Source organism: Rhodohalobacter sp. SW132, from assembly GCF_003390325.1.
In the GTDB taxonomy this organism is placed as follows: Bacteria; Bacteroidota; Rhodothermia; order Balneolales; family Balneolaceae; genus SW132.
Genome location: NZ_QUOK01000010.1, coordinates 1 through 115343, shown reverse-complemented (window position 1 = coordinate 115343; position 115343 = coordinate 1). Strand labels below are relative to the sequence as shown.

Sequence of the window (115343 nt, the reverse complement as noted above, 5' to 3'; positions counted from 1 at the left end):
TTCGATTTTTTTATCAACACGCGGCCAGCTTTCAGGTGGATATTCTTTTTGAAATCTATCTTTAGTGATCCTCTCAAAATTTTTACCGACCTGTTGTTTCAGTTGTTCATATCTGCCGGATAATTTTAAATAATCAATAAAAATTGATTCCGGAATGGTTTGCTTCACAAAACCACTTCCGGTCTCGGCCAGATAAAGTAAATCTAGAAAAATTCCTTTTGGCGTATTAAGTCTACTCATCATTCTATCGCGTCTAAGGTTCGTTTTAAATCAGTTTCATCAAGGTGTTCATAGATCTGGGTTACTTCCACAGAGGAGTGGCCTAAAAAGGAGGATACCTGGTTAATTGGAACGCCCATTCGAAGCAAATCAGTACCGCAAGTATGTCGTAGTCCGTGAAGCGTGATTGACTCCGGTAATTTAGCTTCACGAACAAACTTTTTAAATGAACGGGATACCGAACCGGGATTCATCTTTTGAAATCGGTTCATGCCTGTGGCACTTGGAAACACGTAGCCATCTTTCGGTTTACCAAGAAATGCATACCACTTTTTAAGTATCGGTTTCAGCTCTTTTCGAATGGGAATCGTCCGGTCTTTTCCGGATTTGGTATTCGCCCCTTTCTTATTGATGACCCGGATATACCCCTTCTTGAGATCTACCTCATCCCACGTTAGGTTTACGCCCTCTTTTGCCCGCAACCCGCAGTAGTAAAACGTATTGATCATCGGCTTAAACCAGTGGCGTTTTTGATGTGGCTTGGTAATGAATCCGTCTTTTTCATTTCTCGCGTTGAATTTATCAAATTTTTCAAATAGAAGGTCCAGTTGCTCCCTTGATATAGTTTTAACGCTTATATTCTGAGGAGGTTTTGAAGCCTTAATTCCATCCGTGATGTTCTCTTTTACAATCTTTTTTTCATGCAGCCAGCGGAAGAACACTTTATAGTGTCTGAGATAACTGGCTTGTGTAGCAGGCGCCAAGCCATCCCGAAAACAAAAATCCCGAAGATCCTGCTCTGTAATTTCGGTTACAGGCATAGTAGCCCCCAGCTCCTTCTGAAGCATATTCTGGTGTCTCTCGTAATTATCTTTAGTCTGCTGATTTGCCTGACTTCTGTTTTCCACAAACAGTTGTGAGGCATCTTTGAGAGACATATACTTTCCTTTCAGGCTTTTTCTTTTTATCTCTACTTCTTTTTTGGGAGTCCATCCGTTGAACGGATCGATCTCTCCTCTTTCAAACATCTCCTCATATTTGATCAGGAGTTTCTCGGCTTCCCTCTTTACACCTGTGCCAAGACTTAAGGCTTTTTGTTTACGCTTATCATTAATGTGAGTAAAAAACCGTATGTAATAGGTTTCTCCTCGCTTTCTTAAACTTGCCATAATTATAATCTGTCTGTTAAATCGTTTGTATGAAGGTATCTCACCATCTATGCATCGTGAGTTAAATTTTGCAATCGACAAAGTGTAGATTACGCGGAGGTTTATACCCAGTCTATTGTTCTATGGGTAAATGTACCAACCGCTGTACCAACTAATTACGTGTTTTGTGCGGGAAAATGAAAATCTTTCACTCGGGAAGATATTGGTGAGATGAGTAAAAATCATAAAAAAAGCCCCTTAAAGATTATTTAAGGGGCTTTTTTCGAGTAATATTAGAATGTAGAATTAAGTGGGCCCAGCAGGACTTGAACCTGCGACCAATCGATTATGAGTCGACTGCTCTGACCAACTGAGCTATGGGCCCTTTTGTGTGGTTGAGTTTTTAGAAATCTCGAAACAGCCTTAAAACTACGGGCTTTCTCTGTCAGATACAATAACCCAATTCATTCAAATAGATTAAGCCGGGTTACATCACGGTTCTTGAACTTAAATGTCCAGGTTTTTAATAGATATCAAAAAAACACTCATGATGAATGATACAATGTCCGTTTACTTTACAATGAACGGCTTACTATATGTTGGCCAATATCTTACCCATCCACCATAATTTATTTAACGCAAACAAACCCTTTATTCAACTGATAATTTCCCGTATATTTAATTGGGGTTAAGGATTCTGATTGAGTTTCCATACTTTTTCAGTGATCCTGACATTGGCCACATCCTAACGGGTGTGGCCATTTTTATTTCAAGGCCCAAAAATTCACCTCACCTTAAATCCGGTGAACGCTCTCCTAAATCCCGGCGTTTTCATTCATCAAGCTAAATCTAATTATTCTTATGAAATCTGCCCTAATAGCACTTTTTGCTTTTTTGATGATTCACGAAACATGTCTGCATGCACAGGATCGCATTACCGATGAAGCGGAAGCAAGATCAGTTTTTGAAGAAGTGGAAGACCGAAGAAACTCCATCAATACTGAAACGGCTACCCTGGAGATGATCATTACCGATCCGAGGGGACGCACACGCAGCCGAACAATGAAAATGTGGTCATCTACGGATGAAAACATCTCCAGGAATCTTATCGTATTTTCTAATCCCGGCAACGTAAGCGGAACCGCATTTCTCACCATCCGGGAGAACGGAAGCAGCTCGCAGCGGCTTTATCTTCCTTCTGTGGGTAGAATTCAAACCATCGGCTCATCAGACAGGGGAGATCGTTTTATGGGCAGTGATTTTACATACGAGGATCTGGGGGATCAGCAAGCGGAGGATTACGAATTTGAATGGCTGGAAAATCACGAAAATTATTACCTGGTTCACGCCTCCAAACCTGACTCTGAACAGTATTCTTCCGTCACTTTTAAAATCGATCGCGAAATGTATACCCTTTCTGAAATTCACTACTTCGACGATGAGGGAGAGAAAATTAAGCGCCTTGAGGCTGAAGATTTTGAACAGCTATCCGATCAGTTGTGGTCGCCCGCACGGATGACCATGTACGATTTGCGGGAAGATCGAAAAACGGAATTGAAATGGACTGAACGCGAAATCAACGCTTCCGTTGAAGACTGGCGTTTTACAGAACGCGGGCTCCAAAGGGGAATTTGATTAAATTCAGATATCAAATAAATAGAATTTCCCTCCGTCCCCCTAAATCCCGCGATCGGTCACAGCCACCTGCCATCCCTCCAGTGGGTTTGCAGGATTTGCACTGCTGTGCAGGTAATATTTTTCTTTTGACACAATTCCCTGTTTTACCGGGGCATACCGAATGGCCATTGCGGTTGCGTCGATATCATGCTGCTGATACACCACCCGCTTATGATCTTCACTGCTCCATATCAGGGTCCCCGCCGGGCTTCCGGTATTGCCATGCTCTTCAAGAAGCGGAATCAGCCAGGATCTGTGCAAGCTCGGTCGGCCTTCCCTTAATACCTGCATCACGGCTTTTGATGAAAACGCCTTGAAGCTTTCAATAATCTCATCAAATGTGCCCCACGCTGCATTCCCCATCAATAGAATACGATCGGGAAGAATTACGTACTCGTAGATTCGCAGTCCTCGCCGGTCACAGCACCAGCGCAGCCCGTTGCTCATCTTCCGAATCAGCCTGATCTCCGTGAACAAAGGGATTCCTGCAACGATTCGTAAGGATATATAGCTCAGTTCTTTCTCTTTTCGATATTTTCCAGCCATAACTTTCTCTTTTTTCACTTTTCACTTTTCACTTTTCACTTTTATAATATGATCTGAATTAGAGCCAGCCCTTACACTTTTTCTGAAAATTGATCAAAGCGGCATTAGAAAGCACATCACCCCCAAAAAAACCAATTACTGTCATAAAGATTGTAAATATCGGCCTGCCCCCGGCCCTACCAACCAACAAATCCCTTCTCAGCTTTTTTTTACCTGCCAGTTTGGCTATTATTACACCCGAAATAATGAAACCCTAAATCTTGTTGAAAACCGGTTATTTATGAAAATTCATGAGTATCAAGCCAAAGAAATTTTAAGTGAATACGGGGTAGCAGTACCCGATGGTGTAGCGGCCGAGAATGTTGATGATGCCGTTGCTGCAGCAAAAAAAATGAAAGAGAATGGATCTTCACTTTTCGTAGTGAAAGCGATGATCCATGCCGGCGGACGCGGTAAAGGCCGCACCAAGAACAACAATGCCAAAGGGGTGATTCTTTGCAAAACCGTCGATGAAGTAAAACAGGCGGCTGAAGATCTGCTCGGCGATACGTTGGTGACCATCCAGACCGGTGATGAAGGTCAGAAAGTAAATACCATTTATGTAACCGATGGCGTAGATATCGCACAGGAGTACTATCTTGGAATCCTGCTCGACCGCGGTAACAGCAAAAATGTGATTATGGTCTCCACCGAAGGCGGTGTTGAGATCGAAAAAGTTGCAGAAGAAACTCCCGAAAAAATTATTAAGGAGTGGGTAGAGCCCGGAATGGATCTGCAGCACAACCAGGCCCGCCGTCTCGCATTTGCACTTGGTCTCGAAGGAGATGCATTCAAAAAAGCGGTGAAGTTCATCATGGCTCTTTACAAATGTTATGAAGAGACCGATGCCAGTCTTGTGGAAATCAACCCGCTGGTTCGCACACCCGACGGTGATGTGATGGCCCTCGATGCCAAATTCACATTCGATGAGAACGCCATGTTCCGTCAGAAAAAATATGCTGAACTTCGGGATGAATCCGAGGAAAACCCCATTGAACTGGAAGCATCAAAATATGGACTGAACTACATCAAGCTCGATGGAAATGTGGGATGCATGGTTAACGGCGCCGGCCTGGCGATGGCTACCATGGATATCATTAAACTCTCCGGCGGCGATCCGGCCAATTTTCTTGATGTTGGCGGCGGTGCAAATGTAGATACCGTGAAGAACGGCTTCCGCATTATTCTTGAGGACCAAAACGTAAAAGCGATCCTCATCAATATATTCGGCGGAATCGTTCGCTGTGACCGCGTTGCCAACGGCGTGATTGAAGCGATCAAAGATCCTGAAATTGCCAAGAAGGTTGAGAATGTGCCGATTATCGTGCGTCTGCAGGGTACAAACGCCGTTGAGGCGAAAGAGATTATCGATAACAGCGACCTGAACGTCATCTCAGCCGTGCTTCTTAAAGAGGCAGCGGATGCGGTATCGAAAGTGATTGCTGCCTGATCACTTCAGCCTGTTTGCATGATTGCAATTTAAGCGGAGCTTCAGTGATTAATACTGGATGCTCCGCTTTTTTTATGTCTGCATATCTTTAAACCGCATTGTTCGGTGATCTTTTACAGGGTTTACTGTAGCTCAATTTCGAATAATTTGTTCGGAGTTATTCAAAAGTGAAAGAGATTAATCGACAGATCTTTAGTATACTATACGGCTGATGAAACAACATGATATTAATTTTTAAATTTCTGTTTCGGTGTATGCCGAATACCTGTTTCTCGTGACTGCATACCCGTTAAATTTCTACCTTCCGGATGATTAAAACCGATTCCCTCACCCGCCGACTTTACGCAACTGACGCCTCCATTTATGAAGAACTCCCCTCCGGTGTAGCTTTTCCGTCTTCGGTTGATGAGATCCGTCAGCTGGTGAAAGAAGCTGCAAAGAGAAACTTTTCGATCACTGCCCGAAGTGCAGGCACCAGCCTGGCCGGCCAGACCACCGGTGAGGGGATTATCATGGACAGCTCGCGGCACATGACCGGAATCCTTGAAATCGATCCGAAGCGTCAGGTTGCACACGTGCAGCCGGGTGTGATCCGTGACACTCTGAATCGCGAAGCGGCAAAATATAAGCTTCAGTTTGGCCCCGACACAGCGACTACCAACCGGTGCATGATCGGCGGCATGATCGGGAACAATTCGTGCGGATCATTTTCGATCAAACACCGATCCACCCGTGAACATATCCTCGAAATTGAAGCCGTCCTAAGCGACGGCTCAACCGCTCTGTTCAAACAACTGTCAGATCAGGAACTTGAGGAGAAACTGAACCTCCAGACTTTCGAAGGGAGTATTTACAGGCAAATCCTGCAGCTTCTGAAAAAGCATAAAGATGAAATCCTGGACCATTATCCTCACCCGGAAATTATTCGCCGAAATACCGGGTATGCGCTCGACCGGATGTGCGAGATGTCGCCACTCACCCCCGGCGGACGGCCATTTAACATGGCTGAACTTCTGTGCGGGAGTGAAGGAACTCTTGCGATGACCGCATCCGCAAAACTAAACCTGGTGGACCTTCCCGCCTGCCGATCGCTTGTGATTCCGCAGTTCAGCTCACTTCGCGAGGCGATGAAGGCTGCGGTTGAAATTGTGAAGTGGCAGCCGGCAGCTGTGGAGCTTGTGGATGATATCATCCTGGACGCCACAAAAGGAAATATCGAACAGAATAAAAACCGGTTTTTCCTGAAGGGTGATCCAAAATGTATTCTCATTGTACAGTTTGAGGGTGAAAATCAGGATGAATTGGAAGCCCATTCGGCGAAACTTGCCGAACGTCTGAGGGAACTCAATTTTGGATATGCGCATCCATATCTCTCGGATGAAGATGAAATCCGGCGCGTCTGGGATCTCAGAAAAGCCGGACTCGGGTTGATTATGGGCCTTGGTAATGAAAATCCATCCCCGAGTTTTGTTGAAGATACGGCCGTTCGCGTGGAGGATCTGCCCGACTATGTGGATGATTTCCAGGCGATGCTCGATCGTCACAACTCTTCGTGCGTATTTTATGCCCACGCATCGGTCGGTGAGCTGCACCTCCGCCCTGTTGTAAACACCAAAACGCCCGAAGGTCTCGAAACCATGAAACAGATGGCGGCAGAAGTGGCCGACATCGTAAAAAAATATCGGGGCTCACTCTCCGGTGAACACGGCGATGGGCGCGCTCGGGCGCCTTACATCGAAACCGTTTTGGGGAGCGAGATGATGCCGCTGCTCCGGCGCGTGAAGGAGATCTGGGACCCGAACTACCTGTTCAATCCCGGTAAAATCCTCGACCCAAAACCGATCGATACCGATCTTCGGTTTTCGCCCGATTACAATCCGCCTGCCGTTCCAACAATGTTCAAATGGCGCAAAGCCGGCGGATTCGGCAACGCCATTGAACTTTGTAACGGCGCCGGTGTATGCAGAAAACTGGCGCAGAGCGGCGGCACCATGTGTCCGTCCTACCACGCCACACGTGAGGAAAAAGATAATACCCGCGGCCGGGCAAACCTGTTTCGTCAGCTTTTCTCAGGTAAGCAGATGGACGCGTTTGAATCGGAAGAACTAAAGGATGCACTAAGCCTCTGCCTGAGCTGCAAAGCGTGTAAAAGTGAATGTCCCGCTAATGTGGATATGGCAAAAATGAAAGCGGAGTTTACGCACGGCTGGCACAAAAAAAATGGTATCTCCTCAGCTGAACGATTTTTTGGTCAGCCTGAAAAACTCTATCCGCTCGCTTCATTTACCGCATCGGTCACAAATTTTATCAACAAGCAAAAACCGACAAAGTGGTTGTTCGAAAAACTATTCAACATCCACCCAAGCCGGAATGTCCCGGAGTTTGCCTCGCAGACATTTCAATCGTGGTACAGGAAGAACAGATCAGACTTCAGTCATCCCGGTGCGAAGCAGGTTCTCCTGCAGGTTGATATTTTCACCAACTACCACGAACCTGAAATCGCAATTGCGGCTCTTAAAGTGCTACATTCATTGGGCTACGATGTTCTGGTCCCGTTTATCCGACCATCCGGACGACCGCAGATCTCCAAGGGTTTACTGGATGAAGCCTCAAAAATATGCCATGAGAACATCAACCATTACTACCCATTTGCGGAACGGGATATCCCGATTGTGGGACTTGAACCGAGTGAGATTTTAACGCTCCGGGACGAATACACCGATCTCTGCAGAGAGGAAGACCTGGACAAAGCTAAAAAAATTGCTGATCACACCTTTCTCTGGGAAGAGTTTCTTGCTACTGAGCTGGCGACCTCGGACGCTCTTGATGTCGGAAAAGGCCGGAAAGTTTATATACACGGCCACTGCCACACAAAAGCGCTGGTCGGCAATCATCCTCTGATTCAATCTTTCAGGCAGCTTGGTTTTGATCCCATTGAGCTGAAAACCGGATGTTGCGGCATGGCCGGCAGTTTTGGGTATGAAAAAGATAAATATGAAGTTTCCATGCAGGTTGGCGAACAGGTTCTCTTTCCAGCTCTTCGCGAATTAAATTCAGAAGCCAACATCTGCGCTCCCGGATTTTCCTGCCGCCACCAGATCTCTGATGGCGTTGGGAAAAAAGCGGCTCACCCGGCGGTGGTTGTCGCCAAAGCCATGGGGCTTGCCTGACACGTAAATATTTTACCACCGTGTGAGCCCAATATGAGGTGTTGAACCTGGGAATTGGATTTGCTCGAAAAAGTGAAGTTCATTAACCTTGGATTTCATATCCTTTAAGATTAATGGACTGCATGAATTTTGACATGAATGTTGAATCTCTGACACCTGCGTCAACAGCCACTGAAAGTAAACCGCTAACATAGCCGAATCGTCTTACAGCCAAGCTATCTCCTCATACTTCAAAAAACTCTCCATAATAATATCACGCTTATAACAAGTATTACTGTATATATTGATCGCAATTGCTTATCAATATATTTGGCATCAATACTATGTTTTCAGACTTGTGTATAATTATAGATTGATGAGATGATTAATAATAATAAAATTAAGTTACCAATCATTGTATTTGATCTAAAGTTCGGATTCCATCCACATACAATCAACAAAGTCGTATGTAGCTATAGCGGCGCCAGCCCAGTGTTCACCTCGCCTCAATTTTAGTAATTATTTTGAATTGCATTTTCAATCTAAATTTGAGCAACCCAATTTTCTCTTACTCCGGCAATGTCTAATCATATTTAAAAGCAAAATAAGACCTATTCTATTTTGTAAGATGATTATTCTTAAAAAACCTTACACCTTTATTCATTAGAAGTTTTACTCAAATGAAGTATTGATGCTCCCAGATTTTCCTACCGAAGCGGCTCACCCAGCGGTAGTTATGGCTCAATCGATGGGCTTAGTGTAATAGATTTCAATTTTGACGGGGTTTGAATCTATTCGGTTAAATTAATCGCCACATCGAATAGGTACTCGCCATTTTAGCTGTGTAGATAGAAGTAACAACACCTTGAATTCAATTTGCACATTATGAAAACACGAGATACATCCACATTTCGCCAGCCTGTGTTGTCTCAGTTCATCATCGGGACATTACTTCTGATTTTCTTGCCGCTTTTTTTAACTTCCTGTAACGACAAACAAGTTCAGACGGTCACCTGGACAGAGTTCGAACCGGTGTACATGACTCACAGTGAGTTTGTGAACTCTGTGGCTCTGGAAGAGTCGCGTGATCTGAACAACCCCGGAAAATTCTATTTTTATGGCGGATATCTTTTTGTGAATGAAGTCAATAAAGGGGTTCATATCATCGATAACCATGATCCTTCTGCTCCGCAAAATGTCGGGTTTATTAATATCCCGGCCAATAAAGATATCGCTGTGGATGGCACTTTGCTGTATGCCGATTCACAGAAAGATCTGTTGGTCTTTGATATCAGTGATTTGAGTTCCCCAGAGCTTGTGCAGCGGATTGAAGATGTTTTCAATACTGCTTCACGAATTGCTCCCGGTTTCACAACCCAGTCTATTGACGATTCCAAAGGCCTTGTGGTTGACTGGAAACAGGTTGAGCGCGAGGAGATCTGTGAATCAAACTGCAATTCTCAGCCGACACGGTGGGGCACCGGCTGGGTAAATACAACTGCCAGCTTTGATGCGAGCCGCGCATCCATGGGTGAATCATCCGGTGGTGGTGTGGGTGGTTCGATGGCGCGTTTTGCGATTACATCAGATCATCTGTACGCCGTAGATCACACGAGTCTCACCGCGTTCAGTCTCGGTTCCGGGAACACGAGTAAAGTGAGTCAGCAAAATGTGGGATGGCAGATCGAAACAATCTTTCCGTACCAGGATAATCTTTTTATCGGCTCCGCCAACGCGATGTATATCTACGCACTTTCAAATCCATCCAATCCGGAGCCGCTCTCTGTCTACTGGCACGCAACCGCCTGCGACCCGGTTGTGGTGGAAGGTGAATACGCTTTTGTAACGCTGCGGAAAAGCGAGGCCTGCCCCATGGGTGTAAATCAGCTCGATGTGGTGGATGTGAAAGATCTTACCAACCCCAAGAAAGTAAAATCGTATGGGATGATCAACCCGCACGGACTGGGTATTGATAACGGTAAGCTTTTTATCAGCGAAGGAGATCACGGACTGAAGATCATGGACGCCAGCGATCCGCATAACGTAAAATTGCTGCGCCATATCGAAGATATCAAAACATTTGATGTGATTCCTTACGATGGTGTTTTGATGGTAACCGGCGATGATGGAATCATCCAGTATGATTACAGCGACATCAACAATCTGAAGCATCTGAGCACCATACCGGTTTTCAAAACCGAGCCCTCACTCTGACCTGACTTCTGAATCGAATATCCTGTAATGAAAACTCGATTAATCGTTCTGCTTTTCGCTCTGCTCCTCTGGCCGGTGTTGGTCTGTTCTCAACAACCAGTTCCGGCCGGAGAAAACAGCGATTCAGGCTTTTTTAATCGCACCGGATCTGATCTTCTATTCAGCTCAGATCACTCAACGGCCCGGTTTTATACGATCAATGGCTACCGCTTTACTCCTTTCGTTTCGGCCGGACTTGGAATTGGATATGTGCCCTATAACGATCCCCTTGGGCTGATTCCCATCTTCACCGATCTGACAGTTATATTTCAGGATGGCGATGTATCCCCGTACATGTTCTTCCGGATGGGTTATACCCGGAGTATAAAATCAGATTCAGATGTTGTGATGGATAACCATAATGGAGGCTTGATCGTGAATCCCGGACTGGGCCTTCAGTTCAAAACCAGCAGAAGCTGGGGCTTTTATCTGAACGTGGGATACAACCGCGACCGGTCTGCTCACCAGTTTGACAGCTGGGGAGGTCGGACCGTTGAAAACTCGCACACCTACCAGAGAATCAATTTGGGAATGGGTTTTGTGTTTTAGGCCTGAGTTCAATTCTTAAATTATCCCCTAAAAGTCCCCCTTCGAGAGGCTGTGAGAAAATAAATCACAAGCATTTAAAAAAGTCCTTTTATTTAACCACGAAGTCACGATGACACGAAGAATCACGAAAGCTAGTAATTTGATTTTGTTATACTTCGTGTACCCTCGTGGCTTTGCGTCTTCGTGGTAAAAATAAATGGCCGATATCTTTATTAAGTATTTCCTCACACCCTCTAAAAAGGGGGATGTCTATCAGAGAAAAATCGATGGTTCACCAATGATCTCAATTCCTAACACCACCACGTTCAATCAGCTCTTTGGCGCTGCTGAGTGCCGCATCGGTAATCTCCTCTCCGCTCATCAGGCTCGCAACTTCCCGGACATGTTCCTCCTCCGTCAGCGGTGTAATTCGCGTGATGGTCCGCTCTTCCTGTTCAATTTTTTCAACGCGATAATGCTTGTGTGCCTGGCTTGCAATTTGCGGCTGATGGGTGATCGCTACAATCTGGCAATATTCGGATAATTTCCGCATTTCGCGTCCAACTTTTTCCGAAATATTACCGCTGATACCTGTATCGATCTCATCAAATATCATAACCGGCAGATGGTGCTCCTGCGCCAGGATCGATTTCAGCGAAAGCATCACCCGGCTCACCTCCCCGCCTGAAGCAATTTTGTCGAGTGGTTTTGGCTCTTCGCCTTTATTTGTTGAGATATAAAACCGAACATCATCACACCCTTCGGCTGAACACTCTACGGGCCTGCCGTCAATTTCAATCCAGCCGCTGTCAGCAAATTGCCACGCCACATGTACGCGGAACTGGCCGTTTGGAATCCCCAGGTGGCTGAGCGTAGCTACAATATCAGTCGATAACTGTTCACCGATTTCCAATCGTTTATTGTGAAGCGCCTCAGCACTTTGTTTCAAATGACCGGCCTGCTCACGGATTCTTTTCTCGATTTTCTCAATCTCGAGATCAAAATTTTCAGCGACATTCAGCTCCCGTTTAACTTGGTTATAGTAGCTGATCAATTCAGGAATAGATCGCATATATTTTTTCTGAAGGCGATTCAGTTCCGACTGCCTTTGCCTTAGTGTCTCCAGCCGCTGCGGGTTAAACTCGATCGTATTTCGATACCGTTCAGCAAAATTCACCGCTTCCTGTATGCTGATGCGTGCCGTATTCACCTCGCTCAGATAGGTTTCAAACTCCGGTTCAATCCGCGCCATATCTTCCAGGTGAAGTTTGATGGTATTAAGCATCTCCATCAGGCTGATATCATCCCCGTTCCCGATTTCTGAAATCGCGGCTGCTTTCTGATCCAGATCTTCCGCATTGTCGAGAAGGTTCATCTCCGATTCAAGTTCCTCTTCTTCGTAAGCATCCAAATCGGCGCCCTCCAGCTCCTTCACCTGGAACTGGTACAGCTCGGTTTTCTCTTTCAGCTCGCGCTCTTTTCGTTTCAGATCGCGGAGCTCTTTCTGCAGATCCGCCATTTTCCGGTATTCGGTGCGATACGTCTTTTTCACCGGCTCCACAGAATCAAAACGATCGATCATATCGATGTGATTTTCCTCTTTCAGCAACAGCTGGTGATCGTGCTGGCCGTGCAGATCCACAAGCTGATCGCCCACCTGTTTCAGCACTGCGATGTTCACCGGCGTATCGTTAATAAACGCACGGCTTCCTTTCTGACGAATTTCACGCCGGAGTATCAGCTCTTCACTGTAATCCACAGCGTTATCTGTTAGGAGTTTCTGGAGAAATGCATTTTTCCCGACTTCAATCGTAGCCTCAGAAATCGCCTTTTCGGCACCCTGACGAATGACATCCGTATCCGCCCGTTCACCCAAAATCATATTCAGCGCACCGATAATAATCGATTTACCAGCACCAGTCTGGCCGGTCATAATATTCAGGCCTTGTTCGAACTGAACGTCCAGTTCATCAATGAGCGCAAAATCTTTGATGTAGATCGATTTAATCATGAGTCAGAGTCGTTCTTTTTTAGCAGTAACGTCAAAACAGATGATCACAAAATAAAGTTTATCGCGATCACATCAGAAAAAAACATAAACGGTATAAAACCAATACCCAAATTTAAAGAACTCCATTGATGGCCTGAGACAAAATTATTTAAACACCGGAAAGGGATGCACTGCTCACTGCATTACTCCCTCCCCGCTTCACTCTATCACATCACCCAATTCCCTGTTCAAAACCGAAACAGCCGCTCCTTCACACTGATGCTCGATTTTTTCCCAGCCTTATAAAATTCAACCGGCAGACGGTGCGGTTTATCCCACACCAAACTCATTCGGGCCAGTTCGAAAAGGTGAGTATAGTAAAAGAACTGCCCTTCAATATCACCACGCATAACTATTGAAATAGATTGAATCGAGCGTTTGATTGCCGGATGGTATCCGCGTAGATCGGGGAATATCTTCGTTCCGGTAGCGGTTATTCAGCATCACCCGAAATTGGTACTCAAGTGTATTCCCTGACAGACTCCCCGGAAAGGTTACAGAAACCTTAAACAGATTCGGGTTATTTTCATCAGGCTTCATTTGTTGGGGCTGAATCGCTGAAAGCGGGCTCCGGTTACCGATCAGCTCAACGCGATCCCTGTTTTCATCAAATTCACTGCCGTCAAGCAGGTGAGTGATATCTACCTGGAAAGTGATCTCAGACTGGGCATATAAACTGCCAAATCCCTGAATCATAAGCCCAGTTACACAAATTAAAATCATTTTTTTCATCTTGCTTTCTCCTCTTTAGATGTTTCAGTTATTACGGTTTCCATTCCCGTTGCCATTGTTTCCATTATTCCCATTGTTGCCATTTCCATTATTGCCACTGTTCCCCTGGTTATTTCCATTCCCGTTTCCGTTTCCTGGTGTTGCGGTTAGATTTGGCGCTGTATTTGTAAGCCAGTGTACAATGGAGAAAAAACTTTCTCTTGGAAAACTTGGCGGGTTCATGTTCAGCAACCTTTCATCATATTCGTACTGTTTGTTGAATCCGGACTGAATGGATCCGCCGCTGAAGGTTCCCATAGGACCCCGCTGCTGCTGGACAATTCCGCCCAAAAGATTCAGATCTCCGCGTCCGCCGCCTGTGTTATAATCTTCGGCACTGAATGATTTATCAAGCGCCATGATCGATGCCTGGATGGTCAGGTTTGAATTTCCTTCGTGACGATGCGCATTTTTATCGATCATCACTTCTTTTTCACTTACAATGCCGAGCAGATCACTTGAATCGGAAAACTCAGCCGGATCTTTTTTGTAACGGATATCTCCCGTAATGGTGATATTCTCCGAAGAATGAACGGTATACTGACCGGAGATGGTACCGTGCATAGAGATATTTTCAGACGATGAAATCACTCCGTTGTACATCGACAGATCCACAGTATATTCGCTGGCATTACTCCACCAGTTCCCGGTTTTTTCCCGAACAAACAGAGAACCGTCATCCAGAAACTCAAGACGTACTTCATTGTCAAATGAGAGGCCGTTGGATGAGGCATCATTTTTTAACACATCAAGCGAAAAAAGTGTGGGCGGATCCCTGTGGTCGGCGCTAAAATCTTCACCCCCGTAGAAATTAGGATCGTTTTCCATTGCGTCATATCCGTGCCACATCTCGGGACTGGTGACCATTCCGTAGAATGTTGGATCACCGGCAATATTAAATCGGCCGTTGGAGTGAACAGGGCCGGAAAGCTCATCAGACCAGATGAAATAGATGTTACTGGGTTCATAATCTGTGAAATAGGAATACTTTGAAAAGGAATCTTTTCGCAGATACAATTCTGATGTAGCGATTTGATTTTCGTACTCAGCCACTCCATGAACCAGGAGCGTATATTCATCCCAAACAGGAATATTATTTGGAGGTATGTCCGGTGAATGCTGGCCATGAACTGTGATATTTACCGAGGCTTCAAGAAAATTATCGTCAGCCAAACCTGCCGACCAGCTTTGATCGTGAATAATCTCGCGAAGTGCATAATCCATTGCGCTGTTCAGCGCATTCGTGGCATGAAGCTCTTCCTGGTAGTGCATCGCCCGCTCCGGTAACAGTGTATTCCGGTTATTGATACCACTTTGAACAATGCCTACAACAATAAACATGCCGCTGACGAGAATAAGTAATCCTCTTCCCATAATGGAGTGGTTTGTGTGAAGATTTTAGTTTTTTATATCATAAGATTATCAGGAAGGAACAGTTTTTTCCATCCGGTTCGGGCGTACCGGGGGGACCCATCTGTGTGTGATCCAACCGGCTCAGCAGATTCCACAATAACTTCGATCAAAATACTTCTTACCTGCTCTTTTGATGTTGCCTCGACCAGACCATCCTCATCGCTAAACGCTGTGACCTGAAATCGAACTGCCGGATACCTGGACATTGTGCTGCCCGGCTTGTCATCCATCGGGCCGTTTCTCTGCAATACTCTGTCGTTGGGATTACTGGTTTCATTATATGGAGCATTCAGTAATTGCCAGCTAAAGACCCGATTTTGGCCTCTGAACGTTGACCTGAAACGAAGATGATTTTCACTAAAATTCAGGATTTCACTATTCGTACCAAAGGCCAGGAATTGCATATCGTGCATCACCAGTCTGCGAATTTCATCCACCTGTGTGCCGGCAGTCATCTCTACAGTTTGCTTGTATGAATCCTGCATCACTGTATTGTTCAGCGTCAGTATGGAAATAAGAAGAAGTCCGCCAACGATATAACTGATTGTAATTCCAATATTCATACCTAGTTCTCCATCCTATTTGACAAATGATTTAGTGAATAATAGCTGCACCGGGTTTCCGCCCTCTCCTCCGATTCCAAAATCACTCGACACATCGATCCGTAATTCTATCGAACGAATGTCGTCGTTTTCAATAGAAGCGGTTGTTTCAAAAAGATCAACCGTAAATGGAATTGATCCTGCCTGATCCGAATCGGCCCTGTACTCAATCACTTTAGGAAATTCATTGAGTTTTTGATTCAAGGCACTTTCTGAACGAATCCACCGAATCTCATCAATCGTCTCCTGGGCTACTGAAAGCGCGTAGTAATCGGTCTGATGTCCAACTCTGTTCATCTCGTTCATCAGGATGGTCCGGTTAACAGACATCGTGAGAAAAGAAAACATGATGATGGCACCCATCAGAAATATGATATCAGAATAATCTGACATGACATGGAATCAATATTAAGGATTTGAACAGCCATTACATGTACAAGAGGAGTTTAGGTACATTTTGTTACGTGTTTCCAAGGATTCTAATCTTAGGAACACTATCCATTGGGCCTGAGGTGTGATAAACCTGTTTAAGAGATGCTGCATCTCCCGACAGGATCCCGTTGGAAAAATGAGTCACGATGTGTTATTAAGTCTCATAATTCTACCAGCATCATCGCCAACTCTGATCCGCGATCTCCCATCTGCAAAACAAATATCGATTTTCTGATGGCGGAATTTTGAGTACGCACAAGTATTGGAGATATCGTATCGGAGTGAGGTATGACGTATAAACAAACTTTATTCCATTCATCCTAACGGGATAACAGCGACCTATGATTACAGAAATGCTTTTCTGACAGAACAATCTCAGTTTTGCGAACCCTGCAGCAATAATTTGTATTTTATACATCAGAAGGAGAAAATTCTTTTAACTCGTTGAAGCATAAAAAGTAAAATCAGTGACTCATGTCAGATAAAGAAGAAAACCTGTTCGCCGAATTTGAACCCACATCAACGGAGAAATGGGAAGAGGTACTCACAAAAGATCTCAAAGGAGCAGATTACAAAGAGAAACTCAAATGGCAGTCGATCGAAGGAATTGAAGCACTGCCTTTTTATCGTAAAGAGGATCTGGAAAAACTCCCCCACCTTAAAAACGGTGTGGAGATCAAAACCCCGGCCAAGTGGCAGTTCTGTGAGGTTATAGACAAACCGGATCCGGCTGAAGCAAACAGATTGGCCAAAAAAGCGATCAACTCCGGAGCCGATTCCCTCTGGTTCACTATTACAATTTCACCCGATGAAGGCGTTCTTGGAGGAGATATTGCCGGAACCCACCTACAAAATCTTGAGGATCTAAAGATACTTTTGGATGACATTGATCTCGAAAAAACCGATGTGGTTTTTGATTCCGGTGCGGGTTCTGTTGGGATACTTGGGTTGATGAAGGCTTTTATGCAGCACTCCGAGGGGACATCCCCCCAGTTTTCCTTCCTTTTTGATCCGTTTACGTATATGGCATATCACGGGCGGTTGCCGGTTGAGGAGAGCAGGTTGAACTCGATCATCGGGCAGATGGCGGACGAGTCCGGATTTAAGACGCTGGCGGCTGATGGTGCCTTCTATCATAACTGCGGAGCAACTATCATCCAGGAACTTGGTATTGTGCTGTCGATTGGAAGTGAGTTCCTGGCCCGGATACCTGAGAATAAGCGGGAACAGGCCGCAAAACAGTTCTGGATGCATCTGTCGGCCGGATCCCTCTACTTTCCCGAGATTGCGAAGTTCAGGGCCGTGCGGTTGCTCTGGAATCGCGTACTGGATGGCTATGAGATTGAAAATCGTGAGCCGCTGATGATTCATGCTTCCACATCGAAGTGGAACAAGGCGATTGCCGATCCGCACAACAACATGCTGCGAGCCACAACGGAAGCCACAGCGGCAGCTGTAGGCGGGGCGAAACGGATTACCGTTCACCCATACAACACCCACTTTGAGCAGACCGATGACTTTTCCCACCGGATCGCCCGAAATGTGAGCCATATCCTGGATGAAGAAGTGCACCTTTCAGCTGTCGAAAATCCATCTGATGGCTCCTATTACATCGAAGTGCTGACCGATGAAATCGCCAAAAAAGCCTGGAAGTTTTTCCAACTCATTGAAAAGCAGGGCGGATATCAGAAAGCGGTGGAAGCAAAAATTATTCAGGGCGAAGTTGGCAGATCCAGAAAATCAAAAGAGGAAGCCCTGGCAACCCGCAAGCTGGTCCTGACCGGGGTGAATAACTATGCCGATACTGAACAGGATCTTCCCGATGAACTATTTCGAAGTACACCTGTGGATTCACTTCATCAATCTTTAAAAAACCCGGAGATCAATTCTGAAAGGCTGGTTGAATCACTCAGCAGTGCATACAGTGAAGGAGCCACTATTGGTGATGTTGTGGATTCATTTCTAAATCCCCAAAAACAGCTCTACCCGGCACTGAAACCCTATCGGGCAGCCGTGCCATTTGAGGAATTGCGACTGCGTACCCAAAAAATTAGGAAAGAGCGCGGTAGAGAGATCACAGTCCGGCTCATACCCATTGGCAACAAAAAAATTCGAAAAGCACGCGCCTCCTTTTCCCAGAACTATCTCGAATGCGCCGGCTTCCGGGTGAAAAGTCACACCGGGTTTGATTCCGTGGATGAAGCGGCCGGCGAGTTAAACCCAAATAGTTCAGACATGTTTGTACTCTGTAGCTCCGATGATGAGTATTCTGAACTCGTCCCTGATTTTTGTGCTGCATTCGGCGGAGAAGCAACACTTATCCTGGCCGGCTATCCAAAAGATAATGTTGATCAGTTCCGGGAGACCGGTATTGATTTCTTTATATACTCGGGGAGTAATATGCTTAATACGTTGAAGGAGATTCAGATAAGTCTCCCCTCAAGGGGAGATGAGTAAGATCCGCTCGGTCGGAGCTTACTCTGAGGGGTGTTACGGAACTCCGTTTCGACATCTTATTTTTTATACAGGCTTTAGTCGGAATTACAAAACACCCCTCACAAACCAAATAACTCAAATTGTAAAATGAAGTCTCATGTTTAACCGTTTATTATTATCATAATGTAATTAAACTAAAAATTTATGCTATGAAAAAAATAACTCTCGATGTACCGGACGATAAAGTAGATTTCGTGATTGAATTGATCAATCAGCTCGGACTAACATCATCTGAGGAACCCGATATTCCCGAAGAGCATAAAGAGATCGTCAGAGAGCGAATAAGATCGGCAAATCAGGATGATTTAGTCTCTTGGGAGGAAGCCAGAAAACAACTCATGTTTAAGTCTGAAAGTTGATGACTTTTTCTATTCTTTTAGACAGGAGAGCTATTGATGATATTCAAGAGGCTATAGACTATTATGAAGAAAATGAGCCCGGTTTGGGTTCGAAATTCGAAGATGATTTAAATAATAGATTGGTGACATTGAGTGAAAATCCATTCTTTCAAATACGTTATGATAATGTTCGATGCCTCCCTTTGAAGATTTATCCTTATATGATTCACTATTCAGTGAACGAGAAACAAAAGACTATAATCGTGCGATCTGTATTAAACACCTTTAAAGATCCAAAGAATTGGGGGAAATTATAATCGCTCAACCTGATCATCTGAACAAACAGATTAGTATCCCCTCCCCGGGACGCAAGTGCAGGGGAGATCGTCTGAGCATAAAGCGAAACACGTGAGGGGTGTACACGAAGTTTAGCCAGTGATTCCTTATCTTCGATTATCGCATCTTTCAAAACCTGAGGACACCCCTCGCATTCTGTTCTGAACGAACAGAAAGATCTCCCCTCAAGGGGAGATCTTTTTAGTCCATCATTCAACTTTTTCCAAAGAAATGAACCGACCCGATTTCTCCAAATTAGATTATGTGTCAGAAGCAACTCATGATGGACACCCTTCACGTCCAACCGGTAAAAACCGGAAGGTAGATCAATCCTGGCAAACCCCGGAATCGATCCCGGTAAAAAAGCGCTTTGCAAAGAGTGATATCGAAAATCTTCATCATCTCGATTTTGCTGCGGGAATTCCGCCATATCTTCGGGGTCCTTACTCCTCCATGTACGCAGTGAGACCGTGGACGATTCGACAATATTCCGGGTTTTCTACAGCTGAGGAATCAAATGCTTTTTATCGCCGAAATCTTGCCGCTGGCCAGAAAGGATTGTCCATTGCGTTCGACCTGGCCACCCACCGCGGCTACGATTCTGATCATCCGCGCGTGACCGGTGATGTGGGAAAAGCCGGCGTTGCAATCGATTCAATTCTCGATATGAAGGTGCTGTTTGATCAGATCCCGCTGGACGAAATGTCGGTTTCGATGACGATGAACGGGGCCGTCATTCCGGTGATGGCATTCTACATTGTGGCGGCTGAAGAGCAGGGTGTCCCGCCGGAGAAACTGTCCGGAACCATTCAGAACGACATTCTGAAAGAATTCATGGTTCGCAATACCTATATCTATCCGCCAAAACCATCCATGCGAATTATTGGGGATATTTTTGCCTTCACATCCGAAAAGATGCCGAAGTTTAACTCCATCAGCGTGAGCGGCTATCACATGCACGAAGCGGGTGCCACAGCAGACATTGAGCTGGCCTACACGCTGGCCGATGCTGTAGAATATGTGCGAACCGGCATCAAAACCGGTCTTGATGTGGACCAGTTTACCCCGCGCATCTCTTTTTTCTGGGGCATCGGGATGAATCACTTTATGGAGATTGCAAAAATGCGCGCCGGACGGATGCTCTGGGCCAAGCTGATGAAACAGTTCGATCCCAAAAACCCGAAGTCCCTCTCGCTGCGGACCCACAGTCAAACTTCAGGCTACAGCCTCACCGAGCAGGATCCCTACAACAACGTTGCACGGACTACCATCGAGGCGCTTGCGGCCACGCTGGGGCACACGCAGTCGCTCCACACTAACGCCCTGGATGAAGCGATCGCGCTTCCGTCGGATTTCTCTGCACGAATTGCGCGTAACACCCAGATTTTTCTGCAGGAAGAAACAGGCATCACAAAGGCGGTAGATCCGTGGGCCGGTTCATACTATGTAGAATATTTAACAGACCAGATCGCCCGAAAAGCATGGGAGCGTATTGAGGAAGTGGAAGAACTGGGCGGTATGGCCAAAGCGATCGAAAGTGGCGTGCCGAAAATGCGGATTGAAGAAGCCGCCGCCCGCAAGCAGGCGCGGATCGATAACAAAAAAGAGGTGATTGTCGGAATAAACAAATACCGGTTGGAAAAAGAAGATCCGATCGATATTCTTGAAGTGGACAACGAGCGGGTCCGGCAATCGCAGATTGAGCGTCTTGAAAAGCTAAAAGCAGAACGCGATGATACAGCAGTGAAAGAGTCGCTGAAGATGATCACTGAGGCGGCTGAATCTGGTGACGGAAACCTGCTTGAACTGGCTATTAACGCTGCCCGAAACCGCGCCACACTCGGTGAAATTTCCGACGCGATGGAAGAGGTGTTCGGGCGTTATACCGCAACCATAAAATCGATATCCGGTGTGTATTCATCTGAAATGGACAGTGACGAATCTTTTAAGAAAGCACAGGAACTGGCGGACCAATTTGCCGAACAGGAAGGCCGCCGTCCCCGAATCATGGTCGCCAAAATGGGTCAGGACGGCCACGACCGCGGCGCCAAAGTGATCTCCACCAGCTTCGCCGATCTCGGCTTTGATGTCGATATCGGCCCGCTCTTTCAAACCCCGGAGGAAGCCGCAAAGCAGGCGGTAGAAAACGACGTTCACATCCTGGGCGTATCCAGCCTGGCTGCGGGTCACAAAACCCTCGTCCCCCAGGTACTTGATGAACTCAAAAATCTGGGCCGTGAAGATATCATGGTAATTGTGGGCGGTGTGATTCCCAACCAGGATTATAAGTACCTATACGACAAAGGCGTTGCCGCTGTCTTTGGGCCGGGAACGGTTATTTCGGATGCGGCACAGAAGATATTGGGGATATTGATCGGGGAAGCTAACCACAACGCGCACTAAGGGTGACACGAAGCATGAACACACCCCTCGATTGCTTCGCCGCGCTTTGCGCACTCAGCTTCACATTTCCCCTCTCAAGAGGGGATTTGAAGCCGTCACTTCTGACATTCATTTTGACAAGAGCTATACTATCCCCTCTTGAGAGGGGACAGAATGATCTCGTTCAGAGATCCTTCAGGGGTGTGTTCGCTGTTGATGAAAATTTTGGGACCAATAGATGACCAAACCAAGCAACAAATCACTTTCTATCAATAAAGGATCGGAGGTTTCCGATTCGGTGAATCCCAATTTCAGGGCGAAACGGACGCCGCTGAAATCGAGGGAGGAGTATGTGGAGGGAATTAAAGACGGAAACCGGACAATTTTGTCGCAGGCAATTACGCTGATTGAGAGCTCCAACTCGGGATACCGGAAACTGGGTCAGGAGGTTTTAGAAGAGGTGATGCCGCTAACGGGCAATTCGGTGCGAATTGGTATTACGGGAGTTCCCGGCGTTGGAAAAAGCACCTTCATTGAAGCGATTGGTAACCGGTTTCTGGAGAAAGGTGAAAAGCTTGCCGTTCTGGCGATTGACCCAACCAGCACGCGGACTAAAGGCAGCATTCTGGGCGACAAAACACGCATGGCAACGCTATCTACAAACGAAAATGCCTATATACGTCCGTCGCCTACTTCCGGAACACTGGGCGGTGTGGCCCGCACATCCCGCGAGACGATGCTGCTTTGCGAAGCGGCCGGGTATACTACGATTTTCATTGAGACCGTAGGTGTGGGACAGTCTGAAACCACCGTACACAACATGGTGGATATGTTCCTGCTGCTGATGCTGGCCGGTGCCGGAGATGAGCTGCAGGGAATCAAGCGAGGCATTATGGAGATGGCTGATTTGATCGCCATCAACAAGGCTGAAGAAGACAATAAGAAAGCTTCGGAGCGGGCCAGGCAAGAGTACAAAAACGCGCTTAGCCTTTTTCCTCCGGCCCCATCAAAATGGAAAACACCGGTGGTTACCTGCTCAGCACTGGAAGGAACCGGTATTGAGGGAGTGGAGGAACAGATCCAATCTTACATCAGTCACGTAAAGGAAAACAGTTATTTTCAAAAGCGGCGAAAAGATCAATCCGCCTATTGGATACACGAAACGATACGACAGAAGCTGACATCAGAGTTTTACAATAATCCCGCCATCAAAGAAAAGCTTGCGGAGATAGAGGAGAAGGTGAATGCGGGAGAGATCAGTTCGTTTGCGGCGGCGGAATTACTTTTGAAAGTCAAAAAAAAGAATAACAGGCAGAGATAAAGTCTAATACCTACTTCATCTCCAAATCTGCCTTGTCGGAGCTGAATCCTACATCTTCAGCATCGGCAATACCCAGTGCTTTTTCCATTTCGGAACGGAGTTTTTGAATAGAAAGCCCGCTGGTGAGATCTCCGTTTCGGGCGACTGAGATTCGCCCGGTCTCTTCGGAAACCACAATTACAAAAACGTTATTGGTTTCACTTACACCCACTGCCGCCCGATGCCGGGTTCCGAAAACGGAGGAGATATTTGGATTTTGGGAGATCGGCAGATAGCAGCTTGCCGCCACAATCCGGTTATTTCTTATCACCACGGCACCATCGTGAAGGGGAGTGTCTCTCTGAAAAATTGTCTCCAGCAGTTCCGATTTTACGGTAGAATCCAACTTAACTCCAAAATCCACAAGATCCTGGAGCGATGAACGTCGTGCGAAAACAATCAGCGCACCGGTTTTGGAGTGCGACATACTGCGAACCGCGTCAATTACTTCGTCAATAGTGGTTTCTGATCCGGATCTCCCAACAAACCGATCGAACGTGGTATTTTGCCCCAGGCTATAGAGAAGCTTACGAATTTCGGGCTGGAAAATAATGAACACCGCCAGCACACCTACATCAAGAATACTTCGGAGAATGAAGTTTAGCGTAGTAAAGCCGAGCAGGCTCACAACCAGGTTTACTAAAATGATGAACAGCAGTCCGACAGCTGCCTGAATTGCAAACGTTCCGCGGATCCACCGGTAGAGATAATACAAAACGGTAGCGATAACCAGTGTTTCCAGCAGGTCGCGCAAACCGAATTCTAAAAAACCAATGGGGATTGACATTCGCTCTGTTTAAATTGAAACCGACTGAACGGCATTAAATATTTTGACGGAATCGGCGGCTTCCTGAACATCATGAACCCGGATGATCGATGCCCCGTTAATCAGACAGTGATAATGCAGGGCAATAGTGCCTGCAAGTCTTCCATCTGTACCCCGGCCGTCCAGAATCTCTCCAATTGAAGATTTTCTTGAAGCGCCAATCATCACTGGTGTATTAAGATCAAGAAAACGGGGCAGCCTGTCTACGAGTTCAAGGTTATGCCGCAATGTTTTTCCAAATCCGATTCCCGGATCTATTATAACGGATTCAACTCCTTTTTCCTTAAGGAATTGAAGTTTTTTCTGAAGAAATTGATAAATCTCTTCGACCACATCGGAATAGGATGGTTTTTGCTGCATCGTTTTGGGATTTCCCTGGGAATGCATACAGATATACGCCGTTTCTGTTCCCGAGCACAGTTCTGCGAAACGGGGCTCTTTTTCCAAACCGCTGACATCATTCAGAATATGTGCACCGGCTTCAATCGCCCGGGCGGCAACTTCGTACTTGGTAGTATCAATTGAGATAAGAAGTTCGGGAAAAACATCCGCTATTTTTGAAATAACAGGAATCGTGCGATCGAGCTCAGTTTCAATGGAAACCGGTTCTGATCCCGGACGGGTTGATTCCCCGCCGATATCCACGATGGTGGCTCCTGCATCTGCCATCTCCCCTACCCTCTGAAGTGCAGTTTTGATATTGGTATATTTTCCGCCGTCTGAAAAAGAATCCGGTGTAGTGTTGAGAATTCCCATCACTACCGGGGTGTCCAGCACAAGATCCCTGCCTCTGCATCTGATCGATTTTTTTGGTGACGACAGGGATTCTCGGTTTTCAGGCATATACGTTCTGAAAGAAAATTAATCCCACTCTTCGATCAACAGATCCAGTTTGTCGGTTTTTTCAGCCCAATCGTCGGCATCCGGCAGAGCATCCTGGGTTTCATTAATAATTTTATCTTCCCAGTTTTCTGCCAGCCGCTCATTTAACTCGATATAATGCTCCCACTCCTCAGGAACTTCATCATCCGGGAAGATCGCTTCCACAGGACATTCAGAAACGCAGGCATCACAATCGATACACTCAAGGGGATCAATCGTTAAAAAGTTGGGGCCTTCACGAAAAGCGTCCACCGGGCAGACAGCCGCACAGTTTGTATATTTACAATTTACACAGGGTTCAGTTACTACGTACGCCATGAAAAAATTCAGTTAAAAAGTTAAACGGTAAAAAACCAAGTTCTTATTGTATTTGAAAATCTATTAAGATGCAATTTAAAAACAAATAACCCACCAACAGATCAGAGATAATGGATCATAGATGAAAGTGAGATCGATCCTTAAATTTGTTTGGACAGTATTGAGAATTATCTACCTATGCTTATTTAGCAGAGCTTTTCTTAAACCAAACAACATCTTTATGCATTCTGTATACCTGCCATCAATCTCAACAAATTCATCGTGGCTTATGTACCCCTTTTCACAAGCTGCACCAAGATGATGCTGCGTCTCTTGTGATTCACCAATGGAACGGTTTAAACCTTCCAAATAGATGTTTGTATGTTGATTGTTATATCCCTCAGCAATGTTTGCGGGTACAGAATTTGAAGATCGCCTGATCTGCGAACCTAATTCATACATTTCAAACTTCGGAAATGTCATAGACAGTTCATGAATCTCTATATGAAGCTTGAATGATTTTTTATAAACATTAAGATCTCTAAAAGTCTTCATTTCATTAACCGTTTATTTATCAATCATCATTTATCTATTATCTAAAATCTATCATCTAATATCTGAATAACCTCCTCCAAATCCCCGTCATTCTCCGCAGGCTCCATATTCAGCAGGTGCGCCATCAGTTCGTAGAGGTGAACGGATTGAAAGGGCGCGATGGTTTCACCGGTTTTGATATCCGGGCCCGATGCGTAGAATATTGTAGCCATCTCGGGAGCCTGGTGATCATAACCATGTGTGCCGGCAACAATACCGCGGTTTTCGTAAAATGAGCGTGACGTGATGGTGTAGGATACATCCGCAATCATAATAATCTCCGGAATACGGTAGTGATTGCTGAAGTGATATTCACGAGGCAGTTCCTCTTTTTTGTAGACGCGATAGTTCTCTTCGTTCTCTTTTAGGGTTTGATAGATCTCATCCTTTTTCCCATCATCGGGCTGAAGCATCGCTACCGGGGTCCAGTCAATGACCCGAATGTCGTTCATATCAATCATTTCATCCAGGAAGATGATTTTATCATCCGACAGCTCCGCCATCCCGTGATCGGAAGTGATAAGAATGTTGATATGATCCGTAAGTCCGGCCTCCTCAATTTTTTCCACCAGGTAACCCAGCAGCCTGTCGGCTTCCACAACGGCCTCGTCGACTTCGGGAGAGTTGGGGCCGTACGAATGTCCGCGGCTATCCACATCACTAAAATAGAGCGTTGCAAAATCGGCATTCACTTCGCCAGCGGGATCGAGCCAGGTCATCACTGTATCGATGCGTGCAATGTTTTCTACAGAACCGTCATAATCTTTCCAGCGAGTGGGCTGAATTCCGTGAATAGATGCTTCCGATCCGGGCCAGAACATGGTAGCAGACGTTTTTCCCTGCAGCTCAACAGTTGTCCAAATCGGCTCACCGCCCCACCACCGCTCATCGTTCGGGCTATCTTCAGGCGGACCATAACTAAACCGGCCGCCAAGGCTGTCATCCGGAAAACTGTTGGAGATGATTCCGTGATTTTCCACATACAAGCCGGTGGCAACAGAGTAGTGATTCGGGAATGTTTTGGTTGGGAACACGGGAATCATATGTTCAGCCATCACCCCGCCGGAAATAAAGCGATCGAAATTCGGAGTTTCGTTTCGGTCCAGATATTCATTCATAAAACCATCGAAAGAGATCAAAAGGACTTTATTGGTTTGAGTACCGTCGCTATTAGCTGGTTTTGCCTGTCGGTCACAGCTGGTAAAGGCGAGGATTAAAAAAACAGAAAATGGTATCAGATAGGGTAAATATTTTTTCATAAAAATCTCAGAATTGCTGGTGTACGTGTCATAGTTTTCATATCGGATAAGAAGATAGGGATTAATTCCTTGTCTGTTTTCTCACATTACTGCGTCTGTAGTTTTGGCAATTAACATGATAACCCAATCAACCACATCAGAAATCTGGTTCCTGTAAATGTTCATCTAATATGACTGCTCATCAGGTTGTTTATTGGAAAATCTCCACATAGCTGCTATACAATGCCTCGAGCATAAAAAAACGGCCGATTCTCACCGGCCGCTCTGTACAGTTCTATTTAATTTATTTCTGATTTATGAGTCGATCAAAACGAATACCTTAACCCAAGCTGTGCTCTCCAGCGGGAGTTGGTATTTGAAAGAGTAAACTGATCAATATTATTCGGTACACGATCAGGATCGAAACTTATGATTGGCTGCAGCTCAACGGATCCGTCGGCCTGTTCGGTGGCGTCAAATCCTTCAAATGTGATTTCAGTCACTACACCGTTTGATGCAAACCGTTCCACACCCCAGGTATCCTGGCCGATCATTCGTCCTATCAGGTTTCCAAAGTTCAGAATATCGAGCGAGAGCTCCAGTGATTGCCCGCCAAAGGTCTGAATATTCTGCGTAATCCTGAAATCAATCAGGTTTACCCAAGGCTGGTTGCCCTCTCCTCTCGGAACAATTTGCCCCCGGTTTTCCCGAAGGGCATCATTATTCTCAATGAAGTTATCGAGCTCTTCCCAGGTGGTGTTTCGAAGAATAACATCGTTTTCGTTCGCCGGAACGTACACAAGGTCATTAGACCCGCGATAATCGCCGTTTATACTTTGGTTCGGCTGGGTAAAGTAGGCGTACGTCAACGGGTTCCCCTGTCTTCCTTCATAAATCAGAGAGAACGTTGTGGCATATCTTCCACCATACGTCATCTGGTACGATGCAGATGCAAGAAACCTGTGTGGTGTGATATGTATGGAACGTGCTGCCGGAGCATTGTTCGGATCTCCCGGTACTTCGTTAAACTGCCAGTTGGAAATGGCACGGCTTGATGTTCCGTCATTTACTGATTTACCGTCAGCGTACGTGTACGAGACATCCGCAAACCATCCGTCGGAAAACTCTTTCCGGAGCTGTGTTGTAAGGCTCCACTGGTATCCCAAATCTGTATTGGTGAGCAGAAGAACATCCGTGAAGTTATCACTCACTCTGCGCTGCGAATAGACGGGGTTCCCCTCATCATTAAATGAAACATCACCAAAATAGGGTCGTCCGTCCGTTACCGTTACATTTTGATTTGCTCCGGGCAGATTAAGATTCTGATAGGTTACATCCTGAAGGTTGTTGCTGTAGAGAAATTCAACAGTACCCACAAGATTCCATGGCAGACGCTGTTCAACGGCAAGGTTGCCGCGGAAAATCTGGTTAATTTTAAAGTCAGGATCCGTGATGTTTACCTCAGTGGTTTCGATCGGTTCCAGGCCGCTTCCGTCACCGGGACGTGGCTGGTTGTTCACATCAGCGGAAAAGAATCCGGAATCAAAATCATCCCGAACATCCAACCTTGCGAGATCTACACCCGTATTACTGTACTGATTGGAGAGCCACACGCCGGGTTCACCGCCTGAGAAAAGGCCGGCTCCGCCACGAACCTGTGTACTGCCGTCATTCCAGTTAAACCCGAACCGCGGATTGAACTGCAGAGTCGGATCAGGCACATTACCGGTGTCAAACCCTGAAAAATCCTGTGCAAATGTTTGGTTACTCGGTGGATCCTCTGGAAATACTGTGAGATCAGCACGAACTCCGAGAGTCAGTGTTAGCTGATTATTTACCGCCCATTCATCCTGCGCGTAAAGTGCAAAGGTGTTGTATCCCCAATCTGCATCGGGCTGAGTACCAAATTGATTCTCATCCGTTGAATAGCTGTATTGATAGCGAGTCGGGGCTCCTCTGGCAAAACGGTCAATTCCGCTCTCAATTAGATTGCCATCGTTATCAAATTGATTCTGGAACTCATAGGTACCCAGTGCATCCTGGATAAACAGGTTTCTGAATTGATTCAGGTAGTTGTTGGTGCCAAATGTAAGCGTGTGTGAACCTACGAAATAGGTCACATTTGCAGTCAGTTCCAGGTAGTCCTGATCAAGCTCATTGGCGTGCCTGAATCGTTCAACTCCAAAGTCGACGTTACCGCCGGTTGGGGTTTGGACGCGGACACTTGGAAACGGGTTATCACCAAAATCGGCTTCCTGGCGTAGTCTCGTGTAGGCTACTTTTGCTTCTGATGTGATATTATCACTCCAGGAACTGTTCAGCTGTACGGAGAAGTTGCTCTGATTTCCGCGCTGCCTGTACTGGCGATTGCCAAGTGAGTAAGCAAAATTACCACGGCTAATTCCTCTGTCATCGTACCCGTTTACCAGATTCTGCTGATACGTCAGACGGTGATCATTGGATATATTCCAATCGAGTTTTGCAAAAATCTTCCAGTCGTCTGTTCGCTCACTCAGATCTCCAAAACCGCCAGGATTGTAGCTATATTGATTCTGGGTGATATCGGTGATCTGCTGCAGTTCTGATTCATTACCGTTGAAGTTAGCCTCATTCAACGTAAAGAGCGGAGAATTTTCACGCTTCACTTCAGCATTTACAAAAAAGAAAAGCTCATTTTCTATGATGGGCCCGCCAAGACGCGCACCTACCTGGTATTCAGAAAATTCATCAATCGGGTTGGATTCCCCTGCCAGCTGCTCACTGATAAAGTTTTGATTTCTTCCATATGCATACACAGAACCTGAAAATGTATTTGTTCCTGAACGTGTAACAGCGTTCACTGCGCCGCCGGTAAAGTTCCCCTGGGTTACATCAAAAGGCGAAATCTCAACCTGGAACTCCTGGATGGCATCAATTGAGATCGGGTTCCCAATTGTAGGAATCGCATCTGAACCCAGGCCAAACCGGTCATCAAATGTCACACCGTCAATTTGAATGGCGTTTCTTCTGCCGCTGCGGCCTGCAATATTGCTGCCGCTTACCTGCGGACTCAGCCGCGTATAATCCTGAATGCTCCGGTTGATGGAGGGAAGCACATCAAGCTGATCACGGCTCACGCGTGAACGGGCACCGCTCCTGTCACCACTGATTACAGCATCCCTCTGGGCGGTAACGGAGACCTCCCCGAGATCAAGTGTTTCATCAACCAGCGTAAAGTCGATCCTGTAATCCTGTGAAAGTTCGAGGTTAATATCTTCCTGCTCTGCAGATCGGAACCCGATAAATGTTACGCGAATGGTGTATGGACCCCCAATTCGAACATTCCGGATATTAAACCGGCCATCGGATCGTGTAGTTGTTCCATACTCTGTTCCCGAAGGTTCATGAACAGCAATTACAGTTGCTCCGGGGAGTGATTCACCGTCTGAATCTGTGACGGTACCGTTTATATTTGCCCCCGTGACGCTCTGCGCCGACACGAGCATCGGTAGAAATAGGATAGGTGTTAAAAACAGAAGCCACTTTTTAATCATAATAAGAAGGAGGATTGGATTGATAATTTAGTTGAATGAATGTTTTATTGCTGAAACATACGAAACAGATGTTAACTCAGGATTATATTCCTGAATTATTTCTAAGCCTCGAGTTCTGATGCATCCACCGAAAACCGCTCCAAAAAAATTATTCAATATTCTCTCGATTTTTAAAAAGCATACAAAAATGAACTTAAACATGTATCCATCAAATAACGTTTTATTTGATAAATCACGACTATGAAGGAGCTCGTATTTTTTTTAGTGATACATGTTTATGTAATTAAATCTGCCCTAAACTATCACGGTTTTTTATTCTTTTCCAATTTATTATCCACCTAAAAAAGTGATACGGAAAAAGGATGATAATAATTTCCCTCTAACCGATGAAGGCACAACCCGCTGCACCTTTTCAACACACAACTAATCAATTTGAATTATGACTTTACCATGAGCAGGATGCTTGAAAGATGAACCCGTCAGATGAGCCAAAGGGGTTTTGAAAAGATATTTACATATTATCCTGACGACAGAATGAAATAGAACGGAAGTATCTGTCCACAACGCATGGATCACATTCCGACACTCAAGGGGGAGCATAAACCTCCGCATATTCAACGTGTGTAACTCGAACTCAATTCAGGAGCTCTCCTTAACCAAACCACCTGACCCGGATTACGACCGCTCCAGCATCCTGTTCAGTGCAAGAACAGCGTATTTTCGCACCTCTTCTTCAACTTTGATATGATTGACAACCTCGCCGCTCTCCAGCATTTCAAGCGACCAGAGCAGGTGCGGCAGGTCGATCCGGTTCATGGTCAGGCACGGACACAAGAATGGATTGAGCGACACGATCTCTTTATCGGGATTTTCTTTGATCAGCCGGTTCACCAGGTTCATCTCCGTTCCAATGGCCCATTTACTTCCGGCCGGTGCCTTTTCGATCGTATTGATAATAAACGATGTGGACCCGTCGAGATCAGAAGCCTGAACCACATCATACGTACACTCAGGATGTACCAGGATCTGCATCTCTGGATCTTTTTTTCGCAGGTTTTCAATATGTTTGATATTGAATTTCTCGTGGACCGAGCAGTGGCCTTTCCATAAAATCACTTTCACGTTTTGCAAATCCTCGCCCTCATACTCAAACCGTCGGCCAATAGGGTCCCATACCGCCATTTCATCCAGCGATATTCCAAGATCAAACGCCGTATTTCTGCCAAGGTGCTGATCAGGCAGAAACAGAATCCGATCCTTTTGAGTAAACGCCCACTCCAGCATCTTTTTTGCATTGGATGAGGTTACGGTAGCGCCGCCATGCTTTCCTACAAATGATTTTATCGCCGCGGTAGAATTTACATAGGTCAGTGGCAGGATGGTGTCTCCAAACCGGCCCTGCATCTCAGCCCACCCTTTTTCGGTCTGATCCAGGTCTGCCATATCCGCCATCGAGCAGCCGGCACGCATATCGGGTAAAATCACTTTTTGATGATCCTCCGTGAGCATGTCAGCCGTTTCCGCCATAAAATGAACACCGCAAAACACGATAAACCGCGCGGCTTCCATCTCCGTACAGATCTGCGCAAGTTTCAGAGAATCGCCCCGTGCGTCGGCAAACTCAATCACCTCATCCTTCTGGTAATGGTGACCCGGCATAAACAGCTGATCGCCGAATGTAGCTTTAATCTCCCGTATACGCTGCTTCATCTCCTCTTCAGTGAGGACGCTATAGCGTTCAGGCAGTGTGAATGTTTGCTCTTTTTCTAAGAAGTCAAGTGCTTCCATGTTGGTTTGGTGGAGTTAATGGATAATAATCTTTAGTGAATTGTAAACTCATTATTGACGATAATTCCCCCTTAGAATAGGGGGACTGAGGGGGATGTACACGCGGTAATGCTAACCAGTGCGAAGAACACCCCTCTGTGTCTCCCCTTGTTAGGGGAGAATAGCTCATTTACATATTTCACATTTGTACATACAAACTTTTCATCACTACACATTTTTTATCGCGCCGGTCAGCACAAAACTGATATCGAGCGCGGTGACCGAATGAGTAACACAACCCATGGAGATATAGTGCGCGCCGCAATCCTTAAATTCCCCGACGGTTTCCGGGGTCATTCCACCACTCAGTTCCACGATGATATTATCGGGTATCATTGCACAAAGTTGAGCGGCACTTTCCGGTGTCTGATTATCCAGCATAATGATATCAGCCCCGGCTTTTATCGCCTCTTTTACCTGATCCTCCGTTTCGCACTCCACTTCAATCTTAACCATCAGTCCATTTTGACCTCGCGCGGTCTCCATTGCTTTTGTGATTGATCCGGCAGCGGCGATATGATTGTCTTTAATCATCACACCGTCATCCAGGCGCATCCGGTGATTGTATCCGCCCCCGCAACGTACAGCATATTTTTGAAGAGCACGTAAACCCGGCAATGTTTTTCGGGTATCACAAATACGGGTTGAAGTATCTCCCATCTCCTTTACGGCTTTGAACGTTTTAGTAGCGATGCCGCTCAGGTGCTGCAAAATATTCAGGATTACCCGCTCACTGGTCAGCAGCGCCCGGACCGGCCCATCTACCCTCGCGATGCATTCTCCCGCTTCAACATAATCACCATCAGATACCAGGTGCTGCACTTCTACAGTTTCATCCAGAATTTGGTAGCCTATCAAAATCGAATCGATACCTGAAATGATGCCGTCTGATTTTGCGATAAATTCACCTTTGATAAGCTTATCAGGCAGAATAGCGCTGCTGATATCTCCAAAGCCTAAATCTTCCTCAAAACCGGTTTTCAGGAGGTTTTGCAGCGTTAACCGGGGAAACTGAAGATCTGTATGTGATGTGTTCTTCAAGGCAGTAATGCCGGACTAGTTGTAAAATGATAGTTACGCTAAAGTTACGTAAATTTTAACAGAGTTAAACACTGCTGAATCGTTAATCTGATACCGCCACCGCCAGTTTTCAATCTCTTAGATTTGAATGAATGATTTATCTTGATTACGCTGCCACCACACCGATGAGCCAAACCGCCCTGAACGCTTACCAGCAGGCTGCCACACGTTTTTTCGGGAATTCCAACAGCCTTCATGATGCGGGATCTAATGCTTCTGGTGCGCTGGAGAGCTCCCGCAAACTTTTCGGCAATTTGCTTGGCGTTCCCCATCACGGAATCCACTTTACCGGAAGCGGGAGTGAAGCGGCGTTTCTTGCAATTTACGGCCTTACAATGGCGGCAAAAAAAAGCTTCTCATCAACTGTAACTCCCCATATTATCACCTCCATGGCTGAACACAGCTGTGTGCGAAACAGTTTTTCCTGGCTTGCGAAACATCATGGAGTTGAAGTGAGCTTTATTTCAAGTCTTGAAAATGGAACGATCAACCTGGATGAACTAAAAGACGAACTTCGCCCGGATACAGCCCTGATTTCCATTCAGCATGTAAATTCTGAAACGGGCGCCATCAACCCGCTGCAGGAGATCGGCGATCTGCTGAGTAATCATCCCGCATCGTTCCACAGTGACTGCGTTCAAAGTTTCTGCAAACTGGAGCTGAAACCCGCTGATTGGGGGCTCGACAGTATCACAATCTCCGGCCATAAAGTTCACGGGCCGAAAGGCATCGGGGCCGCTTACATCAATCCAAAGGCGCAGTGGGAACCATTCATCCCGGAAACGAACCAGGAACACGGATTTCGTCACGGTACGGCAGATGTCCCCGCAGTTGTTGCGTTTGCCGCCGCCGCCCGTGAACAGCTTGAGAAGAGAGAATCTGATTATCACCACGTACACCAACTGAAAGAGCGTTTTACCGATATTCTGAATGAAACCTGCGGTGATTCCATCATGATCGAAGGTGATCCGGACAACTGTTCTCCTTACATCACAGGCATTCGCTTAAAAGGAATGGAAGGGCAGTTTGCAATGCTTCAGTGCAGCCAGAAGGGAGTTGGCATATCCACCGGCAGTGCGTGTCAGGTGAACGAACAAAAACCATCCGCCACTATGGTAGCGATGGGCCGCGATGATGAAGATGCAAAACAGTTTATCCGATTCTCATTTGATGCCTCCACCACTCTGCAGGAGATCGAAAAGGGAGCCGATGTACTGGCTAACGTACTGAAATCGCACCTGGAGCATGTGAAGTTGTAGGCGGGCCCACCCCTGAAGCGCCTCTCCTCCGCCGGAGGAGACAGACTCCAAAGCGATTGCCACAGGCAAAACAGCGACGAGTCAGAGGTGGGTCGGCCAGCTTAGAACATGCTTCGAACCCTCAAACACGATCCCGGCACCCATCAAACACACTCCTGAAAACTCGCTAAAGGCTTCGTTTTCCTGACCCCTCTCGAGAGGTTGTGAGAATTTACAATCTCATTCGTTGGCATTGTTTACTTTTTAAGGTGTCAAAACTTGTATTGAAGCTCCCCTCCATATCAAGTCCCGTCAGGGCGCGATAGGAGCCTGTCCGACTCCCGGCGGAAGGGGCCGGGGGTGGGTCAGAAAGTCTGGTAGCTGTGAGAATGGCAGAAATCTTAATTTATTTAAGTGCATTTTCTTTGGAAAACAATTTTCTCACAGCCTCTCCTCCGGGGAGGAGACAGCGACAATCGCGTCCAGCGATTTCGCAGAGGTGGGTCCGCGTAGTTATAATCCATCTTGACGTATAAAGCCTCTCCCCGACCTATCACGTGCCTTTTGCAACCCTCCAAGGGTTCCAAACCCTTGGAGGGTTAGGCCAAATCGATATTATAAAACGTGCCCCGGTTTTCTTTCTGCTCCTTCGACTGGCGGATGATCAGCCAGGATACGTTGATCATATTTCGGAGTTCGCCGAGCTGCGGAGAAAGGGTTGTGGTTTTATAGAGCTGCTCGGTCTCTTCGTGAATCACTCTCAGGCGCTTTTCGGCACGGCGCAGACGTTCATCAGACCGCACAATCCCAATATAATTGTTCATCAGACGCTTCACTTCCTTCCGGTTGTGATTAATCAGCACCCACTCTTTTGGTTCGGTTGTTCCCTCTGTCTTCCAGTCAGGAATGGCATCTCTGACCTCAAGTTCGCCAGACTTTTTCTGAAGATCTCGAAAACATCGATCGGCAAATACCAGGGCTTCCAGGAGTGAATTTGAAGCGAGGCGGTTTGCCCCGTGAAGACCGGTTTGTGCTACTTCGCCGCAGCAATAGAGACGATCAATAGAACTTCTCCCCCACTCATCCGCTTTCACGCCTCCGCACATATAGTGCGCCGCCGGGGCTACCGGGATCATATCTCTGGCTACATCAATACCGTACTCCAGGCAAGTTTCATAGATGGTAGGAAAGTGAGTTTTAAACGCCTCGATATCCAGATCGCGGCAATCGAGGTACACGTGCTCTTTTCCGCGGGCTTTCATCTCGGTATCGATCGCACGCGCTACGATATCGCGGGAGGCGAGGGATCCCCGCTCATCATATTTTTTCATGAACGGTTTTTCGTCTGCTGTTTTTAAAATAGCTCCAAACCCCCGAACAGCCTCGGAAATCAAAAAAGCCCGCGCACCCTTACTGCCGTACAGTGCTGTAGGGTGAAACTGTATAAACTGCATCTGCTGGACTTCCGCTTTGGCGCGATAGGCCATCGCCACGCCGTCGCCGGTGGCAACAGGCGGGTTTGTTGTCAGATCATACACCTGTCCTGCCCCGCCGGATGCCAGCACAGTTGCCCCGGCCGAAACTTTTTCCACCCGGTTGCTTTTCAAATCCATGATGTACGCACCAAAACAGCGGGTATCTTTCCGGCTGCGCGTAACTTTTTCACCAAAATGGTGCTGGGTGATCAGGTCAACGGCAAAATGGTGTTCAAGAATCTGAACATTATCCAGCGACCGGATTTTTTTTACCAGCGAACTCTGAATTTCGTAACCGGTCATATCCTGGTGGTGTAAAATCCGTTTAGCCGAGTGGGCACCTTCCACACCAAGCCGATACTCTCCATCAGGGTTTTTATCAAACTGAACACCCATATCCACAATTTCCCGAAGACGATCGGGGCCCTCTTCCACCACGATTTTTACAATCTCTTCATCACACAGACCATCGCCTGCAACCAGGGTATCCTGTGTATGTTTTTCAAAATCGTCGTTCAGAAAGTCGGTAACTACTGCAATACCGCCCTGGGCATACCGGGTGTTGCTTTCGATCAGCGAATCTTTTGTTACGATCGTCAGGGATTGTTCGGGAAAAGCGAGTGCTGCTTTTACAGCAAAACTAAGACCGGCGATACCGGAACCGATGACAAGAAAATCAGTTTTCAGCAAAATGGTTTTTTATGGTGATGATGCCGCCACGCGGTTTATTTAAGAGATTTCAACACCTGAAGATAGGATTTCGTTTTGAGAATCTGACAAAGAATTATCAGGCTACTGTGCGGTCGTACCATCAAGCCATGGGTTAGGAGAATTCAAACAAAGCAATCTCGTTTCTCAGAACCAGTAATGAAGGGGAATAAAAATGGATTCGCAATCTCTGGGAAGAAACTGCGAACCCGCATAATACTGAAAGAATGTAATTTTACTCAAAATCGATATTCAGCCGGTACCGTGCAATTCGGTTATTCCCTGTATCCGCAACATATACGATTCGCTGAAAATAGGCCACTCCGCCCGGGTTGTTAAATTCACGCGGGCCATTGCCGGTTCCTCCAAAGGATACGTTCACAGCTTTTTCAAGATCCGACCCAGCCGGCGGATTAATCCCCTCAATTCCGTTCGACTGAAACTGGTACAGACTATCCGTTTCAGCATCCACTACAAAAATGTGGGAACGGGCGTCGGCTGAGTAGGCGACTCCGCTCGGACTTTTGAATTTATTTTGATCGTACAGAAACGAATCTGCCCGGGTCGTATCCCGCACCTGGAGTGATGAGTTCTGGCGATATTCAATTCCATCAGGTGTGTTTACAGCGTTAATCCAAAGTGTACGAAACGGAATATTTCGGTCCGGATTTCCCTGGGTGATGATAAACCCGCGATCGTCCGGCGGGTTATCTCTTTGCGGCGGGCCGATGAATGTAGTGATATCCGAAATATCGATACCGCTGAAAAAGTTTGCCGGTTCGTTGGGCCTCAGGTTAATTCGGCCTACATTTCTCATTCTGCCGGTACGCTCGCCGGCTTCTGTCTCGTGATTAAATATCAACACCGTATTATCGGGAAACGGAGTTGTTGATGAGTTCGACGGGCCGCGCCGCGTAATATAAATTTCGTTGTTACTCATCACCGCAACGCTTGTAATTTCGACAAGTTCATCGTTGTTCTGGCTGTTCCGGTTCAGCCTGAATCGTTCGAGAGTTGTATTTGAACGGCTGCTGTCGAACCTTCGGAACGGGTGCTTCAGCACATCCACGGTTTCTACCGGATCGTTTGTATTCAGGTTCTGCAGTTTATACACAGCGGGCAGATCCCAGGTTATATCGGGGTCGACAGCTGTAATGACGGTATCATACCGGGCAGCAACATAAACGTTCAGCAGCCGATCCTGCGTTACTGATACAGCTCCTCTGAGAGGATAGGTATCGTATAGTCTGCCGGCCCTGTCCAGAACGTGAACGCCTTCGCTGTCCGTTACATAAATCAATTCATCATATCCGACGAAAACATCAGTTGGCTGATTAAAATCATCCCAAAAAGGAACCAGTGCGGCATATCCGATCTCTTCTACAATCACATTTGGATCCTGCCGCCCCTGCTCAAAAATTTCATCGGTAATACTGTCCCCTTTTGAACCTAATAGGTCACAGCCGGTTACGATAAGAACAGTTGCCAGTATAGGTAATGCGAATTTTTTATACATACTTCCGGGTACTAAATATTAAATTTCAGTGCAAAACGGTGAAGGCTGCCAAGTCTGTCACGAGTGCTGAAGCCATAGTCTACGGCAAAATCGCGATTTAAAAGCGGTACTTTAATACCGATACCGCCACTGGGGTAGAGCGCCTCTTCCACGCCAAACTCATATCCCGCTCTCACAAAAAATTTGTCGATAAAACCCAATTCCGAACCCAGGCTGAAGCGCTCGGCGTTATCTGAAGGATTGGTCACCTGACCGGTAACCAGCACGTTAAAGTTTTCTGACTCATAAGCATCGTAAGCCGCGCCGATCATAAACATGGTGGGAGGTGAGATATCTTCAAAATTCGTTTCTGTTACCGGCCCATCCAGTGTCGGCCGGGTGGTTTCACCTGTTGGTGATGCATCAAACCCAAAATTGTTAAAGCCGATTGCAAAACGGAGGCCGGTTTCGGCTACCTGGTAGAAGAAGCCAATATCCACAACGAAGGTTTGCGTCTGTATCTCTTCAATTCGCTCATCCAGGTATTTAACGGAAGCTCCGTAGCTGAAATAATTGGTAAGTCTCTGTGAGAACGTAAGAGCGCCCGCCATGTGAATGGTCCGAAATGTCCGTCCGGTTCCGAAGGGATTAAATTCCGTTGTTTCATCCATCTCTCCGGAGTCGAGAAACATTAGTGATCCGCCGATCGCCACAGAATTAAATTTGTGCACATAACTGGCGTAGTTCAGCGATATATCTGCAAAATATTCGGTGTGACTCAGGTAGAACTGGCTGTTCTCCATACGTGATGCAAGCGCCGGGTTCAGGTACAGTGACGATGCATCTTCTGCATCAGCCACATTTGATGATCCCATAGCGGAAGAGCGGGCATCGACGTTAATTTTCAGAAACTGAAACCCTGATGTGCCCGAACGCGAATCACCCAAAGTGGGCAATATACTTTGGGCACCTGCAAATTCAGCTCCGAAAAAGAGAGCCACCAACGCAAATGGGACAATTTTTTTAAACATCACATGTACTGATTTGATGTATGACATCTTAAGTTTTATCAAAAGTTTATTTCAAGGCCGAACATTACGTGGCGCTGTTCCAGGAAATTTGCCGGGTTCAGATAAGCCGGGCTGTTATTGTCGCGCGGATCCACGTATCTCGGATCGCGTACGTTGGCCGGAACATCGAAGCTTCTGTCGTTTCTCAGCGCAATCAAATCTTCCTGGCTGCTGGGGTAATCGGTTCGATACGCCTGCCCGGTTACCGGGTTGATAATTGCAGCATTGCTGTTGTTCAACAGGTTGGTGATTTCAAGCTTGGCAGTTATCCGCGTATTGCCCACCTCAAACCATTTCAGGAAATTCATATCAAACATAATCCACGGTTCGCCTACTGCAGAAAATCTTTCGCTCGGATCATCGGAGCGCTCATAAATCGGCCTCCAGTCTTCAGCTCCCGTTACCGGGTTTCGCTGATTCCCCCTGAATTCCATCGGCGTATACCGGATTCCGCTGCGATAAGAACCTGAGAGATAGAGCTGCATCTGGTTAAGCGGACTCAACCCAAAGAGCGGGTTGTTCGGACGGTCCCATCGGAAAATCAGGCTGCTTTTAATGTCTATCGGGCGATCCCATGCGAGCGGAGTTTCCACATTATTGCCGATATCCTGTCCGCCGGATATCAGATCGGAAAGCGCATCATTTGAAGTAGAGCTCAATCCTTCTGCTCTTGAGTACGTTGCGTTAATCGAGCCAGACAGAAAATGGCTGTATCGTTTCAGATATGAGGCTTCAAGACCACGAACCCTGGCAAAATCTCCGTTCACCCGGAAGGATCGCTCCGTATCCCGGCCGGTGGCATCTCTTACGATAATTCGCTCGGCGGTGATAAAATCATATTTGTCACTCCAGAATGCCGTGATGTTCAGAGCGTCATTGGAGGTTAGCTGATATCTGAACCCGATTTCATACGAAATATCCACTTCGGGATCGAGATTCGGGTTTCCAAGATCCGACAGGAATGATCGATCCTGGTAAAACGGATCAAGCCCGGCATAGACGTAACTCGGGTGAGGAAGCTTTGATTTGTGTGAATAGTTGAAATACATCACCATATTTTCCCGCACAGGAAACGAGACGTTAATTCTCGGCAAAAGCCTCATTTTAAACCGATTGCCGAAGAAATTATATGTATCGTTTTTATAATCCTCACGAATCGAATTTGGAATCGGGGAGAGCGGATCATCCACAAAATTGTCGACATAAGAGCCGGGGAACCAGTACTCCAGGCGCATTCCAACGTTGGCGATCAGCCCGAGATAACGAATTCGGTCACTCACATAAAATGCACCGCGCGACGGACTCACATTCCAGATATCGGATGAGGCTCCGAGCCGGTTGGTTTCAGAGAACGTATCTTCGTCGATCTGGATCGGGGCGCCTACCCACGGCCGGGTGATATCGATCCACTGGTACTCCATAAATTTGAATTCGGCTCCGAAACGCAGCCGATGCGTTTCATCCAATAAATAGCGGGTGAGGTTGGTTCGTACGGTGTACTCCTCAGCATAGTGATCGTGCCAGAGTGTGGCAATTCCGCCATTGTTTGCAAAACCGGGACCGGGCAATACGTATGAAAAATTATCACCTGCTGGAAACGGTTCAATAGGATATACTACAATGCTTCTGGCATCAAACTCACCATCCACGGCGTCCGGCCGCCAGTTCCGCCCATTGGCATCAGCACGTAAGCGTGTGAAAAGCCGGCTGACCTGAACATCATATAATGTATTCGATGATAAGGCGTGCGTCCATTTCAGATAAGCCAGTTTACTGTCGTGCGCATACGTATTGGCATTATCCAGGTTGTTCTGAAAAAAGAACTGGTGACCCGGACGAATCTGCACATCATCCCCGACAATCTGCAGCATTCGGGTATTCTGGTTGATTGTGAGTGATCGCTGATATGCTCCTTCAAGTCTCATCCCGGGCCGCATCCGGTAGGTAAGCTTAAACATGCCATTCCAGCGGTTATCCTGCCGGGGCGACCAAAAATCGTTATCGATCATTGATGTTTGCACCTGGTCGGCTGTTCGGCGCATAAACTCGTTGGTCATGCTCGCCTGACCGGTCATGAAAAAGTAGAGGTTCCCGGGAATATTAAGCCCGAGAGCCGGTAAAAGATCCGATGTGATCGGCTCGGGACCGCCCAGATTGAATTCGAAAGTATCGGTAAAAAAGTTTGCCGGGTTGTCGGTCATGCTGCCGAAATTATCCCGCATATGGGAGAAATTTCCGGCGTAATCATCTCCGCCATCCTGCGTCTGCACGCTCACAACACCTGATGTTGCATTACCGTGTTCTACATCCATACCGCCGGTGGTAACGTCCACACTGGAGAAAGCGTTAGATCCAAGATCGAGTCCGAACCCTGTTCCTGCGAGCGGATCCTGGGCGGATACTCCATCCACAATATAGCCGGTTTCATTTGCACGGCCGCCGCGAATGTAAAGTCCGGTTGGGTCACGAACCACTCCGGCTGTCATCCCAACCACTTCTTCAACACGGGATATCGGTGCCGCTGCGATCTGCTCCCTGCTGAAAGTTGATCCGGTTGAGGATTGTTCAACATCAAAAATGGGACGTTCCCCCACAACAATCACTTCATCATCTGCGGAGATTGCCTGCTGGCCCAGCTCCACGTTTAATTCAGTCTCTTCTCCCTCCTCCACACGAATTTCGGTTACCAGCGTGCGCTCGTAGCCTACATACCTGAATTCCAGGTTGTATTCGCCGGGGCGGATGTTGCGGATCTGGTATTCACCGTCGAAATTGGTTACGGCACCAAAGTTGGTGCCCCTCACAAGGATATTCACTCCAAACAGTGGTTCGCCGGTGTCACGGTCTATAACCGTACCGGCAATGGTTCCGGATTGTGCATAGCCGGCTGATCCAAAAATAAAGAGTAGAGAAAATAATAGTAGCGTTTGTCGCATAACTAAATGTTTATCATTGCTGAAATCCTAAGATATCGATAACCAGTTGTTGTAAAAGTAAATCAACTTCACTACACGGTGCCGGTGCATTTTCATCCTCTTCGTTTATCTGGCTTGAAGGCTGGCAATCTGAATTATCCTCATTTGTAAACTCATCGAAATCAATGCCGAAGTAAATCAGATTTTGCTCCGGATTTGTAGCAGAAATTAGTTTTGATCCATCATAATCTTTCGTCGTAGGAGGAAACCCGCCCCGAACCCGAAATGGCGCTTCGTACAGTGGAACCGTTTCATCAAATGGAACAATTGGATGTTCTGCTGTTCTGATCCTTCTAAATCTTAAAAGAGGTGCGTCTTCAGTTCCATCAGAAGCCTGCATTTCTGCACCAGAATTTATAATGAATGATGACTCCCCGACAGGAACAGGCTCGACCCGTTCAAAAGGCAAAAATTGAAGCAGAACATTTTGATCAGATACAAATTTGGAAGGAATATTAACAAACATTGTCCCGCCCTGATCAAAGAAATCCAGTGTCATCTCCAGGGCATAGCCAATATTCCGGTCCAGATTATCAGAAATCCAGTAGATATGGTCCCATTGAGCAAGCATCAGGTTTGTGGTTGGAGACGCAAGAGACCGGTCGGGCAGTGCCTGTGTGAACGGAACACGACGACCGCCTGTAGGCGTACCATCAGAAATATCAATGTAATCTATCTGCGAGATTCCCACTTCAGCAAGTAGATTAGCATGTAAATCAAATCGATCTCCACTGCTTGATCCCTGATAATCATTCAAAAACAAAATATTCGAGGTTTGTCTTTTCACATGCCACTCATAAGATACTGTCTCACTTACGGCAGCAGCATTATCAATTGAGCGAATAAAAAATTCATTTTCTCCGTTCAAATGAACCGTATCAAAGTTAAAATTTGATTCAATGGCTGATCTCCCTAACAGAATCGATGCTGTTGCAGGATCTGCCGTGTCGTCAATTTGAATAGTAACAAGGTTTAATCCAAGGCCGATATCTTTCCATGCTCCCTCTGAGGTAGTATCGTTCAGAGCAATTTCAATTCGGTTCAGATTGGCATCGCCATCCGGATCAGATGCCGTAAAGCCAAAACTGGCAATTCGGTAGGTGGTATCCGGCGGGGTTTCAAAATTATTAAACTCAATTTGCGGCGGAGAATTTGTAATCGGGAAGATAACCGTTGGAGGCTCCGGGTCTCGTGCTCCTTCGTTATCAATGGCGCGAACGGTAAACTCAACGTCTGCGTCTTCATCTCCCTCTTCGATTGGCAAAATAAAAGTACTGTCACTGCTTGTGGTATATACCCACTCTTCTTCTCCGGCTGTGGTTACATCACCAATAAAAAATTCATATCCCACAACATAGCCGTCGGGATCGTCACCCCACCAGGAGATATTTACCTGGCTGACCAGCCGTTCTCCTTCGGGCAGATTAATTTCGTTAACGGTCAATGACGTAGTAGGCGGAATATTTTCATTTAATTGCCCGTCAAGTCCTGAATCGCAGGCCGTCATTGCCAAAATGGCTAAAAGAGTAAAAATTGCAGCGTATTTGTACATCACACCTTGTCTGAGGAATAAAAAAGAGAGTGCCTTTCAGCACTCTCCCTGTTTCAATAGAAACGTCGTTATTTAATAAGCATCATCTTCCGTACGGATACGAAATCACCGGCTTCCAGTCGGTAAATATATGTACCGCTGGCAAATCGGCTCATGTCAAAATCAACTGTGTAGGTGCCCGGTGACTGTACTGAATTAACCAGGCTCGCTACGCGTCGTCCAAGAATATCATACACTACAAGCTGAACATCAGCACGTTCTGCGAGTGAATAATTGATTTTTGTAGACGGGTTGAAGGGGTTTGGATAGTTTTGATCCAGTGCAAATTCATATGGATTTACATCCAGTTCGTTTGATACAGCGCCGCCAAAGTCCGCATCTGACCGGGCGATCAACTGAAGCGCTCCATTGAACCCGCTTACAATTGCTGTGAGGGTTACTTCTCCATCAGGAATTTCCTGGCCGATATAATTCGCCTCGCCAAAATTGGTTCGGAAGTTAACCGCGTCTTCAGCTGTAATATTTCCGCCGATGATATCATAGTCAGAGCCACCCGAGAACGTATCCCCTGCATCGAGGAAGGTAACGCCGTCAATTTGTACCAGCATAGATTCGTGCTGGCTCAGGTCTACTTCATGCAGATCAAGCTCTAGAGGCATCACATCCCGTGTTTCTTCAGAATCACCCGGGTTTTGTACAGGAGCATACTGGACAATACCGTTAAAAGCACCTAAGGTACCAGCCAGGCCGCTCATTACATCACCAATACCATAAGATGATGTAATCACACCATTGGGGTCATCAATAAGGATACCGCCGCTGTCATCCATGAGGTACTTTTGGTTCCGGCTGCTTCTGGCATAAACCACTACAGCCTCACCGGTGTACATATATGTAGTGCCATCCCGCGGGCTATTACGCAGATCGAATAGGTTTGCAACTTCAGTAACAACCAAATTAACTTCGTAGGTTCGAGAGTTTTCAGGGCTGTCAGTCAGATCATCAGATACAGCATATGCGCGTACGGTTGTGAGATCTGTAATCTGAAGGGGAGTGGAGTAAACAGATGATTCATCATCCGGCTCGCTGCCGTCGAGAGTGTAATAGATTGTCGCATCTTCAGTAGCTGAAGACAGTTCTACAGTAACCTGATTGATGTACGTTCCGCCACCCGGTTGAAATACAACAGGAGAAGTCTGTGTTCCGCTCTCTACGAAGAAAGAACCCGATTCAGTCGCTGAAGTAGACACACCTTCTGGCGTGGAAACTGTTGCCGTAATTTGGAAATCAACTGTCGAAAATTCCGACTGCTCATCAAATGTGAACGTATAGGTATCTCCGCCAGCGGCATCCATGGATGCGGTTACCATCTCCCCCTCATCCTCGGTGTAGCTGTAAGACATGTACTCTATCTCAACACTTTCGAGCGTGTAATCATCCTCAGGAAGCAGCACATCCAGACTTACTGTTACTTCGGTATCGCTGAAAGCCTGATCCGGAGAAACTGTAAAATCCTGGAGAATGGGAGCAAACCCAAGAACTACAAAGTCGTTTGGCCAATCTTGCGGAGTCAATCGATCATTTGGATCATCACCATCATTTTGCCAAATAACACCATCATCCCATGGTGCAATTTTGAATGTCGATTGGGCTGCCGACTCATCAAAATTACCTGGATCAAAAGTGTTTACAACAACAAAGCCCGAAATATCAACTATGGAACCCGGTGCTGGTGGTACAAAAGGACCGTCTAAATCATCGGCAAGCCTTCTGTAATTATACCCTAAACCTTCACCTGATTCCGGGTCGTAAGCATATCCAACTCCACGGTCATTACGGAATCGCAAAGATGTATCATTTGACGTAATGATTGTGTTTCCATCTGTAAGAATGAACCATGGCCTTCCGGTATCATCAATGATCCGATCGATCACTTCAAGTCCTTCAAACTTCACGTATCGATTGATATAATTTGAATAATTATCAGCTCTCCATCGATGTGCGCCTTCCTGTTCTGAAAGTTCATTCAGCTCTGTTAAACTCAAAACAACAGGCTCTACCAGACCGGATAGATCTTCAAATTCTGAATCGCTTACGCTCCCGATCAGTTCAACATCAGTAGCGTTAAACTGTGATACATTTCCAAAAAATGTTAATTCACCGGTCACAGAGATTACATCTCCCCTGAAAAGTCCTTCCAAAGTTTCACGCTGCGCTCCTGCAACTACAATTTGTATGGACATTCCCTCTTCCCCCTCTGCAACTGCATTTACATCGGTTACGAATACGTGAATTCGTCCCGGAACACCTGCATCTGTAATGGATGCAAGACCCGAGTTTTTTGGGTGGGATATAATCACCGCGTCAAATGTTACTTCTTCCCCAACCAGTGGATGGTCGGGCAGGTCAGCCTGGCTCTGCAGGTCGAAACTGTATTCATGTAAATCACGCACCATTACCTCTTGCTGTGCATACAGAAGATCTGCCGCCGCAAACGAGAGCATAATGAGCACGATACCAAATTTGTAAAGTTGTTTCATATTGCTGGTTTTTTGTTTAATTGTTGTAATTGAAAAAACACACTATTTAATAATTGCGAACCTGCCCCGCTGCACTTCCCCGGAGTCACGATCCTGAACGGTGAAGAGATAAAGGCCGGTTGCAAGGTTCTGATTCGCTTCACTCAGCAGATCCCAGGCGTGTTCTCCTCCTGACATCACCCTGTTGCTGCTGCTCAGTTCACGGAACCAGCGGGTATCCCCCTGGTAGGTATCAGATTCGTGGTTTAACTCGGCTACAATTTCGCCTGCAAGCGTATAAATTCGAATGTCAGCCCGGCTTGGCAGGTTAAAAAAGTGAAGCTTCCGGCTAAGAGAGGTTCCCCCGTCCCATGCTGCGTTTACCCGATATGGGTTGGGATAAACGCCAACCTTGTTTTCAGAAGAACTACTTGAAAAATTTTCATTTACGGCTGTACCCGGAAACACACGTACTGCATTGGCATTGATACTGGTTTCCAGCGGCGGAGTTCGCTCATCCCCCCTGTCAAAAGCGGTAACGGACAGCAAATACTGCCACCCGCTCAGCATACCCGGCAGATCAAACCGGTAACGATATTCTACAGGATCATCAGGAAAAGTGACGGGCTGATCCAGTCTTACCTCTTCAAAACCGGTGTTGAACCCGCGGCCATCTCCGGGTACATCCCATTCACGGAGCATTTGCGCGTTCGTTGAAATGGTTCCTCTCAGATCATCCCCAATCTGTGTTCTGTAGAGGCGATACCCGGCAAAATCTTCCTCGCCGGTTACAGGATCAACTGAAAACTCTGCCCGGTCATCCCAGTAAATACTTGTGATTCCTGCATCCAGCTCCACCCGCATGTTTGGTGTGTCAGGCGGCTCAGGAACCAGGAATCGGGTCCGTTCACCATCTTCATCCACCTGCCCGTCGAACAGGCGATAAGCCCACCCGATATTCTCCGTCAGATTTTCCCTGGATTGAGGGTTATCAATGTCATCTGCGCTTCCCTGGTTTCCCGGAATGATATTCTGAAACTGGCTAGGCATCACAGCGGCCACAAAAGCGACATAAAATGTGATGGTCTCTCCGGGTTCTACTTCCGGTACAGGCCCCAGCGTATTCAGCTGAATAAAGTTACCGTCTGCACTTGCGCCATCTTCGCGAAGAGTTTGCCGGTATTGTTCCAAAGGCCAGGTTGTCGACATTCTATTGTATCGCTCTAAATCACCATTTGGACGTGATAAATCCCCGGTTCCTGCACCAAAAAGCCAAAAATCAGGACTCACGGTTGGAACAGGCAATCCGGCTGCCTCTACTTCATCAGCCCGGCGGGGATGAAATTCCACACCCCTGTATTCGGAGCCGAGAATTACGGTTGCTGCATGAGTATTGATCCTTGGCTGATCGAACGAACCCCGGTCAAACGCATAAAGTGCGTACTGATCATCCAGCCAGCCCATGCCGCCTTTATTAAAAAATGCAGACCCGGTTTCGGTTGTGGTGTTGATATTTCGTACCACCATATCGGAATAGATGGAAAAGTAGAAGTTATTCCAGGTAGATGAGCCGTTATTTGTAATCTCGTACTTTACAATCGAGAGCGCTTCAGTGAAACCAAAATTCCAGTTGTAGCTTTCAAAGTTTATATCAGCAAAAAGCGGGTTTTCATGCCCTGAGATCGGCTGTCCGCTAACGGTAGTGTTACGGTCGGTAAACTGCGTAATTAAATCCTGGTGGCTGACCGCAATGGGAGAAAAGTCTGGTGAATCGGTAAGAGTGGATAGCTGATTAAACACTGTACCGTCATTGGTAAACTCAAAACCGGCGGCACCCGTGCTATACCCTGCCGGGTTGGTAACGGCTGATGTGGATACACGTGTCTGCCCGTCAACTATCGCACCCAGCCAAATTCCCGCCTCAAAAAGATGCTCGGTACCCGAATCTCTCGGATATGCCATACTCGGCAGACCGATCGGCTGGTTACGTACATTGGGCCGGCCAATCGTACCTACGTTCGTGTACGATATGCCCAGATTACTTACTTCGACAGCGGTTCGTTCAAAAATGAATTGAGCTTTAGAATCGGCAGCCGTGAATAAAAGAAAAGTCGTGAAAACAACGAGAGATAATCCGTATCGGATATATGCCATATAGTGCAATATTGTGATTAATTACGGGCGCTAAGGTTACGAAAAATTATGCTTAATTTCCTCATTACCCATCCTGATTTTACATTACCGTAATACTACAGAACCCGTTTCATAAGTGTCTTGTAGAGATGAAGAAGAGTTTCCTGCCGTGCTCCAAAGTAGTATAACGTAAAGACAATCATGAAGATAAACTGCAATCTGTACACACCTTCCTGTTCATATTTTCGGGAGGATGTGGTGACCGGCTCTTTAATAATTTTAAAATCGGTTTTCTGTCTGATCCGCCTCACAATCTCCTGATCCTCCATAACGATGAGGCCCTCATCAAACCCGCCAATTTTCTCAAAGAGCGGCCGTTCAATAAATAACGACTGATCCCCAAAACGGAATAACGTACTTTTAAACCGGGTGAACCAGGAATAGAACCTCAGCGCCGGATGGTTCCCGGTAAACCGGAGGCGGAAACAGCCCGCTTTTGAACGTACCGAAAGAGCGTGACGGATAAGCTGGTCGTATCGGGCCGGGGGCAAGGTATCGGCGTGAAGGAAATAAAGAATGTCGCCGCTTGCGGCACGGGCTCCTGCATTCATTTGTGCAGCGCGACCACGGACCGGCGAACCGATCACCTTGGCACCTGCAGCCGCGGCTGTCTTTACTGTCAAGTCACTGCTGCCGCCATCCACAACAATAATTTCGTGAAGAGGGGTTGATGACCGAACCCGGAGTTCACGAATCAACCCGCCAATCATTTCCTCTTCATTTAATACGGGAATAACAACCGAAATCTTCATCTGGTCCATGAATCTCGAGTGAACTTATTTGGTTCTGCAGGAATTTATCATGGTCATCCGATTCGCGGAACCACTACGGCACAAAGGTTAATGAATTTAGATAGTTGAATTGAAAAAACTTCGTGAATTCTTCGTGTTTTCGTGCCCTCGTGGTTATAAAATGATTCCATATTCCGGGTAAAACACTCTTTTTATTCATTGAATCCCGAGTGAACTTCTTTTCAGATCATCCACCGTATCGATATCATTCAAAGTTTCCAGCACATCATAGGACATTTTGAATGCTTCAAACTTCTCCAGCGTCTGCTGAAATACATGACTCGTGCTCCAATCCACTCCGCGAAAGAGACCGGGTTCAAATGATGTGAGCCCCAGCAGATAATATCCCCCATCTTCGGATGGCCCGATAGCCGCATCGCGGTTTTCAAGCGCCTGATATGCCCTTTCAAGATGTCCGGCCGTGAGCTCCGCGCAATCACTGCCAATAATTACAATTTTTTGGTATCCCTGTTCAAACCCCTGGCGAAATGCTTCCGACATTCGTTCCCCAAGATTGTCGCCCTTCTGTAATTTTTTCAGAAATTGCTCTTCGCTCCATGCATCCCGGCGGTCAATTTTTGAACTGTACCACACCTGCCTGTCGGCATCAGCAGCAGATGCAACTTCCCGGGTATAGCGCAGGAGTTGTTTGTAGATCTGCAGGGCATTCAGACTGCCCACATCCCGGGCGAGGCGTGTTTTTACTTCACCGGCAACCGGGTTTTTCACAAAAATAAGCAGGAGCTTTGAGTGCATAGCCAACAATCCGGGTATCTTCGATAAATGTCAACCTGAAATCATGGTAGAGGTGTCTATAAATATTACTTCTTCCGAAAACCTTGTCAGCAACTAAAATGATCTTGTTAACCACAGTTCGGTTTTTATTTTTTTCAAATCATTCGGGATGAAGTCTCTCCTAAAGAGGTTGTGAAAAAATACGATTACAAATTCGGGTTAATTAAAATTTTAAAACAAAAAGATTTATTACGAAGCTCCCCTCTCTGACAAGTCCCGCCAGGGCGCGTTAGAGAGGGGCCGGGGGTGAGTAAGAAGGGCTTGGAGTACAGAAAATGTAAACTATCCTAACAATTTTTGTCATCATATTTTTTGAAACCAATTTTCTCACAGCCTCTAACGAGGGAAAATTTCCCCCACAGGAAAAGGAGGACTTTCATATTCATCATTTAACAATCGAAATCAAGTCTTGAGTTTCAGATTGTTTTGTTCTCCTAAATTAAAAAAGCCCCGATTCCGGGGCTTTTACTGGTATTTTTTTCAAATGTATTGTGCAGTTGTGTTTTCATGAATTGATATATAAACCCGGCACATTGATCAATATGCCGGGTTTAGCTGAAAACAGACTGAGTTATACTCTAATCGAGCTTCTAATCTAATTAGAATACCCTGGATTTTGGGGCATATCACCGTCTCTATTGAGCCGGATTTCAGATACCGGGATTGGAAATAAGAGGTTTTCATCTCTGATACCTTCAACACGCGAACCTTCAGGTGCTCCATAATTGAGATGTACCCGATCTACTAATGTCTTGGTTCTCATTAATTCCATGCGGCGATTTTCTTCGGCAAGTAATTCTCTTGCGCGTTCATCAAGGATAAAATCCAGATCGATATCACCGGCTGAAACCGTAGGTGCATTTGCTCTGTCTCTCAATATATTGATAGTGGCAGCTGCACCACCGGGGTTATTTTGCATCAACTGCGCTTCAGCTTTAAGCAGGTATGTTTCTCCCAGGCGCATCAATATGAAATCCTTCCACATACCCCAGCCAAATGTATCGCGTGGGTCGAAATGTTTCCATTTCATGGTATAAGGCGTTAGGATAAACAAAGTGTCGGGCCCTTCATATGGCACAGGTTCGCCGAACAGTTCATGATTTGGATCGTTATATGTATGCCGTCTCAGGATGTTGTGTTCTGAGTTCCGCATGTCATCATCATCATAAAGGTCATACAATACCCAGTTATTCAGACGTAATCTTGCAATACCACGCCCTCCCAAATCTTCGGCAGGAATCAAGCCATTGCGGCTATGATAGGATCCTTGCCAAACTCTTCGTTGCTGCGGAGCACCAGTACTTCCTCCCCGAACATCAGATGGGTTTTCCATCTCCAGAACCCAGATTGCCTCTGTATTGCCTTGCGAACGGCGCATATTACCTTTCCAGAACATGTCAGAAAATGGGTCGCCAGGCTGATCAACTTTCACTCCATATCTTGTGTCAACTAACGAGATATTTGGGTTATTAATAACCCGATCTGCTTGTGCTTCAGCTTCTTCATATTTACCTGTTCGAAGGTATGATTTGGCCAACAACTGGCTAGCAGCTGCATTGCTAACTCTCTGCTCATGTTCGGTTTGACCTAAATCAGGTAAATTTTCAACGGCAAATAGCAAATCTTCTTCTATCAGGGCATTTACTTCTGCCAAATCAGCCCTAACAAAATCAAACTTAGGCTCGGTAATGGGTTCGGTAACAATCGGCACCCCGCCAAAGAGAGTGGCCAATTCTTCATAGGCTTTTGCCCTGAAGAAACGAGCTTCCGCATTATATTCAGCCAGAAGTTGTTCTGTCATCCCTTCGATAGCCATACCATTATTTTCGATATTGTTGATGACATTATTGGCATTTTCTATGATGTCATATTCCCAATTCCACATCCACGAAGCGGCATAATTATCCGATGTGAGATTGTCATATCTGTAAAAAGGAATCTCAACACCTTGCGCCTGTATGGGCCAGGCAACGTCGGTTCCTACATTCCACAAGGCGGGCCATCCCTGCTGGTCTGCTTTAGAGTAAAAATTACTGGTTGCTTCATACATCAGTATGAGGCCTGCCCTTAGGCTTTCTCTATCGGTTATATCGGTGGAGTACTGGTCTTCAACCGTTTCAGTTAAAAAATTATCGCTGCAAGAAGAGGCGAACATCATCAGTAAAACTGAAACTACTGCAAAATATCTTAATTGGCGTTTCATAGTCATAAATTTTTTGAGTTATAGAGAAATATTCAATCCGAAAGAAAGAGTACGTACTAATGGATAGTTATCTGTCCAATCACCTGATCCCCTGGGTGCCTGATTACTTTCCGGATCCCAGCCTTGCCAATCGGTAAAGGTGTAGAGATTTCTGCCGGCAAAATATACAGTCATGTTTTGGATGCCGTATCTTTGCAGAAGAGATTGTGGAATGTTATAACTCAAGCGCACATCTTTAATCCTTAGGTAGCTGGCATCTTTGGGATGCCCGTATCCTTTGTTGTTTTGGTAGGCAATCAACGATGGCCATTCATTGCTTGCATTTTCAGATGTCCAGTACCCCATGTCAGCAGGTATATTTCGTCGTCCCACCTCATCGGTATAGTAGATATCAGAGTTATTTCTAAGTATCCCCTGAGCTGTCTCTAAAAATAGATTTAGTGTAAAGTTTCTGTAGTGAAATGTATTTGTTAATCCACCAGTCCAGCTAGGCAGACTGCTTCCCAGTATTCTGCGGTCATTTTCTGAATCTATCTGGCCATCTCCATCTAAATCAGCAAACTTAATGTCACCGGGGCGTGCAGTTGGATCATGATTTAAGTGTTCATTCGCAGCTATTTCATCTTCCTGCCAGATGCCAATTTTTTCATAATCATAAACCACACCCAACGAATTCCCGATAAACCACCGGTTATCAATATCATCTTCATCATTTCCATAGAGTGCCAATATTTCATTCTTATACGTTGAAAAAATAAAAGTTGACTCCCATCTGAAATTACCCGTATTAATATTTTCGGTATTCAGCGTTACGTCAATTCCCTGATTCCCCACCTCTCCAATATTGTCTAAAATAGAGCCAGAACCGGTGGTGTTAGGAATGTTTCTGGATAAAATCAGATTTGTGGTTTTGCTATCATAAACTTCAACGGAACCTGTAATCCGGTTCCTGAAAAAACCGAAGTCCACCCCGAGATTAGCTGTTGTGGTAGATTCCCATTTTAGATTTGGATTCCCCATTCCAGCAATATATGTACCAACTTGTGGCGATCCGCCAAATGGGTATAAAATTGTACCGGCCGTACTTTGTGTACCATAAACACCAATAGCAGGGTTTCCTGTTGTCCCGTAAGAGAAACGCAGCTTTATTTCATCCACATCATCAAATTCTTCCATAAAGCTCTCATTGGCAATATTCCAGCCCAGGGCTACCGAAGGGAAAAAGCCATATTTACTGGTATTGGATCCAAAGACAGAAGCACCATCTCTGCGGGCTGTAAATGAAAACAAGTACCGGCTGTCATAACTGTAGTTTAGCCTGCCCATTTGAGAAAGCCACGTTTGCTCGTATTTAGATGAACCGCCGGAGATATTATCCGCAGAGCCTATCTGATGGTAGAGCAAAGCATCACTAAAAAAGCCCACGCCAGTTATGGATGTATTCTGATATATTTCCTTCTCAGCACTGTATAACATTGTAACATCAAAGCTGTGTGCATCAATTTCATGATTATAGGAAAGGATGTTCTCCAAAACCCAGCGATCTCTTTGAGAGTTATATTTATAAGCAGTTCCATTATTATCATTCGCTAAACGCCCGGAGTACGTGGCGTTGTACCGGGGGTTGCGATAATATGAGGCATTTACCCTGTACTGTAAACCTTCCAGCCAAGGCTCTACGACGGCGAATGCCGTACCTGAGAGGTTTCTTACATGGTCTACACGTTCAGTGGTCAATCCCAGCATTGGATTTACAAACAACTGCTCTGGGGACATTGGATATATGATATATTCCCCACTTTCGTTGGTTGGCACCGAATATGGGCTCATAGCCGTTGCAAACAGGAAGTTAGCGCGGCCACCATCGTATTGATTGTTGGCATACGTTGCATTAAAACCTGTCCTCAGCCAATCGGTTACCGTCAAATCCAGGTTGGCCCTGAGGTTAAACCGGTTATACTGATACCCTTCAATAATCCCTTTTTGATCAAGATACCCACCCGAGACAAAATACCTGGCATTTTCAGTGCCACCGGAAAGGCTTATATTATGCTCTGTTACGAGTCCTCTGCGTGTTACCGTGTCTAACCAGTCATTTGTCCTGCCTGCATTATAGTTTTCAATTTCAGCAGTGTTAGGTAATACATCGGTTTGCTCCAGCCCTCTTTGCTCCATATAATCAGCATACTTTTGCACATAGGCTTCAGGCCCCATCGGCTCTAATACGTTTGAAAAATCTTCAAATCCCTGGGATACGTTATAGTTAATCACAGGCTTTCCAACATTACCCTGCTTGGTTGTAATCAGAACCACCCCGTTAGATCCGCGATTACCATAAATGGCAGTAGCAGATGCATCCTTTAAGATTTCAATTGATTCTATATCACTGGTATTAATGTCATTTAGGCTTCCGTAGAAAGGAGTTCCATCAACAACAATAAATGCGCTGTTGTCTGCAGTTATGGAATTAAGACCTCTCACCTGCACATTGCCAACAGATCCGGGCACTGAAGATCTTGTCGTAATGTTTAAACCTGCAGTTGTTCCCTGCAATGCCTGAGTGACATTCGTAACGGGTAAATTTTCTAAACGCTCTCTTGGCACTGAAGACACAGCACCAGTAACATCCGACCTCCTCTGGGTTCCATAACCTATCACAATAAGTTCATCACCCTCAAATGTTTGATTCGTTAACTCTACATCAACTACCTCTCTTCCATCAATTGCTACTTCCTGCCTCTCAAAGCCAAGAAATGAAAATACTAAGGTATCCTGAAGTGAAGGAACTTCAAGCTCAAAATATCCATCCAAATTTGTTGAAGTTCCCACACCAGGGCTACTCTTCACAAAAATATTAACTCCGGGTAATGCCTCACCGGTTCCTTCCTCCGTTACCGTACCAGAAACTTCAGTCTGTGCATGTGCCATACCAAACAGAAATAGCACTAAAACAGACGCATAAATAAACTTGAAAAGTACCTTCTGTATCATAAATTGCTCCTCAAATAGATATAAATTAGATTTTCAAAATTTGAAATAGTTTGCAAAGCTCTCCGATATGAAGCGATTTCTTTGTTCGACACATATTATGTTATCGATAACATTTTTAATCATAAATGCTTGTAATAATTAGCTTTAAACCAATTATTCATAAAAAGCTGCTTATCGGTTTCAGTTAACTAACTGAATTTACAAAGCACCCAGGCGTATTTTCCGGGGATGTAAATAACTTGTCAACGCCTAAGAGAGAGTGTCGATCAGATTCTACTCAATTTTTATTTTATTACTTTCGATCTGAAAAAATTCATACCAATTTTAAGACTCAGTCTACAAATTTCACATAGTTTTTGATGCACTCATTGAATGAAAGCGGTATGGTTCTACAGCCCCAGAGGTTCGGGGACGTTGTAAAACAAAGATCATGGTTTTGTGATTTATATGAGAATCCTGTGAAAATTGATAGAATTATGAGTATCAAACCAACAAGTAATTAACTGCGAAAGCATGAAACCGCTTAGATTTCACCGAGTTTAGTCGTCTTATTTTCATGCACTTCGTCCTACTTCGATTCTTGATGCCCTCGTGATGAAACCTATTCTCGGTATTTTAAGATTCTCTATATCTCTCCATCATTCTCAAATGCTTTTTTTAAAGCTGAACAAATTTCACCCATAACTCCGAAATTTCGCTGCAGAACCTTCTATTTAGCAGATATACTCTAATTTAAAACTGTATCTTTCAGATTATTCAACGATGCCTGAACATCGGGGAACATCTGAATCCGGCATCTCTATAAAACTATCAATCAAAGCTACCATAAATAACTACATCGTAATTTCGTATCCATGAAAAAATCCCTCATTATCTCTGTTCTCTCCTCAGCTTTTTTGCTCCTGGCTTTCTCCGGACAATCCCATGCACAAGACCGTTACAGCAATACGGAACTGGGTATTATTTTAGGTGAACCCACCGGTATCAGCCTGAAGATGTGGCAATCAGACCAAACGGCATTCGATGCAGGCTTCGCATGGTCATTCGGCGGAAGCGGCTCTGTACATATTCATTCCGATTACCTGCGCCACAACTGGCTTGATTCCGAAACCGGCGGCCTCGCTCTCTACTATGGGCTTGGGGCGCGTGTACGACTCGCTGATGACGCCAGGCTTGGCGTCAGGATTCCGGTAGGCCTGCAATTCAATATTCCTGATACTCGGTTAGCAACATTTTTCGAAGTAGCTCCGCTTCTCGATCTGATCCCGGAAACTACGTTTGATGTGAATGGCGGGCTCGGTATTCGGATCTTTATTTAAAAAATATCGAACGCTGAACAATGAATTTTGAATATCGAAGTGTTCGAAATTCGGCGTTCAGGATTCAATATTCGATATTTCAACCGTGTCGTTCAGGGGCAGGGCAACAAATTTTCCTTCTCTTGCAAACTCGATCATCTCAAACGGATTGCCGCGGTACGAGTCTACGATACCTGACAGTCTGTTCAGGTATTCATCATCAGAATTTGGATCGTGATGGGTAAGGATCAGCCGCTTTACTCCGCTTGATTTTGCCAGTTCCAGCACCCGTTCCCAGGCAGAGTGGCCCCACCCCTCACGTGTTTTAAACGTTTCGAGATTGAACTGCCCATCGTGGATCAGCAGATCGCAATCTTTTATAAAATCGCAGAACTTATCAATATATCTCAGCGGGGATGCGGTGAGCGGTAACTCGTTATCAGGTGCATAAATAATAGTATAGTCCTTAATCCTGAACCGGTAGATGGCTGTTTTAGTCGGATGATTTGCTACCAGGTAGTCCACACTAAATGCATCCATTCGCTCAGGTTCTTCTTTTTGTGTAACATAGGTCAGGTCCGAAGCAAGCATATCGAGCGTTACCGGGAAAAAGGTTTTCGTGAGATGTCCTGATAAAATCTCTTCTGCCCCGCCGCGATATTGCTCAGGCAGATGAATTCTGAAACTGTTCTCTTTTTCGTAGAATGGAGTAAAAAATGGAAACCCCTGGATGTGATCCCAGTGCGGGTGGGTGATAAAAAGGTCGCCGTGAATCGGGCCGGAAGAGTAGTTCTCAAGAAAATTCCCAAGGTTTCGGATGCCCGTACCCGAGTCGAGAATCAGCAGTTTGTCGTAGCCCGGTATTTCAATCTGAACACAGCTTGTATTTCCACCGTAAAAAATATTTTCACTGTTTGCACAAGGCGTTGAGCCGCGCACTCCCCAAAACTTCACTTTTACGGAAGGCTTTAGAGCCCTGCGGATGAATTCCAGCAGCTCCTGGTAAGAATCTCTTTGGATCAGCGTAATCGGGAAATGGCATTTACTGAATCTGGACTTGGAGATTTTCGGGTCATCAGTCAGAACAGCAGCGGGGATAAATCGCCTTCCCGGTTTTTGAGTAAATACAATCTCTACAAATTCCGGGAGGTTACGGATGTGGTCTTCATCGATAATGACAGCGGAGGGAAGTTCGCTTTCAAGTTTTTTTGCCAGTCTTTCACCGGTTGCAAAATATTCCATTTTACCGGCTCCAATCGCCTTTTCAAGCTTTTCAAAGCTATCCCGCTGATGTACTTTTGTCAGATAAACATTCTGCGCATTTTCCTTAGCCAATCACATCTCCATTAGGAAGAGGGCCCTGCGCTTTGCCAATGCAGGTTATTCCTCGCCCTCTTTTTTTATGAGGTCAATTTTTTTCTCAATTTCTGCCAGTTTATCTTCCTTTTCAGCAATTTCTTCTTCAGATTTTTCGATTTTTTTCTTCACATCATCCAGAAGCGGATTACTGCCACCCGAAGGTTTGAAATAGCTTAAAGACTCTTTTTTCTGTATCAGTTCCTGCTCCATCTTGGTAATCTGCTTGCGCAAAGATGAAGCCTGACTATTTAGTTTCCTGATGTCAGCAATATCATCCACAGAAAAATTTTCTACATTTTCCTGGCCAACGACCTGAACTGCTGCTTTTGCCGCACGGAACCGATCGTAGATTACATCGCATATTTCGCGATACTCTTTCCACATCCGGTTCTTATGTTTAATCGGAACATATCCCGCTTTCTTAAATTCAGTCTGCAGGGGTTTTGCAATATTTACAGCCTCAATCGGATCTTCGTGATCCCGCAGTTCGCGCAGTTTTTCGAGAACCTCTTCTTTTTCCTTGAGATTATCTTTTCGTTCTTCTTTAACCTCTTTAAAATGATCACGGCGGCGATCGTAGAAGTGATCCATTGCGCCTTTAAACTTCTTCCAGATCTTACCTGAACTGCGTTTTGGTACCGGGCCGACTTTCTTCCACTTCTCCATCAGGTTCTGCAGATCTTTGTGTGTCTGCTCCCAATCCTCAGAATCTTTCAGGTTTTCAGCTTTCTCAATTAAGGCGTGTTTTTCTTCGAGATTTTCCTGCTCCTGTTCTCTGAGCAGATCGAGGTTATCCGATTTCTTATCATTAAATTTGTCAGTTGCCGCTTTAAAACGATCCCACAATTCATTCTCATCTTTTTGCGGCAGGTTTCCGGCTTTTTTCCAGCGCCGGTGCAGCTTATTCACCTTTCTTGCGGCCTCTGCAAGGTCTTCTGCATCAATCAGGGCCTCTGCTTCGTCAATTAATTTCTTCTTGCGGCCAAGATGCTTCTCAATTTTATTGCGGTAACTCTTATCGTGCTTAAACCGCATGGAGTGAAACGTATCCTGCAGACGGTGATACTGGCTCCAGACCTCCTGATTTTTCTCAACCGGAACACGGCCGATTTTCCTGAACTGCTTTGCAAGCTGTTCGAAGCTCTTCTCCATTTCATCCCAGTCGGATGTTTCGTCGAGCTCCTTCACAAACTTTTCCATCTTTTCAAGTATAACCAGCTTTCCGGTAAGGTTATCTTCTTCCTGCTGCTTCTTTTTCACAAGCCGGTCGACTTTATGATCATCGAAAGTGCTGAGCAGTGATGAAAATTTCTTTTCCAGATCTTCAGCGGCATCTGCGGGCACAGCTTTAATGCGATCCCACCGTCCTTTCAATTTCCCAACTTCCCTGGTAGCTGTCCACTCTTCGTCATCTACAATTTTCTTAAGTGAGGCAAGAATCTGTTTTTTCTTCTCAAGATTTTCTTCGCGCTTCCTTTTCTGCTCCTCGTAGTGAGCCTTTTTTTTCTGTTCGAAATCTTCACGCAGCTGGTCAATTTTTTCGCGATAGCCGGAGATATCAATAGCCTCATCTTCCTCTTCACCGGCAGGATCGGGCCCTTCTCCCCAAGCGTTATCGATGTTATCGAACTCCATCGATACATAGGCCCAATCGCTCACTTCCACGAGCTGTTCGGCTTTATCGGCAAGCTCTTTATAATACGTTTCTGTTTCTGAGAGATCTTTTTTCTCTTCAGCAACTTCTTTTTCAGCCTCAGCAGACTCATCGGTTTCAGCCGGTTTTGTTTCCTCTTCGACCTCATCCATTTCTGTTTCGCGCTCAACTGTCTGCGTATCACCAGCATCTTCAGGTTCATCGGCAGCCGCTTTATCTACTTCTTTTTCTTTCTCTGAATCTTTCTTGTCAGACTGAGCAGTATCATCAGCTTCAGACGGTTTTGTTTCCTTTTCAACTTCAATCTCAATCGTCTCCGTATCGGCCGCATCTTCAGGTTCATCATCAGCCGATTCATCTTCTTCTTTATCGGCAGTTTCTTTTTCTGCAGGTGCAAGCAAGCTTTCGAGACGCTCTTTAGAACTATTGATAAGCGATTCAAAATCACCAACAGCTTCAGCTTCGAGCAGTTCGCCTGTCAATTTATCGAATGATGCTTTCAACTCATCTGCATCCGGAGCGTCTTCTTTCGATACATTTTCGAAAAAACCGTCAACTTTCGTCTGCAAATTTTCAAACGCATTTTCGAACGCTTCAACCTGTGCTTCCACCGATTCGGGATCAGCCTGTGCAAGTACCCGCTGCTCGAAAAGTGATGTTTTTTTTAGAATTAGCTCACCATCCTCGGAAACGAATACAAATTTGTTTTCAAACAGTGGGGTGGTTTCGGTGTTTGTACTTTGTTTTTCTTCAGACAAAATAGAAGCGTCTTTTAAGGTTGCACATTACGGCGTATCGCCTTCATTTATAGTTCAGAAGTTTAATCAACATTCCGTATGGAAGCAACTTTTCCCTCCTTTGATTGCTATGCCATTCGAAATCAGACCAAATACCTTACGGCTCTATAACCATTTAAACCCTGTAACTATTGCAAAGTTTCCGGAGATCCATTCTCCGGCTTTAAATTAATTCTTTTTGAATAAGTGAACATCCCGCTGCGGAAACGGAATACTTACACCATTAGAATCGAATTTCTCTTTGATGCTTTTCGTGATATGATAGCGCAGAGGCCATACATTTTTGGTTTCGGTCCATGGCCGCACACGGATCATTACCGAGCTGTCACCCAGCTCAGATACAGCGATTAAAGGCTCGGGTTCCGCCATCACACGTTCATCGGCATCCAGAACTTCTTTAATCAGCGCAATCGCCTTATCCATATCATCGCGGTAGGAGATTCCAAATTCCATATCCACTCTTCGATTTTCAAATTTGGAAAGGTTTTGTATCTCCTGTCCCCAAACGCGTGAATTCGGCATGGTAATCCCGATGTTATCGAAACTGTGCATCTCTGTCGTAAAAAGCCTCACTTCATCCACAATCCCAAAGGTTCCAGCCACATTCACAGCATCCCCCACTTTAAACGGGCGCAAAATCAGCAGCATCATTCCGGCAGCAACATTGCTGAGCGTCCCCTGCAGGGCAAGACCCACCGCAAGGCCGGCAGCACCCAAAACTGCGATGATGCTTGCGGTCTGAACACCAAACTGCCCCAGAACCAGCAGAAATGTTATCACGAGAATTACTACACGGGTGGTCTGCGACAACACCGGAACAAGTGTATCATCAAATTTCCCTGACTTTGATGTAGCATCTTTTACTCTTTTCCCCGCCCATCCGGCAATAATATAGCCCGCGATCAGGATGATGATTGCACCGATTACACTCATCGCGTGAGTTAAAAAGAAAGCAGTTACGACTTCTGAATTATCTCCTAAACTGTCAAATAAATCCATTTATGTGATGTCTCTTTTCCTAAATCTGTTAAAAAATTGCTGTTTTTATTGAGTTGTACTGATTATCAACCCAACGTATAATCAAAATCAGATATCGTAGCGTTCATTTTTTATGAACGGGCTATGTTTAGTTTAAAACGTGAGTTCGATGTATAAGTTTGTCAGATTTCACCAAAAACAGCCCAAAAAGGGCGTTAGTTAAGAATGTTCGCCAACAATTATGTCATGTCATGCCCCGGCGAGGCATCTCCTTCCTTGTTGTGTTTAAACGTAAAAATCCGCCAGAATTTCCCCCGGCGGATTTTGTAGAATGATCCATTCGTTTGCATAAGGGCTTTCCCGGTCAGAGATCACTCCGGGTTATGAATATGAACATCGCGCTGCGGAAACGGAATGGACAATCCTTCTTTGTCAAACGTTTTGTAGACCTCTTCATTCATCCGGAAATAAACGGGCCAGTAATCGGATGCATTCACCCATGCCCTAACGGTGATATCCACAGAACTGTCACCCAGTTCTTTAAGCGCCATAAACGGCTCAGGATCTTCAAGTATCCGCTCATCGCCTCCCAGGAGCCGCTTAATTACCTCATACGCTTTATCGAGATCATCTCCGTAACCGATCCCAAACGTCCAGTCAACACGCCTTGTAGGTTGCCGCGAAAAGTTCGTCATCGATCCGGTAGCCAGCGGGCCGTTGGGGATCAATATGGTTTTATTGTCGGGTGATGTGAGTATGGTAACAAAAATCTGGATCTCTTTTACGGTTCCCATGTGTCCCTGGGCTTCAATAAAATGCCCTACTCTGAAAGGCTTGAAAAAGAGAATCATCACTCCGCCGGCAAAATTTTGCAATGTCCCGGACAGCGCCAGGCCAACGGCAAGACCCGCTGCACCAAGTATGGCAATAAAAGATGTCATCTCTACACCCAGCATGCCAAGTGCAGTGATGTATACCAGGATTTTCAAAAGTATGGTAAGAAAGCTAACCAGAAAACCTTTCAGTGTCTCATCTGTCTCCCCTTTATCCAAACCTCGCCGGATTCCCTGGCTAATCAGCTTCACAATCCATAAACCGATAACAAGCGTAAGAATTGCCCAAAGAATATTGGGTCCGTATGTCATCACAATTTCTGTAAAGTTCACATCTTGTATTGAATCCATAATTGTTCTATTTGTTTGAAATTAACGCAGCTGTTAAACCAAATTCGAAAACCAGTACTTTTTCAGTTTGTCATTGGGATATAACTCCGGCAATAAACGAATGAAATTATTCATTTTAAAATTTATTCTGCCAAAACCTGAACCCGTTTTTGAGCAGCAATGTTTTAGACTGATGTTGAGATTTTATGAGAAATATTGCCATTTCGGTTTGATGGGTGCAAAATCACAAAAAAAAGCCGGCCCGGAAATCCGGACCGGCTTGGAATATTATTCAGCTATTGTGGGCTAAGATCACTCCAGATGACTTCTCAGCATCCAGGCCGTTTTGGAATGAACGTGCAGTCTTTCTGTAATCATATCGATGGAAGCTTCGTCACCCGCCTCTTCGCATGCCGGCAGGGCTTCACGCGCTGTTCGCAGTATGGTTTCGTTATCTACGGCTAAACGGCGAACCATCTCCATCGAATCCGGCTGGTCGGTATCCTCCTCAATTGAGGTCAGCTCCTGGTATTCCCTGAATGAGCCGGGCGCACGGTGGCCGAGAGCACGAATTCGTTCTGCAATGTCATCAATCGCCGCAGCCAGTTCCGTATACTGCTCTTCAAATTGCTCGTGAAGAGAGTGAAAGTGGGGGCCCGTAACATTCCAGTGGTAGTTGTGCGTTTTCAGGTAGACCATATAACTGTCGGCCAGTATCTTCGAGATACCCATCGCTATTTTCTCCCTGTTCGAATCTGAAATACCGATGTTGATTTCCATATCTTTCTGTCCGTTTACGACTGTTGTTGAACTCATGAAACTATCCTGATTTTTTTTGTGAAAGATTAAATCTTAACGTGTTACCTCATCACAAAAAAACCGTAAAAATCATTCCAATAGAACACCTGTATTTACCGGGCAGGCCATTTACAAATCAGGCCTCAATTTCATGGACTTCTTTTAGGATCGCCCGCGCATTTTCATCGTTCTTTTGCACCACACGATGCTGCAAATTGGTTACAATCTCTTGTTCTGCTCTCTCGTAAGCTTCCTCTTTGGCTTCCGTTTCCGTACCGGTTCGAACCAGCTCGAAAATGTCATCCGCCCTGACGATACTGTAGAGATTATCTTCATTAAATGCGTGAGAGCGAAATTCTTCAAATTTCTTAAACAGTTCAGGAAACTGGAGACTGTCATCCGCTCGGTCCAGGACTTCTACGTCAGCAGGACCCTCGGCACTCAGCGGAGTTTTACAGAGATAAAAAAACTTTTGCTTATAAATCATCTTCTCAATTCAATTCGGTTACAAATTCCAATTCTGTAATATAACGTATTTTGCAGATCATCACACATTAAACCCGTAAACCTGCCGGTATATTTTCAACAGGGTGCCGGTCTGACTCACTCAATATCATTTGGTGTTACGAGCCATTTGAATGTGCAGTTTTCCGGGCCGGTATCTTTCCACCTTTCTGCTGATGTTTCAAAACATGCAATATTTGCCGTTGTGAATGTCAGGTTAGTACGTTTGTCAACCAGGCGCGCAACCACTCGTTCTACCGATGGATTGTGACCAGCCACCAGTATAGTCAAAGCACTTTCCGGAGCCCTCCGAACTGCCTGCAGATAGGCATCCGCTCCTTCATAGTAAAGATCTTCGTTCCAGCTTATAATATTTTCACCCTGCCCTTGTGCGTACGCAAGCAGAAGCACGGTTTCCCTCGCGCGCTGCGCGGCTGAACTTACAATATAATCCGGCACAACCCCCTGTTCCTTCAAATAACGCCCCATTGCCGGAGCGTCGCGTTTACCGCGTTTATTCAGCGGTCGATCAAAATCTTTCTGCGCGGAATCAGCCCATGATGACTTGGCGTGACGCATAAACAGAATGGTTTTCTTTTCTGACATCTTGAAATATTTGGTTTAAGCCTTAGTTCGAATCTTAAATAATGACATCAAAAGTGCCCCCCTTAGAAAGGATGTGAGAAAATAATGTATCAATACTTATTGAGAATTATAAATTCACCACGAACTCACGATGACACAAAGATTCACGAAGGATAGTAATTTGATTTTGTAATACTTCGTGTACCCTCGTGGCTTTGCGTCTTCGCGGTAAAAATAAATGGCTGATATCTTTGATTAAGTATTTGCTCACACCCTCTAGAAAAGTTGGATAAATAATTATTCAAAGTGGTTCTCAAAAAACTCATCTGATGACTTAATACAGATAAATTAATTTTCTCAGTACACAATTATCGTGTCATTGATGTATCGACGGGTATGTTTGCTTCAAATCTTCACCGGATGAATTCGCTTCATCCGGTGAATTGTCCGGCCTGTACATTATCCATCGCATAAGATGACAGAGTAATATGTAGCCCGATTCACTCATCCGATGACGGGAAGTCAGCGTATGAGGCAATTTCCTTAACCCGACAAATCAAAATCACTACTAATGTAACTGTTTTGAAACTGCTTAATTCATTCTACAACGATACCCAAACGTTTATTGGAGTCCAAAAAATTTCATGGTTATGATTGTTTCCGAATCGATTTGGATGATGATTCGTTGTTTGGGTGATGAGTCGTCCCGGTTCGGCGAACCGGGGTACGTGCCCATCTGGGATTTTTAGTTATTCATTTCCTCGATCTTTCTGTAGATCGTGCGGGGGAGGTATAGGGCCAGCGCTGCTCCGCGGACAGCCATAAATAGCACCATTGCCAGCCACAGGCCATGAACTCCAAAAGCCCATGTTCCGATGTAATATGTCGGCAAAAAGAAAAGTGTGGTGGCTGCAACCATTGTATTCCGCATCGGTCCGGTTTCTGTAGCTCCGATAAATACGCCGTCCAGTATGTAGCAAATACTGGATATAAACGGGGCCAGAATGGTCCAGAAGACCACGCTGAGAGCGAGTGCAATCACCTCCTGCTTATCCGTAAACAGGTTGAGTATCTGCTGATCAAACAAGCCGTAAATCAAAGATCCGGCAACTCCAATCGACAGCCCCCATACCAGGTTATAGTTTACCGCTTTTTTCAGGAGTGCCTTGTTACCCGCTCCTTTGTACTTTCCGATCAGGCTTTCGGCAGCATACGCAAATCCGTCAATTCCATATGATGCCACCATCCAGAGCTGAAGCAGAATAGTGTTGGCAGCAAGAATCAGATCTCCCTGCTCAGCGGATTTAGCCGTAAAAAAGGAAAAGGTGAATATCAGGCATAAAGTGCGTATAAAAATATCTCGGTTAACGGAGAAAAATTTTCGGATTTCATCTGCATCAATCAGTTTACTTTTCACATAATGGCTGATATAGCGCCGGTACTGGTAAAGAAACAGGCTGATGGCAAGTGCCAATGCCAGGTAGGTAGAGATCACCGTACCCCACGCCACACCATCCACATGCATTCCCAGGACCTGTATAAAATAAATATTAAGGCCGAGGTTCAGCAGATTCAGCACGATGGTGATGATCATCGGAAAACGGGCATTCTGCATGCCCAGGAACCACCCGTTGATTCCGTAAAGTGCCAGCACAGCAGGGGCTGTAAAGATGCGGATGTCGTAATACTCAAGTGCATACTGCTGCACTTCAGGGCCACTCTCAATAATTATAAAACTAAGCAGTGCGATGGGCTCACGTAACAGAATCAAACAAATGCCAATTATCAAGGCTATGAACTGAACCCTTGCAAGCATCATCATCATTCCGGTGCGGTTTCTGCTGCCGTATTCCTGGGCCGTCAGCCCCGTTGTGCCCATTCTCAAAAACCCGAATCCCCAGAACAGGAAGTTAAATATCATCCCACCAACCGCAAGTGCTCCAAGATAGTACACCTCATCCAGGTGACCCACAAGGGCCGTATCCACAACCCCAAGCAGAGGTACGGACAGGTTGCTGATCACATTGGGTACAGCCAGGTGTAATATTTTTTTATTCAACAGTCGCCTCGGTTGCAGAAATCAGATCAAACCCGGTTCTTGTTATGCGTAGATTCACTTTACTTTGCGGACTAATTTAATCTTAATTGATTTAATTCCCTGCCCCTATGGATCGGAAATAATGAAGAGTATCCATTCTGGGGAAGGGGAAAAGTGAACGGAAAGAGCAGTAAGATGATTTTTAAGTTCAAAACAGTCCAAATACTTTTTCTGGAGCACAGTTGATCATCCCCGATTCTCCCCTCAATTGCAATGTCACTTACATTGTAATTATACATTTCAGTTTTATTGTGACTCATGATCCAATTGTTTGCCCAAGATTCACCGGCCTTTGATTACTGAAGGAGGTGATTGATTTGCGGGGAGTGCATGCGATGTTTGTAAAAACTACCGGCCAAATCTTAGATTACTATCAATAAGTGATATGGACCTTTGTTTTTACATCGCAAAACGTACCGCAAATCCCGACTGAAGGAGTCACCAGCCCGGCGGGTTTTGGATACTTTTGACCGTTCAAAAGTATCAGGAGAATAAACCATATTTGGCTATTGTTAGTGACATTACCTTCGAAGGAGGCACACTCCTTAAAAAATTCATACTTAACTTATAAAGTTATTGGCTTCAAGTTGATACCTCGTGGGCTCTGTATCGTGTTAGTTCAATTGTATAAATGCATTCTAAAGCTGACAAAAATACCCTTAAATCTGCATCATTAAAACCAGAAATATGGAACTGAGTTACTGGCAAAGCAGATGGAAAAAGGGGAAAACCGGATTCCACATGCCCGATGGTTATCCCTCTCTTGAAAAGCAATGGCCAAATCTTGGCTTGCCCGAACATCCCTCCGTTCTCGTGCCGCTAAGCGGAAAAAGTCTCGACTTGATTATACTCGAACATCTTGGAGCCACCGTAACCGGCGTTGAAATATCGCGAGTGGCCATTGATGATTTTATGATTGAGAACAACCGGGACTATACAATGGATCAATTCGCAGGATTTACCCTTTTCCGTTCCGGGCGGATCACTATCTGGGAAGGCGATTTCTTTAAGTTTCCGGAAAAAAAGAATGGAAAATTTGACCTGATTTATGACAAAGCCGCCCTGGTGGCCCTCCCAAAGCCGATGAGACAACGTTATGCTGAGAAAGTTCTAACCATCGCCGGCGACACCACCCCCATTCTGCTGCATCACTTTATCTATCCTCAGGAGCAGATGCCCGGTCCGCCTTTCAGTGTGCCGATGGAAGAGTTGCAAACCTATTTTGCCGCACGCTACACCTTCACATTACTGGAAGAAAACACAATCCCTTCAAAAAATTCCATCCCTTTTGTAAGAAGAGGCCTGAAATCTAACCTAAAAGAACAACTTCTTTTGCTCAATCCCCTGCAAAACATGTGATTGACAACAACTTTTATCTTTTTATTTCTTTTTTGCCTGTTATCTTCTTGAAAGTTGCATGTAAGCCTACCTGCATTTATTTTCCTTTTCAATTTCACAAACTGCGTAAAACGTAATACACTATCTCATGGATATAGACAAGCGTAACCAGCTGTTAACAATTCTTCTCGGCGTTATTATTATTGGAATGAGTTATTTCCTCTACAGGTCACTCATGGATCCCTACCAGGAAGTTCTGGATGAACGTGAGATGGTTGAACGTGAACGTCACCGTATGGAAGTCACCCGCGATGCCCTTGTACAGTACAGAAATCGCCGTGGAAACTTCCCGCCAACAGATGGAGGACTTGACAGCCTGGTTGCATTTCTGAAGAATGATTCTGTAATGGTTGCCAACGGTCCCGAAATGTTTGCATTCCGGCCTCCTTCTACATACGATCCCGATTCTGTTGTTTACTCTCCGAGACCGCCGCACAATCGATTTGAGTACACGCTGAACGACACAATTCGTCCGCGCCTGTACCTTCTCGAAAACCCCGGCACAGACGATCGTATTGGAGATCTGCAAAGTACAACCATGCTGAATGCTCCAAACTGGAATTAATAATGACCGATGATGTATGCCTGGGAATCTGTTTTTCCGATAATCAGCTTTTCTATTCGGTAAACCAGCCGGGCACCATCTCTTCAGTCAGGCACATTGGTGCATTTGATTTCAATTTTGATGTGCAGCAGGCTGTTGTGCATGGAGACGGTGAATCGTTCTCCGGAATAAAAAATTCAATACGGGAGCTCAAAGAGCGGTTTAATTGCCGCTCTGTCCGTATTTTATCCCCCGCAACCGAAGAGTGCCGCACACTTCTGCCGCGTTTCGTTTATGAAGACACCAGTGAACGGGAATCACACATCCGCACCCTGGTACCTGATACAGACCGCAACAAACTCGAGATAACCTGGTATTCACTCAGCAACGTTGATTTTCGCCTGCTGCTGATCCGAAACTCAGATACCTTAAAAGGGTTCAGGAATCTGCTGGGCAGTATTGAGCAAACCGAATACGTATCCGATTTTGAACTGGGAAGCGAATGGCAGCAGCACACAAATATCAACGGTTCTTTCCTGATGATGCATTGCGGAAGAAAATTTATCTCTATCTCTTCATTCCTGCTGGGCAAACTGCGCGGCTGTACGCTCATTCCGTTTGATGATGCCGCAGACCTGCCATATCTTTGGAAACTTTATGCCAGCCGGCAGTCGTGGATGCGCGGAATTCACGAGCAGGTTTACTATTTTGGATTTAACGCTCCTGAAATTCGCGATATCATCACACCCTATCGTGATGAAACAGGGGAACAGTATGTAATGAGCACGCTCAGCCAGATGCAGGTTACCGCACCGGAAAAAACATACGGATTCCGGTTAGAACGCGCCTTTCCTGCAATTTTGTTAAGTTTAAACTATAAGGACGAACAAAGCGGACCTGATCATGCGAATCATCACCGGAACTCTTAAAGGCCGAAATATACCGGCTCCAAATACCGACCTGCTCCGCCCTACATCCGATCGAACGAAAGAGGGCATTTTCTCCACGATATCCGCACGCAGGTATTTTGAATCTACCCGCGTTCTTGATCTTTTTGCCGGCAGCGGAAATCTTGGATTTGAAGCGATCTCCCGTGGCTCCTCTCAGGTTCTGTTTTTAGACAGGGAACATGAGCACATTCGGCATATCGAAAAAATTGCAGAGTCATTTGGAGTGGCCGATAAAATCTCTACCCGTGTTATGGCCGTTGAAGAGTACCTTGAACAGCCGCAGGAAACGTTTGATTTTATCTTTGCTGATCCGCCCTACGACTATTTTTACATGGAAGGTATCATTGACCTGGTGCTTAACGGAAACGTGTTGGAAGATGACGGTTGGTTTATTCTTGAACACGATAAGCGGCACGATTTTTCAGAACATCCACTGTGTGCGTATGTAAAACCGTATGGGAGAACCATCGCCTCGTTTTTCACACGGGATGAATCCATCACTTAACGCGGAAACATGTCTGACGACCTGAAAATTGCACTTTATCCCGGCTCTTTTGATCCCTTTACCAACGGGCACCTCGATCTTGTTCAGCGCGCATCAAAAATATTTGATCGTGTGATTATTACTATTGCGGTAAACAGCAAAAAGGAGACTCTGTTTACGGGTGAGGAGCGGGAGCAACAAATTCTGAACGCTGTGAAAGATCAACCCTGGAGCAGTCAAATCGTTGTGGAACAGTTTACCGGGCTGCTGATCGATTTTGCCGCCAAAAAAAAGGCGTCTGTTCTGCTGCGGGGTGTTCGTCAGATTTCTGATTTTGAGTACGAATTTCAGATGGCACTCACCAACCGGCGACTATCTCCAGAACTCGATACCGTTTTTATGATGCCCGATGAAAACCACGCCATCACCTCATCCTCTATTGTGAAAGAGGTAGCGAAATGGGGAGGCGACGTCAGCAGCTTTGTTCCGCCAAATATCCATACCAAAATTCTTGAAAAATATAAATCGAAGTGATCTGCGCTGTATGCTGAATTTTCCCTATCATACAGTTCTTTATGCGGATCAATCTGATGTGATTTTAGAAATAAATGGTGGTTCTGCAACCCCGAAGTTTTGGAACTGAAAGTAAACGAAGATCATAGCATTGTATTTCTATGAGAGATCTGACAAAATTGATAGAATTATGGGCATCAAACCATCAAGTATTTTACCACAAAGGCTCGAAAACACAAAGATTTCACGAAGGTTAGCTAACTGATTTTCATACACTTCGTGGCAAACATAATTTCCAATATTTCAGATTCTCTGCTTTATTCCAATTATTATGCAAGCATATTTTATTAGCCTGAAAAAAAATCACCCGCAACCCCGAAACTTCGGGACTGTGGACCCTAAATGGTAAAAATGCACAGCATGTCTGGATTGCATCACCTAAACGTACCTTTTAAGATTAAACCCAATACCCAATGATCTCTACACGCGCAGAACAACTTTCTGAATCTCAAACGATGAAAATTTCCGGACGTGCCAAAGAGCTTGCCCGGGAAGGTGTCTCCATTATCTCCCTGAGCGCTGGAGAACCCGACTTCAAAACACCAGCTCATATCTGCAACGCCGCCATCGAAGCCATTACTGAGGGATTTCACGGCTACACTATGAATGCCGGAATGCCTGAACTCCGTGAAGCGATCGTTGAAAAATTAAAGCGGGACAACGGCCTGGACTACTCTCCCGACCAGATTGTACTTTCAAACGGTGCCAAGCAGTCGGTTGGTTTTGCAATTCTCGCCACGATCAACCCGGGCGACGAAGTACTCATCCCCGCACCGTATTGGGTTTCATATCCCGAAATGGTGAAAATGGCGCAGGGAACACCCGTACCTATTCGAACAACCTACGGGACACACTTCAAGTTAACAGCTGAACAGCTTCGCGACAGTATCACACCTAAAACCCGGGCAATCATCCTCTGCTCGCCAAGCAATCCAACCGGAGCCTGTTACACCCTGAAAGAACTCAAAGAGATTGCAGAGGTGCTAAAAGAACATCCGGACATCCTCATCTTTTCTGATGAGATCTACGAATACATTGTCTTTTCCGGCGAACATGTGGGCATTTTGAATGCAGCACCTGAATTGAAAGATCGCACCGTTCTGATTAACGGATTTTCAAAAGGATTTGCCATGACAGGGTGGAGACTCGGCTATGCTGCCGGCCCCAAACCCATTATTTCAGCGCTCGCAAAAATTCAGAGCCAGGAGACCTCTGCGCCATCCTCTATATCACAAAAAGCAGGTCTTGCCGCGTATACCGGAACGATGGCACCCGTCGCAAAAATGAGGGAAGCCTTCAAAGAACGGCGCGATTTTATGGTAAAAGCGCTCAACGAAATTGAGGGAGTCGATTGCTTTACTCCATCAGGTGCATTCTACATTTTCCCGGATATCCAGGCATTTCTCGGCAAAACAACACCAAGTGGCACAAAGATGGAAACCTCTACAGATCTCTGCATGTACCTGCTCGAAAAGCACGGTGTAGCGGCCGTTCCCGGAGACGCATTCGGGGAACCCGGCGGACTGAGATTGAGTTACGCATCATCTATTGAGCAACTCAAAGAAGCGGTAATACGCCTTAAAAACGGGTTTGATTCACTTTCATAACCGCCATTTTGTTCCGCGAATCAATTTTGGCACATTTTATGCTGCGTGTACTCCGTAACTTATTCCTGAATTTTAAAGCATGACATTCTCCTATGCCTACGTACGAATATAAACGTGAAGATGGTACCACTTTTGAAGTTTTTCAATCCATGTCAGATGATGCACTTACAGTTTGCCCTACAACGGGCCAGCCTGTAAAACGAATGATCAGCGGCGGAACCGGACTCGTATTCAAAGGGTCGGGCTTTTACGTAACTGACTACAATAATGGCTCAAAAGGTAACGGCTCATCAGAAACCAAAGAATCATCATCCTCTTCATCATCGACGGCAGAAAAGCCCGCTGGTGCCGGTAACGACAGCAAGTCGAACGATTAACCTGAATGCATGCCTGAAGAACGATCTGAACGTTATAAAAAAGCTTCCGAACAGTTCGTGCTGCTCTGGGGAGAGATGGCTTCAGCCTGGGGCATCAATAAAACGATGGCCCAGATTCACGCTCTATTATACGCTGAAAGTGAACCGCTCGATACGGATACCATCATGGAACGCCTCCACATCAGCCGGGGGAATGCCAACATGAACCTGCGCAACTTAAAACAGTGGCAGCTGATCAATAAGGTTCATTTTAAGGGGAAACGAAAAGATTTCTACACTGCTGAAAAGGATGTCTGGAATATCGTAGCTATCCTGATTCACGAAAGGCAACAGCGCGAAATTGCGCCTATTCAACAGAATCTTATTGAATGCCTGGAGCTATTTGAAACCGGCAGTGATCTCACCGAAGATGAAGCGGATTTTAAAGAACGCATCGAAAACTTCGTTGAATTTCTTGAGATGTTCGACCGGTTTACCAAAGCGATGCTCCCCTACATCAACAAAAAGAACCTCAAGTTTCTGAAGAAACTGGTTAAACTCGCAGAAGCCCATCAATCGCTGAAAGGCAGTGATGAACCCACATCAGCAAATTCATAACATGATTAAAACCGGCAGACAAATCGGCGATGAAGGAGAGGATATTGCAGCTGCCTATCTTGAATCAAAAGGATGGCTGATACTCGACCGCAACTACTATTTTGAAAAAGCTGAGGTGGATATCGTTGCGTTTGATCGAACTCAGATAATTTTCGTAGAAGTTAAATCACGATCAGGCATATATTTTGGCCGCCCCGAGGAGTATGTTACCCCGCAAAAAGAGAAACTCATCAAAAAAGCGGCTGAAGCATGGGTCTATGAACGTAAAATGGAGACGGCACTTATTCGGTTTGATGTAGTTGCCATTGTTCAGGAAAATAGCGAAGCTCCTGACATCACGCATTTTGAGGATGCATTCCGCTAATTTAACAAGTATTTATGAAGCCTACTCCGGAACAATGGGTAAGGACAGTCCTCTCCATGATTGTCTTCTTTACGCTTTTGCTTCTTGTAACCCCTCTTGTGCTTTTCCTTCTGCTGATATCGCTGGGCCGGCTTACCAACTTTATCATTGAAAAAGTTGCCCCCCTGCTGGCATACCCGGTTTTTTTTATTCTTGGAATCCAATTTTCTATCGAAAAACATATTCGGCCGCTGCCGTCGCCGGCCGTGTACATTTCAAATCACAGCTCTACACTCGACCTCTTCTGTATTCTTGCACTCGGTTTGCCCAGGGCCAGATTCATTGCCAAATGGGAGCTTCAGTATAACCCGCTTTTCTTCATCCTGGGCAGGCTGACCGGGCAGGTTTTTATCAAAAGACAAAATTCAGAAGAGGCGGTTCAGACTCTTCAAAAAGCCTACACCCGTGTTCGCAAACAACAACTCTCAATATTCGCAGCTCCCGAGGGGTCAAGAAAACACCCCGGAATAATCGGTGAATTCAAAAAAGGGCCGTTCCGTACTGCCATGGATCTCGGTTATCCCATTGTGCCAATCTACTTTGAAGGGAACCAGGCCTTGAGCAATGGAGGATCACTTTTCACGCGCAAGGGTACAATAAAAGCACACATCCATCCGCCAATAGATACCTCTGGCTGGACACTGGAGGAACTTGAAGAGAGAATCGCAGAAGTCCGCTCAAAATACATATCATGGGCGGCTGAAGATTTGAAATTGCCCGAAGAAACTGTAGGAGACACATCAAAACAACGGTGAATTCATAGCAGGTTGTTAACAAGATTTTGATTCCCCTGAAGGTACCCTCGGGGACAGATTAATTTTTAATTCATTTTCTGATTCTCAGCACCTATATTGGCGTTTGGGTTGAGTGAGAACTCAATGGTGAGTTACCCAAAATGAGTCATCGAAAAAAATTTTGGAATAAAACGAGTTGCACCGGATTGGTACATGAATCAGGGATAACTCATCCGATGACCCTATTAGGACTGGTACCCTTTACTTGATACCGGCAGTCATTATCTGCCATCTGCCGGATTCCATCCAGATTCTGCTTTTTGATCCGGTAATGCTGTACACACTGTTATTAGAACCTGCCACTATATGCAGGTCAATAAGGAGCTTTTTAAAACAATCAAACTACCACTTGGTCAAGGTCTATGGGTATAATTTTCCAGGACTGTCCACAAAAGAACTTGATCTGAACTACCAGCCTATTGGCAATCCTGCAAAGTAGGGTGACATTGCCAATAAATAGGATTTAAATGTGAGCGAATCCTGGTTCAGCAGGGCATAACGAGAACTCCATTCTCCTGATGCATTTTTGGACGATATCGAAAATTTTAAAATAGAACCTGAACCGAGCTATCGCTGCAGTGTAAACGTTAACCGGAATCTGCCTAATATCTGCCATGATACATCCCATTTCCCATAATCCATCGGCTACACGAGAGTTCGCCTTTGACCTGAAACCTCTCATCCAGCCGCCAGTTTCACTGAATCGTGCCCGCCAAATTGCAGAGAGACTTGGCTGCAAACCTAAAGGATTACAAACCTATTTTTTGTTCTGGAACCCTGACTTTCAAGATGCTGAATCTGCAGAAATTCAGCTATATCTCCCTACCCGTTATCTGAATTTTGACAAGCCGGAACAACATGCTTCATTTCAATACCGCACATTTCCGGTTCTGCTGGAAGATGAATTTGCGCTTACTGTTTTAAATGGTGTTCCTTCCGGCGACAAAGAATCCTTTGGTGCGCTTTACCAGGTTAAAGTTAAATTTAAATCGGGAAGGGAAGAGATTATCAGGGACCCGATGGCAGCTTCACTTCCTTATGGCGTATTCGCACCTGCCGAGGTGTATGACATTGACACAATGTTGAAGAACAGAGCCGATTCAACATATTACGAACAACTTTCTGATGAACTTTCCGAAGAAAATAACCATCGTATTCCCAACTCCGTAAACCTGCTTGAACTACATGTTCAAACCTCAACCAAACCGGGTACACTCTATTCCCTGAACGACCGGTTCAAACAGGTGGCTCGTAAACTAAGAAGCGGCAATGAACTTACACCGGATGAAAAAAACTTATGCGGTTTCGATGCAGTTGAGCTGATGCCGCTCGATCCCGTTGTACAACATCCGGATAACCACACGTTCTGGGATCCGATTCACCAGCCAAATGAAGATGGTGAAGAGGTTACAGTACGTCTAAAACGGCCCGGTGTTCTCAACTGGGGATATGATATATCATTATTTGGATCCGCCGCAGTTAATCCCTCTCTGCTCGGTACCGGCAGGCCGTCAGAATTGCTTGAATTGATAGAGACGCTTCATACATCCCCCGATCCTGTTAAAGTGGTCCTCGACGTTGTTTATGGCCATGCTGATGATATTGCAACCCAACTGCTGCCCAGTCTATATTTTACCGGACCCTCAACCTACGGCCGGGAAATTCGGATTAGACATCCGATGATACGCGCAGTAGTACTTGAGATGCTCCGGCGTAAAATGGCGTACGGGTTTGATGGAATTCGTGTAGATGCATCACACGATTTTAAATATTATGATGAAGAAAAAGAAAAACATCTCTATGACAACGATTTTCTGAAGGAGATGAGCGATATCACTGTCAGAAATTGCGGTACACTCTACCGCCCCTGGATGATTTTCGAAGACGGGCGTCCCTGGCCGCGCGATGACTGGCAGCTTGCAGCATCTTACCTTGAGGTAAACAACCAGCAGGAACACGCGTTTCAATGGGCTCCAACCATATTTGCATACAACACTCCTTATTCATACACATACTGGGTTTCAAAGATGTGGCGCCTGAAAGAGGTTATGAAATATGGGGAAAGGTGGATCAGCGGTTATGCGAACCATGATACAATCCGGCGCGGCACGCAGGCAGATCCCAATTCAGTTACCGTGAATTCACACCTGGGAAACTCCCTTAAAATGGTGATGAATAATGCCTATAACCATCCTTCTACCACACTGTTGATGCACGGATTCCTGCCCGGCGTGCCGATGGACTTTCTCCACGCACTGGGACATGCTCCCTGGAGCTTTATACGCGATACGGATTCCAATTACGCACTAAAGGTAACGGCTGAAGAAGCCTATTTCCTTGACTGGCAGGTAACCGGAAACGAGTTCCGGCAATCCCGTTTTTTTAAAAGGCTGAAAGGTATGGGATTTCATTCACTTGATGAACTTAGAAGTTTTACCAAAGCGCTGCTTTCCTTCGTAAAATGCACGGATAATGATCCAGAACAAATTTTGAAGTTGATCAACGTGTATTGCGAAGAGACGTGGACCCGGGAAATGCTCGATGAATTTGTTGATGCCTGGATGCAGGACCTGAATTGTTACTGCAATGTAGATAACCATGCTGAGTACGTTAGCAGTAAAAAAGCTGCGTTTAATCTGGAAATCAGAAAGTACAGGACAAAAAACCCCTGGCTTAGGTACAACTTCCGGGATGATGATTTTCTTACCTATGCTGAACCCGTACACGGTACAGTGATCTACTACGGGTACAGACGTGATCCAGAATCAGGCAAGGAAATTGTTTTTGTGGCAAACATGGAAGGGCAGCCGCGACAGATCGTCCCGGCAGATTTAATTCCCCAGGTAAAAAATCCAAACAAGTGGTCTGTTGCCTGCTCCACTCCGTCAATAACGAGAAAAGAAATTTCCGAACCGATCCGGTTATCGATTTCACAGGGTTTACTCTTTGAACGTTCCTGAAGTTTATGAAACTCATGCGGCATCACGGTGTGGCATCTGCCATTTTTGCTTAATTGAAAAGCAAAGCTTTATGGTTTCTCGTTTCGGTGCAGAGCACCTGAACGAGATATAGCTTTATGGGAAACCCTTTCGGCACAGAGCACCGGAACCAGGAAAAATTTCATGGAAAACCATTCCAGTTCAGAACACCGGAATGAGGAAAAGTTTTATACCAGATAATATTTTTGTGCAGCGTCAAAGATTTACGCTCCAAAAAATAAAAGCCGCTGTTGCAGCGGCTTTTATAAAATTATTAAAAAACAGGAAGCAGCTTCCTAATTTTCGCGGTAAAAGTAGATTTTTTTGTTTGAAGCATCTTTACCGCTTTTAATCTTCACGTTATTCTCCTGATTATACTGATAAACAGCAGTGCGCATGGAGTTTACGCTTTTATCATTCGAATAAGAAACTTCAACGGCCTGCCCGCCCGGTTCTAACTTATCAAGAGCATCCATCAGCGGTTTAAATTTTGATGACCTTCTTTTACTCGATTTAATTTGAGACCGTTTAACGAATTTAATATTCATGACTAATATTTGATTTTTTCAGACTACGATTGTAAAATATTGTTACTTCTTAATGCAATCTTACATTTAGAATATTCGTACAAGATAAGATAATGAAATTTTACAAATTATTCTCATCTCCTACTTTTAACCAATACAGCCTGTCTTTTATTGTTTGAATAAATCTTTCTGCAAACTGTACTGATCATCCATTTCAACACGTTTAGAAAACTATTATAACGATTTTTATACATGCTGAAACTATATGTTCCGTGAATTCACATTTAAGCATACAACTACATGTGTAAACCGAAACCAAATTATTGCTTAAACAGCTAAAAAAGCTAACTATCACATATAATTCGTATTTCTTTCTGTTTTATCGGCATTAAAACATAAAACATTAGATATAGTTCAATTTTTATTTTTTCAGGCATCTCAAAAGAGGTTCAACATGGTGTAAGCTTAAAGCAGATGCATTAAAACAAAGATGTTTTATATCAGGTATTTCTACATGAATAACTTACCGGCTCGATGGCATTTTGTGTGGATTCAATCTTTTTGAATGATCTTGTTTTCAATCAGGTATTAGCTTTGAAGATCTAATCAATTTCTAATTAAGTTGACCCGTGATATCATTTTCCTGGTTTTCAAATCAGTCCAAAGGAGCACCAATCAACAACATCGTGCAACGCGTGATGACGGTTTGGCGGCTAATAGGCGAGGCGACCAACTTTCAAAAGCCCCGAACCCAAAAATCGTCCGTTTGAGCCGTTTTGTTATGTCCGTACTAATTGGGTGCTCGATTTAGTTGTAATAAGTCCCATTTGTTGCCATACAGGTCTTGAAAAACTACAACTGTGCCATATTCTTCTACTCGAGGTTCCTCGGTGAAAACCACACCCTTTGATTTCATTGCCTCATAATCACGCCAGAAATCATTGGTTTGTAGAAACAAGAACACACGACCACCAGTTTGATTACCTATTACCTGTCTTTGTTCATCTGAACTAGCTTGTGCAAGAAGAAGATTTGTGCCATTTGAGTTTGGCGGAGAAACTTGAATCCAACGTTTACCGCCACCTAAATCGGTATCTTCTACCAAAGTAAATTGAAGCTTTTGAGTATAAAACTCGATCGCATCGTCATAGTTTTCTACGACTATGGCAACAATTCCTATTTGCTGTTTTACTAATTGAGGCATAGCAATTTACACGATTTCAAAAACTTAATTTTTACACAAATTCACTGTTTTCCAAAAAAGCACATAACGGTTTGACAAATATGAGCGGCGGGGCAACCAACTTTCAAAAGCCCCGAACTGCAAATTCGTCCGTTTGAGCCGCTTTGGTGTTATGTGGCGATATTATGGGTTAAGAACATCCAATGGTTTAGCAGATCACTCAGGAAACGAACGAAGAATCTGCTTGTTCATGGTTATCAGTTTGGTATCCAGATCTTCTGCGAGACTGATGAATTCACAGTCGTAGGAAGAACAATCAGATTTTTCAGCAAAATTATATACCTGAATTGAGTTTACATGAAACTCCCGATCTTTCATCTGATTTTCTGCTTTTTCAGAGACTTGTAATGCTTCAGACAGATCAATGAGTTTTTTTCTCATGTAAAGAAAAACAACATTCCTGAACTCACTTTTCCACAAAACCGGAGCAACCCAATCCGGATCCCATTGAAATAATTGATCACACAGTTCAGTATGGTCTGATGGTAACCAAAAATGAGCGAGAATGTTAGTATCAACAACAATCATGGTCTTTTCAATTTCTTCAGCAGACAAGCTTCCTCTGACTTTTTTTCTCATCATCCGTGCTTGACGGAGAATTTCATCAGAAGAAACACGTTTCGGCTCGACGGATCGCTCCAAACAGGCTATAATCTCGCTGTTCATACTTCGATGTTGTGCTTCTGCCTGCTGCTTTAGCTTTTTGTAAATAGGCTCTGGTATATTTTTGACTGTGATACTTGGCATAATCTTTTAAGTTTCGTTATGGTGTAAATATGAAACCATCTTAAAAGGGGAAATATTGCAAGAGGGCAGGCCACATGACATGTAAATAACCCCATCTGGCAGACCCAGCTTGGGCGAAGGCAGACAGCTTAATTCCACACATATCGTTCATTAAAAAAAATCCTCGATTGTTATAATTCATCTGGATGCACCCTGTTTGACTTGCTGAACCCATGTCACCTGAGCAGCCTTTCTCCAAAGCTGGCTCAAAAGATGAATGTGATTTTTACGCCCTCCAACCTGAACATAATTTCCTGTCAGAAGTTCGAACGAGACAATGAACCACCTCAAGACAGAGCCTTCAATGTGTCAACTTATAATCCATAAATTTTTATCGATTATGAATTGTCCCGTTTTGCCATAGGCACGTTTTTTTGGGATGGGGGCAATGGGGAGATGATCTTTTTGCTTATGAATCAAGTTTTGAACTATGGTTGATTATGATGGGCATCCCCCTGCTCTCTCGACAGCTGTCCGGATCGTTTCTATCTTCTCCCAAATGGGAAATGGGCCTATTTATCTTTTTCCCAAGATAATCGGGGAACTAAACCACTTATCATTCAATAAGGAGTAGATCTGCAAGCTTTCTCATTGAAATCAGGCAATTGAAAAATAGCAGCACCTGTCAATTGCAGTACAATATTAGAATCGAATCTACCACTTTTAATTAACATTAGAATTTATTAACATTGAATCAGCTTAAGAGAATCCATTAAGAAATAACGTGTATTCTCTCCTTACAAGAACACAATACCCCATAGGCATGACAGGATTTAACAGGTATAAAATTCATTATTACGGCACAGTATCCGTAGTCTCCCTCGTATTGATTACCCTGCTAATTTCATTATTGAATTGGCCCTTACCTGCTGGATTGGCTCTTGGCTCAGCATTATTTCTTCATTCACTGATACTCTCACGGTCACTCAAAGATCTCTTTTTAGGTGCACTCGAGAAAGGAATGATTGATGATTTGCTCTACTCTCTTAAAGCGGACACTGAAATCAGTGAACGAAACAGTAATTCTTAGTACTATTTGTTAAAACGGCAGATATTTGTAAGAATCACAACCATACTAATGCCGGCGTATCCTCGAATTTATGCCTGCATCTGTGAACCTGCCCTCTTTGATACTTGACTAAAATCTCTTCAATTCGTTTCGTACGTCGCTGCAGAAGAATCTGTTTTTGTTTTTTCACTTTCGATATGAAAGACTTTGTGAACAAAAAACATTGATAATTGAATAATTGGCAGAATCAACAGCCCCAATCCGATAACAACCCCAAGCTGCAGATGAACTTCCATCGGCATTGTCAGGTATGCGACACCGATCATAAGGATATTCACAAGCCAGAGAATAAATGCTGAGTGATGATGAGAAATGTCCATATCTATCATCTTGTGATGGATATGACTGCGATCAGCATTAAAAGGACTTACCCCGCGAATAACCCGAATCATTATTACCCGCAGTGTATCTACAATCGGTACTATGAGAATCGCAACGGCCAGTACTTCTCCGTTCGCTATATGCCAGGCTTCCCCGGAAAGGCCATGGTTGAGTATTAAAAATTCTAGAGATAAAAACCCTAAAATAAACCCTATCGACATAGCTCCGGTATCTCCCATGAAGATTTTTGCCGGAAACATGTTGTATGCCAGAAACCCAACGAGGGCGCCGGATAGTGAAAATGATAAAATCGCCAGACTGATAAAACCTGCACCCCAGAACCATATCCCGAGTATACCTGAAGCGATTAACCCCACCCCGCCGGCCAGGCCATCTATCCCATCGATCAAGTTATAAGCATTAATGATCGCTATCAGAATTACAACGGATGTGACGGTCCCTGCACCCCACGATACTTCCTGATAGCCGAGTACCCCTCCATAGCTTGTTAGTGCAACTCCGCCTCCATAGACAAGGATTAGAACAGCAACCAGCTGAACAGCCAGTTTCTTAAACGGTGTTAATTGTACAATATCATCCCTGACACCCAGCAGAAAAAGAATAAACAAAGCTGCGATGAAATAAGGAAATGATTGAATACTCACCACTTGTCCCCATACAGAATAGGAAACAATAAAAGCTGATATTATACCGACGCCTCCCAAAGTCGGTACGACTGATCCCTGTAATTTTCGGATACCATCCGGGGAATCGATCAGATTTTTCAGCTTCGCCACTCGTATAACAGCTGGCATGGCTATGTAGCTGATTACATACGCCGTAAGTACGGCAGGTATGATCAGCATTAAATCATACAGATTCATAATTGTTTGATGTATTTGCTCTTATTCCCTGATTTACCAGTGTAGTCTTTACTGTCTTGCACTACCTTTGTTCCTGTGGTACCGACTCCCAGCTGTGATTAAACTGTCTTATTTGTCTATAGTTAAGGATATTTAGATTCAAATAAAATTATACTCTTAGGTAAAAAAGCGTATAACCCCTGTTTTACCATTAAATTTTGCTAATAATTTCATGTTATGAGTAACAAAAGGTGGGTCGGGCTGCCGTAAGAAACTGAACCTGCCAACAATAAGTGAAGAGTTGGATACCATACCTTTTTGGTCGATATGGAGTTTATCATAGAGTGTCCTCCATCGAAGTTAATGACACTAACAAAATCCAAATTTATAAATCTTTTCCTGGTACTTTTGAACGGTCAAAAGTACCCAAAACCCGCCGGGCTGATGATTCCTTCAGTCGGGATTTGCGGTCCGTTTTGCGATGTAAAAACAAAGGTCCATATCACTTAGCGTCAGTAATCATAGATTTGGCCGGTAGTTTTTACAAACATCACATGCACTCCCCGCAAACCAAGCACCTCCTTCAGTAATCAAAGGCCGGATTATTTAAAAGTTGATAAAAGATCTTGGGTATATCTGCTAATTTGGTTCCCTTTGAAAGAAATCTAAGTTAGTTTCATTGCCTTCGAAGGAGACAATGGGGGATGATCTGCTGAGCTTTACAACAAGAAATGGACACTTCTAAACTCAGAACCAATAGTTTAAAACCGCTTTAATTTAATGTACAACCGAGGCCTCTTCTTCCTCTTCTATAGCTGATTTTTCTTTAGATATAGCGTGTCCGTTTTTAGATCCGTGGGTATTTTTGTCGGACTCTTTCGCCTTTTCTGAAAGATTTTTACCTGATAGTTTTCTTGTTTTACCCCTGTAATTAAATGTAGGAACAATTTCTTTGAGCATACCGCGAATAGACGCAATATCACCTTTATGAATCATTTCAAACATTCTGCCGATTTTTTCATCCAGCTGATCTTTTTCAAGCTTTCGAATACAGATCGCTTTAAAGATCTCTTTGTGATCGGTTTCATTCACGCCCTCTTCAGCGTTGAGCAATTCCTCAAAAAGCTTCTCACCCGGTCGTAAACCGGTCACCTCAATATGGATATCCTTATCGGGCTCAAGACCATGTAAGCGGATGAGATCTCTCGCCATATCAATAATTTTCACCGGCTCACCCATATCCAGAACAAATACTTCGCCTCCGTCACCCATCGACCCGGCCTGCATAACCAGCAGTACTGCCTCGGGTATCGTCATAAAATATCGCTTCATCCTGGAATCGGTTAGCGTAATAGGTCCGCCATTAGATATCTGCTCCATAAACAGCGGCACCACCGAACCCCGGGAACCCAGAACATTTCCAAACCGTACCGAGATAAACTTCGTGTTGCAGATGTCGTTAAACGACATGCAAATTTCCTCAGCTACACGCTTTGTAGCACCCATTACATTGGTGGGGTTTACCGCTTTATCGGTAGAGACCATAACAAACTTATCCACACCGTATTTACATGCAAGTTCGGCAAGAACATGAGTTCCGCCCACATTTACGCGAATAGCCTCATCCGGAAAGCTTTCCATCATCGGCACATGTTTGTAGGCTGCAGCGTGAAATATCACATCTGGTTCAAACTCACGCATCACGCGATCCATTTTATTTTTATCTGCAACGCTGGCAACACAGGGAATAAGGTTTGCATTCAAACTCTTTAGTTCATTTTCGACATGAAAAAGTTCGGTTTCATCTACATCCAGCATCACCAGTTTGGCGGGATCAAGTTTTGCGCATTGCCGAACCAGTTCACTACCAATAGAACCGCCGCCGCCGGTAACCAGCACGGTCTTACCGGTGATTGAATTGCGAATCGTGTCCATATCAATATTTACCGGCTCCCGTCCCAGGATATCTTCAATACTGATATCACGAATATGCTTCACTCCAACCGGGTCATCCGAAAGCGAGTGAAATGAAGGGAGTACTTTAATATCCATATCCGGACGGATAGACTTTACTTCATCAATAATTTCTTTCAGATCCTTTTTCGGAATTTCAGGAAAGGCTACAATCAGCTGATCCACATCGTGTTCCCGGATATACTCCATCATTTTCTTTTTACCACCAAGAAAACGGGTTCCGTGCAACAGCAGTCCCGGCATAATGCGATCATCGAACATTCCGCGCACATTAAGATTCCAGTGCTCGTTTTTCAGGATATCCCTGAGGATCTGCTCACCCTCACTTTCTCCGCCAAAAATAATCGTATGTTTTTTGCGCTTCTTCGGTGCCGATACCAGCTCGATATACATCCGCTTGCTGATCCGAAACCCGCCAACAAGTAATAACGCATTCAGCATCGTCAACGCCGTATATGCATACTCGAAGTTGCCCGGTGATAGAAAAATTTCAGAAATTGCGAGAGCCGTAAATCCCCCAAACAAAACACCGCAAAAGATCCGCACAAGTTCACGGAGACTCATGTAACGCCAGTTCACCACATACATTCTGAAAAATGCAAGGCCGACCAAAATCGAGAGTACCATCATCGCGGTAAACTCAACCGGTACAGGCCTGGCTGCCAGACTAAAAGGTGAGAGGATTAAAAATGCCATTGCCGCTGAAATCAGGAGTGCAAAAGTATCTCCCGCAAGAAAAAACAGTCCTCTCGTAAAACGATTGATGTATTTGTATTTAACTTTATATGATTCTACTTCCATGTTTTGCTCGCTCATCCTGGCCGTGATACTGTCAGTTGTTGTATATGCCTGTTTTTAATTGGCTGTGCTTTCGATTTATTGAAAAACTCTCTGCAGCGTTTATACCTAAACTTCATTAATTGTCTAATCAAAAATTATACTGCTAACAATTTATTTAATTATACCAGCAGAATGAATTACAATATTATAATTAAGAACGATTTAACACCATCATAATATTCTTTGGCCGCCACAGAACGGCTATACCTTTACAATTATCACCGCCATCATTTACGTAAAGCCCTGTTCATGGCGTGAATAATTCTTTGCCTGTCGCTATCTGCCATATTACTGCCGGATGGCAAACAGAGTCCATACTTAAACAGAAATTCACTCACACTTGTTTCATCTCCCCCCTTACTATAGAATGATGAATTATTGTAAAGCGGCTGGCGGTGCATTGGCTTCCATAGCGGTCTGCACTCGATATTCTCCTTTTCCAGACTAAGCCTGATATCTTCCCGTGTGATTCCTCCCGTTTCATTTGGGTTTATGAGTACCGTGGTCAGCCACCGATTACTGAAATACCCTTCAGGCTCTTTTAGAAAATAGATTCCGGACTTTTTCATACCCGTTTGATTTGACGAACTGCTCGAGCTGCTTCCAAAACGTTCACGTAAATCTTTAAAATCAGTATCTGCCCACTCCCCGTTCAGCGCTTCAAAGTAGAAGTTGTGGTTCGATCGGCGAAGTTCAACATGCTGATCCAGTACCTGCATCTGTCCGCGTCCTATTCCTGCCGTGATATTGCTCATTCGATAGTTGTAGCCGAGCTGAGAGTGCTGGTAGTGCGGCGCATCATCCCTCGCCTGCGTGGCCAGAAATCGTGAACGGCTGATCAGTTCTTCATCATCACCCAGCAGGGCACCGCCGCCAGATGTGGTAATAATTTTATTCCCGTTGAACGAATAGACGGAGAGTTTGCCGAATGAACCGCACTTTTTACCGTTAATGGATGAGCCAAGTGCTTCAGCCGCATCTTCAATAACAGGAATATTGTATGTACGGCCAATTTCGAGGATACGTTCCATTTTTGCCGGCATCCCGTACAGGTGGACCACAATGATCGCCTTAGGCATCCCCGGACGGTTGTTTTCACTTTTGGATTTGCCGGTCAGAGATGATTTACTTTTGTTTTTATCAATTTCGTCCGCATTATCGGATTCTTTTTGATGCCGGGATGATGTTTTATCCAAACGATCTGTAATAGCCTCCTCCAGCAGATCGGGATCCATATTCCAGGTTTCCGGTTCGGAATCGATAAACACCGGTTCTGCTCCCTGGTAACGGATTGGGTTTGCTGTTGCTGTAAACGTAAACGACTGACAGAAAACTTCATCACCCGGCTGCACACCGCACAGAATCAGGGCGAGATGGATTCCGGCTGTTCCTGACGTTACCACCGCCGCCTGATCTCTTCCTGAATACCCGGCAAGATCTTCTTCAAATCCGTTCACATTCGCACCCAGCGGTGCAATCCAGTTTTTTTCGAAAGCGTCGTGTATGTAATCAAGCTCTCCGCCACCCATATGCGGGGATGAGAGATAAATTCGTTTCTGTTGATCTGGCATGTATACTAAATAATTATTTGTTCTTCAGGAATTTGGCTTAATTCAAAAAATTAACTAATTCAAACTAACAATTAATCGGGCAATTGTTACCTTAGAAATAATTATTGCTTGTACTGAGAAAACAATACTGTTTTATACTTTTTTCCGGGTATTGTGAATGTATACATATTTCATATACTTGTACATGCAAAAACAAACCCCATACGCATTTGTGAATCAGAATATGGAACAGAATGCTCATACTGGTCTATATGTAACTCAACCAGTTATCATAGCAGAAGTTTCAATATTTTATTGAATAGATAAGATTTATATAAATGAACAAATTTCGATTACTTTCATCATCTATACTTTTTTTAATATTAACATTGCCTTTTTTCGTGCAGGAAGCTCAGTCACAAAGTGTTGGAATTGGCGTAAAAGTCGGGCCTGCAGTGACCTCACACCTTCACGACTTTCGATTTGTATCCGGTGATATCGACCTTTCGCTGACTCCGAACCCTACATCAGGTATTGAAACTGGATTGATGTTCAGACAATGGTTAGGTGAAAGTCTCCGTTTACAGATTGAGCCTTCATTGATTACCATGGGTGCAAGCTATGAAGAAGGATTTCAGCTCAGGGGATTTAACTTTCAAACGGTTAGCGAGACGGATCTTCTCTATATACAGGTCCCCATTCTCTTTCAGCTGACGACAACACCGCCAGAGCGAATTGTTTATGGCCGCCCCTATTCAAGCACTACCTATCATCTCACCGGCGGAGTATTTGGCGGCTACCTGATGTCTGCTCAATTTTCAGGATCTAATACCGGAGCCCCGATTGGAATTGAATTCTCAGGAGATTTTTCAAATGACGTCAAAAACCAATATTCCGATTTTGATGCCGGCCTGATTATAGGTGCCGGTCTCGAGCATGGATATAATAACAGAATTGGCTTTGAAACAAGATTGATGCTCTCCGTTCTTGACGCAGGTTCAGCGGATGCAATTTCATTCAAGCCTCACAATATGGGTGCAGTTTTCTCCTTTTATTTAATGCTTTGAAAATTAGGCTCTAAATTCTTTTTGCCTGGAATCAGTCTATTCCAGGCGACCTTCTTTTCAAACCGGTAAAACAGCCTATAGCTCTAAGATCTAATTTTTATCTAAAGATAGGTTCTACAGGTATTCTTATCGGCATTTTAAGTACAGAGATGCCACATCGGCTTTCCCCTTTTCAGGCAGGGTTTGAAACCAGTCCCATTTCGGGGCGGCATTATTTCAACTCTGAATTCAACAATATACATTGTAGGTAGGTAAAGATGGGTTGGTCGTCATGCTGGGCTACAGGTATTTCGCACCTAGGCGCTCCCATGTTTCATGCTCGCTCGCAACCCAGGCCACTGCTTTGCAGTGGCCTGGGGCTACGGATATGCCGCACCAATGGTGCTAATGTCGCGTCAATGATAATACGATTAGTAATTTCTTCAAATAATTAATGAAGTAGTTTCCCCTAACAAGGGAGGCTTTTATATTCATGAATTAACAATAGAACTCAGGTCATTCCGTAAGTTAAGATCATCTACTGTACACAAATCTACCAGCTATTGACTATACGGGTACATTTTCATTTCGTGTATAAATCAACATAAGAACTGATAAATCCTTACCTGAATTTTTCTCTGATGATCGCTGCATGCTCAGATAAACTAATTCTTAAATTGTCTATGTTATTCAATGCGGGGAGTGAGAGCTTTTTTCTCTTCCAGCTCCCTTTTAGTCTGTAGTTTGTGGGTGATGGAAGTGGCGTAATGCCAAATTTCTCAAAAACAATTACCGCGCGAGGCATGTGTGCTGCACTTGTGACTACGATTACAGGCTGGCCTGTTCCAAACCGTTCTGCGTAAACTTCGGCTTCCTCATAGGTGTTTCCCGGTTCTTTCTGGATCAACAATTTATCCTCTTCAACGCCCAGCAGAATTGCGGCATTACGAAGCATTTCAGCCTGGGTTGTCCTCCCGCTGGAAGAGTAGCCGGATAGTACCAGCATACTGTTAGGTAGCTGCCTGTGCAGCCGGATCCCTTCATTTAGCCGGCCAAGTGCATTCAGTGATAGAAGAGAATTGGGTGGGAGCCGGTCATCAAAACCGTGGCCGCCGCCAAGCACAACAATGTGGTACGGAGCTTGTACGTCAGCGATAGCAGCCACAGATACTGGTTCATACTGATCTTCCAGTGAGTTTAATAAAAAGCTCGGAACCAGCGGGGTCGAAATCAAAAGAAACCACCCACCGGAAATGATAAAAACAGCACCTGCTATCGCTCTTTTTTTGAAGAGATATGCCACCAACCCTGTCAATACGAACAGCCAGAGAATATTGAAAGGGTCAAGTAAAAATTTAATCATATGAAGTAGTATCGGGTATCGGGTATCGGGTATCGGGTATCGGGTATCGGGTATCGGGTATCGGGTATCGGGTAAAGATTTGCAATATCTTGATGAATATAAAATAAATTGAGAGAAATCCCCCTGCTACCTGCTACCCAATACTAACTATGCTCTCCCTGCATTTAAATCCCGTAATATTCCTTATACCACTTCACGAAACTTTGAATTCCCTCCTCAATCCCCACTTCCGGACGGTAATCTATGTATTCGAAAAGATCATCCACATCAGCCCAGGTCTTTTCTACGTCACCAGGCTGCATCGGCATCATGTTTTTTTCAGCCTTCATGCCGAGTTCTTTTTCAAGAATCTCAATAAACTCCAGCAAATTCACCGGTGACCCATTCCCGATGTTAAACAGGTTTGCAGGCGCCTCATCACCATTATCAGAGTTTTTGGGTGGACGCGGAATCAGCCTCTTAATGCTCTCTACAATATCGTCAATGTATGTGAAATCGCGGGACATGTTTCCATTGTTGTATACATCAATTTGCTTCCCATTGCGCATCAGGTTTGCAAATTTAAAATAAGCCATATCGGGACGCCCCCAGGGGCCATAAACTGTAAAAAAACGAAGCCCTGTTGTAGCAATTCCGTAGAGATGGGAATAGGTATAAGCCATCATCTCATTCGCTTTTTTTGTGGCGGCATACAGGCTGACCGGGCTATCCGCCCTGTCGGCAGTATGAAACGGAATTTCGGCATTTGCTCCGTAAACCGAACTTGATGAGGCGTATATCAGGTGCTTTACACTTGTGTGCCTGCACCCTTCCAGGATATTCAAAAATCCCTCCACATTTGATGAAGTATAGGCATGAGGATTCTCCAGGCTGTAGCGAACACCAGCCTGGGCGGCAAGATTAATCACCACATCAAAGGATTGAGCACGAAACAAATCCTCCACCGACTCCCGGCTGGAAAGGTCTGCTTTAACAAATGAGCAGTTTTCATGATTCTCACTTTTCACCAATTTCCCGTTATTTATCTCTTCAAAAAATTCACTGCCCGTACCCAGCTGTTCCAGCCGGCCCCACTTCAGGTCGGTGCTATAATAATCATTCAGATTATCCAGTCCATACACATCGTATCCCTCGCTGATGAGTCGTCTGCAGAGATGATACCCAATAAACCCGGCGGCGCCGGTAACTAATACTTTTTTCATAATTGCCTAAAAATTGATATAGATAACTGCCGGTTTAAATCTGTACATGAGTAGAACATCCAAAACCGGTCAATTTTATATTATTACCCGAGCAGATCATTTTCATTCATAACCAGCGGAAGAGAATCCACATCTCTCAAAAATATCAGCCCCTTTTCGTATGTGTAGTCAACACGTTCAGGAGTTAACGATCCGGAAAACAGGTACGTTAACGTATCCATCGGAAGGTTTGCGCCGCCAGCTGCAAAAGATGACGTAAACGCCACGTGCCGGATATTGATCTCCGTAATTTTTGGAACACCATTCGTATCTTCCTTAAAATCTACCGTAAAAATGCCGTTCAGCTCACTGCCTGCCTCTTTTGAGATATAATCCAGAGTCTGTTCAGATATTTCTACAAGCCCGGGCTCATTGATCAGTCGGCCAAAAGAGGTATTACCGGTAATTCCGGAGGGGGCTACCTTAGCCATAATGTAGTTGACCCGCTCTGCGCATGCAGTTCTGGCCAGTTTCCCATCAAAATAGAGCATCTTGCACGCCATATTCCGCCCGGGCAGGTATTCTGTTGCGATAAACTCCTTCACACCTCCATTAATGGAAATCCACTGGGCAAGGGAAGATTCGGATTCAATTTTCAGCGAACCGAGTCCGCTTGAACCTTCTGTACTTCGGATCCAAAATTCATCCCCCACTTCATCTGACAGTTTTTTAAAATTATACTGTCCGGGATCTACTTTTCTGAACTTTGGCACCCATGATGTTTCTCCCAGTATCTCATGCAAGCGATGTTTATTCACTAATGTATTGGCAAGGGTATAATCAGGGAGGTGAACTTTAATTTCACTTTTTATTTTTTCCGAAGATTTCGCCCATTCAAGAACCTCAACCTCAGGAAGAACAATTGCTGCTTCTATCTTTTCCTGATCAATGATCTCATTGATTTTATTCCAGTAACGATCATCATCTGCCCTTGGCACCACATAACTGGTTGCAAACAGGGAGTTATCGTATAGGCCATAGGCTAACGAATTACAGTCCACACCAATAAAACGATACTTACTCGCTTCATCTCCGCCAAACTTTTTTACGGCACGCACAAATGATCTCGGAGTCGGGCCGCCAACACCAGTGACTAATATATTTTTCATGATTTGTCTTTTTTATTTAGAAGACCAATAATATTAAATACCATCACCAATTTCCTGTTATCGCTTGTGAGTATTTTTTAACTCAGTTTGATATATCAGCTGGCCGCAGATCTACTTCATGCTGAGGCATTTTTTTTGATACCACAGATGTTCATTCGTGGCTCGGTTCGCTGAACCGAAACCACCAGAAGGTACAACAGGTGCGTACTCTTTTTACAAGTAATCGCGGACCCTGTTCCGTGATCTCACGTCTTCGCATAAAACAGTTCATCACCGGCGGAGTTAAAAATTTCGAACCAGAAGTGGGAGATGCCGCATGACCAGAAGTCTTCATAAAACGCACCGGAATTTTTCACCCAAAAACTTTCCTGCAGGTTCCAGTCATTCTTACAAACTGGATTCTTTTTTCTATAGTGACTGGTAATACAAATATTCTTTCAGGAGAATAAATTACCTAAAGCACTGCGTAAATCCTTCGTGTTTTTCTGTCTTCAAGATTATAAATCGATACTTACTTCAAACCTGAATTCGATTTTTATTTATTGGATAACACTAAAATCAGTTCAAAAAGGGCGTTATCCTTCAGATTCTGAATTCAATCTCAGTCATAAAATTCAAACAGATGGACTGAGTCGTATTCAATGCCTCTCAAGAGATCAAAGATTATCGTAAAAGGATTGTGCCCGATGAATGAGTGGTCGCCTTGCAGAGGCGCGGATATATCGCACCTACGGCGCTTCTTTTTGATGGGGCATCCTTATACCCCACGGACATGACGCCCCTAAACGGGGCTGGCTTGTAATCATAAAAAGGTGAATGCCCTTGATTAAATCGAATTATCTAAACCTCAAAAATAATACTGAAAGTGACAGATATGTAGCCTAAAAATTATGTGTAAATAAATCTGTGTTAAAGTGCATAAACTGAGCACCTTAGGTGCGTCATGTCCGTAGCCCAAAGTCACTGCGCAGCGGTGGCCTTGGGTTATTGAGCGAGCAGGAAAAATTGGAGCGCCGTAGGTGCGATATATCCGTACCCCTGCAAGGCGGCAAACCCATTTTTACCCCAATGTAATTTATTGAATTCAGATTGAATTCAAAGGGACCGAAAATAACACCCAAAGACGGGCTGGAATGACAGACTGAGCATAAAGCTTATCCTGCTATAAAAATAATAAATGCAGCACTACAGAGCGTAGTTTAAAGAGGTTTAAAGTAGATTTTGAAATGTTGCGGAAGTTGAGTTAGCAATCGTCTTTCATTAAGAATGATTTAGAACTCTATGTTAGTTCGATCCATCAAACGGCTGCATCGGGCGAGCTTCCGACTGGTTAACCCCCTCTCTTTTGACGACTTTAAGAATCGTGAGCCAGAAAATTTTGAAATCAAGACTCAGCGATACATTATCCACATAATAGACATCCAGCTTAAATTTTTTACTCCAGCTGATCGAATTTCTTCCATTTACCTGGGCCCATCCCGTAATTCCCGGGCGTACTTCATGCCTTCTGCGCTGTTCATCAGAATAGAGTGGTATATATTTAAACAGTAACGGCCGGGGACCAATCAGGCTCATATCTCCCTTCAGAACATTAATGAGCTGGGGAAGTTCATCAAGCGAATATTTTCGGATAAATTGGCCCAGTCCGGTAATGCGGTCTACATCGGGAAGCAGGTTTCCTTCATCGTCCTTTTCATCCGTCATGGTTTTAAACTTAATGATCCGGAAAGGCTGTTCGCGGTAACCCGGCCGTTCCTGTAAGAAAAAAACGCTGCCCCTGTTTTGAAAGAAAAGAAGTATTGCAACGATTATAAAAATGGGAGAAATGAGTAGCAGAACCAATAATGCAACGAAGAAATCGAAAATTCTTTTTAGAAAACCGGAGTACATGTAATCCGAATTAAACGAGTTTTAATTTCGACTTCATCCCTTTTTTCTCAGGAAGCTGCCATAACAGTTTACACCAGTCGTGATTGCCTTCAATGAGACCCGGACCTTTTTCTGTAAGTACTACATCCCACCCGATAGAACGGTTTTGAGGGTGTTTTTTGGCTGCCCTTTTAACCATTTCAACAATCTCATCCCAATATGGAATTTGAAAACCTGTAATTCTGACATTGGTAACGGGATGATACTCAACGTCTGGCTTTGTAATATCACTATATACAGCCTTACCGGTTACCCGGCCGGTTTTTTCATCAATCGTTGCAGCAAGATTCCCTGCAGCCATGTTATCGACGTGCGAATCAACGGATATTCTGAAACGGCAACCCAATAGTTCAACTTCACCCTCTTCATTGAGTTCGGTAATCATTCGGATTGTATTCACCGCTGAGGGGGACATTCTATTAATTTCAGAATGTTGAATAATAAATTCTTCAACTAAGTCATAGTCATGATCTTGCATGAATTCGACCAGGCTTTTCGGATTAAATTCTGATGTTTTTCGAATCTCGACCTCAGCTCCGCACTTTCCTGCAGCAGCTTTAAAAACAATCTTTCCGGAAGGATTCGACAGAATCTTTTCTGCAAGTTCAGGTTTCACTACCAAATCTTTTTGATCAGCTACCGCATGGACAAAAAATTCCCCAAAGTTTCTGTAAAAGAGCGTTTTATCATCCAGAATCTTCCGTTTCTCTTTTGGATTCATCCTCAGCTGATACTCATACATATGGCCGGTACCTGCCCACTCCCTGCGCTCTTTGTCGGATAAATCATAAAAATGAAACTGAAAATATTCCAGGATCGAAATATTGTACTTAAAAACGGAGGATAGAATGTCAGATAATAATTCAGTTTTCCCTTTTCCGGTTTTTTCAGATGTAAATTCAAGAAATTTCTGAAACTTGATACGGTCCAGCTCTTTAAGGTAGTATCCAAGATAGAACACTCTTGAAAACTTATTTCCGGTTGGCTTCAACTTAGTATGTGTTTGTAATGGTTTCATATACAATTGCTTATTTAATGTAAATGTACTGATTTGAGCACTTTTAGGTGAATTATCTCTTTTTAATGTTCACCTGGCTGACTAAATCAGATCATCTCTTTCAGCAATTTACGGATCTCCTTCACGGCATCTTCAACATTAGTTTCATCGGTATTCACGGTCAGCTTACAATCATCTGAAGTTTCATAACCGGCATCATACCCTGTCAGTCCTTTGATTTCACCCTCTTTTGCTTTCTGGTAGAGTCCTTTCGGATCACGTTGCTGTGCAGTTTTGGGGTCACAGTGAATATGCACTTCAGCAAACCGTTCTTCACCAAACAGTGACCGGACTTTTTTCCTGTCTTTCGCATACGGCGACACAAATGTGCATAAAACAATGTTTCCATGTTCAAAGAAAAGCCGGGCTGCTTCGCCCACCCGCCGGATATTTTCCGTACGATCTTCCGGACTAAAACCGAGATCCCCATTCAGTCCGTGGCGCACCTGGTCGCCATCCAGCAGCACGGTTTGTTTCCCATCCTCCCAGAGTTTTTTCTCCAGGGTTTTGGCGATCGTGCTTTTCCCTGCACCCGAAATCCCGGTCAGCCAGATCACTGCTGCTTTATGTCCGTTCCGTTTCTCACGTTCTTCGCGAGGAATGTTCCACGGCTCCCAAACGACGTTCGGGGAGACGGAGGTCGGAGGACTGTCGGCCGAAGGTCCACCGGCCTTCTGTCTGCCGTCGTCGGTTATTTCACCCCGTCCATTGGATTCTGTTGAGACTGCACGAATCATACCTGCACCCAGAGTTACATTCGTGGCGGGATCCACAATGATAAAACTCCCGGTTCGCTGGTTCACCTGGTACGCATCAATAAAAAGAGGCTGTGCCGTCGTAAATTTCGCGCGGCCAATTTCATTCAGTTTAAGATGATCAGCATCTTCACGGCTAAGGCTGTCCACATTCATTTTGTATACCAGTTTATCGATATAAACCGGGGTCGTCTTGGTGGTGTGCATGATCAGGTACTGCTTGCCGGTCTCCATCTGCTCGTCACTCATCCAGCAGAGATACGCCTCAAACGTGTTCGTCAACTTGGGTACATTATTCTTTCTCACGATCATATCACCCCGGGAGATATCAATCTCATCCTCAATTGTCAGCACAACAGAATCTCCTGGCAGTGCCTCCTCAAGATTTCCATCTTTGGTGACAATCTCTTTCACGCGGCTTGATATTTTTGATGGAAGCGCGGTAATCTCATCTCCCGGCTTAATTCTTCCTGATGCTATTGCTCCCGAAAATCCACGGAAATTTTGATTCGGCCGAATCACATACTGCACCGGAAAGCGGAAATCAATCACATTATGCGACGCATCTACTTTTACTGTTTCGAGATGGTGAAGCAGCGTCGGGCCGTTATACCATGGCATGTGATTGGACTCATCGCCCCCTTTCGTCCGCGTCTTGCTCACCACATTATCCCCTTTCAGTGCCGAAATGGGAATATAGGTGATGTTATCTACCTCCAGTTTTTTAGCAAAATCACGGAAATCGCTCACAATTTCGTTAAAGCGATCTTCACTGTAGTTTACCAGGTCCATCTTGTTTACCGCCACAACAAGGTGCGGAATCTGCAGCAGAGAGGAGATAAACGCGTGGCGTCTCGACTGAGTGAGAACTCCTTTGGAGGCATCAATCAAAACAATAGCCAGTTCTGCCGTAGATGCTCCGGTTACCATATTCCGGGTGTATTGCGTGTGCCCCGGCGTATCGGCGATTATAAACTTCCGCTTGGGCGTTGCAAAATATCGGTAGGCAACATCAATCGTAATCTTTTGCTCCCGCTCGGCTTTCAGGCCATCCGTCAAAAGCGCCAGGTTCACCTCCTCCTCCCCGCTGCTCTTGCTCGTTTTCTCGATCGCCTCCATCTGATCCTCAAAAATAGATTTCGAATCATAAAGTAAACGCCCGATCAGCGTACTCTTTCCGTCATCCACACTCCCCGCCGTGGTAAAGCGAAGAAGGTCCATGTCGAGGTATTTGTTATCTTCGGGTTCGTGGTTGTGTTTCTTGCCGTTGTCTGTGCTCATAATTTTTTATAGTTCTGAGTGCTCAGTGTTTAGTGCTGAGTTATAAGTGCTCAGTTTTTAGTTTATTTCTTCAACGAAGCCTGTGATGTTTTGACGATTGATGTCAGTAGTTTTATTAGTTCACCACAAGATTCTATTTCATTATTTAATTCAACTGATACTAACTGACTCTTTTTTAGTAGTAATAACCACCAATTTGCTTCTCTCGCTTCTCTGGAAGCAACTGACATTCTGTAAGCAAAATCAGCTTTCGAGTACGCAGCGGATGCTTCTACAACATTTGCACCTACGCTTGTACCTGATCTTAAAAGTTGCTTAGACAATACATACTCTTTTTGATCAACCAACTTCTTATAGAGTTCAATAATAACAAGTGCAAATTCAAAGCTTTTTTCGTAAACCGGACCCTGGTAATCATTCATGACAATTGATTTTAATTATAGGTTTTAATCTATCTATATGATCAATTATCACAAGATCCCTTACACATTAAAAAGGACAACTAAACACTCACCACTAAAAACTCACAACTCATAAATTAAAAGTACCCCTGCCGCTTCCGATCCTCCATCGCCGTTTCGCTTCGTTTGTCATCGTGACGATTGCCGCGTTCGGTTTGTCTTGCAGATGCCACTTCCTGGATGATTTCTTCCATATTTGATGCGGTTGAAAGAACAGCTCCCGTGCAGGTGGCGTCGCCAATGGTTCGGAACCGGACGGTTCGTTCTTCCAGCTCTTCTTCATCCATACGGTTTACAAAATCGGTATCCGCCAGCCAGACTCCGCGCCGGTTAAATACTTTCCTCTCGTGAGCAAAATAGAGCGATGGAATTTCGATCTCTTCCCTGTCGATATACTGCCAGATATCCATTTCTGTCCAGTTGCTGATTGGAAACACCCGAAAACTTTCGCCCATATTTTTGCGGCCGTTATAGAGGTTCCACAACTCCGGCCGCTGATTTTTTGGATCCCACTGGCCAAAGCTGTCCCTGTGGGAGAAAAACCTTTCTTTGGCGCGTGCTTTCTCCTCATCTCGCCGGCCGCCGCCAAGAGCCGCATCCACCTGGTGTTTTTTGAGCGTATCCAGCAGCGTGACGGTCTGAAGAGCATTCCGGCTGGCATCCGGACCGGTCTCCTCCTTCACCTTTCCTTCATCAATAGATTCCTGAACACTTCCCACAATCAGGTCCACGTCCAGCCGCTCTACCAGGCGATTACGGAATTCGATCGTCTCCGGAAAATTGTGACCTGTATCCACGTGCATCAGCGGAAAAGGAATCTTCCCGGGATAAAATGCTTTTTGTGCAAGATGCACCATCACGATTGAATCTTTCCCTCCCGAAAACAAGAGAACCGGCCGCTCAAACTGGGCCGCCACCTCCCTCATGATGTAAATACCTTCATCTTCCAGCTCTTTGAGATGTGAATGCTTAAACTGTTTCATAATCAATGGTTCTGAATGTGCTGTTTGTAGATTTATTAAAGTACCGTGTTTTTGTTCAAATATCGAGTTGTAAAGACGGAAGACGGAAGACAGAGGACCGGATTCTGTACCTGACAAAGTTTGTAAAAAAAATATGGTGATAATGTTCAAATATCGAATTGGTGTTTTTTCAGGGTGCAGGGTGCAGGGTGCAGGGTGCAGGGTGCAGCATCACTTCTTGTTACAGTGCTCTGCACTGTAACAAGCAACCCGGAGCTCCGCTCCATTATCCGTTCGCCAAATGCATAGGTCTATTTCCACACTCGGTCTTCAGTCCCCCGTCGGCTCAGTGCTGGTTACTGTGCTCCGCACAGTAACCCCCAAACCGGAGCTCCGCTCCACAACAGCTCACAACCCAATAATAAACTCCGGATTATGCAAATCCTCCTTATTATACTTCAGCGGTGATTTCACCGGTCCATTTTTTCCGGAGTACCGGTAGACTGCATCCGCGGCAGCCGTATCCCACTCCATGGTGGGTCCGAAACGTGGGTAGAGATCAGCCTTACCTTCCGCAACGAAACAAATTTTGAGAGAACTGCCGGATGGAATTTCCTCACCGACCTCAATTCCCATCCCGGCCAGGCGCTCTTTGGTATCGTTTCCCCGGTGCGAACGGCTGACCATTATTCGCGCCGGTTTATCTTTACTATACCTGGCGTGTTCAATTTTTTGAACCGGTCCATCCCCAACCTGCTTAAACGAGCCCTCTTTTGCATCTGCAAAATAGAGAACTTCTTCTGCCGGTATATAGACTACTCCCAAAACCGGCTCATTTTCATCAATCAACGCGATATTAACGGTAAACTCCCCATTCTTTTTGATAAACTCCTTTGTGCCATCCAGCGGATCAATCAGAAAATACCGATTCCAGTTTTTTCTCACGGAGTAGTCCGGAATTTCCGACTCCTCAGACAGTACGGGAATCTCCGGGTACTCTTTCTCCAGGCCGCTCACGATTGCACGATGGGACGCCATATCAGCTTTAGTCAGAGGAGAATCATCCGATTTTCGGCTCACCTCTATGTCACGGTCTTCGTCGTAAAATTTTAAAATTTCACTACCCGCCTGCCTGGCGATTTTGTTGATGATATTGATGTCGATATTCATGTGTTTGCGTTTGATTGATGATTTAGATTTTGTTTCGGACGGAAGACCGGGGACAGAAGACCGTAGACCGTAGACCGTAGTTTCCATTCAATAATCAATTTTAATATAATATTCTAAAGGCCCTATAACCTGTTTCGAAGTCGGTCTTCCGTCCTCCGTCTTCGGTCATTAGTCACCCGTCCTCCGTCTCCAGTCAACTGCCACAAGACTCCCATCCATTGTCCTGCATCCTATCCTCGACTCTGCCAGCAGCTCTCTGCGTTCGCAATCTTGCAGGTCGAATCCGTCACCGGTTATCCGTCATCCGTTCACGATCCCCCCAGCCTTTGAAACACGGATCGGCGATGCCGCGTTACTTAAGCTGCGCGGGTCGGCGACGCCGCGGTACATTTCACACCGGCCACACAATTGGAACTAAAAATACCGTTATAACACCCGCTATAAAATTCAGCGGCAGGCCTACTTTGAGAAAATCGGAAAAATGGTATCCGCCGGGGCCGTAGACCATCAGGTTCGTCTGATAGCCGATCGGTGTTGCAAAACTTGCAGATGCTGCAAAAATGATCGTCATCACAAAAGGCATAAAATCCACACCCAGGCTGGCCGCCGTTGATATGGCTATTGGAAAAATCAGTACGGCTGCTGCGTTATTAGTGATCATCTCCGTCAGCATCCAGGTGATCAGATAGGTTGCGGCAATAGCCACGTAGGGGTGATCTCCTGCAAATCCCAGGAACCCACCGGCCACTACCTCAGCCGCGCCTGTAACCTGCATGGCATTCCCGATTCCCAGGGCCGCAGCAATCACAATCAAAACCTGCCAGTCGATACTCGACCGTGCATTTGCTGCCCGCGTACAACCGGTCAGAAGCATCGCCCCTGCTGCCAGAAAAGATGCCTGGAACATACTCAGAATCCCGAACGTCACGACAAACACCATTCCTGCAAGTATTAGCCATGAAATCCACCCTTTTTCATAATCGGGCTGCCCATTTTTGGCAAGGGTGCTCACCAGGAGATATTCGTTCGATGATTTATACCGCTCGGAAAAATTTCTTGGCGCCTCCATCAGCAAGATATCCCCGGTTTTCAGGATGATGTCCCCGACTTTTTTATCAATCCGTTCCCCGTGCCGCGATACTGCCAGGATCACAGCACCATAATGATTCCGAAACTCCCCCTCTTTTACCGTTTTCCCATTTAAGGGATGGGTTTGGGAGATAACCGCCTCCACGAGATGGCGGTCGCGACGCGGGGCGTCCAGTTTAAACACCTGGTCCGTTGCGGGTTCAAGTCCCTTGATTGACTGAAGATCCACAATAGAATTCACCAATCCGGTAAAAATAAGCCGGTCTCCTTCCTGGAGTACTTCTTCCGGATCTACAGCCGCGAGAATCGTATCTTTCCTGACAATTTCCGCAAGAAAGAGGCCCGGAAGCTGACGAAGCCCCGCATCTTCAATTGATTTTCCAATAAGAGGACTTTCGGGCCGAATCATCATCTCAATGGTGTATTCCCGGGTATTTTCAAAACTTCCGGCGACAGACGCGCCTTCAGGAAGCAGGCGATTTCCAATGGTTAGCAGGTAAATAAAACCTGCAATCGCAATCGGCACCCCCACATATGCGGGTTCAAACAGACCGAGGGAGACGTTTTTTTCCGAAATTAACAGTCCGTTTACGATCAGGTTTGTACTCGTTCCGATCAGTGTGCAGGTTCCTCCAAGGATAGCAGCATAACTGAGCGGAATCATCAGCTTGGATACTTTCACGCGATAGGTGCGGGCCCATTCCTGGAGCGCCGGTATAAAAGAGGCAACAATGGGGGTGTTATTCAGAAAAGCACTCATTCCCATAACAGGAGCAATTATCCGCGCCTGTGTTTTCCACATCTCCTTTGGAGATCCCAGCAGGTTTTGGATCACAAACTGAATGGCACCGGTCTCTCTGAGCCCTGCCGCCACAATATACAATGCAGCAACGGTAAGCATCCCCTCGTTCGAAAACCCGACAAGAGCCTCGTTAACCGGGATAATGCCAGAGACAATGATTAGGGTAAGGCCACCAATAAAAACAACATCCGGAGATATTTTTGTAAAAACCAAAAGCAGGAGGCAGAAAAAGATAACTCCCAGAACAAATATGCTCTCAATACCCATCAGCTCTGATTAATTATTTAATGTAAATGCATTTTTTAAATGGAGAATTTATACAAACTAAAGCCGATAAGCAGAGAAATACTATTAATGTTTTGTGATTCAATTCGATTTAAAAAACCCAATCTCTTAAACATAAGGCCTCATAAGATCGAAAAAAAATGCAATAAAACTTAACCCAGTTGAATGCAGTTTTAATGTTAATACGGTCTCTTCGCTGTAAAAGAGCGGTTAACCTGAATTCGATTCTTAGAACCTGAGATTCAATTCATAATATATTTTATTTATTCGGTATCAAGTCTCCCCTAAAAATGGTTGTGAGAAGAAGATTATTCTCCATAGAAAATGGACTTAAATAAGTTAAAATTACTACCATTATCATAACTCCCAGGCTTGCTGACCCACCCCCGGCCCCTCCCTATCGCGCCCTAACGGGACTTGATAGGGAGGGGAGCTTCAATACAAGCTTTAATACCTTAATAAATTATGAATGCTAACGAATGATATGCAAAATTCTCACAGCCCCTATAAAGGGGGGATTAAGGGGACTTTTGGGTTCCTGATTTAACAAAAACCTCAGGTTGAAACCATTTTTAGATATTTCAAACTAATAATTTGGTTAAATGAGCCGAAAATAAAATCTGGTTATGCTGTAAAACCAGTAATGTTAAAAAAGTGCTTTATACAGCATTGAATGACAAGTTTCTACAAACATCAGACATTTTCACAAATTACTAATCCTGCATACTCTGTTTTCAGAGTAAAAACCGTTAATCAATTAAATAATCCGGAGAATTTGGCCAAAATGCTTGTAAAACGAACCTTTGATCATATTTATAATGGCTCTCTTTCTAAAGCAGTAAACAGAAAGATAAATTTATATAAAACTAAAATTCTTCATTCGAAAATTGGAAATTTAGCACCTGTTCCTGACGAAATCATAACTATAGACCCAACAAAAATTTGTGGCCACATGGATGTTGAGACAGCGTCAAGCTTTCAATTTTTTACTGGTTATAGTTCAGGGGCTGTAATCCATTATGAATGGGATAAAGCAAAGGATGTTGAATATGTAAACTTCCAGAATCTTGAGCTCTTTAAAAGCTGTAAACGTAGATGGATTCATGGATGCAGTTGGGAAGAAACAGAACTATACCAATTTTATGTTGAGTGTTTGAACAATGGAATACCCTGCAGATTCAATACAATTAAAGAATTAGAAGAACGATATGAAAAGCTGGATCAAATATTTGAAGAAGTAAAAAGTACCCGGAAAATGAGTGATAAACACAGTGACTTAGTAAAAATAAGTGTGGCTAAAGACGGCAGACTTATCTGGGGGCCGGATGGCAGGCATCGGGTTTGCATTGCCCTTCTGGCAGGCTTAGAGTCTATGCCTGCCAGGGTAGGATTCATTCATTTCGAATCGCTCGATTATTTTCAAACAATGCGATTCAAGTAAAAACCTGAGTTCGATTCTAAAATTGAACAAAAAAAGCGGCTGATACTGTCAAAAAGGGCGTACAACAAGGAACATTATCATCAGTACTGTCATACCGGACTTTGATTAGTTACTCATCTGTAATATGTTCAATTACATTATCCACTTAGTTCAGTAGGACCAGTTCTGTTTCTGGCAACTTCCATCAGCCTGATATCAAATCCCCCAGTTCATTTGCAGCCATAAACTCCGTTTCCGGCCAGCGCTTTACAATTTCCTGCAATAGATTTGTAAGTGCCCCGATCCCCGCTTTCCTGTTTTCAGGATCAATATGTCCGCAAAAGTTTACGCGGTGCGAGCTGATAATCGCCGGCCGGTTCCATCGGAATGCGGCTTCAATCTGCTTGAGTGTGTAATTCACCCAATTCACACCACGGTCATCTGTCGGTTCAAATACTACATTTCTCACCATGTAGGTCTGCCCTTCACCGTTCGTTTTCCCGGTGTAGTTCACCACTTTTTTATAGGTTCCTTTCCCCTGGTGCTCGGTCTTAATCAGCGGTGTATCGAGATATTTTACTCCACACTCTTTGAGCGTTTTATGAATCACCGGGTGCTCCCGTCCGCCGGGCGGGTTAAAATGATTGGACCGGTAGCCATACACGGTTTCAAAAGCATTCAGTCCGTCCCGGATCACCTCTTTAAATCGCTCGTTCTCTTCAAATTCCCAGAAATCAAAAGCGGCCATCGGGGAGATGGTTTCATATTCACCTGAAGAGATACTGGTATAGGAACGGTTTTTCAGCGCCGTGAGAAGCTCTTTATCACCTTTCGCCAGCTTTTCTTCAAACAGCTTCAGGTTCAGATGCTCCCGTCCGTGAAACAACGGCACCATAATTCCCCATTCTATTCCTTCATTCCACAGGTCCCATGTACCGCGATATGCATCCGGCTGCAGGGCAGCTAATTTTTCATACGTTTCGGTAAGTAGTTCTGAGTAATAGCCGCTATATCCCGTCTCCGCCATTTTTTCAAAATTGATATTACACGGCATGGCAAATGGTGTAAAAACAGCGTGACGCCCATTTTTATCTTTTACAGACTGCAGCGCTTCAAATAACATCTCCAGATCTTCGCGGGTTTCCAGCGTATCCAGTGCGTCAAACCGGTTCATCACCTTCGAGCCCTCCCGGTCCATCGCCTCGCGGGCCTGTTTGGAATTGAGCCGCACATTACCGTAATCATCCACGGAAATCACCACGATCTTCCGTTTGGTGCGCCAGCCAACCAGGTTTTTGGCGTTTAGAAGAATGGTTCTTTTCAGATTTCGAATCATATCTGTATTACCTCACCGGGTTTTCTGCTCCTTACTATATTTATCAACGGTTCAAATTCATATTTTTCAAGAAGTGACGAGAGTTTGGGGTAGACTGACTTTCTGTTGATCCACATCGATTTCATCTTGTTCCGCCGTAAAAACCCTGATTTTTTCAATTCATCAAAATAATATTCCGGGTATCTCTCGGTGTCCAGTTCATAGGGATGAATATAAACAATAGCGGGACGTTCTTTAATAATCAAATCAAACGCTTTTTTAGTGATCCATTCCGGAAATAGACGCAGATATCCTCCGCCACATGCCGGAATTTTGCGGCCCGGAAGCTTCACAACTGACATGGGTACCTCTGTAAGATCATATCCTTCCGGAGTTTTTATCTTGCAAATAGTCTCAGAAAACCCCGGCCAGCCATACCGGATACCGCTGATTGGCATAATACTGCTGTCATATTCAAAGCCCGTTTCTGCAATAACATCCAGGCCCCACTTCGTCTCTGGGGTAATGGAAAACGCAGGAGCCCGATGACCATATACCGCCTTTCCAGAGATATCTTCAATCCGTTTTTTTGCGCTATTCAACTCCTGAAAGGCCTCATCCCGGGTCATTCTGAAAAACTGCAAATGGTCGTACCCGTGAACACCCAGTTCATGGTTCTCAGATGCGATTCTCTTCACCAGTTCCGGAAATTCTTCAGCAACCACACCTAATACAAAAAATGTGCCCTTCACTCCACGCCGACTTAACAGCTCCAGAATTTTTTCGGTCAGATGGACCACTCTGTCGGTCTGCGGTGATTCAACAGAAAAAGCGTCTCTCATTGCGATGCTGATTCCGTCTTCTACATCCACAGTAAACGCCGATTTCATATTACCTTCCACTTGATGCAAGTTTCTTACAGATTGAAATAAATTCAGAGGCTCTTTCAGTTGAGGTATTAAACTGGTTCAGCCTCTCCTTTCCGGTCTGTATAAGTTTTTCCTGTTTTTCAGGATCATGTACAAGTTCATCAATTTTTAAAAATATATCCTCGGGATCTACAGGATCGAAATATTGTGCTGCCTCTCCGCAAACGGTATGAGCAAAACCGAGGTCGGAGGTCAGAATAGGCTTTTCCATCATCATCGCTTCCGCATAGGATGCAGAAAAACATTCCAGAAGTGTGGGCAAAAACATAAAATCGCACTCTTTATAAAGTGAGGGACACTCATTTATGGGTACGGGGCCAATGTTATAAATCATATCCCTGTAATTTGCAGGAAATTCACGTTCAAATATGTCCTTTGGTAATGTTAATACAAACTTTATGTGATTAATACCTTTCTTTTTATAAATCTCAATAAGGTTTCGGATGACACCAATATTCTTATGAGCATACCACGAACTGAGTGTAAGCAGTCTGATTTCTCCCTCCTTATTCTTCGGCAGTTTCTCAGGAAAAAATTCCGGATTACGAAAACAACTGTTTACCGTATTGGAAACGGTATAAATAGGAATTTTAGGAAACCGGGATTTTAATCTTTTATTTACATCATCCGTTTGAACCACCATGGCATCGGATCGCCCATAAAAATAGAAATGAATCTTTTTTTTCATTTCCCAGAATATGCGCCTGAAAATAGATAATCGTTTAAAATATGGCGATTCGGGATAGATAAAATGAGGGATATTAAAACCCACAACCAGCGGTGCACTGGACCTCCAGTACCCATGCCCCCCTGTTGAAATTACACAGTCCGGTCGGATTTTATTTTCAAGGCGGTTAAATCTGCGCATCTCTTTCATGTATCGAACGAGCCCAGAACCCGGTCTTTGTTCCACATCATAAAAAATAAAATTACTCGGGAAATCACTGGTATTGAGCTGTGATTTGATATTATCACGAAGAAGAATATGGTATTCGTTTTCACTCCATTTTTTGCATTCATGGATAAATGAAAGTACAACCTGTTCTGCTCCTCCCTTAAAAATTGACCCGGCGTTGATTACAAGATTTATGCTGTTCTTGCTATCATTTTTACTGTTTAGTGATGATTCATTTATCATAATTATTCTGGAAGTTTTTAAATAGAATCATGCATACCGGCCATAAGGGTCCAGTTTTTATAGGAGCCTGCCAACTCTGCATATTTTGAATTTAATGGGAAGACTACCATGTTTTTCAGTTTTTTCTTTATAAATCCATTCATCCATAAGTTTTCCAATCGGTACTCATGGTTATCTATTACAGCTATGAAATCGGCTTTTACATCCCGCCCCGCTTTTACTATATATTTTACGATCTCAGATTTCTGAATGTTATCACCCACAATATCGACAACCACCATTTCACGGGTGGAACCTTTTTGGTTTACAGTGAAAATAATAGCGGTACTCTTTTTCTTCACTTTCACACGAATCATTCCATACGATCGAGTTGGATGCTCCAGGTATCTCCAGTGATGAAATCTTTTTTTACGGTGTATTTGAATTGAATTAATTTCCGTTCTTGTACTCAATGCTAATTCATCAAGAAAATCTGGTTTTAATGTATAGTGATCTGGCATATCCAGAGCCTTCGATTTTTTATCGCTTACAGCTCCCATCACTATATTCAATGGATGCAATATTTTGACCCACCATGTGATTTTGCCGAGATATTTTGCTCCGATTGAACGATTACCCGGTAAACTATTCATGTTTGGGAAATTAAAAGCAAACTGAATTCCTTTTTTTTCAGCTTGAGCTAAGCCAAAATTTCTCATTCTCTTGAATAATCCCTTTCCCCTGTATTTTTCATCAACAACAGCATCACAAGGCTGTACAGCTTTAACTATCTGATCACCGTAACAAAATTCCCATGGCCACAAGTGATCAAACCCTACTATTTCACCATTAACATCAGCAACTGTTAATATTGAATCTCCGAATACACTATCTATAAATTTCCATTTCCAATATCTGTCATCTCTGAGATTTTCCGATCGCTGTTGCGAACTGAAGACTTTATTTAAGAGATCGAGAATCATCTTTTTGTCTTCATCAGTAGCATGGCGAATTTTCGGGGTCATAGATCAGTTGTCTTGCGTATTAAGAAAAATAATACACTATAAATTGATTGGAGCAGTACTTTTAAAAGGTATAAAAAAAATTCAACTATTCATTTAGCAGATTTGTAGAGGGCTTTGCAATACCAGGGATTTTGTTCAATGTCAAACCCAGAGTGAGGTTGAAACCGCAGTCCCGAAAGCTCGGGGTGAGATTTCAACCAATCGATAACGTCGATATTGGGCAAAAGACCGGTTTTGCAAAGCCCTCTTGTAATTAAGCACTCTTAAGTTTCATTTTAAAGGCTCTCAAAAATTGTGGTACTTTCCTTAACAATTTTAATGGTACCATATAAATAGGAGGACTTTGTCCGTTCAATTTCCAGCAATTTACATGTACCATCTGTGTCTTGAGAATTTTGTGATAGTTGCTTGTACTTCTGCCTCCCATAGAAAACCTGATGATATATTCATCCAGCCTTTTTACTCTTAGATCATTGAAGTAAAAATATCGCAGAACAAATTCGTAATCTCCACTTCCTCCAAGATCAGTTCTGTAGTAGTCCAGTTGATCAAAGATTTCCCTCCTGATATAAATACTTTGATGCGATGGCATCCACCCAATTTTAAAAAGTGATTTGCTGAACTCAGGACTGATGTTCACCCGTACTGGCTGGTCATCATCACCAACAAGTACGCTTTGGCCATAAGAAGCATCAATTTCATTTTCAGAAAAATGATTGGCGATTTTTCCGATTACATGTTCATCAAACAGCCTGTCACCCGCATGAATCAGCCCAACAATATCTCCTGTGGAAGCTTTAATTCCTTTATTAATAGCGTCGTACATGCCCTTATCCGGTTCAGAGATAAAAGTATCAATCCCGGATTTATACTCATTAATAATTTCTACAGTACCATCTGATGAATCTCCATCCACTACAACATATTCTATATTATCGTAGGTTTGATTGACAACTGATTCTAAAGTTGGCCGAATATCAGCGGCATTATTATATGCTATCGTTACTATACTTATTTTTGGATTCATGAGTTGCTATGAATTGACACCCTAAAAATTAAAGACTTAAGATGCGGCTATTTTATCTTATCTAAAATTATAACATTCTTACGATGTGCAATACCGCGGTCTGCCCGGTAGTTATAATTTTTTAAGAATAATTGCTTATTGACGATTCATGCATTATAAATCCATAGAACTCCTCAACGATTTCCATCTCACCAAAAGCTTGTATCTTTATATCACTTTTGTTGCTGAATGACTTCCTTAACGTATCACTGTCCATCAGCTTTGTCAGTTTTCGTTTAAACTCTTCTTTATCAAAGAGCGGCACCAGATACCCGTTTTCACCATCCGCAATCATATCCGATGGACCGGCCACACAGTCGTAAGCTACTACCGGCAGGCCGGCCGAGAGGGCTTCGCCGATTGCGTTGGGAAACCCTTCTGAACTGGAGGTAAAAGCGAAGATTTTGCTCCGGTTATAATAGCGGTCCACATCTTTTTGCTGTCCCTCCAAAAAAATTCGGTTGTTCATGTTCAGCTCATCGATCTGTTTTTGAAGCTCTTCAGAAAGATCCTGCTTTTTAGCATCTCCTCCCACAATCAAAAGTTTCCACCCCGGTTTGTCGATTGACGTAAAAATCTCAATCAAATGATCCACATGTTTTGTACGGATCAGCCGCCCTACGGTCAGCACAATGTTTTCTTTCTCAATTTCGGGATTCGGTTTCACATTTCTCACGGGGTTCCCAATCACCTTCACGTTATGGTTCCACCCGTGTTTCAGGCAGATCTCTTTTGCCTGTTCGGTCTGTGCAATATATCCGGCTGCACCAGGGTATAGCTTATCTCTTAGAAAATTATGAAGTCTGCCTAAATTTTTCTCCGGCTGACTTCTCTCCGATACATACACGGGATACTGAAGCCCGAAAAGTGACAAAAGTACCAAGTTGTTCCACATCTCACCAAACGATAAAACGGTATCCGGGTCGATGGCTTTCACCTCAGCACGCAGAAACCGCATCGTCCTGAGAGTATCGATCGTGCGTCTTGAATTATTGAATGTAAATTCCGGTCGATGAACCACAACGTTTTCTGAGAGCGGGTAGGAAATCTGACGCTTTTTGCCAATCAACACCAGGTGAACTTCACTGTCTCTTCTTTCTGAAAAATTGTTAGCCAGAAGTGACATCACTCGTTCCATGCCTCCAATTCCCAGAGAGTGGATCACCAGACAAATTCGCTTCATGTTGTGGTTACTGATTTTAAAAAAATATGAATATCAAGTTTACATGTTTAAAGTGTAAGATGCAGTCTCTTTTTAAATCATAATATTTAACTCATTTTCAATTTTAACACTTTATTAAATATTAAACTACAAATTAAGTATAATGCATGCGCTGGACCTATCGAATGTATTGTTTGAGGCGTTTTGCTACGCAGAAGGGTGTTTGGCGCAAAATCGGTCTTTAACCCAATATCGGTGCTTTTGCTGCGTGGGGAATCTCTGTGTTCGGAGTGGCTGGTAAAAATCAGGCCGGTACAGCTTCTTTTCCGTCAAAAATATTCTGATACGTCTTTAAAACCTGTTCATCATCGAATAGCTTTGTTCTTTCGCTTGATTTACGGCTGTAGTGACTCAGAAGATCCGGCTGATCCATATAGTGCATCATTTTTTCGGCATAGTCACGGTCATCCTGTTCAGCCATCAGCCCATATTCCCCTTCTTCCACAAGCCCGCGGCAACCGGAGCAGTTGGTCACCAGGGCGGGAACCCCCAGTATCATCGATTCACACAATACCGTGGGCAATGCTTCCGAAACAGAACTCATCAGAAATACGTCGCTATTTTTCATAAGCGGATACGGGTTCTTCATAAAACCGAGTAGCTCTACAGTCCCCTCGAGTTTATGTTCATGGATCAGCTCCTTCAGATTCTGCTCTTCTTCACCGGTTCCGGCAATATAGAGCCTGAAATCGTACCCCTGATCTTTTACAATTTTTGCGGCCCTCACAAGCCGGTCGAACCCTTTAATCGGCATGAGACTCCCGACTGCTGAGAAGGTAAACTTGTCAAATTTCAGGCCACCTGTCTCAGCCTCCGATTTTTGGATCACAGCTTTTTTATCAATCAGATTATAAACAACACCCATTTCAGGAAATTCTCCGAAGAGCTCAATAAAATCAGACATTGAATCCCGGGAGACAAAATAGATCCCATCCAGGTTTGAATACCGGTTATTTTTTAGCCATTTCCTGTGTTTTTCATACCGGTAAAACTTCTCATAATTGCTGTGAGTCAGATAGGAACCGTGAACGAATGCCACCCGTTTCTCAATTTTTTCATTTAAAAAGAGCAGATCGGTATAGTTACTGTCCAGGAATGAAACCCCAAGGTCATACTCTTTTGTAAGTGCAGCCATTTTCTTTTTGAAAAACCAGGAAACTCTGAATGTCCGGTTCAGATAGCCCAGAACCCGCACCAGTAAATGATTTTTAAACAGGTACGTGACCTCTACTTCCGGCGGCACCTCATTTACATAAACTCCATGTTTAGATACAACAACCAGGTCAACCTCATACCTGTCGTAGTCAATTTTGTGCAGCAGGTTAATTAATGTTCGTTCAGCTCCTCCGCCCCGCAGGGATGGCAGCAGAAAGAGGATTTTTCTCTTTGAATTCATAACTATCTCTATTAGCCAAGTATTACGTCTGTTTTTATGTAATAACCGAAACCTGTTTAAGAGTACTTTGCGCCATTGGCACTAACCCGTCAGTCCACAGAAACAGCGTATACACGGGGCAGTAATACCCTGAATGGATGCCTGTGGCGCAAAGCTCTCTTTAAAACCCATATGTACAAATTTGTACAATCAGCAGTAATTTTGATACGAAATAATACTTGTAAACCATGTGCTATTCCAAATTAAAATGATCCAACTAAACAGCTTAATAACTGAATGAACCAAAACTTGTTCCGTTTTGATCTGCATGTTGTATTTCATGGATGGCGTTTTTTATACCTTAACCGCATCCCCCTCAATAAAGGCTAAATTATAAGTTTCAGAGACGAAACCAGCCCCGCTTCGGGGCGGCATGTCCGTAGGCCCCATTAATAAGAAGTGCCGTAGGTTCGGCATCATTTGAACCTTGAATTCAATAAAATACATTGCGGATAAAAATGGGTCCCTCGTATTGCAAGGCTACGGATATATCGCACCTACGGCGCTCCCATGTTTCATGCTCGCTAATTAACCCCAGGCCACCGCTACGCAGTGGCCTGGGGCTACGGATATGACGCACCAATGGTGCTCGGTTTATTGCCTCTTACACTGATTTATCTACAAACCGTTTTTTAAGCCGCACATCGTTCAGCATTTTTTTAAACCTCAGTTTGATTCATAATCATTTCAAATCAATCAGGAAGAAGTCTCCCGTTACAAATGGGATTTTTATATTCATGATTTAACAATCGAACTCAGATTTAAAGGTTCAAATTATTCGATTCATTCAATGGCATTCACCTTTTCAGGGATGAAACCAGCCCCGTTCCGGGGCGGCATATCCGTAGCCCCACGGGAATGCGCAGCATTTCCGTGGGGTATAACGATGCCCCATTAAAAAGAAGCGCCGTAGTAGGCGCGGCATCATTCGAACCCTGAATTCATCCAATAATATCCATTGTGGGTAAAGATGGGTTGGTCGCCTTGCAAGGCTAAGGATATATCGCACCTATGGCGCTCCCATGTTTCATGCTCGCTAATTAACCCCAGACCACCGTTGCGCAGTGGCCTGGGGCTACGGATATGACGCACCAAAGGTGCTAATGTCGTGTCAATGATATTATGTTGGGTAAAACCCGCAAGTTTTTTCCATAGGAGCTTTGAATTTTTATCTGCTGCCAATTAAATAAGGAAATCCCGATGTGTCTGGTTGGGGTTCTTCCGGAGCTTTATCTATAAGACATCACTACTATATGCACTTTAACACAGATCTATTTACACAAATTTTTTTAGGTTACGCATCGATCAACATGAATTTTAGATTCAAATTATTCGATTTAATCAAGGACAATCACCTTTTTATAGCTACGAGCCAGCCCCGTTCCGGGGCGGCATATCCGTAGCCCCACGGGAATGCGTAGCATTTCCGTGGGGTGTAAGGATGCCCCATTAGAAATAAGCGCCGTAGGCGCGGCATCATTTGGACTCTGAATTCAATCTCAGTCATAAAATTCAAACAGATAGTCTGAGTCGTATTCAATATTAAAATTCTTCAGAAACTGAATATATTCTTCTTTGAACGTTCGATGTTTGTGGTGCTCTGGCTGATTTTCGATATATCGAATCACATCGGCTATCTGTGATTGTCCGTAACTAAACGCTCCAAATCCTGATTGCCACTGAAATTTCTTATCACTGAACATCTTTCGGTTAACAAATGCTGAAGAGTTGGATTTGATATCTCTTACAAGATCAGAGATTGAAACAGAAGGTTTGTATCCTATGAGCAAATGAATGTGATCGGGCATACCCCCGATGGAATATAGCTTTTGAGATTTCCCACCTACAATCCCGGAAATGTATTTATAGAATTCATCTCTCCATTCATTGTGAATGAAATTGGATCGTCCCTTTACGGCAAATATAATTTGTGCATGTAGCTTAGAATAGGTGTTTGGCATGATATGTTCATTTTAATAGGTTAGTTAGCAGCTCTTGATTAAGTTTTCGAATTCAATAAAATAAATTTTGGGTAAAAATGGGTTGGTCGTCATGCAGGGTACGGATATTTCGCACCTACGGCGCTCCCATGTTTCATGCCCACTAATTAACCCCAGGCCACCGCTGCGCAATGGCCTGGGGCTACGGTTATGCCGCACCAATGGTGCTAATGTCGTGTCAACGATATTATGTTGGGTAAAACCCGCAAGTTTTTTTCCATAGGAGCTTTTAATTTCTATCAGCTGCCAATAAAATAAGGAAATTCCGATGTGTCTGGTCAGCGTTCTTCCGGAGCTTTATGCATGAGACAGCACTACTTTATGCACATTAACACAGATCTATTTACACAAAGTTTTTTAGGTTACGCATCGATCAACATGAATTTTAGATTCAAATTATTCGATTTAATCAAGGGCATTCACCTTTTTTATAACTACAAGCCAGCCCCGTTCCGGGGCGGCATATCCGTAGCCCCACGGGAATGCGTAGCATTTCCGTGGGGTATAACGATGCCCCATTAATAAGAAGCTCCGTAGGTGCGGCATCAAATGAACCCTGAATTTAATCTGATTTCAATAACATACATTGCGGGTAAATATGGGTTCGTCGTCTTGCCAGAGTACGGATATATCGCTAACTACGGCGCTCCCATGTCTGATGTTCGCCCCTCTAACCCCAGACCACCGCTGCGCAGTGGCCTGGGGCTACGGATATGACGCACCAATGGTGCTCGGTTTATTGCCTCTTACACTGATTTATCTACAACCCGTTTTTTTAGCCGCACATCGTTCAGCATTATTTTTTGAACCTCAGTTCGATTCATAATCTTTTCAAATCATTCAGGAAGAAGTCTCCCGTAACAAAGGGGATTTTTATATTCATGATTTAGCAATCGAACTCAGATTTAAAGGTTCAAATTATTCGATTCATTCAATGGCGTTCATCTTTTCACGGATGAAACCAGCCCCGTTCCGGGGCGGCATGTCCGTAGCCCCACGGGAATGCGCAGCATTTTCGTGGGGTATACGGAGGCCCCATTAATAAGAAGCGCCGTAGGTGCGGCATCAAATGAACCCTGAATTCAATCTGATTTCAATAACATACATTGCGGGTAAATATGGGTTCGTCGTCTTGCCAGGCTACGGATATTTCGCACCTACGGTGCTTGGTTTATAGTCTCTTGATGAAATCACTTATTTAACGCTCTTTTTCGGGTTTTACCTGCCAATTTTGGAACTCAGGTTACAATATTTACTTTTACCGTTTATTCACGACCCTGTTCTATCAACTCCCCAAGCTGACTGCTGTTCATAAATTCCACATCGGGCCACTTTTTCAGGATCGCATCCAGCAGCTCACGGAACTGATCCAGGTTGCGGTCCCGGTTTTTGGAATCTATAAAACCGATAAAATTGAGCCGGTGGGCGGTAATCACTGCCGGCTTACGCCAGAAAAAAGCATTTTTTATCCCTTTCAGGCATTCCGAAACATTATCACGTCCAATAGGATACTGGGACGGTTCAAACACACAATTCCGGACGGTATGATACTGCCCCGCTTCATTTTTCTCCCCCTGGTAATGACGCACCATCTCCCTTTTAGGCCTGTCAAGCATCGGGAGTTTTTGATATTTCATGCCTTGTATGTATCGAACACCCTTCTGAAAAAGAGGCTCATTCAGATCTGAAGGGTAAACAAAATTCGGTGCTATAAAGCTTTTTGATCTGTATCCAAACAGGCTTTCAAACATATCAAGCCCCTCCCGGATGATCTCTCTCTGTTTTTTAATATCCTCTGTCGTATCGGTATCGAATGCGGCCCGTATGCTTATTTTACTATCACCGTTTTGATTCGGCCCAAGCCAGGTAACTTCATCCGGGAAAACAGCCCGGTAACCGGAGTCTTCTACATACAAGACATCAAGCCACGCTTTCACATTCAGATGCTCCCGTCCGTGAAACTGGGGAAAGATCAGGTTTTCACTTCTTGCTTGCTTCCACAGTTCAAATGAATTTTTGTGGGAGGGATATCGCTTGAGAGTCTCAGTAAATAGCTCATAATGGTACTCCGTGAAACCCGACTCCCGGATTTTATCAAAATCCGGGTTTGCCATGATCGTATTCGCCGTTATCACGGGGGTATTCCCATTACTATCCCGGTAGCCGGAAAGAAGGGAAAAGAGTTTTTCCAGGTCCTCCTCGGAAGCGAGAGCATCATAGGTTGCGTAAGGGCATCGATCGACCGGGTAATTTTTACTCAGCAATTTATCACGAACCTCCGCAGAAGGCATACAAACACTCCCCCAGTCGTCTGATTCAATCACCACAATTTTCCGTGAAGTTCTCCACCCCCTGTAATTATTATGATGCCTTGCGAGGCTCTCCTTCAGTGATTTCATACATCCATTATTAATTCTTTCATTCACCCGGACAAGTTTAAAGGTTTAAAAATGCAGATGCAGTTATATTTTTTTATTTGGAATTTATTGCTGCGAAATTCAAGAGGTAGTGCAATCCAAGACCTGTCAGAGTGCGAACGGAGTGAGCTCCTGGCAGAGTCTTCGAGGGACTGAAAAGTGAAAAGGCAGAAGTGAAAAAGACCTGTCTGCATTACGGTGCTTCTCCGTATTCTGACAGTATCGGTTTAAAGCCTCTCAATTTGAAAATCTACAATCACCAAT

At 44.6% G+C, this 115343-nt stretch carries 87 protein-coding genes and 1 tRNA gene (1 of these 88 running past the window's edge); 26 read left to right on the top strand and 62 right to left on the bottom strand.

Features of this window, described 5'->3' with window-relative positions; genetic code table 11:
- From DYD21_RS16770 to DYD21_RS16760, 3 genes are all read right to left on the bottom strand, one after another.
- Positions 1-243 carry the beginning of a hypothetical protein gene (locus DYD21_RS16770; protein ID WP_116038159.1) on the bottom strand. It extends 501 nt beyond the left edge of the window, so only the first 243 of its 744 coding nucleotides appear in the window; it begins with the start codon at positions 241-243; its stop codon lies off the left edge, out of view.
- The gene (locus DYD21_RS16765; RefSeq protein ID WP_116038158.1) at positions 240-1388 is read right to left on the bottom strand and encodes a tyrosine-type recombinase/integrase; all 1149 of its coding nucleotides are present in this window, start codon (positions 1386-1388) and stop codon (positions 240-242) included. The genes DYD21_RS16770 and DYD21_RS16765 overlap by 4 nt, the downstream gene beginning before the upstream one ends.
- 290 nt (positions 1389-1678) lie before the next feature.
- Positions 1679-1752 (bottom strand) — tRNA-Ile (locus DYD21_RS16760).
- Between the two features lie 476 nt (positions 1753-2228).
- On the opposite strand from DYD21_RS16760, the gene DYD21_RS16755 reads away from it, so the two are divergent.
- Complete coding sequence (locus tag DYD21_RS16755) at positions 2229-3002, top strand: outer membrane lipoprotein-sorting protein (RefSeq protein ID WP_116038157.1); 774 nt, start codon at positions 2229-2231, stop codon at positions 3000-3002.
- 42 nt (positions 3003-3044) lie between these two features.
- On the opposite strand, the gene DYD21_RS16750 is transcribed toward DYD21_RS16755, so the two are convergent.
- The gene (locus DYD21_RS16750) at positions 3045-3590 is read right to left on the bottom strand and encodes a hypothetical protein (protein WP_147303627.1); all 546 of its coding nucleotides are present in this window, start codon (positions 3588-3590) and stop codon (positions 3045-3047) included.
- 280 nt (positions 3591-3870) lie between these two features.
- Here DYD21_RS16750 and sucC point away from each other — a divergent pair, with 280 nt between their 5' ends.
- The 4 genes from sucC to DYD21_RS16730 all read left to right on the top strand — a co-directional run bounded on the left by sucC (position 3871) and on the right by DYD21_RS16730 (position 11030).
- Positions 3871-5079, top strand: a complete 1209-nt coding sequence (gene sucC, locus DYD21_RS16745; RefSeq protein ID WP_116038155.1) for an ADP-forming succinate--CoA ligase subunit beta — start codon at positions 3871-3873, stop codon at positions 5077-5079.
- Positions 5080-5387: 308 nt separating this feature from the next.
- Complete coding sequence (locus DYD21_RS16740) at positions 5388-8249, top strand: FAD-binding and (Fe-S)-binding domain-containing protein (protein WP_116038154.1); 2862 nt, start codon at positions 5388-5390, stop codon at positions 8247-8249.
- A gap of 864 nt (positions 8250-9113) precedes the next feature.
- A complete protein-coding gene (locus tag DYD21_RS16735) occupies positions 9114-10442 on the top strand; it encodes an LVIVD repeat-containing protein (protein ID WP_116038153.1) in 1329 nt (442 codons plus the stop codon).
- A 27-nt stretch (positions 10443-10469) separates the two neighbouring features.
- Positions 10470-11030, top strand: a complete 561-nt coding sequence (locus tag DYD21_RS16730; protein WP_116038152.1) for a hypothetical protein — start codon at positions 10470-10472, stop codon at positions 11028-11030.
- Positions 11031-11313: 283 nt separating this feature from the next.
- Here DYD21_RS16730 and recN read toward each other — a convergent pair whose 3' ends face one another.
- The 6 genes from recN to DYD21_RS16705 form a co-directional block, all read right to left on the bottom strand.
- Positions 11314-13020 (bottom strand): DNA repair protein RecN, encoded by a 1707-nt coding sequence (recN, locus tag DYD21_RS16725; protein WP_116038151.1) that lies wholly within the window; start codon positions 13018-13020, stop codon positions 11314-11316.
- A gap of 227 nt (positions 13021-13247) precedes the next feature.
- Entirely contained in the window at positions 13248-13409 is a 162-nt protein-coding gene (locus tag DYD21_RS21145; RefSeq protein ID WP_158607337.1) for a hypothetical protein, read from the bottom strand.
- Positions 13399-13791 (bottom strand): hypothetical protein, encoded by a 393-nt coding sequence (locus DYD21_RS16720; protein WP_116038150.1) that lies wholly within the window; start codon positions 13789-13791, stop codon positions 13399-13401. Before DYD21_RS16720 ends, DYD21_RS21145 begins: the two co-directional genes overlap by 11 nt.
- 24 nt (positions 13792-13815) lie before the next feature.
- Positions 13816-15204 (bottom strand): hypothetical protein, encoded by a 1389-nt coding sequence (locus DYD21_RS16715; protein ID WP_116038149.1) that lies wholly within the window; start codon positions 15202-15204, stop codon positions 13816-13818.
- Positions 15205-15236: 32 nt separating this feature from the next.
- The gene (locus tag DYD21_RS16710) at positions 15237-15806 is read right to left on the bottom strand and encodes a hypothetical protein (RefSeq protein ID WP_116038148.1); all 570 of its coding nucleotides are present in this window, start codon (positions 15804-15806) and stop codon (positions 15237-15239) included.
- A gap of 15 nt (positions 15807-15821) precedes the next feature.
- On the bottom strand, positions 15822-16238 hold the full coding sequence (locus DYD21_RS16705) for a hypothetical protein (RefSeq protein ID WP_116038147.1): 417 nt from the start codon (positions 16236-16238) through the stop codon (positions 15822-15824).
- A gap of 513 nt (positions 16239-16751) precedes the next feature.
- On the opposite strand from DYD21_RS16705, the gene DYD21_RS16700 reads away from it, so the two are divergent.
- From DYD21_RS16700 to meaB, 5 genes are all read left to right on the top strand, one after another.
- On the top strand, positions 16752-18734 hold the full coding sequence (locus DYD21_RS16700; protein ID WP_116038146.1) for a methylmalonyl-CoA mutase family protein: 1983 nt from the start codon (positions 16752-16754) through the stop codon (positions 18732-18734).
- A 188-nt stretch (positions 18735-18922) separates the two neighbouring features.
- Complete coding sequence (locus DYD21_RS16695; protein WP_116038145.1) at positions 18923-19132, top strand: hypothetical protein; 210 nt, start codon at positions 18923-18925, stop codon at positions 19130-19132.
- The gene (locus tag DYD21_RS21545; RefSeq protein WP_116038144.1) at positions 19132-19428 is read left to right on the top strand and encodes a type II toxin-antitoxin system RelE/ParE family toxin; all 297 of its coding nucleotides are present in this window, start codon (positions 19132-19134) and stop codon (positions 19426-19428) included. The genes DYD21_RS16695 and DYD21_RS21545 overlap by 1 nt, the downstream gene beginning before the upstream one ends.
- Positions 19429-19678: 250 nt before the next feature.
- Positions 19679-21850 (top strand): methylmalonyl-CoA mutase, encoded by a 2172-nt coding sequence (gene scpA, locus DYD21_RS16685; protein WP_116038143.1) that lies wholly within the window; start codon positions 19679-19681, stop codon positions 21848-21850.
- 217 nt (positions 21851-22067) lie between these two features.
- The gene (gene meaB / locus DYD21_RS16680) at positions 22068-23150 is read left to right on the top strand and encodes a methylmalonyl Co-A mutase-associated GTPase MeaB (RefSeq protein WP_116038142.1); all 1083 of its coding nucleotides are present in this window, start codon (positions 22068-22070) and stop codon (positions 23148-23150) included.
- 10 nt (positions 23151-23160) lie between these two features.
- Here meaB and cdaA read toward each other — a convergent pair whose 3' ends face one another.
- The 8 genes from cdaA to nadC all read right to left on the bottom strand — a co-directional run bounded on the left by cdaA (position 23161) and on the right by nadC (position 33427).
- A complete protein-coding gene (cdaA, locus tag DYD21_RS16675) occupies positions 23161-23976 on the bottom strand; it encodes a diadenylate cyclase CdaA (RefSeq protein WP_116038141.1) in 816 nt (271 codons plus the stop codon).
- 9 nt (positions 23977-23985) lie between these two features.
- Complete coding sequence (gene folP, locus DYD21_RS16670; RefSeq protein WP_233505573.1) at positions 23986-24858, bottom strand: dihydropteroate synthase; 873 nt, start codon at positions 24856-24858, stop codon at positions 23986-23988.
- Positions 24859-24876: 18 nt separating this feature from the next.
- Complete coding sequence (gene fdxA / locus DYD21_RS16665) at positions 24877-25215, bottom strand: ferredoxin FdxA (protein ID WP_116038140.1); 339 nt, start codon at positions 25213-25215, stop codon at positions 24877-24879.
- Positions 25216-25386: 171 nt separating this feature from the next.
- Positions 25387-25749, bottom strand: a complete 363-nt coding sequence (locus DYD21_RS16660) for a four helix bundle protein (RefSeq protein WP_116038139.1) — start codon at positions 25747-25749, stop codon at positions 25387-25389.
- 41 nt (positions 25750-25790) lie between these two features.
- Positions 25791-27047: an ectonucleotide pyrophosphatase/phosphodiesterase gene (locus DYD21_RS16655; protein ID WP_116038138.1), complete on the bottom strand. Its 1257-nt coding sequence runs from the start codon at positions 27045-27047 to the stop codon at positions 25791-25793.
- A gap of 305 nt (positions 27048-27352) precedes the next feature.
- On the bottom strand, positions 27353-30559 hold the full coding sequence (locus tag DYD21_RS16650) for a carboxypeptidase regulatory-like domain-containing protein (RefSeq protein ID WP_116038137.1): 3207 nt from the start codon (positions 30557-30559) through the stop codon (positions 27353-27355).
- Between the two features lie 675 nt (positions 30560-31234).
- The gene (gene nadA, locus DYD21_RS16645; RefSeq protein ID WP_116038136.1) at positions 31235-32347 is read right to left on the bottom strand and encodes a quinolinate synthase NadA; all 1113 of its coding nucleotides are present in this window, start codon (positions 32345-32347) and stop codon (positions 31235-31237) included.
- A gap of 207 nt (positions 32348-32554) precedes the next feature.
- The gene (gene nadC, locus DYD21_RS16640; RefSeq protein WP_116038135.1) at positions 32555-33427 is read right to left on the bottom strand and encodes a carboxylating nicotinate-nucleotide diphosphorylase; all 873 of its coding nucleotides are present in this window, start codon (positions 33425-33427) and stop codon (positions 32555-32557) included.
- A 131-nt stretch (positions 33428-33558) separates the two neighbouring features.
- Here nadC and DYD21_RS16635 point away from each other — a divergent pair, with 131 nt between their 5' ends.
- Positions 33559-34725: an IscS subfamily cysteine desulfurase gene (locus DYD21_RS16635; RefSeq protein ID WP_116038134.1), complete on the top strand. Its 1167-nt coding sequence runs from the start codon at positions 33559-33561 to the stop codon at positions 34723-34725.
- Positions 34726-35303: 578 nt separating this feature from the next.
- Here the strand turns inward: DYD21_RS16635 and nadB are convergent.
- The 11 genes from nadB to DYD21_RS16580 form a co-directional block, all read right to left on the bottom strand.
- Positions 35304-36869, bottom strand: coding sequence for an L-aspartate oxidase (nadB, locus tag DYD21_RS16630; RefSeq protein WP_116038133.1), 1566 nt, complete (start codon positions 36867-36869; stop codon positions 35304-35306).
- Positions 36870-37122: 253 nt separating this feature from the next.
- Positions 37123-38403: a hypothetical protein gene (locus tag DYD21_RS16625; protein WP_116038132.1), complete on the bottom strand. Its 1281-nt coding sequence runs from the start codon at positions 38401-38403 to the stop codon at positions 37123-37125.
- An 11-nt stretch (positions 38404-38414) separates the two neighbouring features.
- Entirely contained in the window at positions 38415-39413 is a 999-nt protein-coding gene (locus tag DYD21_RS16620; protein ID WP_158607336.1) for a PorV/PorQ family protein, read from the bottom strand.
- A gap of 38 nt (positions 39414-39451) precedes the next feature.
- Entirely contained in the window at positions 39452-42388 is a 2937-nt protein-coding gene (locus tag DYD21_RS16615; protein ID WP_116038130.1) for a TonB-dependent receptor, read from the bottom strand.
- A 13-nt stretch (positions 42389-42401) separates the two neighbouring features.
- Positions 42402-43982, bottom strand: coding sequence for a hypothetical protein (locus tag DYD21_RS16610; protein ID WP_147303626.1), 1581 nt, complete (start codon positions 43980-43982; stop codon positions 42402-42404).
- Between the two features lie 65 nt (positions 43983-44047).
- Positions 44048-46519 carry a chitobiase/beta-hexosaminidase C-terminal domain-containing protein gene (locus DYD21_RS16605; protein WP_116038128.1) on the bottom strand — a complete coding sequence of 824 codons (2472 nt, stop codon included), beginning with the start codon at positions 46517-46519 and terminating at the stop codon, positions 44048-44050.
- Between the two features lie 42 nt (positions 46520-46561).
- Entirely contained in the window at positions 46562-48652 is a 2091-nt protein-coding gene (locus tag DYD21_RS16600; protein ID WP_116038127.1) for a hypothetical protein, read from the bottom strand.
- Positions 48653-48747: 95 nt separating this feature from the next.
- Entirely contained in the window at positions 48748-49452 is a 705-nt protein-coding gene (locus tag DYD21_RS16595; RefSeq protein WP_233505572.1) for a TIGR04283 family arsenosugar biosynthesis glycosyltransferase, read from the bottom strand.
- Between the two features lie 186 nt (positions 49453-49638).
- Complete coding sequence (locus DYD21_RS16590) at positions 49639-50238, bottom strand: TIGR04282 family arsenosugar biosynthesis glycosyltransferase (protein WP_116038126.1); 600 nt, start codon at positions 50236-50238, stop codon at positions 49639-49641.
- 634 nt (positions 50239-50872) lie between these two features.
- On the bottom strand, positions 50873-52480 hold the full coding sequence (locus tag DYD21_RS16585) for a RagB/SusD family nutrient uptake outer membrane protein (RefSeq protein ID WP_116038125.1): 1608 nt from the start codon (positions 52478-52480) through the stop codon (positions 50873-50875).
- 18 nt (positions 52481-52498) lie between these two features.
- The gene (locus DYD21_RS16580) at positions 52499-55471 is read right to left on the bottom strand and encodes a TonB-dependent receptor (RefSeq protein ID WP_199535575.1); all 2973 of its coding nucleotides are present in this window, start codon (positions 55469-55471) and stop codon (positions 52499-52501) included.
- Between the two features lie 854 nt (positions 55472-56325).
- Between DYD21_RS16580 and DYD21_RS16575 the strand changes: the two genes are divergently transcribed.
- Positions 56326-56790, top strand: a complete 465-nt coding sequence (locus DYD21_RS16575; protein WP_233505571.1) for a hypothetical protein — start codon at positions 56326-56328, stop codon at positions 56788-56790.
- Positions 56791-56847: 57 nt separating this feature from the next.
- On the opposite strand, the gene DYD21_RS16570 is transcribed toward DYD21_RS16575, so the two are convergent.
- From DYD21_RS16570 to DYD21_RS16530, 8 genes are all read right to left on the bottom strand, one after another.
- Positions 56848-58104 (bottom strand): MBL fold metallo-hydrolase, encoded by a 1257-nt coding sequence (locus DYD21_RS16570; RefSeq protein ID WP_116038124.1) that lies wholly within the window; start codon positions 58102-58104, stop codon positions 56848-56850.
- A gap of 45 nt (positions 58105-58149) precedes the next feature.
- Positions 58150-60540 (bottom strand): DUF349 domain-containing protein, encoded by a 2391-nt coding sequence (locus DYD21_RS16565; RefSeq protein ID WP_116038123.1) that lies wholly within the window; start codon positions 60538-60540, stop codon positions 58150-58152.
- 207 nt (positions 60541-60747) lie between these two features.
- Positions 60748-61578 carry a mechanosensitive ion channel family protein gene (locus DYD21_RS16560; protein WP_116038122.1) on the bottom strand — a complete coding sequence of 277 codons (831 nt, stop codon included), beginning with the start codon at positions 61576-61578 and terminating at the stop codon, positions 60748-60750.
- A 350-nt stretch (positions 61579-61928) separates the two neighbouring features.
- On the bottom strand, positions 61929-62741 hold the full coding sequence (locus tag DYD21_RS16555; RefSeq protein ID WP_116038121.1) for a mechanosensitive ion channel family protein: 813 nt from the start codon (positions 62739-62741) through the stop codon (positions 61929-61931).
- A gap of 291 nt (positions 62742-63032) precedes the next feature.
- Positions 63033-63536: a Dps family protein gene (locus DYD21_RS16545; RefSeq protein ID WP_233505570.1), complete on the bottom strand. Its 504-nt coding sequence runs from the start codon at positions 63534-63536 to the stop codon at positions 63033-63035.
- A gap of 118 nt (positions 63537-63654) precedes the next feature.
- Positions 63655-64005, bottom strand: a complete 351-nt coding sequence (locus DYD21_RS16540; RefSeq protein ID WP_116038119.1) for a hypothetical protein — start codon at positions 64003-64005, stop codon at positions 63655-63657.
- Positions 64006-64121: 116 nt separating this feature from the next.
- A complete protein-coding gene (locus DYD21_RS16535) occupies positions 64122-64628 on the bottom strand; it encodes a histidine phosphatase family protein (RefSeq protein ID WP_116038118.1) in 507 nt (168 codons plus the stop codon).
- A gap of 724 nt (positions 64629-65352) precedes the next feature.
- Entirely contained in the window at positions 65353-66666 is a 1314-nt protein-coding gene (locus DYD21_RS16530; RefSeq protein WP_116038117.1) for an MATE family efflux transporter, read from the bottom strand.
- 726 nt (positions 66667-67392) lie between these two features.
- On the opposite strand from DYD21_RS16530, the gene DYD21_RS16525 reads away from it, so the two are divergent.
- The 11 genes from DYD21_RS16525 (at position 67393) to gghA (ending at position 77392) form a co-directional block, all read left to right on the top strand.
- Positions 67393-68064 carry a thiopurine S-methyltransferase gene (locus DYD21_RS16525; protein ID WP_116038116.1) on the top strand — a complete coding sequence of 224 codons (672 nt, stop codon included), beginning with the start codon at positions 67393-67395 and terminating at the stop codon, positions 68062-68064.
- Positions 68065-68191: 127 nt separating this feature from the next.
- Positions 68192-68668: a hypothetical protein gene (locus DYD21_RS16520; protein WP_116038115.1), complete on the top strand. Its 477-nt coding sequence runs from the start codon at positions 68192-68194 to the stop codon at positions 68666-68668.
- Positions 68669-68670: 2 nt separating this feature from the next.
- Positions 68671-69576: a hypothetical protein gene (locus DYD21_RS16515; protein WP_116038114.1), complete on the top strand. Its 906-nt coding sequence runs from the start codon at positions 68671-68673 to the stop codon at positions 69574-69576.
- Positions 69551-70102 carry a 16S rRNA (guanine(966)-N(2))-methyltransferase RsmD gene (rsmD, locus tag DYD21_RS16510; protein WP_116038113.1) on the top strand — a complete coding sequence of 184 codons (552 nt, stop codon included), beginning with the start codon at positions 69551-69553 and terminating at the stop codon, positions 70100-70102. Before DYD21_RS16515 ends, rsmD begins: the two co-directional genes overlap by 26 nt.
- A gap of 9 nt (positions 70103-70111) precedes the next feature.
- Positions 70112-70615: a pantetheine-phosphate adenylyltransferase gene (gene coaD, locus DYD21_RS16505; RefSeq protein WP_116038112.1), complete on the top strand. Its 504-nt coding sequence runs from the start codon at positions 70112-70114 to the stop codon at positions 70613-70615.
- 452 nt (positions 70616-71067) lie between these two features.
- Positions 71068-72261 (top strand): pyridoxal phosphate-dependent aminotransferase, encoded by a 1194-nt coding sequence (locus tag DYD21_RS16500; RefSeq protein ID WP_116038111.1) that lies wholly within the window; start codon positions 71068-71070, stop codon positions 72259-72261.
- Between the two features lie 92 nt (positions 72262-72353).
- Positions 72354-72638 carry an FmdB family zinc ribbon protein gene (locus tag DYD21_RS16495; protein ID WP_116038110.1) on the top strand — a complete coding sequence of 95 codons (285 nt, stop codon included), beginning with the start codon at positions 72354-72356 and terminating at the stop codon, positions 72636-72638.
- A 9-nt stretch (positions 72639-72647) separates the two neighbouring features.
- Complete coding sequence (locus DYD21_RS16490) at positions 72648-73235, top strand: GbsR/MarR family transcriptional regulator (RefSeq protein ID WP_116038109.1); 588 nt, start codon at positions 72648-72650, stop codon at positions 73233-73235.
- Position 73236: 1 nt separating this feature from the next.
- The gene (locus DYD21_RS16485) at positions 73237-73599 is read left to right on the top strand and encodes a YraN family protein (RefSeq protein ID WP_116038108.1); all 363 of its coding nucleotides are present in this window, start codon (positions 73237-73239) and stop codon (positions 73597-73599) included.
- Between the two features lie 14 nt (positions 73600-73613).
- Positions 73614-74393, top strand: coding sequence for a lysophospholipid acyltransferase family protein (locus tag DYD21_RS16480; RefSeq protein ID WP_116038107.1), 780 nt, complete (start codon positions 73614-73616; stop codon positions 74391-74393).
- A gap of 653 nt (positions 74394-75046) precedes the next feature.
- Positions 75047-77392 (top strand): glucosylglycerol hydrolase, encoded by a 2346-nt coding sequence (gene gghA, locus DYD21_RS16475; RefSeq protein WP_116038106.1) that lies wholly within the window; start codon positions 75047-75049, stop codon positions 77390-77392.
- 314 nt (positions 77393-77706) lie between these two features.
- Here gghA and DYD21_RS16470 read toward each other — a convergent pair whose 3' ends face one another.
- From DYD21_RS16470 to DYD21_RS21330, 3 genes are all read right to left on the bottom strand, one after another.
- The gene (locus tag DYD21_RS16470) at positions 77707-77958 is read right to left on the bottom strand and encodes a hypothetical protein (protein ID WP_116038105.1); all 252 of its coding nucleotides are present in this window, start codon (positions 77956-77958) and stop codon (positions 77707-77709) included.
- Between the two features lie 769 nt (positions 77959-78727).
- The gene (locus DYD21_RS16465) at positions 78728-79141 is read right to left on the bottom strand and encodes a VOC family protein (RefSeq protein ID WP_116038104.1); all 414 of its coding nucleotides are present in this window, start codon (positions 79139-79141) and stop codon (positions 78728-78730) included.
- Positions 79142-79336: 195 nt separating this feature from the next.
- Complete coding sequence (locus tag DYD21_RS21330; protein WP_233505569.1) at positions 79337-79927, bottom strand: Arc family DNA-binding protein; 591 nt, start codon at positions 79925-79927, stop codon at positions 79337-79339.
- Between the two features lie 802 nt (positions 79928-80729).
- On the opposite strand from DYD21_RS21330, the gene DYD21_RS20915 reads away from it, so the two are divergent.
- Entirely contained in the window at positions 80730-80996 is a 267-nt protein-coding gene (locus DYD21_RS20915; protein WP_147303625.1) for a hypothetical protein, read from the top strand.
- A gap of 119 nt (positions 80997-81115) precedes the next feature.
- Here the strand turns inward: DYD21_RS20915 and DYD21_RS16450 are convergent, their stop codons facing one another.
- The 3 genes from DYD21_RS16450 to DYD21_RS16440 form a co-directional block, all read right to left on the bottom strand.
- Entirely contained in the window at positions 81116-82240 is a 1125-nt protein-coding gene (locus tag DYD21_RS16450; protein ID WP_116038103.1) for a glycosyltransferase family 4 protein, read from the bottom strand.
- A gap of 756 nt (positions 82241-82996) precedes the next feature.
- On the bottom strand, positions 82997-84994 hold the full coding sequence (locus DYD21_RS16445) for a nucleoside-diphosphate sugar epimerase/dehydratase (protein ID WP_158607335.1): 1998 nt from the start codon (positions 84992-84994) through the stop codon (positions 82997-82999).
- A gap of 266 nt (positions 84995-85260) precedes the next feature.
- On the bottom strand, positions 85261-86604 hold the full coding sequence (locus tag DYD21_RS16440; RefSeq protein WP_116038101.1) for a DegT/DnrJ/EryC1/StrS aminotransferase family protein: 1344 nt from the start codon (positions 86602-86604) through the stop codon (positions 85261-85263).
- A gap of 317 nt (positions 86605-86921) precedes the next feature.
- Between DYD21_RS16440 and DYD21_RS16435 the strand changes: the two genes are divergently transcribed.
- Entirely contained in the window at positions 86922-87650 is a 729-nt protein-coding gene (locus DYD21_RS16435; protein WP_116038100.1) for a porin family protein, read from the top strand.
- Positions 87651-88251: 601 nt separating this feature from the next.
- On the opposite strand, the gene DYD21_RS16430 is transcribed toward DYD21_RS16435, so the two are convergent.
- The 10 genes from DYD21_RS16430 to DYD21_RS16385 form a co-directional block, all read right to left on the bottom strand.
- On the bottom strand, positions 88252-88992 hold the full coding sequence (locus tag DYD21_RS16430; RefSeq protein WP_116038099.1) for a YdcF family protein: 741 nt from the start codon (positions 88990-88992) through the stop codon (positions 88252-88254).
- 164 nt (positions 88993-89156) lie between these two features.
- Positions 89157-90194, bottom strand: a complete 1038-nt coding sequence (locus tag DYD21_RS16425) for an NAD-dependent epimerase (RefSeq protein WP_116038098.1) — start codon at positions 90192-90194, stop codon at positions 89157-89159.
- Positions 90195-90277: 83 nt separating this feature from the next.
- Positions 90278-91342: a hypothetical protein gene (locus DYD21_RS21245; RefSeq protein WP_199535574.1), complete on the bottom strand. Its 1065-nt coding sequence runs from the start codon at positions 91340-91342 to the stop codon at positions 90278-90280.
- A gap of 1284 nt (positions 91343-92626) precedes the next feature.
- A complete protein-coding gene (locus DYD21_RS16415; RefSeq protein ID WP_116038097.1) occupies positions 92627-93232 on the bottom strand; it encodes a sugar transferase in 606 nt (201 codons plus the stop codon).
- 10 nt (positions 93233-93242) lie between these two features.
- Positions 93243-94289, bottom strand: a complete 1047-nt coding sequence (locus DYD21_RS16410; RefSeq protein ID WP_116038096.1) for a sugar-transfer associated ATP-grasp domain-containing protein — start codon at positions 94287-94289, stop codon at positions 93243-93245.
- Positions 94290-94375: 86 nt separating this feature from the next.
- On the bottom strand, positions 94376-96364 hold the full coding sequence (cysN, locus tag DYD21_RS16405; RefSeq protein ID WP_116038095.1) for a sulfate adenylyltransferase subunit CysN: 1989 nt from the start codon (positions 96362-96364) through the stop codon (positions 94376-94378).
- Positions 96365-96426: 62 nt separating this feature from the next.
- The gene (locus DYD21_RS16400) at positions 96427-96786 is read right to left on the bottom strand and encodes a four helix bundle protein (protein ID WP_116038094.1); all 360 of its coding nucleotides are present in this window, start codon (positions 96784-96786) and stop codon (positions 96427-96429) included.
- A 116-nt stretch (positions 96787-96902) separates the two neighbouring features.
- Positions 96903-97808: a sulfate adenylyltransferase subunit CysD gene (cysD, locus tag DYD21_RS16395; protein ID WP_116038093.1), complete on the bottom strand. Its 906-nt coding sequence runs from the start codon at positions 97806-97808 to the stop codon at positions 96903-96905.
- A gap of 387 nt (positions 97809-98195) precedes the next feature.
- Positions 98196-98957 (bottom strand): 3'(2'),5'-bisphosphate nucleotidase CysQ, encoded by a 762-nt coding sequence (cysQ, locus tag DYD21_RS16390; RefSeq protein WP_116038238.1) that lies wholly within the window; start codon positions 98955-98957, stop codon positions 98196-98198.
- Positions 98958-99348: 391 nt separating this feature from the next.
- Positions 99349-101115 carry an SLC13 family permease gene (locus tag DYD21_RS16385; protein ID WP_116038092.1) on the bottom strand — a complete coding sequence of 589 codons (1767 nt, stop codon included), beginning with the start codon at positions 101113-101115 and terminating at the stop codon, positions 99349-99351.
- Positions 101116-101806: 691 nt separating this feature from the next.
- On the opposite strand from DYD21_RS16385, the gene DYD21_RS16380 reads away from it, so the two are divergent.
- Positions 101807-102574, top strand: coding sequence for a hypothetical protein (locus DYD21_RS16380; RefSeq protein WP_116038091.1), 768 nt, complete (start codon positions 101807-101809; stop codon positions 102572-102574).
- A gap of 184 nt (positions 102575-102758) precedes the next feature.
- On the opposite strand, the gene DYD21_RS16375 is transcribed toward DYD21_RS16380, so the two are convergent.
- The 9 genes from DYD21_RS16375 to DYD21_RS16335 form a co-directional block, all read right to left on the bottom strand.
- Positions 102759-103889 carry a hypothetical protein gene (locus DYD21_RS16375; RefSeq protein WP_116038090.1) on the bottom strand — a complete coding sequence of 377 codons (1131 nt, stop codon included), beginning with the start codon at positions 103887-103889 and terminating at the stop codon, positions 102759-102761.
- Positions 103886-104758 (bottom strand): polysaccharide deacetylase family protein, encoded by an 873-nt coding sequence (locus tag DYD21_RS16370; RefSeq protein WP_116038089.1) that lies wholly within the window; start codon positions 104756-104758, stop codon positions 103886-103888. Before DYD21_RS16370 ends, DYD21_RS16375 begins: the two co-directional genes overlap by 4 nt.
- A gap of 1 nt (position 104759) precedes the next feature.
- Complete coding sequence (locus tag DYD21_RS16365; RefSeq protein WP_116038088.1) at positions 104760-105935, bottom strand: glycosyltransferase family 4 protein; 1176 nt, start codon at positions 105933-105935, stop codon at positions 104760-104762.
- 17 nt (positions 105936-105952) lie between these two features.
- Positions 105953-106939, bottom strand: a complete 987-nt coding sequence (locus DYD21_RS16360) for a GNAT family N-acetyltransferase (protein WP_116038087.1) — start codon at positions 106937-106939, stop codon at positions 105953-105955.
- Positions 106940-107192: 253 nt separating this feature from the next.
- Positions 107193-107966: a glycosyltransferase family 2 protein gene (locus DYD21_RS16355; protein WP_116038086.1), complete on the bottom strand. Its 774-nt coding sequence runs from the start codon at positions 107964-107966 to the stop codon at positions 107193-107195.
- Between the two features lie 121 nt (positions 107967-108087).
- Positions 108088-109188, bottom strand: coding sequence for a glycosyltransferase (locus tag DYD21_RS16350; RefSeq protein WP_116038085.1), 1101 nt, complete (start codon positions 109186-109188; stop codon positions 108088-108090).
- A 283-nt stretch (positions 109189-109471) separates the two neighbouring features.
- Positions 109472-110623 (bottom strand): glycosyltransferase, encoded by a 1152-nt coding sequence (locus DYD21_RS16345; protein ID WP_116038084.1) that lies wholly within the window; start codon positions 110621-110623, stop codon positions 109472-109474.
- Between the two features lie 1538 nt (positions 110624-112161).
- Positions 112162-112623 (bottom strand): IS200/IS605 family transposase, encoded by a 462-nt coding sequence (gene tnpA, locus DYD21_RS16340; protein ID WP_116038083.1) that lies wholly within the window; start codon positions 112621-112623, stop codon positions 112162-112164.
- A gap of 1304 nt (positions 112624-113927) precedes the next feature.
- Complete coding sequence (locus DYD21_RS16335; RefSeq protein ID WP_116038082.1) at positions 113928-115061, bottom strand: hypothetical protein; 1134 nt, start codon at positions 115059-115061, stop codon at positions 113928-113930.
- Positions 115062-115343 lie beyond the last annotated feature (282 nt).

Bases quoted from the DNA above. Each gene is read 5' to 3' on its own strand.
- DYD21_RS21145 (WP_158607337.1), bottom strand. From the start codon at position 13,409: ATGCGTGGTGATATTGAAGGGCAGTTCTTTTACTATACTCACCTTTTC.
- DYD21_RS16705 (WP_116038147.1), bottom strand. From the start codon at position 16,238: ATGTCAGATTATTCTGATATCATATTTCTGATGGGTGCCATCATCATG.
- DYD21_RS16560 (WP_116038122.1), bottom strand. From the start codon at position 61,578: ATGGATTTATTTGACAGTTTAGGAGATAATTCAGAAGTCGTAACTGCT.
- DYD21_RS16765 (WP_116038158.1), bottom strand. From the start codon at position 1,388: ATGGCAAGTTTAAGAAAGCGAGGAGAAACCTATTACATACGGTTTTTT.
- DYD21_RS16595 (WP_233505572.1), bottom strand. From the start codon at position 49,452: ATGGACCAGATGAAGATTTCGGTTGTTATTCCCGTATTAAATGAAGAG.
- DYD21_RS16605 (WP_116038128.1), bottom strand. From the start codon at position 46,519: ATGAAACAACTTTACAAATTTGGTATCGTGCTCATTATGCTCTCGTTT.
- DYD21_RS20915 (WP_147303625.1), top strand. From the start codon at position 80,730: ATGACAGGATTTAACAGGTATAAAATTCATTATTACGGCACAGTATCC.
- DYD21_RS16730 (WP_116038152.1), top strand. From the start codon at position 10,470: ATGAAAACTCGATTAATCGTTCTGCTTTTCGCTCTGCTCCTCTGGCCG.
- DYD21_RS16360 (WP_116038087.1), bottom strand. From the start codon at position 106,939: ATGACCCCGAAAATTCGCCATGCTACTGATGAAGACAAAAAGATGATT.
- DYD21_RS16435 (WP_116038100.1), top strand. From the start codon at position 86,922: ATGAACAAATTTCGATTACTTTCATCATCTATACTTTTTTTAATATTA.
- recN (WP_116038151.1), bottom strand. From the start codon at position 13,020: ATGATTAAATCGATCTACATCAAAGATTTTGCGCTCATTGATGAACTG.
- DYD21_RS16440 (WP_116038101.1), bottom strand. From the start codon at position 86,604: ATGCCAGATCAACAGAAACGAATTTATCTCTCATCCCCGCATATGGGT.
- DYD21_RS16335 (WP_116038082.1), bottom strand. From the start codon at position 115,061: ATGAAATCACTGAAGGAGAGCCTCGCAAGGCATCATAATAATTACAGG.
- DYD21_RS16600 (WP_116038127.1), bottom strand. From the start codon at position 48,652: ATGGCATATATCCGATACGGATTATCTCTCGTTGTTTTCACGACTTTT.
- DYD21_RS16585 (WP_116038125.1), bottom strand. From the start codon at position 52,480: ATGAAACGCCAATTAAGATATTTTGCAGTAGTTTCAGTTTTACTGATG.
- sucC (WP_116038155.1), top strand. From the start codon at position 3,871: ATGAAAATTCATGAGTATCAAGCCAAAGAAATTTTAAGTGAATACGGG.
- DYD21_RS16575 (WP_233505571.1), top strand. From the start codon at position 56,326: ATGAAAAAATCCCTCATTATCTCTGTTCTCTCCTCAGCTTTTTTGCTC.
- cysD (WP_116038093.1), bottom strand. From the start codon at position 97,808: ATGAAACAGTTTAAGCATTCACATCTCAAAGAGCTGGAAGATGAAGGT.
- DYD21_RS16485 (WP_116038108.1), top strand. From the start codon at position 73,237: ATGATTAAAACCGGCAGACAAATCGGCGATGAAGGAGAGGATATTGCA.
- DYD21_RS16350 (WP_116038085.1), bottom strand. From the start codon at position 109,188: ATGAAGCGAATTTGTCTGGTGATCCACTCTCTGGGAATTGGAGGCATG.
- DYD21_RS16535 (WP_116038118.1), bottom strand. From the start codon at position 64,628: ATGTCAGAAAAGAAAACCATTCTGTTTATGCGTCACGCCAAGTCATCA.
- DYD21_RS21330 (WP_233505569.1), bottom strand. From the start codon at position 79,927: ATGCCAAGTATCACAGTCAAAAATATACCAGAGCCTATTTACAAAAAG.
- DYD21_RS16625 (WP_116038132.1), bottom strand. From the start codon at position 38,403: ATGTATAAAAAATTCGCATTACCTATACTGGCAACTGTTCTTATCGTA.
- DYD21_RS16655 (WP_116038138.1), bottom strand. From the start codon at position 27,047: ATGAAAAAATATTTACCCTATCTGATACCATTTTCTGTTTTTTTAATC.
- DYD21_RS21245 (WP_199535574.1), bottom strand. From the start codon at position 91,342: ATGAAAAATATATTAGTCACTGGTGTTGGCGGCCCGACTCCGAGATCA.
- DYD21_RS16520 (WP_116038115.1), top strand. From the start codon at position 68,192: ATGGATATAGACAAGCGTAACCAGCTGTTAACAATTCTTCTCGGCGTT.
- DYD21_RS16345 (WP_116038084.1), bottom strand. From the start codon at position 110,623: ATGAATTCAAAGAGAAAAATCCTCTTTCTGCTGCCATCCCTGCGGGGC.
- DYD21_RS16380 (WP_116038091.1), top strand. From the start codon at position 101,807: ATGACAAGTTTCTACAAACATCAGACATTTTCACAAATTACTAATCCT.
- DYD21_RS16615 (WP_116038130.1), bottom strand. From the start codon at position 42,388: ATGCGACAAACGCTACTATTATTTTCTCTACTCTTTATTTTTGGATCA.
- DYD21_RS16660 (WP_116038139.1), bottom strand. From the start codon at position 25,749: ATGAAGACTTTTAGAGATCTTAATGTTTATAAAAAATCATTCAAGCTT.
- DYD21_RS16355 (WP_116038086.1), bottom strand. From the start codon at position 107,966: ATGAATCCAAAAATAAGTATAGTAACGATAGCATATAATAATGCCGCT.
- DYD21_RS21545 (WP_116038144.1), top strand. From the start codon at position 19,132: ATGACTTTTTCTATTCTTTTAGACAGGAGAGCTATTGATGATATTCAA.
- DYD21_RS16515 (WP_116038114.1), top strand. From the start codon at position 68,671: ATGACCGATGATGTATGCCTGGGAATCTGTTTTTCCGATAATCAGCTT.
- DYD21_RS16525 (WP_116038116.1), top strand. From the start codon at position 67,393: ATGGAACTGAGTTACTGGCAAAGCAGATGGAAAAAGGGGAAAACCGGA.
- DYD21_RS16545 (WP_233505570.1), bottom strand. From the start codon at position 63,536: ATGAGTTCAACAACAGTCGTAAACGGACAGAAAGATATGGAAATCAAC.
- DYD21_RS16700 (WP_116038146.1), top strand. From the start codon at position 16,752: ATGTCAGATAAAGAAGAAAACCTGTTCGCCGAATTTGAACCCACATCA.
- rsmD (WP_116038113.1), top strand. From the start codon at position 69,551: ATGCGAATCATCACCGGAACTCTTAAAGGCCGAAATATACCGGCTCCA.
- gghA (WP_116038106.1), top strand. From the start codon at position 75,047: ATGATACATCCCATTTCCCATAATCCATCGGCTACACGAGAGTTCGCC.
- DYD21_RS16540 (WP_116038119.1), bottom strand. From the start codon at position 64,005: ATGATTTATAAGCAAAAGTTTTTTTATCTCTGTAAAACTCCGCTGAGT.
- DYD21_RS16465 (WP_116038104.1), bottom strand. From the start codon at position 79,141: ATGCCTCAATTAGTAAAACAGCAAATAGGAATTGTTGCCATAGTCGTA.
- DYD21_RS16715 (WP_116038149.1), bottom strand. From the start codon at position 15,204: ATGGGAAGAGGATTACTTATTCTCGTCAGCGGCATGTTTATTGTTGTA.
- DYD21_RS16470 (WP_116038105.1), bottom strand. From the start codon at position 77,958: ATGAATATTAAATTCGTTAAACGGTCTCAAATTAAATCGAGTAAAAGA.
- DYD21_RS16635 (WP_116038134.1), top strand. From the start codon at position 33,559: ATGATTTATCTTGATTACGCTGCCACCACACCGATGAGCCAAACCGCC.
- DYD21_RS16720 (WP_116038150.1), bottom strand. From the start codon at position 13,791: ATGAAAAAAATGATTTTAATTTGTGTAACTGGGCTTATGATTCAGGGA.
- meaB (WP_116038142.1), top strand. From the start codon at position 22,068: ATGACCAAACCAAGCAACAAATCACTTTCTATCAATAAAGGATCGGAG.
- DYD21_RS16710 (WP_116038148.1), bottom strand. From the start codon at position 15,806: ATGAATATTGGAATTACAATCAGTTATATCGTTGGCGGACTTCTTCTT.
- tnpA (WP_116038083.1), bottom strand. From the start codon at position 112,623: ATGCCAAACACCTATTCTAAGCTACATGCACAAATTATATTTGCCGTA.
- DYD21_RS16755 (WP_116038157.1), top strand. From the start codon at position 2,229: ATGAAATCTGCCCTAATAGCACTTTTTGCTTTTTTGATGATTCACGAA.
- DYD21_RS16740 (WP_116038154.1), top strand. From the start codon at position 5,388: ATGATTAAAACCGATTCCCTCACCCGCCGACTTTACGCAACTGACGCC.
- cdaA (WP_116038141.1), bottom strand. From the start codon at position 23,976: ATGTCAATCCCCATTGGTTTTTTAGAATTCGGTTTGCGCGACCTGCTG.
- nadA (WP_116038136.1), bottom strand. From the start codon at position 32,347: ATGGAAGCACTTGACTTCTTAGAAAAAGAGCAAACATTCACACTGCCT.
- cysN (WP_116038095.1), bottom strand. From the start codon at position 96,364: ATGAGCACAGACAACGGCAAGAAACACAACCACGAACCCGAAGATAAC.
- DYD21_RS16365 (WP_116038088.1), bottom strand. From the start codon at position 105,935: ATGATAAATGAATCATCACTAAACAGTAAAAATGATAGCAAGAACAGC.
- coaD (WP_116038112.1), top strand. From the start codon at position 70,112: ATGTCTGACGACCTGAAAATTGCACTTTATCCCGGCTCTTTTGATCCC.
- DYD21_RS16555 (WP_116038121.1), bottom strand. From the start codon at position 62,741: ATGGATTCAATACAAGATGTGAACTTTACAGAAATTGTGATGACATAC.
- fdxA (WP_116038140.1), bottom strand. From the start codon at position 25,215: ATGGCGTACGTAGTAACTGAACCCTGTGTAAATTGTAAATATACAAAC.
- DYD21_RS16375 (WP_116038090.1), bottom strand. From the start codon at position 103,889: ATGATTCGAAATCTGAAAAGAACCATTCTTCTAAACGCCAAAAACCTG.
- DYD21_RS16500 (WP_116038111.1), top strand. From the start codon at position 71,068: ATGATCTCTACACGCGCAGAACAACTTTCTGAATCTCAAACGATGAAA.
- DYD21_RS16450 (WP_116038103.1), bottom strand. From the start codon at position 82,240: ATGAATCTGTATGATTTAATGCTGATCATACCTGCCGTACTTACGGCG.
- DYD21_RS16370 (WP_116038089.1), bottom strand. From the start codon at position 104,758: ATGAAATCGGCGTTTACTGTGGATGTAGAAGACGGAATCAGCATCGCA.
- scpA (WP_116038143.1), top strand. From the start codon at position 19,679: ATGAACCGACCCGATTTCTCCAAATTAGATTATGTGTCAGAAGCAACT.
- DYD21_RS16590 (WP_116038126.1), bottom strand. From the start codon at position 50,238: ATGCACTCAAAGCTCCTGCTTATTTTTGTGAAAAACCCGGTTGCCGGT.
- DYD21_RS16425 (WP_116038098.1), bottom strand. From the start codon at position 90,194: ATGAAAAAAGTATTAGTTACCGGCGCCGCCGGGTTTATTGGGTATCAT.
- DYD21_RS16490 (WP_116038109.1), top strand. From the start codon at position 72,648: ATGCCTGAAGAACGATCTGAACGTTATAAAAAAGCTTCCGAACAGTTC.
- DYD21_RS16430 (WP_116038099.1), bottom strand. From the start codon at position 88,992: ATGATTAAATTTTTACTTGACCCTTTCAATATTCTCTGGCTGTTCGTA.
- DYD21_RS16735 (WP_116038153.1), top strand. From the start codon at position 9,114: ATGAAAACACGAGATACATCCACATTTCGCCAGCCTGTGTTGTCTCAG.
- DYD21_RS16695 (WP_116038145.1), top strand. From the start codon at position 18,923: ATGAAAAAAATAACTCTCGATGTACCGGACGATAAAGTAGATTTCGTG.
- DYD21_RS16580 (WP_199535575.1), bottom strand. From the start codon at position 55,471: ATGATACAGAAGGTACTTTTCAAGTTTATTTATGCGTCTGTTTTAGTG.
- folP (WP_233505573.1), bottom strand. From the start codon at position 24,858: ATGCCTGAAAACCGAGAATCCCTGTCGTCACCAAAAAAATCGATCAGA.
- DYD21_RS16495 (WP_116038110.1), top strand. From the start codon at position 72,354: ATGCCTACGTACGAATATAAACGTGAAGATGGTACCACTTTTGAAGTT.
- DYD21_RS16480 (WP_116038107.1), top strand. From the start codon at position 73,614: ATGAAGCCTACTCCGGAACAATGGGTAAGGACAGTCCTCTCCATGATT.
- cysQ (WP_116038238.1), bottom strand. From the start codon at position 98,957: ATGAATATCGACATCAATATCATCAACAAAATCGCCAGGCAGGCGGGT.
- DYD21_RS16650 (WP_116038137.1), bottom strand. From the start codon at position 30,559: ATGATTAAAAAGTGGCTTCTGTTTTTAACACCTATCCTATTTCTACCG.
- DYD21_RS16385 (WP_116038092.1), bottom strand. From the start codon at position 101,115: ATGGGTATTGAGAGCATATTTGTTCTGGGAGTTATCTTTTTCTGCCTC.
- DYD21_RS16445 (WP_158607335.1), bottom strand. From the start codon at position 84,994: ATGGAAGTAGAATCATATAAAGTTAAATACAAATACATCAATCGTTTT.
- DYD21_RS16620 (WP_158607336.1), bottom strand. From the start codon at position 39,413: ATGTTTAAAAAAATTGTCCCATTTGCGTTGGTGGCTCTCTTTTTCGGA.
- DYD21_RS16415 (WP_116038097.1), bottom strand. From the start codon at position 93,232: ATGTACTCCGGTTTTCTAAAAAGAATTTTCGATTTCTTCGTTGCATTA.
- DYD21_RS16410 (WP_116038096.1), bottom strand. From the start codon at position 94,289: ATGAAACCATTACAAACACATACTAAGTTGAAGCCAACCGGAAATAAG.
- DYD21_RS16750 (WP_147303627.1), bottom strand. From the start codon at position 3,590: ATGGCTGGAAAATATCGAAAAGAGAAAGAACTGAGCTATATATCCTTA.
- DYD21_RS16400 (WP_116038094.1), bottom strand. From the start codon at position 96,786: ATGAATGATTACCAGGGTCCGGTTTACGAAAAAAGCTTTGAATTTGCA.